Below are 112,523 nucleotides of genomic sequence, written 5' to 3' on the forward strand. Positions count from 1 at the left end.
TCACCGACCAGCACGACTCCACACAGGACCGACACGCCGACTTCTGAAACGACGTCTAAGTCCGCGCCCGGCGGGTGTTCCAGGATCGGAAGACCGCCTCCACGGCGCCCAAGAGCTGCGCTCTCGGATCCGTCGGCACGCTATCCCCGGTTTCCTCTGCGAGAGCCTGCTCGCAGGCCTGCCAGACAGAGTCGAAGACCGGGCCGGGCGCGGCGTCGGCCGCGACCGCGTCGACGACCGCCCGCGCCGATCCGCCGCAGTCCAGTGCGCCCAGCACGATCTCGCTGTACATCTGGTGGAAGCGAGCGACGAGGTCCGCCATGAAGCGGGTGTCGCCACTGGACTCGGCCAGTGCGACAGCGGTGTCCTTGTCCAGACCAAGGTTCAGGATGGTGTCCATCATCCCGGGCATCGACACGGGAGCACCCGATCGGACCGAGAGGAGCAGCGGCGTGGGCCCGCCTCCGAAGGTCTTGCCGCAGGTGCCCTGCAATGCGTCGAGCTGGGCGAGGACCTCGTCGGCGAGCCGCTCAGGCATCGCACCATCGGACAGGTAGCTGCGGCACGCCTCGGTGGTGACGACGAAACCCGGCGGCACCCGCAGTCCCGCCTGGGTCATCCGGGCAAGACCTGCGCCCTTCCCCCCGTAGCGGTCGACGTCGGTCGGATCCGCCAGCTCGAACGTCGCTGTGGACCCCACTCGTGACACGGTCACCGAACCTCCCGCCCCGCTCATTCGGTCCGCTCCCGGCCGAGCGTGCGGAGCAGGTCCTCGTGGAACTCGAACCAGATGTTGTGCACGGAGTCCTCGGTGGGCGAGGACACCAGGTCGTGGCGGCCGGCGTCGATCCCGTGCATCGCAGCGTCGAAGCGTCGGGGGTAGACGCCGAACCGTCCGTCGTACTCGGCCAGCGCGTTGAGTAGCGGACGGAGCCGCTCGGTGAGCTTCTCCAAGCGCGCGATGACCTTCTCGTCGTACTCGGAGTCGGAGTGGTCGTTGATGACCTTCCGACCTCCGACGTCGATCTGCTGCCACGACGACATGGTCACCAGGAACTGCGCGTTCACGGCCTCGAACCGGTCGATGAGCTTGGCCAGATCGTCATCGCCGCGGACGCCGGCGTAGTGGCTGCCTGCCGACTCCGCCAGAGCAGGTTCGGCGTCGTTGGTCGGCAGCGCCGCATCGCCGGCCAGGACGACGAGTCCTCGGTCTGCCAAGCAGGTGAGCACGCGCTCGACCTCGTCGGGCGAGTGCCCCGTGACGTGCGCAACGGTGGCCGCTGTGGCCATCTTCTTCAAGGCCACGACGTTCAGCACGTCGTAGTCGGGTTTGACGAGCCCAGACACACTCATGGCATTCCCTCGGTGGAACCGGGTGGCGCGGCGATCACCGCGCCGCCCGGGGTCGGCGGACGGCGGTCGAGCTACAGCCAGCGGTACTTGGAACGACGGACGCTCGTTCCGTCCGGGATCGGCAGGTAGCCCGCACCGGAGAAGACCTTGTTCGGCATCGTCTCCTGCGCGAACCCGCGCTTGTTGATGTCGTAGTAGTAGTTGGCCACGCGCTGGTCGACCTCCCAGAGGTCGTAGTCCCGGCAGGCCTTCTCGTAGGTCCCGGTGTGGCGCAGGTAGGGCAGAAGGAACCCGGCGTAGTAGACGTCGTGACCGTTCCAGATCAGGTCGCGCCGGCTGGTCTTCGAGATCGTGCTGTACAGCCGGATCGTCGCGGCCCGGATCCGCTCGAGGTGGCCCGAGAGCTCGTCGATCGGGACCGGGTAGACGTCGCCCATGGGGGTGTCCCACTTCTCCCGGACGAACACCGCGCCGCCCACTACCGCCGAGAGATAGTTCTTCGGCCTGGTGAAGGTGGTGGCGATGTCGTTGACCCGGATCTCCTCAAGGCTCATGACCTCCGGGTCGAGGACCAACGCCAGCGTGTAGCTGTGCGGCAGCTTGGCCTCCTCGCACGCCTCGGTCCAGCTGAACGCCGTCTCGTTGACGAAGAGGTCGCGGATAATCAGGATCCGCCCGTCGGGCAGCTCGTAGGGGCCGGTGTCGGAGAAGCCGAGGCGGCAGTCGTAGTGCACGAGGAAGGCAAGGAGCTCGGCGGCCGCATTGAACTGGGTGAACTTCGCGTGCTGCGGGCCCTCGGGTTCGAGCGTCTCGACCTGGCCCGTGACCTGGTCGATGATCTCTTGGTCGTGGATCGGCCCGCGGTAGCGGTCCTGCGAGTTGAAGAGCAGCCCGTCCCCCCGCTTCGCCCACTTCACGCGCTGCATGAACTTCAACGTCTCGTTCGACTCGGCGATGTAGTCGTCGGGCCGGATCGCGCCGAGGGCCAGCAGCCCGGTGCGTCCCATGGCGAAGCCGCAGGAGCCGATGCACCAGTCGTGCAGGGGGTTGAGCTGCGATCCGAGCTCACGCTTGGCGACCGTGCCCAGGTCCATGACGCCCTCGGCGCCCCCGACCTCGTCGGTGATCATGCCGAGGATCTCGGGGTACCGGTAGAACATGTGGAACATCGACAGGATCTCGTACTCCTGGCGGGGGATCATGCCCGAGACGCCCTCGGTGGCCCGCATCACCAGTACGTCCCAGATGTTCCAGGCCAGGTAGTTGTTCAGGTCGTTCATCTCGTCGATGGTGAACTCGTCACGCACGACGTCAGCCTTGGAGACCTTTTCGAGGATCTTGGTCTTCGCTCGCGAGCGCATCACCTTGTCGCCGAGGATCCCGTCGGTGACCGGATCCAGTCCGACGAAGTTCCCTGTGTACTGCAGATCCTGGAATCGCAGGCCGTCGTCCTGCTCGTCGTAGCGCTGCTGATACGTCGCCTTGCCCTGAGTCGCGGTCATCGTCGATAGCTCCTGACTGAGATGAGAGGTGAGTGAGTCGGGCTCAGGCAGCCAGGATTCGACCGACAGAATGGTCTGCACAGTCCAGTGTCACGGTCCGGCCGTCCAGCTCCTTGGCGATCTCCTCGAAATGCGACTCGGGGGTGCTGCCGGGGGTGTACCGCGAGAGGCTGCTGGTGAGGTAGGCGGTCATCACGCAGGGGGTCTGGAACTCACGGGACAGAATTCCGAGGTGGGACTCCGGAGCTCCCGACATCGTGATCACACCGATCGCCCCCATGCTCAGGGCCGGCGCGAGGAATGTCGTCGTGCCGCCCTGCACCAGCAGGATGTGGTCCTGCAGCTTGCCGGACTGGATGAGCGTGATCACGTCGGCAGGCGAGGTCAGATACTTGACGACCCCGGTCGGCGCCTTGCGTGTGTCAAAGGCGTTGTAGCCCTCAGCGAGAACCTCGGACATACCGTTCCTCCTTGAACAGGTGGCGACAAGCCGGCGACGGTTCGGTCGACGGCCGCAAACAAAGCATGGTTGAGGACCTGCGCCCCGACTGTTTCAGATGTGGACAATTCTCGGCACTGTTTACGGACACGCCAATGGAGCCTCTGATGGCGACCGAAAACAACCGATACAGGACCAGAACGAGAGGAGGCGGGAATCAGCCTTGAACGTCAAGCGCCTGCATTCGGCGATACAAGGTCGTTCGACTGATTCCCAGCTGCCTGGCGGCGATCATCTTGTTGCCGTGCGAGGCTTGGAGCGCGGTGATCAGCGCCGCCCGCTCCGCACGTTCCCGGCCACCCAGGCCCGCGGCCCTGGCGCTCGAGCGATACCGGGCCGGGAGGCTCGGCGCATCGACGTCGCCCGCGATCGGGGCCCGAAGAACGTCGTCGACCAATCGCGCGAGCTCGCTGAGATTTCCGGACCATGGTTGCGCCGCGAGCTCGGTGAGAGCCCGAGGGGTGAAGCGGAGCCTCACACCGGTCCTTCGCTCGGCCGCGATGCTCTCGATCAGGCTCGGCAGCTCGTGGACCCGCTCTCGAAGGGGTGTGAGCTCGATCTGCTCCTCGCAGAGGGCCACCGCCCTGGCCGCGGGCGGCGCGAGCTCGGCCGTCGGACACGACGTCAGGATGAGCGGTGCGCAAGTCCTCGACACGAGTGCTCGGCGCACGACCTCACACAGACGCTCCGGAAGCAGGTGTACGTCGTCCACGATCACCGGCGTGGACGTGCCGGCCGTGACCTCCTGAAAACGCGCAGCCCACGCGCGCTCCGAGCCGGTGAGCGCGTCGACCGCATCCACGGTGACCGCTCCGGCGTTCCCGGCCAGCCGACGTGCCTGAGTCGTTCGCCCGGTGCCGGGTTCTCCTGCGATGACGACGGAACGCGACAGCCGGAGGGCCTCGCCGGTCGACGCGTCCAGCGAGGCCCGTTCCAAGTCTCCGAGGTAGAACAGCGCCCCACCGGACGTCCCCTCGAGCCGCTCGATCAGAACCCTAATGCGTCCTCGTTCTCCGAGGTCCAGGTTCCGCACGACCTGCTGCGGCCCGAGAACCTCCGCCGTCAGGGTGCTGAGGATGGCCGGATCAACGGAACCGAGCCGGTCCAGGCAGGCGCGGTTGGCGAGGACGGTGTCCCCGCCGAGCACCGCTACCGGGGTCGAGCGCAGCCTTGTCGCGTTCTGGAAGGCGATGAAGAGGCGTCGGTCCTCCTCGCGGGCGCCCTCGATGATCCGGGCTTCGATGTCCCGAACCGCACCGGCGAGCAGCGGCCCGAACATGGGGTTCGACTCGGGGCCCGCGGCGGTGATGTCGAGGATGCCCTCGATGCGGCGGGTCAACGGATGCCTGATCGGGTGCCCGAAGCAGCTATAGCTCCGCAACGAGTGCAGAAAGTGCTCGGCGCCGTTGATCGCGACGGCATGCCCGACCTCTAGGGCCGTCCCCACCGCGTTCGTTCCCGCCAGGTGCTCGGTGAGGCCGGCGCCGAATACCACCCCGTGTGACTCCAGACCGCCTCGCAGCCGGTCGTCTCCACTCCACTGGTGCACAACGTTGCCATCGCGGTCCGCCACCATCAGGCAGACGGGGTACCCATTCAGTCTCGAGGCCAGCTCATCGATCACCGGGGTCGCGGCGACGAGGAAGCGGCTCGACGAGTCCACGTCTCTGATTCGAGGGGAGCCGTTCGCGGCCGGACGCAGGCCGGAGAGTTGGGCTCGTCTCCATGAATGGGCGATCACCGGCCTCTGGGGAAGCGTCGTTGCCATCGGTCTCCCTTGACCTGCGGATGCGGTGTGCAGCTCGCGCCGTGCTCGACGGAGCGGCTGGTTAGACAATGCCTGCAGAGTCGGCCAGGTCACAGGGCGGCGAGACGATCCTGCACGACGATCCTCCACATCGTGCAGGATCGTCCCGGACTCACCGGCTACTCCGGGAGCCGGAGCGACCCCGAGGCGGAGGCCTCGCGGTACTCCGAGGGCAGACACTCGAAATGAGCCCGGAAAACCCGGTTGAGGTGCGAGAGGTCGTAGAAGCCCCATCGAGTGGCCAGCTGTGTCAGGGGGCGCAGATCGCCTGCCGCAAGCTCCTGCGCGCATCCCTGCACTCGGAGCATCATGATCGTCTGGGCGAAGCTGCGCTCCGTGCCCTGATAGAGGCTGTGGAGTTTGCGCACCGAGACACCGAAGCGTTTGGCGACCGTCGCAGCGGAGAGGTCCGCTCCACCGTGGAGGTGGGCGACGAGGTAGCGATTCACCGACGCGCGCAGCTCGGCATCGAGGGCCTCGCGGCTCGAGTCTCTCAAGATCGTGTTGCCTCCTGCGGCAGCGGCGAGAACGGCGAGCAAGGCCGATTCGGCTGCGTCTGCGGCGGAGCGGTCGAGCTGGCCGACGTTCCGCCAGGTCGCGATCATGCTGCCTGCGGCCACGGAAGCGATGCCGCCCGACGTGGCGTCATGAGGGGTCGCGGTGAAGGCCGATGGGTCGCTGATCAGGGGCATGAGGTCCGCTCGGGGAAGCCGGAACGACACCACGCGCCATTCCTTGGTCAGCGGGTCCTCGATGTACTCCTGCCGGTATGGGCTCGTCGTGTCGACGAACGCGAACGACCCCGCAGGCACCACGGCGGCCCGATCTCCCTGGCTGACGATGCAACGTCCGCTGATCTGCAGGTTGACGAACACGTGGTCGGAGTCCGTACGACGGACCTCGGCCTCCCCGTGGGTGATGAGCTGGCTGCGCGAGGACACCTCTGCGCAGTTCGTCGAGGTGAGCAGCGAGGACCGCACCCAGCTTCGCAGCCCGCCGTCGTTCTGGGCCGCCTCGCGGTGCTCGGCAGTCCGGTCCGTGGCCAGGGGGGTGAAGGCTTGGCAGATGACCTCCCGCCAATAGCTGAACTGGTCGTCGGTGGGGAGCCCCTCGGTAGTCCAGTAGTGCACAGGTCACCTCCTGGGCGCGAAGACTCTCGCGCGAACCGCCTCTGCTCTGAACCGGACGCTGCCCGCACTACCGGCGGCGTCGGGAGTATGACTCAGCTGTGGCGTGCAGCACTTGGACCAGGCTGCACGATCGCTGGGACGAAAGTGCCGAGGCCACTCACCGAGCTCGCATCCCGCAGGCGATCGTCCAGATCTGTAACAGCCGAGGCGGTATCGGCCCGCCACGATCAGGCCCATCCCCGACCCGCACAGGCGTCGGACTCGACGACCCGGGCGCAGCTGGGCGGTACGGCCACCGGCCCCGACGGACAGGACAGATGATGACCGACTCCTCTGCTCACGAGGCCTACCGGCTGGCCAGAGACTTCCTCGTCGACAGCCGTGGCGATCACGACAAGGCGGTCGCCAGCTTCGAGTGGCCTGTCTTCGACGGCCCCTTCAACTGGGCCCACGACTGGTTCGACGTGATCGCCGCAGGCGTCGAACGTGACGCGCTACGCATCGTGGAGGAGGACGGCTCCGCGGCGTCCTACTCGTTCGACCGTCTCAGCCGCCGCTCCAACCAGGTCGCGCGATGGCTCGCGGCGCGCGGGCTGGGCCGTGGGGATAGCGTTCTGGTCATGCTCGGGAACCAGCTCGAGCTGTGGGAGACCATGCTCGCCGTGATGAAGCTGGGCGCGGTCGTCATGCCGACCACAACCGCACTCGGTGCCAACGACCTGCCGGACCGGATCGAGCGGGGCCGCGCCAAGTGCGTGGTGGCGAACACCGCGGATCTGTCGAAGTTCGACGGCATCGCCGACTCCCTGATCCGGGTCGCCGTCGGCGGCACCTCGGATGGGTGGCTCGAGTATCCCGAGACGAGCTCGGAGTCCGACGAGCCTCTCCCCCATCCGGGCACCACGGCCCAGGACCGGCTGCTGCTCTACTTCACCTCCGGCACCACCAGCCGACCCAAGCTGGTCGAGCACACGCAGGTCTCCTACCCGGTGGGTCACCTCACGACGACCTACTGGCTCGGTCTCCAGCCGGGCGACGTACACCTCAACATCAGCTCGCCCGGGTGGGCCAAGCACGCCTGGAGCTGCTTCTTCGCGCCGTGGATCGCGGAGTCGACGATCTTCATCTACAACTACGCGCGGTTCGACGCCGCCGCTCTGCTGACCCAGATCCGGGCGAACGACGTCACCACCTTCTGTGCGCCCCCGACGGTGTGGCGAATGCTGATCAAGGCCGACCTGTCCGGCGGACCCGGCACCCTACGCGAGGTCGTCGCAGCGGGCGAGCCGCTGAACCCGGAGGTACTGGAGCAGGTACGGCAGCAGTGGGGTCTCACTCTGCGGGACGGTTTCGGGCAGACCGAGACGACCGCCCAGGTCGGCAACACCCCCGGATCCGAGGTCCGACCGGGTTCCATGGGCAGGCCCCTCCCCGGGATCCCGATCGTGCTGGCGGACCCGGTGACCGGCCTGCCTACAGAGGGCGAGGGCGAGATCTGCATCGACCTCTCCCAGCGTCCCACCAGCCTCATGACCGGCTACGTCGACGACGACGAGCGCAACGCCGAGGCGATGGCAGGGGGGCTTTACCACACCGGCGACGTGGCCTCCCGAGACGCCGACGGCCACATCTACTACATCGGCCGCACCGACGACGTGTTCAAGGCGTCTGACTACAAGGTGTCGCCGTTCGAGCTTGAGAGTGTGCTGATCGAGCATCCCGCGGTCACCGAGGCAGCCGTCGTGCCCGCTCACGACCCGGTACGCCTCGCCGTTCCCAAGGCCTACGTCGCCCTGTCGGCGGGGTGGGAACCGAACCGCGAGACCGCCTTGGCGATCCTGCGTCACGCTCGCGCGAAGCTCGCCCCCTACCTGCGGATCCGACGGCTCGAGTTCTACGAGCTCCCGAAGACCGTGTCCGGCAAGATCCGTCGTGTGGAGCTCCGGCAGCGTGAGACCGACGACCCCCAGGCGGCGGAGCAGCACGAGTGGCGCGAGGATCAGTTCCCCGAACTGCGCGCCTGAGTCCGGGCCGTGGTGCGCGCCCGCCGGGTGGGCGCGCACCATGGCCTCCTGGGCGTCGTGATCGGTGCCGTTGCCCCGGCATCCTCGCTATGCTCGCAGATCCGACGGTGTCCTCACCCGGCTCTGAGGCGGACACCGATCGGATGGGCTGAGACGGGAGGAGGCCCGGCGTGCGCTTCTGGACCACGACGGACCGGCCGGTCGGCGAGCAGTTCAGCTACTGGCGCGAGGTGATCTGCGAGGCGTTCACCCCTCTCGCAGCCGAGCGGATCGGGGCACGCCGGGGGCGTGCGCCGGACGAGCCCGGCATCAGCAGCTCGGTGCGGTCCTCCCTGCTGAGTGGTACGAACTGTGCCGAGGTGAAGTCGAAGACCCAGCTGATCACCCACGGAACCGCCGAAGTGCGCCGGACGCGGACCGACCACGTGTTCGTCAACCTTCAGCTGCGCGGCCACTGCGTCGGCACCCAGGACGGCCGGACCTGCGTGGTCCCCGCAGGTGGATTCGCGCTGTTCGACACCACGAGCGAGTACCGGCTGGACTTCGTGGGCGATGACGCGACCCAGGAATGGCACGTCCTGTCCTACCGGGTTCCGCGGGCGCAACTGCTCCCGCTGCTCTCCGACCCGCGTGGGTTCACGGCGGTAGCCCATGACGCCAAGTCTGTCGGCGCTGCGAATCTGGCTGCCTCGACGATGATGTCCGTCTGGCAGAACATCGATGCACTCGACAACCGTTCTCGGGACACCGTCGACATCGCCTTCAGCTCGGTTCTCGCCGCGGCCGCGGGTGGCAGCGATGAGCTGCGAGACACCTCGCGCGACGCACTCGACGCCGCCTTGAAGGCGTCGATCATCCGGTACATCGCCGCTAACCTCGCGTCCCGGATCTCGGCCGCGCAGGTGGCGGTCCGGTTCGGCATCTCCGTCCGCAAGCTGTACCACCTCTTCCAGGAGAGTGAGCGCAGCTTCGGCCAGACGGTGACGGCGCTTCGCGTCGAAGGGTGCGCCCGGGAACTGGCTACTGGAGCGACCGGGCGACCACTCGCCGAGCTCGCAGGCCGATGGGGCTTCGCGGACCAGTCCCATCTAAGCCGTGCGTTCCGAGCCCACCACGGCTGTAGCCCTTCGGAGTTCCGGTCCGCGGCGATCGAGGGCCTGCTGCCACCCACGCGCGCCCTCCACGGACTCGACGTCTAGCGATCAGGCAGGTGGCGGGCTCGTCGGCGTCTCCTCGTCCGTGGTCGCCGCCCTAGCATCTCCTTCTTCATCGCCTGCATGGTCGCTTTGAGCTCTTGAACGGCCCCTCCCGAATCGTCGGTGCCGTATGCCAACCTTGCGGGGTGGCCGTCACCCAACGCGACGTCGACCGTGTTCCTGGAAGGAACCTGCGGACGGCGCGTGCTGAGTTCGTGGCGACATGGATGGAGGCGGACCGCCGCTGCAGCGAGCCAGGCGCGGACGACTGGTACGCCGCGGCTGTGGTGACGACGTGCATGTGGCTAGCCGACGCGACCTATGCCCCGCCATGGGGCCGCCCGCATCCCGCGCGGTCCCCCGCGACCGACCGTGAGCTTCGCGCCTACCCGGAGACCATCGAGGGAGAGCTCGTCGCGGCGGCGATCCTGTTGCAGCACCGCCCCGATTTGGTCCGGTCCCGGCCCGGGTGGGCGGAGGGGATCTCGGCAACCCTGCGCTGGGCGTGGCACGCCGGCCCGCCACCGCTGCCCGGTGTTCGCGCAACCGAGTCCTCGCAAACCTGATCAGTCATCAGCCATCGCCTCGGCCTCGTTCGTGGCCCCGTCGTCGGTCCCGTAGTCGTCGCTGTGCCATCGAGTGAGCTCCTCGGCGCGGTGGTCGACCTCCTCGGCAGCCTCCGCCGCCTCGCGGTACCGGATCTCACTCAGAATGTGCCCGGCCCAGTCGAGGCTGTGCGACGTCTCATCGGCCTCGGGAACTCGGACGACGTCTTCGCTCGCCCTGGCCGGAGCCTCAGCGGCTTCATCGCGCACGTCGCGGCGTCCGACCTCGACGAGCGACAGATCCGGCTCCCTCGAGCGGTCCTGCTCGTTCTCGCGGGCGAGGTCGTCCTCGGTGACGTGACGGTGTCGTTCGTCCTCTTCCTGCGCCGCTTCGTGAGCGGCCTTCCACTCGGCGGCCGTGACGCGCTCAGCGGGGTCGTCGTCGGCATCGCGGGCGGAGAGTTCCGCCTTCGAGAGCTCGGCCTGGACGCGAGTCTGCGCGGTGTGGGCGAGCCACGCCGCTCGGGCGTCGTCGATCTGTTGGAGCTGTTCGGCCTGCCCCTCAAGCACCTCGGCCAGCTTCGCGGCCTGGTCGGCTTCGATGAGGAGCTGCCGACGCCGGGCGTCGTCCTGGCTGGCCACCCAGGACGTCCGAGCCCGCGTGTACGCGGGCATCGACCCCTTGAGCGGCAAGCGGAACTACCTCGTCGAGAGCGTCCCCGCGGGCAAGGACGCGCAGCGCGAGGCCGGGAGGGTGCGGCGTCGGCTCGTCACGCAGGTCGACGAGCAGCGCAACCCGCGCACGAAGGAGCCGGCGCCATGGGCGACGGCGGCGTTCGGCTCGGCGCCCGGGCCGGTGGCTGCGTTTCAGGCCATCGTGTTGCGTGGTTGTAGGTGCTCAGACCCTTCTCGCTCGTGGGTTCGTGTCGGGGCGGCAACAATCGATAGCTCGCGCCCGGCTGATGCCGCGGCCTCGGCGGCCTCCGCCGCGGTCAGAGTGAGTCGCGTCTGGCCGGCGAGCTCCCGTGTCCAGCGAGGCCTCATCTGGCGCCCGCTTGTCGTCGCCGGGGTCGGGGCGGCGGTTCGTCGGGCCGAGGCGGGCGTAGAGGTCGGCAGCTACCTCGTTCAGGAGGTTTCACGCGGCGAGCGCCCACAAGTCCCATAGATCTCGGGCGGCGCGGCGGTCGCTCAACGCCGACGCCTTCGCCGCCGCGAAGGCGCTGTGTCGGTACGACGAGGTGGGCGGGAGGCGGGCGAGGAGGTCGATGTCCTCCGAGAGCCAGCCGTTCGGCAGAACCGTGCGTGTCAGCGCAGTGCCTCCGAAGAACACGATGTCGGCCTCTGCCCCCACGCTGATCGCGGCCAGCAGGTGCGAGATCAGATGATCCCGGATGGCCTGGTCATCATCGACACCGAACTCGTCGGCGACCTGCTGCAGCTCAGCGGGGGTGGAGCACGTCAGTCGGCTCCGTGGGTGGAAAGAGCGTCTTCGAGCGCGCCACGCCGACGCTGTCGGGCGGCGAGCTCCCTGAGCAAGCCGATGTCGCGCGCGAGATGAGCGCCGCCACCGCCTCCTGCGCCAGTCCCGGGACACCACCGAGGTCGGGGCGTGCGATCAGGTCGAGCAGGGTCTGCTCGACCGTCGTCACCCAGCCCTGCCCCAGCTCGGTCCGGTGGCGCTGGACATCCAGCCGAGCGATGTCTCGGCGGACGAAGAGCACGACGGCATCACGGTCCGAGAGTTCGAGCGTGCGCCTGTGGCGTTGGCCGGCGACGCCGGCCACGCTGAGGGCCCTCGGGATCGCACCGTGGATGCGAGCGGCGCTCACACCCATGAGCGCCCACTCCGCGACATGCCCGCCCGTACCGGCCACACCGAGCGCCACTGCCTCCAGCGGAGGCTGCCATCGCGTACGGACCCGCTCGTCGGGCACCGCCGCGTCAGACGCAGCGGTGGTCGCGGAACGGCTTCATCACCTCACGCGCAAACCGTCGCATCGTCCGAGCCGCCTCGTCCGGCAGACCGAGGAAGACCGACGACCATCCTGTGACGCCGGCGTCGGCCGCCGCCCGCACGCGCTCCAGGATCTCACCCGGGGAACCCACCGCCACCAGCCGGCGAACGTCGTCGTCGGTCAGGTCGGCCGTGTCCAGCGTGCCCTGGCGCGCTCGGTCGGCGACGTCCTCACCGACCCCCATGAGGTCCAGGACCTCTGACGTCGTGGTGCGGACCAGCATCGCGGCGAAGCGCCGGGCCGACTCCGGGACGGGTTCGCCCGGCTCGAGAAGGATCACCGACTGCCACGCGACGTGGGGCGTCCCCGGGGCGATCCCGGAGCGGGCCCGCACCCAGTCGACGAGTGCGGGCGTGAAGAGTGACTCGGTGATCAGTCCGTCGCTCACCGGCGCGGCCGCGGCCAACGTTCGGGGTCCGCGGCTTCCGACGAAGACCTGACACGGGGTCGGGGCGATCTGCAACGCGACCGGCTCGGTGACGAAGTCCGAGTCGTCGGGCCGCACGGTCTCGCCGAGCATCAGGCGCCGTACGACGTCGACGGCGGTGACCAGCCGTCCGGAGGTCGCGCCGGAGCGGAGGCCCAACGGCCCCAGGACGAGGTTCGTGTTCCCGACCCCGAGACCGAGCACCCAGCTCCGCTCCCGGTCGTCGAGGTGCACGACACTCGCCATGGCTCGGGCGATCTGCACCGGGTGCCTGCTGAAGGGGCTGGTGAGGGCCAGACCGAGATCGAGCCGCGTCCGTGCCGCCAGGTCGGCGAGGAGCAGGAACGGATCGGTCATGAACTCCTGGTCCGGCACCCACATGCGGTCGTAGCCGAGCTCGTCCGCCGCCGCGCCCACGGCGCGGAGGTCGGCGGGGTGTCGCCCCGGCAGCACCGCGAACCCGAACTCGAGCTCGGTCATCCGGTCACCGCCGCCAACAGTCCGTCCCGACCCAGGCCCGCGATCCCGAGTAGGTCGGCCGTCAGCCCGACCTGCCGATAGTCCTTGGCGTTCACCAGGTTCGCCATCGTCACGAGGGCCTCGGTGACCGGGACGTCGACGCCGGCGCAGGCCGCCAGGGCGCTCAGCGCGACCAGGCCGGAGCCGACGTCCTCCTCGACATAGCGGTCGGTGAGGCTCGCAGGCGAGCGGATCTCCAGGTTCGGACCACTCTCGTGCACGGCCAGGTAGGTGTCCTGTGCGGCGGCGACCTCGGCGCTCACCAGCCCGGCGGACTGGAAGAGCTCGACGAACGGCGGAAGTCGCAACCCGAAGGCCTCGGCGACGGCCAGCCTCTCCCGGTCCAGTCCGTCCATGATCCGGGCGACCCCGGGGGTGACCCCCTCGCGGTAGAACCGGAAGTCTCCCGCCGTGTGCTCGATCCAGCCGACGTTCGCGAGCATGCCCGGAGGATGCATGATCGCGTTGAGGTTGGAGAGGGAACTCTCGAGGACCGAGCCGGCAGCCACCACATCGGGGAAGACACGGCGCACCTCGTCGACCACGGTCGTCGTCGCCCGCGCCGGGAGCACCCCCGTCAGCAGGTGCGACATCCGGCGCCACACGGTGACCTCGGCGGGCCCCGTCATCCGGGTCACGAACGGCAGGGTGAACGTCTCCGCGATGACGATCGAGGCGAGTTCCGGGCGGATCCGGCGCACCGCTGCCCGGAAGGCCAACGCCCCGCCGGTGTGCCCGGGAGCGAGCACGACCGTCGCGTCCGGCGCGAGATGGGGGGCGAGCGCCTCGGCATAGCCGACGATCGCGGACGTCGGCACCATCAGCAAGACCATCTCCGATCCGGCCGCGGACGAGAGGTCCGTGGTGTGCGTGATGCCGACGACGGACCGGGCCTCGCCTCCCTCCACCAGGACGAGCGCGCCCGCCGCGGCGAGCGCGTCGACCTTGGACGCCGACCGGCCGACGAGGACCACAGCGGCTCCCCGGTCGGCGAGGCTTGCGGCAGCGGCACAGCCGCCCGCCCCGTTCCCGACGATCGTGACCGTCTGGTCGCTCATCGAGCCACCGCCGTCGTCGGCGCCGAGAGCTCGGCGAGCTTGTCCCGGTCGACGTCGACGCCCCAGCCCGGCCCGTCCGGAACCACGATGTGCCCATCCTCGTAGCGCAGCGACGAAACCAGGACGTCGTCGAGGTACATCCGTCCGGCGACCCGGGTGGGGGGGTCGTCGGACCGGTGCGACAACGGCAGGACACACGCCTCCGAGAGGCTCGTCATCGTCGCGGCGAGATGCAGGTTCGCCAGGTTCCCCACACCCGTCTCCCCCGACCCGTTGACGTTCGTGCCGATGCCGAAAGCACTCGCCACGGCATCGGCCGCCAGCGCGCCGCGCAGCCCGCCCGCCTTGGCCGTGTAGACCGAGGCGAGACCGACCGCGTCCGTCCTGGCGAGGTCCGCCATGTCGTGGGCGTTCCACATCGACTCGTCGGCCATCAGCGGGAACGGCGACCGCGGCCGGAGCATGCGCAGCTGGTGCAGGCCCTCCACCGGCTGCTCCACATACCGGAGGGGCACATCGGCCAACCTGCGGAGTACCCGCTCGGCCTCGACCGCGGTGCGCCACCCCTGGTTGGCGTCGACGGCGAGCTCGACGCGGTCCCCGACGGCCTCGTGCACCGCGCGGACCAGGGAGACCTCGCGGTCGGCGTGCTCCCCCACCTTGATCTTGATCGTGCGGATGCCCTCGTCCGCGACGGCGCGGGCCTCCTCCACGGCTGCCTCCTCGGCCATCAGGCCGAGACTGTGTGCCAGCGGGATGCGGGATCGGACCCTGCCGCCGAGCAGCTCCGAGACGGACACCCCCAGCCGGCGGCCCACCAGGTCGAGCAGCGCCTCCTCGAAGGCCGTGGCCGCGTAGACGTGTCCCCGCACACAGCTCCGCGCGACCCGCAGGATCTCGTTGCGGTCGGAGAACTCGACACCCTTCACCGCGGGCGCGACGAGGTCGCACAGCACGTGCGAGACGGTCTCGAGCGTCTCGCCGAAGTAGCGGCCGTGGTCACCGCCCCAGCTGCCGAGTGCCGTCGCCTCGCCCCATCCGCTGACGCCGTCGTCGGAGGTGAGCTCGACGAGCACGTAATTGCCGATGCTCCCGGTGAGATTGGTCCAGCGGTGGACGCGCCGGGGGGGCAGGCTGACCCGGTGCAGGGTCAGCGATTCGATCTTCATCGTGGTCCTTCGGAAGGTACGGCGCCCGGCGGTTCAGACACTGGCCGCGGCACTTTCGGGCTGCCAGGACAGGGCGCGCTTCTCGAGCTGCGTGATCACGCCGTAGGACAGCACGCCGAGCAGGGAGACGAGCAGGAGCGCGGCGAACATGACGGCGGTGTCGTAGTTGTTGATGGCGCGCAGGATGACGTAGCCCAGCCCGCTCGACGCCCCGATGAACTCACCGACGATCGCGCCCACCGTGGAGAGCGAGATCGCCACCTTCATCGCGGAGAACAGGTAGGGCAGGGCGGCGGGGAGCCGCAGGCGCAGGAAGACGTCCCGTCGGGTGGCGCCCAGGGTGGTCATGTACTGGACGATCTCGGGCTCCACCGCCCGCAGGCCACGCGCGAGGTTGACCACGATCGGGAAGAAGGCCAGCGCCGCCGCCATGACGATCTTGGGCGCGAACCCGAACCCGAACCATACGACGAAGACCGGGGCCAGGGCCGTCTTCGGCACGGACTGGGTGGCGACGATGATCGGCATCACCGCCTCCTCCCCGAACCGGGTGAGGGCGACCGGGATGGCGAGACCGATGCCGATCGCGAGGGCGAGCAGGAATCCGGCCCACGTCTCGAACAGCGTCGTCGGGGTGTTCGCCAGCAGATAGGCGCGATCGCTCCACAACGACCCGGCGATCGCCGACGGCGCCGGTATGAGGTAGAGCGGGACGTCGAGCAGCTGGACGAGCGCCTCCCAGACGACGATCAGTCCTGCCGCGAGCAGCCACGGACGGGCACTCATCGGACTCCTCCCACGTCGATCGCCGCGCGCCGCGGTTGCGGCGACCGCGGGTGCAGAAGGTCCCGCAGCGTCGAGGTCAGCTCGAGGAACCGGGGATCGCGGCGGACCTCCGCGTCGCGGGGTCGCGGCAGGTCGATCTCGACGGTCCTCAGGACCGTGCCCGGCCCCTCCGACATGACCACCACGCGATCGGAGAGCAGCACCGCCTCCTCGACCTGGTGCGTCACGAGGACGATGGTCGTCCGGTCGGTCCCCCAGATCTGCAGCAGCAGCTCCTGCAGGGACTCCCGGGTGATCTCGTCCACCGCGCCGAAGGGCTCGTCCATCAGGAGGATCTCGGGGCGCGTGACGAGTGCGCGCGCCAGTGCGACGCGCTGGCGCATGCCGCCCGACATCTCGTGGGGATGCCTGTCGAGGGCGTGCCCGAGCCCGACCCGCGTGAGGACGTCCACGGCGTGCGCCCGGTGCTCGCCCACCCGCCGCCGGTGGGTGATCTGCAACGGCAGCAGGACGTTGTCCAGAGCGGTGCGCCACGGCAGCAGCAGGGGCTGTTGGAACATGAAGCTCAGCCGCCCGGTCAGGTCGGCCGCCTCAGCCTCCACACCGTCGACGGCGACGGTGCCCTCACTCGGCCGCAACACCTTGGAGATGACCTTGAGCAACGAGCTCTTGCCGCACCCCGACGGGCCGACCACGCTGACCACGCTGTTCGCCATGACCGTCATGTCGACCCGTTCGACGGCCACGGACTCTCGCGCCTTGCCGCGGTAGACCAGCTTGACCCCGTCGAGGGTGATGCGGGGGACGGAGGCGTCGACCGCCGTGGGTTCAGCCATGGTCGCCGGTCCAGTGCTTGGGCCCGAAGAGCCGGTCGGCCAAGGCGGTGCGGTAGGAGCGAGCATGCGCGATGGTGGCCGCCTCGGCCGCCTCGACGTCCCGGGCTTCGATGGCGTCGAGGATGGCCTTGTGCTCTTGGATGGAGGTCCGTCCCTGTTGGGGCATGTCCGGGCCCTTCTGGAAGGAGGGATCGAGGATCGCTGCGTCGTGCAGCGAGAGGAGGAGGTCGATGGCGCGCTGGTTCCGGCTCGCCACCCAGAGCGCGTGGTGGAACCGACGGTCGCAGTCCCGGTAGTCCAGCCAGCTGCAGCCGGCCTCCACGCTCTCCGACGCCCTGGCGAGCTCCTCGCGGACGCGACCGACGTCGGCTTCGGTGAAGTTCGCGACCGCGCGGCGAGCGCACAGGACCTCCATCCACTCGCGGAGGTCGTAGAGGTCTCGGATCTCGTCGATGTCGAGCGTGCGGATGCGCACCCCGCGCTTGGGAAGCCGGTCCAGGAGACCCTCGTGCGCCAGTCTGGACACGGCCTCCCTCACCGGGGTACGCCCGACCCCGATCTCCTCGGTCAGCTTCTGCTCGCTCACCAGGACATCGGGCTGGAAACGTCCGGAGCGAACGAGCTGCCTGAGCGTGCGGTAGGCGTACTGGGCGAGGCCCTCGTCCTTCTCGTCCTCGCCGCCACCTGCGAACGTCACCGTGAGCGTCGCCTCTCGGGCCGTGGGTCTCGGGTCACGCGGGAGCACCATCCGCTCAGCCGTCGATCACGTGGAGGGTACCGCCGTCGAGCCTGCGGGAGAGAACCTCCGCGCCGGCCCCGGTCAGCGTGACGACGTCCTTGACCTGCAGACCGAACCTGCCGGGAATCATGGTGAACGGCTCGATCCCCAGCACCGCCCCCTCGACCAACGGGTCGGTCGAGGTGCCGCTCAGGTATGGAAGCTCGTGCAGGTCCAGGCCCATGCCGTGGCCGAAGAAGCCGATGGCGTACTCGCGGAGCGGGCCGAGCGCGTCGACGTAGGCGCGGTAGACCGCTGCCGGGTCCGCCCCTGGCGCGATCGCCGCCATACCCGCCTCACGGGCCTCGGCCAGCACCGCCCACAGCCGCGCGGCCTCTGCGGTCGGTGCGCCGACGACCGCGGTGCGAGCCACTCCCGCCCGGTACCCGCCGCGGCCGCCGAAGATCTCCAGCCGGACGATGTCCCCGGCGCCGATGGCCCGCTCGGAGGGGCCGACGTTGGGGTACTGGCTGCGTTCCCCGGTCGCCACGATGAGGCAGGCGTGTTCCTGAATTCCCTGGGCGTGCAGGTTGCCCAGCATGCGACCGGCGAGGTCGAACTCGGTATCTCCGACGCGCGCGTCTCGGATGGTGTCCGCGAGCGCGTTGTCGCTGGCCTCGACCAGCTCGACGACCTGATCGCGCTCCTGCGGCGTCTTCGCGAGCCGAGCCCGGGTGACCAGGTGCTCGCAGGCATCCCACTCCACGGTGGGCAGCAGGGACCGGAGCCGCTCCGCGGCTCCCACCGGCACGAAGGTCGTCTCCCATCCGATGCGCAAGGGCCCGCGGCCGAGCTGTTCGGTGACCATCCGGGCCAGCGTGCTCATCGCGTCGCCGCCGAACTCCTTCCACACGTAGAGCGGGAGGTCCGGCAGGGCGGCCGCGACGGTGGTCGCCTCCATGTCGACCGCGAGCACCGCCTGCACACCCTCGGGCGTCACGAGCACAGCGGCGTGCCGCCACGGGAGGAGCGTGTGGGACGGCACCCGCAGTCCGGTGGTGTGGGTGAACGCCTGGGGACTCAGCAGCACGGCGGCGTCGAGGCCTGCGTCGACGAGTAGACCGGACAGCGCGATCTCGCTGCTCGCGGGGGTGGTGGCTGTGCTCACGCGAGGTACTTCCCGTCGTAGACGCCGCCGTCGAGCGTCACCGCGGAGCCGAGCAGGCCCTGGTCGGCGTAGAGCTTCTCCAGCGCCGCCCACCGCGACGCGTCGAACCGGCCGAAGCCGGGGACCGGCCCCATGCCCTCGAGGAACAGCGGCAGCACCTTGGCGGCGAACTCCGGGTTCACCTCGGGACGCGCCTCGCCCAACATCCGAAGGGCCTCGGCCTGGTTCTCGGCCACCCAGGTCCAGCCCCGGTCGACGGCGCGGACGAATGCGCCGACCGCTTCCGGGTTGTCCGCGGCGAAGTCCTTGTTCACCACGACCGCGGCGCTGGGAGTGTCGGGCATCCCTGCGTCGGTGAAGTTCAGGTATCCGACGTTCTTGCCCTGGAGCTGGAGCTGCGGGAACTGGTTGTTGCTGAAGGCGATCACCGCGTCGACGTCACCGGACATCAGGGCGGGGACGATCTGGGCCCCGACCGAGACCTCGGTGATCCGGCCGCGGTCCAGGCCGGTGAGCTGACCGAGCGCCTCGTACTCCTTGAACGTGGTGCTCTGCGGCGCCACGCCGAGCTTGTGCCCGTAGAGGTCGGCGGGGGTGGACACGGTGAACTTGTCGGCGTCGTAGACGATCGCGGTCGGTGAGCTCTGCAGGACCGTGTAGACGGCCTGGACGTCGAGCCCCTTCGACGACGCCGCGAGCACTTCGCCGGCGGCCATCACGCCGAACTGGGCCTGGCCGGTCCCGACCACGGTCCCGGTGACGGCCGAGCCCTCGCCCTCGGTGATGGTCGTGGTCAGCCCCTCCTCGGCGAAGTAGCCGAGCCTGTCGGCGGCGAGGTAGCCGAGGTGCTGGGCGCCCCAGGTCCAGTCCAGCCGCAGGTCGACCGCGAGCGGAGTGGCGGGATCGGGGCTTGTGGCAGTGGCACCGGAGGAACACCCGGCGAGGGCGATGAGAGCGGCCAGCGAGGCGGCGGCCAGCGAGACGATACGTGATCGCACGAGATCTCCAGTCAGGGATGGACGAGCGGTGGGGTCAGGCCGAGACGACGCGAACCGGGAGGCTGGACCAGCCCAGGAGCGCGTTGTTGAGCTTCGGGACGGGGTCCCCGTCGAGTTCGATCCGCGCAGCGCGGCGCGCGAGCGCACCGAGGATCAGCTCGGCCTCCAGCCGTGCGATCGGTTGCCCGACGCACTGGTGGATGCCCATGCCGAAGGCGAGATGTCCGCCGGAGGAGCGGTCGAGCTCGAAGCGGTGGGCCGTCGGCCCCCACCGCCGCGGATCACGGTTCGCGGCGCCGTAGGACAGCAGCACCTTGGCATCCGCCGGAATCACCGAACCGTCGATCTCCACGTCGGTCACCGTCGTCCGGCAGAAGGTCTGTACCGGAGCCTCCCACCGCAGCGCCTCGTCGAACGCGAAGCGCACACGGCCCGGCTCGGCATGGACCGCCGCCCACGCCTCCGGATGCACCGCCAGGGCGTGCATCGTGTTGCCCAGGGCATGGACGGTGGTGTCGATCCCAGCGGACAGGAACGACCGGACCAGCAGCGGGGCATCCTGCACGGGGATGTCGCCACGATCGGCCGCCGACCACACCGCGGCGCCGAACCCGGCCGGGTCGAGGGCATCGCGTGCGCAGCTGTCGTCGATCCAGGCCATCGTCGGCGGAGCGGCCGCGAGAGCAGCCTCGAGCAGGTGGTTCCGTGGCCCGACCGCGTTGAAAGCGATCGAGCCGTAGGCGAGCAGGTGCTCGTGGCCACCGGGGCGGATGCCGACCGCCTGCGGGAATACCGTCAGCGGGAACGCCTCGGCCAGGTCGGTGACCGCGTCGAACCGGCCCCGTTCGACGAGCTCGTCCGCGAGCTTCTCCGCGGGCCCCGTGAACGCCGTACGCAGTGCCCGGACGGTCCGCGGGTTCACGATCGAGCCCATGGCGGCCCGATAGGTCGAGTGCTTCGGCGGGTCGGTCTCCAGGAGCAGGCTCGGCGTCCGCCAGGGCTTCTCCTGCGCGAAATCGTCGAGCCCGACGCCCCGTCCGGACACGAACGCGTCGTGGTCTCGCAACGCGTTGCGCACCTGCTCGTACCGGCCGATCGCATAGGCATCGTGGGCGGACAACCGGGCGACCGGCCCGGCCTCGCGGAGCTGCTCGTGGAATCCATAGGGGTCGACGAGGACCTCGTCGCTGAACGGGTCGATGTCGAGCGTCGGAGGAGAGGTCGTGATCGTCATGGTCACCTTGGTTGGTCAGAGGTCGAGGACGAGGTCGCCACTGCCCGAGGCACGCGACACACAGATCATCATGGTCTTGTTCTCGGCACGTTCAGCGTCGTCGAGGATCGAGTCCCGATGGTCGACACGGCCATCGAGGACGGAGGTCTCGCAGGTCCCGCACGTACCCTCGTTGCACGAGGACAGGACCGGCACGCCGGCGTCGCGGAGGACGTCGAGGACCGACCTGTCCGCAGGCACGTCCGCCGTGAGCCCGGTGTGGGCCAACCGAACCCGGAAGGGGCGGTCATGTGCCCGCTCGACCGGCGTGACCGGGGTGAAGCGCTCGGTGTGCAGCGAACCGGCCCGCATCCGCCTCGCGCTCACCGCCGTGACGGCGTCGAGCAGCAGCGCGGGTCCGCAGCAGTAGATCGAGGTGTCCGGGGCGAGACGGGCCAGTTCTCGATCGAGGTCGAGCAGGCCGTGCTCGTCCTGAGGACGCAGCCGGACACGGGCGCAGTAGCGGGTGGCCAGTTCATCGGCGAAGACCATCGACCTGGCTGTCCGGCCCCCGTACAGCAACGTCCAGTCGGCCCCGCGGGCCTGCGCCGCTGCGATCATCGGCACCAGCGGCGTGATGCCGATGCCACCGGCGATGAAGAGATAGCTCGCGGACGACCGCAACGGGAAGTTGTTGCGGGGACCACGCACGACAACCCCGGTCCCGACGTGCAGCGAATCGTGGACGAGCCGCGAACCGCCGCGACCCGACTCCTCACGCAGGACCGCGATCCGCCACACAGACCCCACTCCGGTGTCTCCGCACAGGGAGTACTGCCGAACGATCTCGGGCGAGAGAACCAGGTCGATGTGAGCACCGGCCTCCCAGGCCGGCAAGGGCGCCTGCCCCGTCCGCCGTCGCAGGTCGAGCACCACGACGTCTCCATGGTGCCGGCGCGCCGCCACCACCATGTCGAGTCCGCCGGGCTCCATGGGCATCCCCTCTCGCATCCAACTTGGATATAAGCTGAGTATCACGGCCCCTCGCGACGGAAGGCAAGGCTCGTTCCATGGCGCCTGTGTAAGCATCGTGTTTCCGAGCGTCAGCGAGGCTCGCGATGAGTTCTGCCGGGGCTGGCGGTCCACCCCGTGAGACCGATTCGTCCGAGCTCGGGAGGAACCGTGACCCAGCAGACCTCACACCGGCGGATCGCGTCATGACCTGGACCCCGTCGCGCGCCGGTCACCTGCCGATCAACGGTCTGAGCCTCTAGCACGAGGTGTACGGCGAGCTCGACGCATCGGGAGCGCCGCCGTTGCTGCTCATCCTCGGGGCGTTCATGGCCGCCGGCTCGATGACGTCGTGGGTGTCCGCCTTCGCCGCCCGGCGCACCGTGATCATCTACGACCAGCAGGGGCACGGCCGCACTCCGGACACGTCGCGGGCGATGTCGTACGAACAGTTCGGCGATGACGCCGCGGCGTTGCTGCAGGCGTTGCGGGTCGAGCGCGCGGACGTGATGGGCTACTCCCAGGGCGGCGGCGTCGCGCTGCAGCTCGCGCTCCGCCACCCGAGCCGCGTCGCCAAGCTGGTCTCGATGTCCGCGACCTACGACAGGGACGGCGGGTACCCCTCGGTCCTGGAGGGTCTCGCCGCGGCGGCCGCGGGGCTGCTCAGCAGGCTCCGGCCGCGCGCCTGGTGATCCTGCCCGCGATGTCACCACCCGGCTCACCCCGACCGGCGGTACCTGCTTACAGCGCGCACGTGACACACTTCGGCACTCACGAGTCGTAACTCCCGAGGAGGAGCATGACCGCCCGTCGCACGAGGATCGTCTGCACCATCGGCCCGGCCACCGCGACGCCGGAACGGATCAGGGAACTCGTCGACGCGGGGATGGACGTCGCGCGGCTGAACTTCAGCCACGGCTCCCGCGAGGACCACGAGCGCGTACACGACATGGTGCGCACCGCCGCCCGCGAGACGGGCCGGGTCGTCGGCATCCTCGCCGACCTGCAGGGCCCGAAGATCCGCCTCGGCACGTTCGCCGACGGCCCCACCGAGTGGCGCACCGGCGAGGAGGTGCGGATCACCGTCGACGACTGTGCCGGCACCCACGACCGCGTCTCCACCACCTACAAGGGCCTCGCGCGGGACGCCCGCGCCGGCGACCGCCTGCTCGTCGACGACGGCAAGGTCGGCCTGCGCGTGGCCGCGGTGGTGGGCGACGACGTCGTCTGCCGGGTCACCGAAGGCGGCCCCGTCTCGAACAACAAGGGCCTGTCGCTGCCCGGCATGGACGTCTCCGTGCCCGCGATGAGCGAGAAGGACGTCGCGGACCTCGAGTTCGCGCTGCGGCTGCCGGTGGACATGGTCGCGCTGAGCTTCGTGCGCAGCCCGGCGGACATCGACGGCGTGCACCGGATCATGGACAAGGTCGGGGTGCGGCTGCCCGTCGTCGCCAAGCTGGAGAAGCCGGAGGCGGTCGACGACCTCGAGGCGATCGTACTGACCTTCGACGCGGTCATGGTCGCCCGCGGCGACCTCGGCGTCGAGCTGCCGCTCGAGGACGTCCCGCTCGTGCAGAAGCGGGCGATCCAGATCGCCCGGGAGAACGCCAAGCCGGTGATCGTCGCGACCCAGATGCTGGATTCGATGATCACCACGTCCCGACCGACCCGGGCCGAGGCCAGCGACGTCGCCAACGCGGTGCTCGACGGGGCCGACGCGCTGATGCTCTCCGGCGAGACCGGGGTGGGCCGCTACCCCGTCGGTTCCGTGCGCACGATGGCGACGATCATCGAGGCGACCGAGGGCGGCCCGACCGGGGTCCCGGCGCTGTGCCACGTCCCCCGCACGCACTCCGGGGTGATCGCCTCGGCGGCGCGGGACATCGGCGAGCGGCTCTCGGCCCGGGCCCTGGTGGCGTTCTCCCAGTCCGGCGACACCGTCCGGCGGCTGGCCCGGCTCCACTCCCGGCTCCCGCTGCTCGCGTTCACCCCGGACCCGGAGGTCCTCTCCCAGCTGACCCTGAGCTGGGGGGTGCGCGGGTTCGTGACCGAGCCGGTCGCGAGCACGGACGACATCATCCGGGAGATCGACCGGGCCGTGCTCGCGCTCCCCGGCTACCTGCCCGGCGACCTGGTCGTGCTCGTCGCCGGGTCCCCGCCCGGCACGGTCGGCTCCACCAACCTCGTCCGCGTGCACCGGCTCGGCGAGGACGACCACCGCTAGTCGGCCGCCGCGGCATCCCGCATCCTGGCGGGATGACCACCCTCCCCGTCCTCGACATGGCCCGGCCGGACATCGGGGACGCACTGCTGGCCGCGACGCACGACATCGGGTTCTTCCACCTCGTCGGGCACGGCATCCCCGACGAGGTGACGGCGGCGGCGTTCGCCGAGGCGGAGCGGTTCTTCGCGCTCCCCCAGGCGGACAAGGACGCCGTCGCGATGCTGCGCAGCCCACACTTCCGCGGTTACACCCGCACCGGCGGCGAGCTGACGCGGGGGCGCGTCGACTGGCGGGAGCAGATCGACCTCGCGGCCGAGCGCGCCACCTCGGACGATCCGGCCCCGTACATGCGCCTGGAGGGGCCGAACCTCTGGCCCGCCGCACTGCCGTCGCTGCGCACGGTGTTCACCGACTGGCAGGAGCGGTGCTCGGCTGTCGCGCGGCGCCTGATGCGCTCCTGGGCGGTCGCCCTGGGCAGCTCGCCGGCGGTGTTCGACGACCTGTTCGGCGACCGTCCGTCCACCTTGATCAAGCTCGTGCGCTACCCGGGGCGGGAGGAGCGCGGCCAGGGCGTGGGGGCACACAAGGACCCGGGCGTGCTGACGCTGCTGATGATCGAGCCGGGCAAGGGCGGGCTGCAGGTCGAGCACGCGGACGGCTGGATCGACGTCCCCCCGGTGCCCGGGGCGTTCGTGGTCAACATCGGCGAGCTCATGGAGTTCGCCACGGACGGCTACCTGAAGGCGACCAACCACCGCGTCGTGTCGCCGCCGCTCGGGGAGGTCCGGCTGTCCATCCCGTTCTTCTTCAACCCCGCGCTGGACTCCACGGTGCCGCGCATCGCCTTGCCGCCCGCCCTCGCCGCCGAGGCCCGCGGGGTCAGCCGGGACCCCGACAACGTCATCTCCGGGACGTTCGGCGAGAACATGCTCAAGGCCCGGCTGCGCGCCCATCCGGACGTGGCGGCGGCACACCACCCCGACCTGTGAGCCCTGTCTGCGGATGCGGGCAAGTGGAGGACTCGCGGACACCACCACGCGAGTCCCTCATCGGTGAGCTGAAGGCGTTCCGCACCCGGTTCAGCGCCGTTCCGCAGGGCTCACGAACACCGTTTCCACGCAGTGAAGACCTGTTGACCAGACGTTGACGTCGACCCCGCTTGCTCGGGTGCCCACAGCGGCGATGCTGGGTCTCCCCACCCCTGGAGGTCCTCCCCGGTGGACGTTCTCGTTCTCACCAGCGCGCACGACGGCCGTGTCGTCCTCCCCGGACTGGACCTGCTGCCGCACAGGGTCTCGACCCGCAGGCCGACGGTCGCGGAGTACCTGGCGTCGGACCCCTGTGACGCCGTCCTGGTCGACGGGCGCACCCATCCCAGCGCCGCCCGCGAGCTCAGCAGGCGGCTGGTGGCGACCACACGCGGCTTCCCGGTGATCGGCGTGATCGACGAGACCGCGGCCCCGCACGTCGACGGGGACTGGGCGATCGTCCAGCTCGTGCTCAGCGGGGCGGGGCCTGCCGAGATCGACGCGCGGCTGCGGCTGGCGCAGCGCCACCGCTCCGCCGAGCCGGAGCAGCGTCCGTCGGTGCTCGGCGTCGGTCCGTTCACGATCGACGCGCAGACGTACACGATCTCACTCGACGGCCGCCCGCTGCCCTTGACCCACCACCAGTTCGAGCTGCTCAAGGCTCTGCTGGTGCACGCGGGCCGCCCGCTCTCGCGCGCCGACCTGATCGCGGAGTGCGCAGGCTGGACGGACGACACCAGCCCCCGGGCCGTCGACTGCCACGTGCGCGCGGTACGGGCGAAGCTCGGCCCGCACCGGGATGCGATCCGCACCGTCCGCGGCCATGGCTACCTGATCCCGTGGTCCCCGCCCGTGCGCCCGCCCACTCCCTGATCGGGTCCGGCCGTGTGGCGGTGTGTGCCGTTCGCCCCGATCGGGGTCGCTTGTCCCGGTGCCGCCTTACCCCGTATGGTCCAGTGCGATCCGCGATCGACGCGACACGATGAGTGAGCGTCGCCCGCGTCTCGGGCCCGATGTCGTGCCGGCTCCCCGCCGCATCGCGGCCTACCCACGGAGGTCCTCCGTGCACTCCCACCCGCAGCACCCGCTCCGCGCGCTCCCGCGCGGACGCGGGATGCGGACGGTGGCGGTCACGGTGGCGGCCCTGGGCACGGCCGTCGCAGGCCACGTGCTCGGCGGCGCGGGCATGCCGGCCCCGGGCGGGATCGCGCTGGCCGCCCTCGCGCTCGCCGCGCCGGGCTGGTGGCTCGCCAGGGACGAGCGCGGCTGGGAGCGGTTGACGGCCGCCCAGCTCACCTTCCAGCTCACGGCACACCTCCTCTTCCTGGCGACCTCGTCGGCTCAGCCGACGGTCCACGGCCACGCGGACGGCGCGGACCACGGCCTCGTCCTGATCGCCCACCTGGTCTCCGCCGCGGTCGCCGGGGCCTGGCTGCGCCGCGGGGAGCAGCGGGCGCGGGCGCTCTCCGACCGCGCCCTGCGGATCCTGTTCGCACTGGTCGACGCCCTGCTGACGGGCACCCGGCCGCGGCTCGCCCCGACTCCCGTGCGACCCCGCCGCGTACTCCGCGCCGGCCGCGGGACCCTCCTGCGCCACGCGATCGTCCACCGGGGCCCACCGCTCGCCGCCTGAGCGCCGTCGTGCGGGCGCACCGCCTCGCCCGCACGTCCGCGCCACCCGTGCCCGACCTGTGCACGCAGCCGGGCCCTTCCCCCCGCGGCGCACCCCACGGGTGCTTCCGGCGATCCGTCCGCCGCATCGCCGCGGGCAGAGCAGCTCTGCCCGCGCGCGTGCGGTCACCCGTCGTCGGACGCCCGGCACCCCGGTGCGCCCCCACACCGTCGCCGCGACGGTCCCACCCTCCCCAGGAGTCCCCTGTGTCCATCGTGTCCGAACCGGAGGAGATCGTTCCTCCCCCCGCGCCCGCCGCGCCCGTCGCGCCCGCCACCCCGAACGCGTGGAAGGGCCTGGCCGTGCGCCTACACTTCTACGCCGGCCTGTTCGCCGCACCGTTCATCCTCGTCGCGGCCGTGACCGGGGCCCTCTACGCCCTCGCCCCCCAGCTCGAGTCCTGGGTGTACGCCGACCAGCTGACCACCTCGTCGACCGGGTCCGAGCTCCCGCTGGCCACCCAGGTCGACGCCGCGCTCGCCACGAACCCCGGCGGCACCCTGGACGCGGTCCGCACCGCGCCGGAGCCCGGCACCACCACCCGGGTGCTCTTCAACCGGGACGACCTCGGCGAGTCCGAGCGGTGGACCGTGTTCGTCGACCCGGTCACCGCCGAGGTCAAGGGCGAGATGGCGACCTACGGCGGGTCTGGTGCGCTGCCGCTGCGCACCACGGTCAGCCAGCTGCACCGCAACCTGATGCTCGGCGAGCCCGGCCGGATCTACAGCGAGATGGCCGCGTCCTGGATGTGGTTCGTCGCGCTGGGCGGGCTGGTGCTGTGGGTGGCGAGGTGGCGGGCCAAGCGCAAGCGGCGGATCGCCGACCTCGTGCGGCCGGAGCCGGGGGTGAAGGGGCGACGCAGGCTGGTGGGCAGGCACGGTGCGGTCGGCGTCTGGCTGCTGGCGGGCATGCTCTTCCTGTCCGCGACGGGCCTGACCTGGTCGACCTACGCCGGGGCCAACATCTCCACGATCCGCTCGAACCTGGGCTGGACCACGCCGAAGCTCGAGACCGGCGCCCCGAGCGGCGGCGGCCACGACGGGCACGGGGCCGCCGCACCGGCCGAGCCGCCCCCCGCGGTGAGCTCCGCGACCTTCGACTCGGTCCTGGGCACCGCTCGTCGGGCCGGGATCGACGCCGGTGCCCTGGAGATCGCCACGCCGGCCTCGGCGGGTGCACTGTGGACCGTCACGGAGATCAAGACGAGCTTGCCCACCGAGGCGGACAAGATCTCGGTCGACGCCTCGACCGGCACCGTCGTCGACACCGTCCGGTTCGACGACTGGCCGCTGATGGCCAAGCTGACCACGTGGACCATCGCGGGCCACATGGGCACGCTGTTCGGCATCGCCAACCAGCTGCTGCTGCTGGCCTTCGCGATCGGGCTGATCGCGGTGATCCTGCTGGGCTACCGGATGTGGTGGCTGCGGCGGCCGACGAAGGGCGGCGTCCCCTCCCCGCTGGCCCCGCGCGGCCAGTTCCGCAAGCTCAGCCAGCCCGTCGGGTTCGCGGTCGTGCTCGCCGCGGTGGTGGTCGGCTGGTTCGCTCCGCTGTTCGGGATCAGCCTGGTCGCGTTCCTGGCGTTCGACGCCTGGCGCGGACACCGGGCCGTGACCAGGGCCGCCGCGAGGGCCGCGGCGTCCTGACCGACGAGGCCGGGGGCCTGGCACCCTGGACCGGTGGAGCTCGCCGAGTCCGTCCGTGCCCGGCCCCCGGGTCCCGGTGGGTGTCGGCTGGTGACGATCGACGGCCGGTCCGGGTCGGGCAAGTCCACGCTGGCCGACCGCCTCGGGGCCGAGCTCGGTGCGCCCGTGTTGTCGATGGAGGAGCTCTACCCGGGGTGGTCGGGCCTCGCGGCGGCGGTCCCGGTGGCCCGCGACTGGATCGCCGCCCCGCTGTTCCGGGGCGAGCCCGCTCGCTGGTGGCCGTGGGACTGGGCGCACCACCGCCGGGGAGCCCCGCGCTCCCAGCCGCTCGCTCCGATCGTCATCCTGGAGGGCTGTGGGTCCGGGGCCGCGGAGCTGCGGCCCTTCACCAGCACCGCCGTCTGGGTCGACTGCCCGGCGCCCGAGCGGGCACGCCGCCTGCGCGCCCGGGACGACTGGCCCACCTACGCCCCGCACCGGGAGTCCTGGCGGGCCCAGGAGGACTCGCTCTACGCGAGCCACCCCGCCCCCGACCTCGTCCTCTCCGTCCTCCCCGCGCCCTGACCCCCGCAGGGCGCGCCCACCCCCCAGCGGGCACGCCCGGCGGGCGTCACGGTGTCGCCCGCCGCAGGAGCAGCCTGCCGAGGCCTGCGAAGAGGACCGCGAGGATCGCGGGGTAGCCGGCGACGAGCGCCAGAGGCGGGGTCTCGACCAGGAACCGCCCGACCGCCCCCCAGCTCTGCGACCAGGTCAGCAGGACCGCCGCCGCACCACCCACCAGCACCACGCCGATGATCGCCAGCCACATGCCTGCCTGGCCGAACCGCTTGTAAACGGTCCCGGCCAGGACCGCGAGGTAGGACAGCGCCAGGAACGGCACGGTGTAGAGGACCCACTGCAGGAACCAGTTCTCCTGCACCAGGACCGGCACCCCGAAGAAGGTCATGTCGATGCCCCAGCCGTTCGTGGCCGACTCGATCGCCCGCAGCACGGTGAGCACCAACCCCTGCAGACCGGCCTCCGCCGCGATCACCAGGCTCAGCCCGGCGAAGAAGTCCCGCCGGGTCACCGACAGACCCAGCGCGAACGGGAAGGTCTGCGTCACCGACAGGATGTGCGCGATCAGCGCGAAGATGTAGATCGACATGATGCCGCCGGTGGTGCGGGCGTCGCCCGGGTCCATCGGGATCATCCCGAAGATGATCAGGTTCACCACGAAGGCGGACCCCAGGATCAGCCAGGGCATCCCCAGCGACAGCGGCAGGTTCACCAGGTGGATCCGGGCCGAGGCCAGGTGGCGACGCCGTCGTGCGGGCGTCGTCGCGAGCACGTCGCTCGCCGTCGCGGTCGTCATCTCGAGGCCACCTTCCGGTCGTCGAGGGTGTGCTGGGTCGTGCGGACCACGAGCTGCTGCAGCGAGACGGGCTCGAACTCCAGCCCCTCCGAGCGCAGCCGCGGCTCCGGTCGGGCACCGGCCAGCGTGACCCGCAGGAAGCCCCCCAGCTCCTCGCGGTACAGCTCCGTGTGCCCCTCGGCGAAGGCCTCGACCGCGGCCGTCGGGCCCGTCACGGTGACGGCCCTACCCCGCAGGACGTCCGCGTCCTCGTCGATCAGGACCCTGCCCTCGTCGATCAGCACCACGTGCTCGATCAGGTCGCTGACCTCGTCGATCAGGTGCGTGGAGAGCACCACGGTGCGCGGGTGCTCGGCGTAGTCGGCGAGCAGCCGGTCGTAGAACAGCTGCCGCGCGACGGCGTCGAGACCCAGGTAGGGCTCGTCGAAGAAGGTCAGCGGCGCCCGCGAGGCCAGGCCGATGATCACCCCGACCGCGGACAGCTGCCCGCGTGAGAGCTTCTTGATCTGCTGCCTCTCGCGGAGTGCGAAGTCCCCGACCAGCTCGGCCGCGAACCCGGCGTCCCAGCTCGGGAACAGCAGCGCCGCGGCGTTCAGCGCGTCCCGGACCCGGTACCCGTCGGGATACTTCTGCGCCTCGCGGATGAAGCAGACCCGGTCCAGCACCCGCGAGTTCTCGTACGGGTGGTGGCCGAAGACCTCCACCCGCCCCGCGGTCTCGAAGTTCTGGCCGGTCAGGATCTGCATGATGGTGGTCTTGCCCGCGCCGTTGCGGCCGAGCAGGCCGTGGATGGTGTTCTCCCGGAGCTCGAGGCTCACGGCGTCGAGCGCGGTGAAGTCCCCGTAGCGCTTGGTGACCCCGCGCATGCGGACGGCCGTCATGATTCGTCCCCCCAGACGTCGATCATCTTCTTGATCTGCTCGGGATCCATCCCGAGCTTGCGGGCCTCCGCCAGCAGCGGTGCGATGTACTGGTTCGCGAACTCCTCGCGACGCCGCTCGAGAAGCTGCGTGCGCGCTCCGGTGCTGACGAACATCCCGATCCCCCTCCGCTTGTAGAGCACCCCGTCGACGACGAGCTGGTTGACCCCCTTCGCCGCCGTCGCCGGGTTGATCCGGTGGAACGCGGCCAGCTCGTTGGTCGACGGGACCTGGCCCTCCTCGGGCAGCGAGCCGTCGATGATCGATCCCTCGATCTGCTCGGCGATCTGCTGGAAGAGGGGCTTCCCGTCCTCCATCACGGCGACCGCCCGACCCTGTCCCAGTCCGTTGGTTCATTACTCATGTAGGTAACCATGCAGCCACTGCACCCATGCTGTCAAGCGGTGGCGGCGAGAACGGCTCAGGAACGGCGGGCGAGCGCGGCGGTACCCGCCGCGACCAGCAGGAGGGCGACACCGACGGGCACGATCAGCGAACCCGAGCCCGTCTCCAGCGCGGCGACGGCGGCACCCACCGGCGGCAGCCACGGCTGCACCGCCGTCGCGAGCACCACGATCACGCCGGCCGCCAGCGACCACCCGATGCGCGGGAGCAGCGCACATCCGAACCCGACGGCGGTGCCGGCCAGCCCGGCGGCGAGGTGCGCGAGCAGCCCGGTGAGCACGGTCGCCGGGCTCGCGCCGTAGGGCGTGGCGACGAGCGGCCAGGCGACGGACAGCGTGCTGAGCAGCACGTCCGCCGCGACCGCGACCACCAGGGTCCCGGCGGCGACGGGTCCCGGCCCGCCCGCGGCGGCAACGGTCACCGACCGCTGCACCGGGTCCTCGGTCTGAGCCAGGGTCAGCGCGAGCCACGCCGCCACCGGGTACAGCGCCAGCACGGAGGCGCCCCACGGGGCGGGCAGCGCGCCCGGATCTCCCCCGAAGAGGACCGCGAGCACCCCGAGCTGCAGCGCGGCGGGGATCAGCACGCGCTGGGAGCGCCAGGCGTCCGAGGCCACGTACCGGGCCACGGCCAGGGCGCGGGTCACACCGGCCCCACCGACTCGACCGCGCAGCCCAACTGCAGCGCCGCCAGCAACAGCGCATCCGCGCGGGTGGCGGGCACGTGCAGGTGCAGTCGGTCCCCCGCGCAGCGCCCGCTCACGCCGAGGCGCCGGGCGACGGCCTCGGGGTCCGGGCAGCGCAGGACGATCGCGGTCGCGGGCAGCGGAGCGGTGACGGCGCCGGGTTCGGCGAGGTCGGCATCGGTTCCCGGACCGACGGTGTCGCCCGCGCCCGGAGGGCTCTCGCGGAGCAGGCCTCCGGCGAGTCGCAGGTGGCGAGCCCCGGCGATCCGAGCCGCCCGCCCGGTGTGGTCCGTGACCAGCAGGGACGCCCGCTCGGCGACCTCGGCGAGCAGCCCGAGCAGGGTCTCGGCCGCCTCGGCGTCCAGACCCGCCCACGGCTCGTCGAGTACCACCAGCCCGGGGTCACCGCCGAGGGCCTGGGCCAGCCCGACCTTCTGCGCGTTCCCCTTGGACAGTCGGGACATCGGCTCCCGGCGCGGCCCGCTGAACCCGAGCCGGTCGAGCAGCTCGGGCGCAGGCGACACGCCGCGGATCGCCGCGAGATGGCGCAGGTACACGTCCGGGGGCATGCGCAGGCGGGCGGGGAACCGGTCCGGCAGGTACCCGACGACGCCGGGTCGCCGCACCTGCCCCGCCGCGGGCCGGGCCGCGCCCGCCGCGATCCGCAACAGGGTGGACTTGCCCGAGCCGTTCTCGCCGCCCAGCACCACCGGGAGGCCGGGATCGCAGGCGAGGTCCACCCCGTCGAGCACGGGCGGGCCGTTCCGGTACCGCTGATGGACCCCCTCGACCCGGAGCACCGGCTACAGGGCGAACTGAATGCGATCGACCCGCTCGGAGATCGGCGCGAAGAGCTCCCGCCGGATCCGGCTGTGCTCCTCGTCCAGGCCGTAGGTGCGGTAGGCCTGCTCGTCGTCCAGGTCCACGGTGATCGCAGAGGAGGCGTTGCCCTCGCGCGGACCCAGGTCCAGCCCGGAGGACATCCGCAGCTCGACGCCCTCGACCCGCAGGTCCAGCAGGGCCTGCAGGGCCCGGCCGACCTCGGCCCGCGAGACGCCGGGCTTCACCTGACCCCCCACCACGTTGCGAATCATGCCGCTGAGGGTAGCCGGCGCCCCGCGCACGCCGGGTGCGGACCTCAGAGATCGGCGCGACGACCGGCGAGGGTCTCCGCGACCTGCGCGAGCTTGACGTTGAGGTCCTGCGAGGTGCGCCGAAGGATGTCGAAGGCCTCGTCCGCCGAGATCCCGCGCCGCTCCATCAGGATGCCCTTGGCCTGCCCGATCACGTCCCGGCTGCGCAGGGCCTCGCGCAGCTGCGCCGCCTCGAGGTCCGCCGCCGCACAGGCCTGGGTGGTGGCCAGGGCGGTCGACGCGTGCGCCGCCAGCACCAGGGCCACGTCGCGATCCGTGTCGTCCAGCACGCCCGTCGAGAGGCTGTAGAGATTGAGCGCGCCCATCCGGGGAGCCTCACCCTGCGGGAACAGTCCCACGGCGAGCACTCCCCCGGCGCCCAGCTCCCGGGCGGGCGGGCCGTAGCGGGGGAACTCCGGGGACGCCAGCAGGTCGGGGGCGTGGACGACGCCGAGGCCGCCCTTGCGGGTCGCCGCCACGCACGGCCCCTCGTTGAGCGCGTACTGCAGCTCGTCCAGCCGGGTGGCGAGGACGTCCGTCTCGACGGGGGTGCGGAAGCCGTCGTCCGGGTCACGCAGGGTCACGCTCACCAGGTCCGCACCCGGGATGACGGCCTTGGCGGCGTGGATCACCCGCTCCAGGACCTCCGCGACGGTCGACGCGGTCATCAGGTTCTCCGCCAGGGCGACGAACTCGCGGGCGAGCGGACCGCTCGCCGCCGACGGGGACGCGACGAACAGCTCGCGCTCCTCCGCCCACTCCTGCTCCGTGGTCACGCTGCTCCCTCCCGGTGCTCCCCGACCTGGGATCGTCGCCCGATCCGACGGCGGGGGCAACTCGGTCTAGGGAGCGCGGTGCACGCCCTGGTGGCCACGCCGGGAGCGCAGCCTACGCGCCACCAGCCAGAGCACGACGAGCGCGCCCACCACCAGCAACCCGGTCGACACCGGGGCGAGGTAGCCCTCGACCCGGTCCCAGTTCTCGCCGAGCAGCCAGCCGAGCCCGAGGAACACCGCGTTCCACACCCCGCTGCCGATGGCGGTGAGCAGGGTGAACCGCCACAGCGGCATGCGCGCGAGCCCGGCCGGGATGGACACCACGCTGCGGATCAGCGGCACGCAGCGGGCGAGCAGCACGATCGTGCCGCCGTGCTCGGCGAACAGGCCGTACCCGCGCTCGAGGTCCTTCCGGCTGGACAGCACGAACCACTTGCGGCCCGCCAGCCGGTAGAGCCGCTCGTAGCCCAGCCAGGCCCCCAGCGCATACAGGACCAGCGCCCCGAGCACGGACCCGGCGGTGGCGGCGGGCCAGACCCACAGGACGTCGACCGCGCCGGTGCGGGCGCGGAACCCCGCCAGCGGCAGGATCACCTCGGACGGGATCGGGGGCACGACGTTCTCGAGGAAGATCAGGAACCCCACCCCGGCGGCTCCGAGACGGTCGACGATCGAGAACACCCAGTCGGCCATGTCCCCAGGGTGCCCGATTCGCCTGAATCCACGCTGTGAGTGGCCTACTCCACGGCGAGTGCGGCGCCGAAGCCGAGCAGGGCGGAGCCGGTGAGGGCGTCGATCCCGCGGCGCACCCGGCGCCGGGAGAGCCAGCCGCGGACCCGGTGCACGACCCCGACCAGTGCCAGCAGGTACACCGCGCCCAGCAGGCCGACGGTGTAGGCGAGGACCAGGGCGTCGGCCGTGGTCGTCACGCCGGGTACCAGGAACTGGGGCAGCACCGACAGGTACATGATCAGCACCTTCGGGTTCGTGACGTTGGAGAGGAAGCCCTCGCGGAACCGGCGCAGGCCCTGCCCGCGCCGCTTCTCGACGAGCTCGGCGATCCCCGCGTGGTCCCCTCGCCAGGCCCCGCGGAGGGCCTGCACGGCGAGGAACACCAGGTAAGCGACGCCGGCCCAGCGCAGCGTCTCGAACAGCGGGCGCGAACTCGCGACCAGCACCCCGAGCCCGAAGGCGGCGAGGCTGCCCTGCAGCAGGTTGCCGGTGAGGATCCCGCCTGCGGCGATCAGCCCGCCGCGCGAGCCGCCGGACAGCGCGTTGCGCAGGAAGACGAGCGTGTCCGGGCCCGGTGCGAGGACGAGCAGGACGGCGATGCCGAGATAGGCGCTGTAGGAACCCCAGGTCACCCGAGCACGCTACGAACCGGGACGGGCTCGCGTCCACCCCGCACGGCCGAACGGCGCCCCGGCCGGAGCGCCGTTCGGACGGGGGACTCAGGCCGCGACGGTGACCCGCGCGCGCAGCGACTCCGGGACGTCGAAGCGGGGGCCGTACTTGTCGCGGAACTCGTCCGCGCGCTTCACGAAGCCCGCCACCCCGCCGGGGTAGCCCTCGACGTACTGCACCACGCCGCCGGTCCAGGCCGGGTAGCCGATGCCGAAGATCGAGCCGATGTTGGCGTCCGGGACGGTCTCCAGCACGCCCTCGTCGAAGCAGCGCTGCGTCTCGATGGCCTCGATGAACAGCATCCGCTCGGACAGCTCGTGCAGGTCGACATCGTGGTTCGTGGCCTTGAACGTCGAGCGCAGCTCCTTCCAGAGCCCGGCCCGCTTGCCGTCGACGTACTCGTAGAACCCGGCACCCGAGCTCTTGCCCTTGCGGCCCAGCTCGACCATCGTGTCGACGATCTCGTCCGCCGGGTGCGCGACCCACGCGTCCCCGGCCGCGGCCTGGGACTCCTTGCGGATCTTCTGCGGCAGGGTGAGCGTGAGCTCGTCCATCAGCTGCAGCACCGGCGCGGGGTAGCCCGCCTGCGAGGACGCCTGCTCGATCGTCTGCGGGTCGATGCCCTCGGCGAGCATGGCGATGCCCTCGTTGATGAACGTCCCGATGACCCGCGAGGTGAAGAAACCCCTGCTGTCGTTGACGACGATCGGGGTCTTGCGGATCCCGAGCGTGACGTCGAAGGCCTTGGCCAGCGTCGCGTCGGAGGTCCGCTCGCCCTTGATGATCTCGACCAGCGGCATCTTGTCCACGGGTGAGAAGAAGTGCAGGCCGACGAAGTCCCCGGGCCGGTCGATGCCCGCGGCCAGCTCCGTGATCGGCAGCGTGGAGGTGTTCGAGCAGAGCAGCGCATCCGGCTCGACGACCTTCATCGCCTCGCGGAAGACCTCCTGCTTGAGCGCGACGGACTCGAAGACCGCCTCGATCACGATGTCGCAGCCCGCGAGGTCGTTGTAGTCCGCGGTGGGGGTGATCCTCTCGAGCAGGGCCTCACCCTTCTCGAGGGTCACCTTGCCCCGCTTGACGCCCTTCGCGACGATCCCCTCGGAGTACGCCTTGCCCTTCTCGGCCGCCTCGAGCGAGACGTCCTTGAGCACGACCTCCCAGCCTGCCTGCGCGCAGACGTAGGCGATGCCCGCGCCCATCATCCCGGCGCCGAGCACGGCCACCTTGCGCGGCGCGTACTTCTCGTGGCCGTCCGGGCGGGACTTGCCGCCGTTGATCGCCTGCAGGTCGAAGAAGAACGCCTTGGTCATGTTCTTCGAGACCTGCCCGACGACGAGGTCCACGAAGTAGCGGCCCTCGATCTTCAGCGCGGTGTCGAAGTCCACCTGAGCGCCCTCGACGGCCGCGGACAGGATGTTCCGCGGCGCGGGCATCGGCGCGCCCTTGAGCTGCTTGCGCAGGTTGGCCGGGAAGGCGGGCAGGATCGCGGCGAGCTTGGGGTTCGACGGCGTGCCGCCCGGGATCTTGTAGCCCGGGGTGTCCCAGGGCTGCTTCGCCTCCGGGTTCGCCGCGATCCAGGCCTTGGCCTTCGCGATCGCGTCCTCCTTGGAGGTCGCGAGCTCGTCGATGATCCCCAGCTCCAGGGCCTTCTCCGGCGTGAGCCGCTGGCCCTGGGCCAGCACGTTCATGAAGCCGTTGGCGATGCCGAGCATGCGGGTGATCCGGGTGACGCCACCGCCGCCGGGCAGCAGCCCGAGGGTGACCTCCGGGAGGCCGTAGACGACCCCGCGGGCGTCGATCCCGATCCGGTGGTGCGTGGCGAGCCCGATCTCCAGCCCGCCGCCGAGCGCGGTGCCGGTCATCGCGGCGACGACCGGGCGCCCGAGCTTCTCCAGCCTGCGCAGCTGAGCCTTGACCTCGGTGACGTTCTGGAACACCGCGGGGCCGTCGTCCGGCCCGGCCGAGCTGAGGTCGTCGAGGTTCCCACCGGCGAAGAAGGTCTTCTTCGCCGACGTGATCACCACACCGGTGATGTCCTCGCGAGCCGCCTCGAGCTCGGAGATCACCTCGCCCATCGCCTGCTTGTAGGCGTCGTTCATCGTGTTGGCGCTGGAGTTCGGGTCGTCGAGCGTGACGATCGCGACGCCGTCGGAGTCGGACTCCCAGCGAACAGCCTTGTCGGTCACTGCCTTATTCATCAACAGAGCTCCCTCAGACCCGCTCGATGATGGTCGCGATGCCCATGCCGCCGCCGACGCACAGCGTCGCGAGGCCGCGCCGCAGGTCGCGGCGCTCCAGCTCGTCGACCAGGGTGCCGACGATCATGGCTCCGGTCGCGCCGAGCGGGTGCCCCATGGCGATGGCACCGCCGTTGACGTTGGTCTGCTCGTGCGAGATCCCCATGTCGCGCATGTACCGCAGCGCGACGGCCGCGAAGGCCTCGTTGATCTCGAAGAGGTCGATGTCGTCCACCGTGAGACCGGCCTTCGCCAGCGCCTTGCGGCTGGCGGGCGCGGGACCGGTGAGCATGATCGTCGGGTCGGCGCCGGACAGCGCCGTCGACACGATCCGGGCACGCGGGGTGAGCCCGTTGGCCTTGCCCGCCGCCTCGGTCCCGATCAGGGTGAGAGCCGCGCCGTCCACGATCCCCGAGCTGTTGCCCGCGTGGTGGACGTGGTCGATCCTCTCGACCCAGTGGTAGCGCTGCAGGGCGACGGCGTCGAACCCGCCCTCCTGCCCCATCATCTCGAAGGACGGCTTGAGCCCGGCCAGGCTCTCCAGCGTCGCGCCTGCGCGGACGTGCTCGTCCCGGTCCAGCACGGTGAGCCCGTTGCGGTCCTTCACCGGGACCACGGACTTGGCGAAGTAGCCGTTCGCCCAGGCCTTGGCCGCGCGGGTCTGCGACTCGACGGCGAAGGTGTCGACGGCCTCGCGGGAGAACCCCTCGATCGTGGCGATCAGGTCGGCGCCGATGCCCTGCGGGACGAAGCCCGTGGTGTACGCGGTGTCGGGGTCCATGGCCCATGCGCCGCCGTCGGACCCCATGGGGACGCGGCTCATCGCCTCGACGCCGCCGGCGAGGACCAGCTCCTCCATCCCGGAGCGGACCTTCTGCGCGGCGGTGTTCACCGCCTCCAGGCCGGACGCGCAGAAGCGGTTGAGCTGGACGCCCGCGACGGTGTCCGGCAGGCCCGCGGCGATGGCGGCGGTCTTGGCGATGTCCCCGCCCTGGTCCCCGATCGGGGAGACCACGCCGAGCACCAGGTCGTCGATCGTGGCCGGGTCCAGCTCGGGGTAGCGGGCGCGGATCTCGTCGATGAGTCCGACGACCAGCGAGATGGGCTTGACCTCGTGCAACGAACCGGAGGCCTTGCCCCGGCCACGCGGTGTGCGGATGGCGTCGTAGACGTACGCCTCGGGGATGTCGCTCATGCGAACCCTCTCGTGGGTTGGGCGGCCTTCTTCGGCCAGGAAGCCCTACCCTTTGTTACAGCAGGACTGTCACATAGGTCAACCCGTGGGTTAGCCTGCCGACATGGCGGAACCCGAGCCGGAACTTCTCACGGTGGACCAGCTCGCCGCCCGCACCGGCACGTCCGTGAGGACCATCCGGTACTACGCGGGTCGCGGACTGCTCCCCCCACCGCGGCTGCGCGGCCGGACCGGGCTGTACGGGCCGGACCACATCGCCCGGCTGATGCTGGTCGCCGAGCTGAGCGCGCTCGGGTTCACCCTGACCGCGATCGAGAAGCACCTCGAACGCCTGCCCCCCTCGGCCGGGCCGGAGGAGCTCGCCCTCCAGCTGGCCCTGCTCACCCCGTGGGCGCCGGAGCCGTTCGACGAGGTGGACCGCGCCGGGCTCGAGGAGCGGGCGGGCCGGGCGCTGGACGAGGACACCCTGGAGCGGCTCGTCGCCTACGGGGTCGTCGAGCGCGCGGGCACCGAGCGCTACCGGGTGCAGGGCCAGGTGGCGCTCGCCGCCGCCATCGGCTCGTCGGACGTCGAGCTGAGCGCGGAGTTCTGGCGCCGCTCGCGCGCGGTCATCGAGCGCCACACCAACGCGCTGGCCGAGGACCTGATGGCGGTGTTCCAGGAGGACATCCTGCAGCCCTACCGGGACGCGGGACGACCTGCCGAGCAGCGCGGCAGGCTCGCCGCCGCGCTGGTCGGGCTCAAGCCGATCACCGTGCAGGGCGTCGCCACCGCGTTCGGACGCGCCGTGAACCGGACCATCCGCGAGCGCGCCGAGATGAGCCGGGAGCCCGCCTGATGCCAGGCGAAGTGGACAGCAGAACTATCGGATAGTTAGGTGTCGGCCATGCGCATGGCCGAGCTCAGCCGCACCTCCGGGGTGCCCGTGGCGACGATCAAGTACTACGTCCGCGAGGGCCTGCTGCCCCGCGGCGAGGTCACCACGTCCCCCAACCAGGCGGACTACGGCCCGGCGCACCTGCGCAGGCTGCAGCTGGTGCGCTCGCTCGTCGAGGTCGGCGGGCTCTCCATCGCCGCCGTCCGGGCCACCCTCGTGGCCGTCGACGATCCCGCCGTCCCGCTGCACCACACCCTCGGCATGACGATCGCGGCGGCCGGTCCCGGCACCGGCGGCGCCCCGGAGGACGCCGCCCAGCGCGAGGCCGAGGCCCGGATCGACGAGCTGCTCGCCAAGAAGGGCTGGCGGCCGCACGACGGCGCACCCGGCAGGCAGGCCGCGATCGACTGCCTGGCCACCATGCGGCGCGTCACCGGGACCCGGCTGGACTCCGTGCTCGCGCCGTACGCGGACGCCGTCGAGGCGATCGCCGAGGCCGACCTGGACACCGTCTCGGCCCTCACCGATCCCGAGGAGCGGGTCGAGACCGCGCTGGTCGGCACCGTCCTCGGGGACCGCCTGCTCGCCGCGCTGCGTCGGCTCGCGCGGGAGCACGTGTCCGCCCGGCGCTTCCCGCCCGCAGCGGAGGAGACCTCGTGACCCGCGCGGTCGCGATCGGGGCGGGCGTGGTCGTCGCGACGCCGGGGGCCGTCCGGTTCACCTGCGGCGAACACCGTCCGCTCGGGGTGAAAAGCGGCGGCCGCCGACCACCCGTCGTCCTAGCGTCGGGGTCGTCAGCCGAACACAGCAGGAGGTTCCCGTGCCCATCCCTCCCCACGCGACGAGCGCGGCCGCCGGCGTCGCAGGCCTCGCGGACTCGGTCTTCGAACGCCTGCTCGTCCACCGGATCGTGGTGCTCGGCCGGGAGGTCGACGCGGACATCGCCAACCGCATCGCGGGCCAGATGCTGCTGCTCGCCGCGGAGGACTCCGAGTCGGACATCTCGCTGTACATCAACTCCCCCGGCGGCTCCGTGCACGACGGGCTCGCCATCCTCGACACCATGCGGTTCATCCCGTGCGACGTCGCGACCTACGGGATGGGGCTCGCGGCCTCGATGGGCCAGGTCCTGCTGTCGGCGGGCACCCGGGGGAAGCGGTACGTGCTGCCGCACACCCAGGTGCTGATGCACCAGCCGTCGGCGGGGGTCGGCGGCAAGGAGACCGACATCCGGATCCGAGCGGAGCTGCTGCGGCGCAACAAGGCGGAGATGGCGGGCCTGATCGCCGAGCACACGGGCCAGACCCGCGAGCAGATCATGGCCGACTTCGACCGGGACCGGTGGTTCTCCGCGCGGGAGGCGTTGGAGTACGGGTTCGTGGATCATGTGGTCGCACGCGCCGGAGAGGTGGTCTGACATGCAGATGCGATACACGCTGCCGTCCTTCGTGGAGCGCACGAGCGACGGGGTCAAGGAGTCCAACCCGTACAACAAGCTGTTCGAGGAGCGCATCGTCTTCCTCGGCGTCCAGATCGACGACGCCTCCGCCAACGACGTCATGGCGCAGCTGCTCTACCTGGAGTCCGCGGACCCGGACCGCAAGATCTCGATGTACATCAACTCCCCCGGCGGCTCGTTCACCTCGCTCATGGCGATCTACGACACCATGCAGTTCATCCGGCCGGAGATCGAGACCGTCTGCCTCGGCCAGGCCGCCTCCGCCGCCGCCGTCGTGCTCGCGGCCGGGACCCACGGCCGCCGCCTCGCCGTGCCCAACGCGCGGGTGCTGATCCACCAGCCTGCCGCGGGCACCGTGCAGGGGCAGGTGTCGGACCTCGAGATCCACGCCGCCGAGATCGCCCGCATCCGCGCCCAGATGGAACAGGCCCTGGCCCACCACACCGGCCGGACCGTGGAGCAGGTGCACGCCGACATCGAGCGGGACCGCATCCTCACCGCGCAGGAGGCCCAGGACTACGGCCTGATCGACGAGATCATCCAGCCCCGGAAGCTCTCCCTGGTCCGCTGATCCCGAACACCGTGCAGCGACATTGACGACGCGGCTCCGGCCATCGATGGGCGGGATGTCACCGTCTCGACGTCGACCGGAGTACCCACGTGGTTCGTCCTCTCGCCCGGCGGCGACAAGGCGCTCCGGAGGGCCGTCCGACCGGGTGATCGCCGGACCACGCAGAGCCTGCCGGGCCGACACGGTCTCGGCGATCATGTCGGGATGGAGGTCGTCGAGGAGTCGGTCGGGGGGCTGGTCGTGGTGCGGCCCGCGGGGGACGTGCCGTTCGACGAGGTCGGCGACGAGTTGTTGCCGCCGCACTGGGCGGAGCTGTGGCCGAGCGCGATCGCGCTGGCCGAGGCGCCGTTCCCGGCGGGGGCGCGGGTGGTGGAGCTGGGGTGTGGGCTCGGGTTGCCGAGCCTGGCCGCGGCCCGGGCGGGGGCGGACGTGCTCGCCACCGACCTGTCCGCCACCGCCGTCGGCCTGGTCCGTCGCAGCGCCACCCGCAACGGGCTGACGCTGCGCGCGGAGGCCCGCAGCTGGACCGCCGTCGAGGGCACGTTCGACCTGGTTCTGTGCGCGGACCTGCTCTACGGCCACCGCAACGTCACCGAGCTGCGCGAGGTGCTCCCCCGGCTCGCCCCCGAGGTGTGGCTGACCGATCCCGGCCGTCCGCTCGCCGGCGAACTGCTGGCGGACTGGCACGTCGAGTCGGCGCCGACGGGGCGACCGGGGGTCACCCTCCACCGGCTCAGCTCATCGTGAGTCCGCCGCTGACGCTGACGGTCTGCCCGGTCAGGTACGCGGCGTCGGGCGAGGCGAGGAACGCCACCGTCGCCGCGAGGTCGCTCGGCTGCGCCAACCTGCGGAACGGGATCGCCTTGACCAGCGACTCCCGCAACCTCTCCCCGCCCATCGACGCGAACAGCGCCGTGTCCGTGGGACCCGGGCACACGCAGTTCGCGTTGATCCCGTGCCGCGCGGACTCCCGGGCGATGGTCTTGGTGAACGCGATGACCCCACCCTTCGCCGCCGAGTAGACGGCCTCGCCGGAGGAGCCGACCCGGCCGGCGTCGGACGCCACGTTGACGACGGTGCCGCCGCCCTGGGCGATCATCAGGGGCAGGACGGCCTTGCAGGTGTGCAGGACGCCGTACAGGTTGATCTTCACGATCCGGTCCCAGACCTCCGGGTCCGAGTCGACGAACGGGCCCGCGACGTCCCAGCCCGCGTTGTTGACCAACACGTCCACCCGGCCGAACCGTTCCCGGACCTGCTCGACCATGCTTGCGACGGACTCGCGGTCGGCCACGTCCGCGCGCATCCCGACGCCGCCGACCACCTCCCCCGTCTCCGACGCGGTGGCCTCGTCGACGTCCGTGGCGACGACGGTGCAGCCGTCCGCGGCGAGCCGCTCGGCGATCGCGCGGCCGATCCCCCGGCCCGCGCCGGTCACGATGGCGATCCGCGCGAAGTCCATCAGTGCGGCCGGTAGTACTTGGCGAACTCCGGCGGGCGCTTCTCGGCGAAGGCCCTGGCGCCCTCCATGCCCTCGTCGGACACCGCGAAGAGGTCCAGTGCGGACATGGCCATGTTGGACAGACCGGCCTGGTGGTCGGTGTCGGCGTTGAAGGACTGCTTGAGCACGCGCAGCGCGGTGGGGCTCTTGTCCGCGACCTCCGCGGCCCAGGCCTTCGCGGTGTCGAGCAGCTCGGCCGCCGGGACCACGAGGTTGACCAGGCCCATGTCCAGGGCCTCCCGGGCGGAGTACTGGCGACACCAGAACCAGATCTCGCGGGCCTTCTTCTCCCCCACCACGCGGGCGAGGTAGGCGGAGCCGAACCCGGCGTCGAACGAGCCGACCTTGGGCCCGGTCTGGCCGAAGCGGGCGGTGTCGGCGGCGATCGAGACGTCGCAGAGCACGTGCAGGACGTGGCCGCCGCCGATCGCCAGGCCGTTGACGGCCGCGATGACCGGCTTCGGGACGTCCCGGATCAGCTTGTGCAGGTACCCGATCTCGAACATGCCGGAGTCCGACGGCCCGTAGTCGCCGGTCTCGGCGCGCTGCTTGACGTCCCCGCCGGTGCAGAAGGCCTTGTCCCCGGCTCCCGTCAGGATGATCGCGCGGACCCCGTGGTCCGCCCACGCGGCACGGAACGCCCTGGTCAACTCCTCGACCGTGCCCGCGGTGAACGCGTTGTACCGGTGCGGGCGGTTCATCGTGATGACGGCGGTGGTGCCGTCGACCTCGTACTCGACGTCCATGTCGACCCCTTCGTCGCTGCCCGACCACCGTGACAAATTTTGACTCTTGGGTCAAGATATGACCTGTGAGTCAGCGTGTGGCCCGCAAGCGCGGGGAACGGGTGCGGGCGATCCTCACCACGGCCGCCGAGCTGCTCGGCGAACGCGGGTACGAGGACGTGAGCCTGGAGGACGTGGCCGAGCGGCTGGACGTCACCAAGGGGTCGCTCTACTACTACTTCGCGAGCAAGGACGAGCTGGTCACGGCGGCGATCGAGACCCTGGGCACGGACTGGACGGACCGCCTGGAGGCGCTGCCGGTCGCGGGCCCGCCCGCCGAGCGGCTCCGTGCGCTGCTGCGCGAGCACATCCGGATCGCGGTGCGCGAGTACCCGGCGGCGTTGCGGCTGTTCCTGGTGCCGGACGACTGGCCCGCGGAGCAGCAGGCCCGCATCAAGGCCCTGCGGCGGCGACACGACGGGGTGTTCCGGGCCGTCGTCGAGGAGGGGCTGCGCAGCGGCGAGTTCGCCGTGGTCGCGGTCGGTCCCACGCTGCAGGCGATGCACGCGGCGATGTCGCAGGCGCCGGTCTGGGTGCGCGGCGAGGAGCAGATCGACCAGCTCGCGGACACCCTGATGCGGCTGGTCAGGGCGTGATCGTGCCGTGCACCTCGCCGAGGGAGAACCGGCTGCCGTCCGCGCGCGGCGCGGAGGCCACGATGGACACCTCGTCGCCGTCGTTGAGGTAGTGGCGGGTGGTGCCGTCGGAGAGGGCGAACTCGTCCCGGCCACCCCAGGTCAGCTCGAGCAGGCAGCCGCGCTGGTCCCGGCGGGGGCCGGAGATCGTGCCGGAGCCCAGCAGGTCACCGGGTCGGATCGGCGCGCCGTTGGTGGTCAGGTGCGTGACGAGCTGGGCCGGGGTCCAGTAGAGGTCCGCCGCGGGCGGGGTGGAGATCCGCTCGCCGTTGAGCCGGACCTCCAGGGTGAGGTCGAGTCCGCGGTCGGCCTTCCCGAGCAGGTAGGGCAGCGGCTGGGGGTCCCGCGCGGGCGGGTCGAGCCAGGCGCCCGCCAGCTCGTCCAGCGGGGTGATCCAGGCCGAGATCGAGGTGGCGAAGGACTTGCCCAGGTGCGGGCCGAGCGGGCGGGACTCCCAGGCCTGGATGTCGCGGGCGGACCAGTCGTTGAGCAGGACCACGCCGAAGACGTGGTCGAGCGCCTCCTCGATCGGCACCGGGCCCCGGCTGCGTCCGCCGAGGACGAGGCCGAGCTCGGCCTCGAAGTCCAGCGCCTTCGTCGGGCCGAGGTCGCCGGGGCCGCGCTGCCCGTGCGGCCGGACGACCGGGGTGCCGCTGACCTGCACCGTCCCGGCCCGGCCGTGGTAGCCGACGGGGAGGTGTCGCCAGTTCCCACTGACCCCCGCGCCGGCCCGGATGATCGCCGACGCGTTCGCGGCGTGCTCCTCGCAGGCGAAGAAGTCCACGTAGTCCGCCACCGTGAACGGCAGCACCGGCACCACGCCCGCCTGCGGCAGGGCGTAGGGCGCGAGCCGGTCCGGATCGGCCAGCCAGTCCGTCAGCCACTCCCAGACCTCGCGCCAGGCCGGGCGGCCCGCCGCCAGCAGCCCGTCCAACGTCGGGGCGCCGAGCAGCGTGGGATGAGGGCCGTCCTGCGCCGCGGCCAGGGTCCCGACGTCCACGTACGCGCCGCCGACCGGCACCGCGATCCGCGAGGGCCCCGGCCTGCCCGCCCCGGCGACCACCCCCAGCGCGGTGCCGAGCGGCGGGTCCGGCGGGAGTAGATCGGCGGCGGTCATGCCGGGTGAGGCTAGTGGCGGGCCCGCTTCTCAGCCACCGCCGCGGTGGTCACCGCCCTCGTCCCCGTCGGGGGTGCCCCGTAGCCTCGCCGTCCGTGGAGATCGTGCGGATGTCGTGCTGTGGGTCGACGTGGGTGGGCGCCGACCGCGCGCACTGCTGCCGCCGGTTCGCCGGGTGCGGGGCGGTGTTCGACGACGCGCCGTTGTTCGACACCCATCGCCCCCGCGGCACCTGCGTCGATCCGCGCACGTTGGACCTCGCGCAGACGAAGAACGGGATCTGGCTGCGCCCCCTCGATCTCGCCGGGTGACCCGTGAAAGGGTCGCGATGAGCGCATCCGTTCGAAGGAGTGGGATCAGCATGTCGCAAGAGGTCCGCGGGGTCGTGTCCCTGGAGAAGGGCAAGCCGGTCTCGGTCGAGACGATCATCGTCCCGGACCCGGGCCCGGGTGAGGCCGTCGTGGCGGTGCAGGCGTGCGGGGTGTGCCACACCGACCTGCACTACCGCGAGGGCGGGATCAACGACGAGTTCCCGTTCCTGCTCGGCCACGAGGCCGCCGGGATCGTCGAGTCCGTGGGTGAGGGTGTCACCGAGGTCGCGCCCGGGGACTTCGTGATCCTGAACTGGCGGGCGGTCTGCGGGCAGTGTCGGGCCTGTCGCAAGGGCAAGCCCTGGTACTGCTTCAGCACTCACAACGCCACCCGGAAGATGACCCTGGCCTCCGGGCGGGAGCTCTCCCCCGCGCTGGGGATCGGGGCGTTCGTGGAGAAGACCCTCGTCGCCGCCGGGCAGTGCACCAAGGTCGACCCCGCCGTCACGCCGCAGGTCGCCGGGCTGCTCGGCTGCGGGGTCATGGCAGGCATCGGGGCGGCGATCAACACCGGCGGCATCGGCCGGGGTGACTCCATCGCCGTCATCGGCTGCGGCGGCGTCGGCGACGCCGCCATCGCAGGCGCGCAGCTCGCGGGCGCGACGACGATCATCGCGGTGGACCGGGACGACCGGAAGCTGGAATGGGCGCGCGGCTTCGGCGCCACCCACACCGTCAACGCCTCCTCCGGCGACCCGGTCGAGGCGATCAAGGAGCTGACCGGCGGGTTCGGCGCGGACGTGGTGGTGGACGCCGTGGGGCGGCCGGAGACCTGGAAGCAGGCGTTCCTGGCTCGCGACCTCGCGGGCACCGTCGTGCTGGTGGGTGTGCCGACGCCGGACATGATGGCGCCGGAGCTGCCGCTGATCGAGTACTTCGGCCGGGGTGGGGCGCTCAAGTCGTCCTGGTACGGCGACTGCCTGCCGTCGCGGGACTTCCCGATGCTGGTCGACCTGCACCTTCAGGGACGGCTGCCGCTGGAGAAGTTCGTGTCCGAGGAGATCGGGCTCGACGACATCGAGACCGCCTTCGAGAAGATGCACCGCGGGGACGTGCTGCGCTCGGTGGTCGTGCTCTGATGGCGGGTATCGATCACGTGGTCACGTCCGGGACGTTCTCGCTCGACGGCGGGACCTGGGACGTCGACAACAACGTCTGGATCGTCGGGGACGACCGTGAGGTGGTCGTCGTCGACGCCGCGCACGACGCCGAGGCCATCGCGACGCTCGTCGGGGACCGGCGGGTGGTGGCGATCGTGTGCACCCACGCCCACGACGACCACGTCAACCAGGCCCCGGCGCTGGCGGACCGCTTCGGCGCACCGATCCTGCTCAACCCGGCCGAGGCCCCGCTGTGGGAGATGACCTGGCCGGACCGCAAGCCGGACGGCGAGCTCGCCGACGGGCAGATCATCACCGCGGGCGGGATCGAGCTCAAGGCCCTGGTCACCCCGGGCCACTCCCCCGGCTCGACCTGCCTCTACGCACCCGAGCTGGGCACGGTCCTCACCGGGGACACCCTGTTCGCGGGCGGGCCCGGAGCGACGGGCCGGTCGTACTCGAGCTTCGACACGATCATCGACTCGATCCGGACCACACTGCTGCCGCTGCCGGGCGACACCACGGTCCGCACCGGCCACGGGGACGCCACCACGATCGGCACCGAGGCCCCGCACCTCGAGGAGTGGATCACCCGCGGCCACTGACCGCGGCGGGCGCCGACGCGGGGGTCAGCCCTCCGCGACGGCGTCCCCGCCGGTGCGTGAACGCGGCAGCAGGAGGGTCGCGAGCTGGATCAGGGCCGCGGTGGCGAAGGCGGCGCGGAAGCCGAAGGGCTGGGCGATCGCGCCGAGGCCGCTCGCGCCCGCGCCCGTACCCGCGTCGAACCCGATGTTCCAGGCGGCGCTCGCGGCGCCGTAGCGTGCGGGTCCTGCGGCGGCGAACAGGCTGACCAGCGAGTCGTTCTGCACCATCCCGAACCCCACCCCGACGGCGAGCGCACCGGGCACGAACAACCACGTCTGCCCCACGGCCAGCACCTCCACCCCCATCCCGACGGCGACGAGCACCCCGCCCGGGACCAGCAGCCTGCCCGGCCCCCGGCGGTCGACGAGCGGGCCCGCGATCCCGCGGCCGACCACCCCGCCCAGCGCCGCCGCGAACAACGCGAGCGGCACGGCGACGCTCGCGGACGGCGCGACCAGCGGCAGGAACGTCACGAGTCCGCCCTGGGCGACCGAGCCGGCGAACATCGCGGCCATCGGGGCCACGCCGGCGCGGACGAGGGACCGCCGGTTGCGTGCTCTCAGGGCGGTGTCCGCAGCGCTGGAAGCACGCGATTCGCGATCATGCGACCGTGAGCGCACGAAACGTGCGATCCAGGCGGGGCCGGGCACCTCGCATCGCGGGTGGTCGGGACGTCCGACTCGTCTGTCGGGAGCGGGGGACTCGCGCGTCGGGAGTGGGGGACTCGCGGGGATGCGTAGGAAGGGGACGAGCAGGGCGCCCAGGAGGGGGGCGACCGCCGCGGTCAGGAAGACACCGATGAAGCCCACGAGGTCGACCGTCGCCACGCCGAGCGGCAGCAGGACCAGCAGCGGGAGGCCGATCGCGTAGCCGTACCGGGAGGAGGCCCGGCCATGCTCGGCGGGCGGGACCAGCTCCGCGACGACCGCGCTCCCGGCCACCGTCAGCAGGCCGAACCCGATCCCGCGGGCCGCGCAGAGCACGAGCACCGGGCCCAACGCCGCCGTGACCAGTAGGAACGGCGCGGGCACGCCGAGCAGCACCAGGCCCCCGCCGAACACCGCGCGGTAGCCCAGCCGCCGGATCAGCCACGGCACCGTGAGCTGGGTCGCGACGGTGGTCGCCATGAAGACCCCCGTCGTGGAGCCCGCGCCGAACTCGCCTGCGCCCGCCCGGCTCACCCACAGCGGCAGCACCGGCAGGAGCAGGGCGTGCCCGCCGATGCCGAGGACCGTCAGCACCAGCACCAGCCGGAAGGCCGGGCTCCTCACGGGGTCGGGCGCCAGACCCTGGTGTCGGTGACGATCGCCGTCACCAGGTCGGCGGGGGTCACGTCGAAGGCCGGGTTCCAGGCGTCGACGCCTGCGACCACCTCGGCCGGGTCCCGCTCCTCGATCTCGATCTCCGCGCCGGACGCGGTGTCCAGGTCCACCGTCGTCTCCGGCGCCGCGACCACGAACGGGATCCCCGCCCTGGCCGCCGCCAGGGCCAGCGGATACGTCCCGACCTTGTTCGCGACGTCCCCGTTCGCGGCGATCCGGTCCGCCCCGACCACCACCGCGTCGACGAGCCCGCGCGCGATCACCGACGCCGCCGCCCCGTCCACGACCACCCGGTGCGGCACGCCGATGGCCGCCAGCTCGACGGCGGTGATCCGTGCGCCCTGCAGCAGTGGCCGGGTCTCGTCCGCCACCACCAGCGACACCCGCCCCTGCGCGTGGAGCGACCGCACCACGCCCAGCGCCGTCCCCCACTCGACGCAGGCCAGCGCTCCGGCGTTGCAGTGGGTGTGCAGCCGCAGCGGCTGCTCCCCGCACAGCTCCACCAGCAACGCCGCACCGCGGGTGCCGATCGCGTGGCAGGACGCGACGTCCTCGGCGAGCAACGCCTGCGCCTCGGCCAGCGGGTCCGCGGCGGCCGCCGCCCGCTCGACCCCGCGCCGCAGGTTGACGGCGGTGGGCCGGGCGGAGGCGATCAGCTCCGGGTCGGCACCCTCCCGCCGCGCCAGCACCACCCCGAAGGCCCCGGCGACGCCGAGCGCGGGGGCACCCCGGACCACCAGCCGTCGGATGGCGGTGACGAGCTCGTCGACCGTCCGCACGGTGATCCGGTGCACCGCGGGTAACCGGGTCTGGTCCAGGAGGACGAGCGCGTCGTCCTCCCAGGCCAACGTCGAGGGGAGGTCAGTGGCGGAGGACACCCGTGAACCTTCTCAGAACGAGACACCGGCGACAGGGCGGGCACCCTATAGTCGGCGCACCCGTTAGAGGCAGCTCACCAACGTTGTAGGCGAGGCTACATGCGCGTGTGGATGGTCGTGGCGCTCGCCGTCGCGCTCCTGACCTCGGGCTGCGCCGCCCGGACGGTCACCGCCGACCGGCCCCCGGTCGCACAGCGGACGCTGCAGGTCACCACGACCACCACCATGATCACCGACGCCGTGCGGCGGATCGGCGGCGAGCGGGTGGAGGTGACCGGGCTGATGGGCCCCGGCGTGGACCCGCACCTGTTCAAGGCCAGCGCGCGGGACGTGCGGACCTTCCGGAACGCGGACGTCATCTTCTACGGCGGGCTGAACCTCGAGGGCAAGATGGGCGACCTGCTGGCCGACCTCGGCGCCCGCCAGCCGACCCGGGCCGTCACGGACGGGATCCCGCAGGAGGCGCTGCTCAGCCACGGCGGCAGCCCGGACCCGCACATCTGGTTCGACGTCGTGTTCTGGCAGGACTGCGCCCGCACGATCGCGGACCAGCTGACCGCGCTCGACCCCACCCACGCGGACGTCTACCGCGCCAACCTGACCGGATACCTGTCAGACCTCACCGAGCTGGACGGGGAGGTCCGCGCGCTGATCGCCGCCATCCCCCCGGAGCACCGCATCCTGGTGACCTCGCACGACGCCTTCACCTACTTCGGCCGCCGCTACGGCATCGAGGTCGCCGCCATCCAGGGCATCTCCACGGCGGCGGAGGCGACCACCGCGGACGTCGAGCGGGTGGCGGCGCTGCTGGCCGATCGCCGGGTGCCCGCGGCGTTCATCGAGACCTCGGTACCCCGCCAGACCGTGGACGCGCTGCTCGCCGCGACCGCGCAGCGGGGGTTCACCACCCGGATCGGCGGGGAGCTCTACACCGACTCCGCGGGTGACCCGGGCACCCCGGAGGGCACGTACATCGGCATGGTCCGCGCCAACGCCGAGATGATCGCCGCGGCACTGGGCTCGCGAGAGCAGGAGAGGTGAGGATGGACGTCCTCGAGATCGACGGGCTCACGGTCAGGTACCGGGACGTGCCCGCGCTGTGGCGGGTGGACGCGACCTTCCCGCGCGGCGCGCTGTCCGCGATCGTCGGGCCGAACGGCGCCGGCAAGTCCACGCTGCTCAAGGCCGCCCTCGGGCTGGTGCCTGCGGACGCGGGCACGGTCCGGATCGCGGGCGCCGAGGGCCGCGCGGCGCTGGCGCACCTGGCCTACGTGCCGCAGGCCGAGGCCGTCGACTGGGACTTCCCGATCACCGTCGACGAGGTGGTGGCGATGGGCCGCTACCGCGCCGTCGGCTGGTTCCGACGGGTCGGCCGCGCGGACCGCGCGATCGCCGCGGACTGCCTGGAGCGCGTCGGCATGGGCGCGTTCGCGGGCAGGCAGATCGGGCGGCTGTCCGGCGGGCAGCGGCAGCGGGTGTTCCTGGCCCGCGCGCTCGCCCAGCAGGCCGAGGTGCTGGTCATGGACGAGCCGTTCGCCGGGATCGACGCCCGCACCCAGGCCGACCTGCTGGACCTACTGCGCGAGCTCGCGGACGACGGCGGGTCGATCGTCGTCGTCCACCACGACCTGGCGCAGGTGCGCAGCGCGTTCGACTGGGCGCTGCTGCTCAACGTCCGCGCGCTCGGCTGCGGCCCGGTCGCCGAGACCCTCAGCGAGGACCGGGTCCGCGCGGCCTACGGGGCCGGGCTGCCCGAGGGGACGCCGGTGTGGACCGGCTGAGCATGCTCCTGGGCCTCCCCTACACCGACACCGTCGTGGTCGCGGGCGCGCTGGTGCTCGGGATCTCCGCGGGTGTGCTCGGCTCGTTCGCCGTGCTCCGCGGCCGGTCGCTGGTCGGGGACGCGATCGCGCACTCGACGCTGCCCGGCGTGTGCGTGGCCTTTCTCGTCACCGGGACGAAGGAGGTGGCGGGGCTGCTGGCCGGGGCGGCGGTCGCCGGGCTGGTCGCGGCACTGCTGATGGTCGCGGTGGAGCGCAGCGTGCTGCGCGCGGACACCGCGATCGGCGTGGTGCTGTCCGGCTTCTTCTCGCTCGGGATCGTGCTGCTCACCCACATCACCGCGACCGGGGACGCCCAGCAGGCCGGGCTGGAGGCCTTCCTCTTCGGGCAGGCCGCGGGCCTGTTGGAGCGCGACGTCGCCGTGATGGGGGCGGTCGGGCTCGTCGGGCTGGTCGCGGTGGGGGTCCTGCGCCGCGCGCTCGCCGCCACCCTGTTCGACCGCGCCTACGCGGCCGCGCTCGGGTTGTCGACGCGGCTCGTGGAGGCGGCGGTGACCGCGTTCCTGGTGGCCGCCGTCGTCATCGGGGTGCGGCTGGTGGGGGCGATCCTGATGGTGGCCATGCTCGCCGTGCCGACGGTCGTGGCGCGGCAGCTGTCGGACCGCTTCGGCCGGGTCCTGGTGCTGGCGGGGATCGTGGGCGCGGTCGTCGGGGTGGTGGGTGCGTTGCTGGCCACCCGCGGGCAGCTGCCGACCGGGCCGGTGATCGTGCTGGTCGGGGTCGTGGTCGCCGTGCTCGCGGTGCTGCTGGCGCCTGGTCGCGGGGTGCTGGCCAGACGGGCCCGCCGCGCGCGGCGGGCGCGGCGGATCGCCTTCGACCGGGCGCTCGGCGACCCGGCGGCGGCGTCGCGCGGGGCGCGGCGGCGGCTCGTCCGGGCCGGGTTCCTCGGCGAGGACGGCACGCTGACCCCGGAGGGCGTGGTCGCCCAGCAGGACCGGGCCGAGCGGGTGGCGCTGGGCATGGCCTGGCTGCACTACGGCCCGCAGATCCGGCTGCGGGACGCCCGGGAACCCGACCTGCGAGATGTGCGGGAGTCCCTGGAACCGGCGGCGCTGGCCGAGCTCAAGCAGCTGGCGGGCCTGCCGTGACCGCGGACGACCTGGTCATCGTGCTGGTCGCGGGCCTGACCGCGACCGCCTGCGGGCTGCTCGGCCCGTTCCTGGTGCTGCGCCGGATGGCCCTGCTGTCCGACGCCGTCAGCCACGCCGTGCTGCCCGGCATCGTCGCCGTGTGGTTGATCGGCGAGACCCGCGCGCCGGTGCCGGTGGTCGCGGGTGCGGCGGCCTTCGCGGTGCTGTGCGTGCTGGGCATCGAGGCCATCCGGGCGACCGGGCTCGTGGCGTCCGACGCGGCGATCGCCCTGGTCTTCCCCGCGCTGTTCTCCCTCGGTGTCCTCGGCATCACCCGGTACGCCTCGGACATCCACCTCGACCTGGACTCGACGATCTACGGCGAGATCGCGTTCACGCCCTTCGACACGGTGACGGTGGGCGGGCTCGAGCTCGCCCGCTCCGGCGTGGTGCTGGCCGCGGTGGTACTGCTGAACGTCGTGGTCGTCGCGGCGTTGTGGAAGGAGCTGCGGGCCACCACGTTCGACCCGGAGTTCGGCCGCGTGACCGGGATGCGGCCGCGGCTGCTGTCCCGGCTGCTGCTGATCGCGGTGGCCGTCACCGCCGTCTCGGCCTTCGAGGCCGTCGGCGCGATCCTCGTGGTCACCATGTTGATCGTCCCCGCGGCCACGGCCGCGCTGGTCACCCGTCGGATGGGCGCGATGGTCGCCGTCACGCTCGCCGTCGGCTGGGTGGGCGCGATCCTCGGCCACGTGGCGGCCCTGACCTTCGACACCTCGATCGCCGGCGCGATGGGCCTGGTCTGCTCGGCCTGCTTCGTGCTCGCGCTGGCGGGACGGCGGTTCCTCGGAGCGGAGGCGCGGAGCCTGCGCTCTGCCGACGGCCCCGACGACCCCGACGGCGGGGTGCTCACTCAGCCCGACACCACGCCCGACCCGGCAGGTGCCCGCGGGCGGACCGGCCCCCTCGCCGAGTGACGGACTACCCCGACACCGCCTGGCCGGCGTCGCCGTACCCGGGCGCGGTGCCGGGGACCTCGTTCGTGCACGTGCCCGGCGGCGGCCACGCCCTGCGCGGCGACCCGGACGCCGCCCTGGTCGAGCTCGGCGAGCCCCCGATGGCCGCCAGGGTCCCGGTGCTGGCCTACGGCTCCAACCGCAATCCCGCCAAGATCGGCTGGCTGCGGGACGCGCTCGGCCTCACCGGCGCGGTCGTCGTGCTGCGCTGCACCGTGCGGGACGTGGCGGCCGTCTGGGCCGCGGGCCTGCGGGTGGTGGACGACCAGCGCCCCGCCGTCCTCGCCGCCGCACCCGGGGCGGTCGAGGAGCACTCGGTCTGGTTCGCGACGCCGGAGCAGGTCGCCGTCCTGGACCGCTGCGAGGGCCGCACGGTCGGCCGCTACCGCCTCGCCCACCTGCACAGCGGCGAGGTGCGCCTCGACACCCGCGGCATCGTCCTCGACGCGCCGCTGACCTACCTGGGCGCGGCGGAGGTCCGCAGACCGCTGCTGGTCGACGGCGTCCCGGTCCGCTGCGCCGCGGTGCCCCAGACCGAGGCCCGCGCGCTGGAGGGCGTGCCGGCCCCGTCCGACGGCCTGACCGCGACCACCGTCGCGGGCCCGCCGGCACCGGACTCCTGGCCGGACCGCCTGTTCGTCTACGGCACCCTGCAGCCCGGCGAGCGCGCGTGGCACCTGCTGGAGCCCCTGGTCTCGGCCGTGGCACCGGCGCGGGCGCGGGGCTCCCTGCTCGACACCGGCCTCGGCTTCCCCGCCCTGCTCCCGGGCGCGGACCCGGTCCCCGGCCACGTCGTGACCCTCCGCGACCCGGCGGCCACCTTCCCCGCTCTCGACGAGTACGAGGGCCCCGAGTACACCCGCCGCCGCATCCCCGTGGAGGGACGTGCGTGTTGGACATACGTATGGATCGACCGGACGGACGGCTTCTCCCCGATCACACGCTGGTGACCTCCGGGCGCCACGACCGCACGTTTCGTGCGCGCAGCGCTGCATGATCACCGATTGGGTGCCGTCAGCGCGGTCCCGGCCGCGCTGAGCGCACACTTCCGGCGATCGTGTCGGTCCCCGAAAGCACTCGCGCCGCCCGCCCCCGCCGGACACACTCACCGACCGTGAGCCTCACCGTCCGTCGCGCGACCGACGCCGACTTCGACGCCCTGATCGAGCACGACCAGCGCGGCTTCGGCACCACCCACGCCCCCGGCTGGATCGAGGCCGTGCGTCGACTGCTCGATCTGGAGCGGTTCCTGTTCGCCGAGGTCGACGGCGTCCTCGCCGGCGTGACGGGCGCGGTGCCGTTCCCCATGGGTGTGCCCGGCGGGCAGGTGGGCATCGAGGGGGTGACCTGGGTGTCCGTGCTGCCGACCCACCGTCGTCGCGGTGTGCTGCGGGCGCTCATGGAGGCCCAGATCCCCACACTGGGCACGGCGGTCGCCGCCCTCACCGCCAGCGAGGGAACGTTGTACGGCCGCTACGGCTACGGCGCCGCCACGGAGTACCGCCGCATCCGCATCGACCGGCGCTTCGCCGTGTTCCGCCCGGAGGCACCGGATCCCGGCGGCGTCCGGATGATCACCCGGGACGAGGCACGCACCCATGCCCCGGAGGTCCACGCCCGCTGGGCCGCCGCGACCCCCGCCTCCGTCCTGCGCGGTCCGGTCCTCTGGGAGTACTTCCTGGACGATCCCGCCGACGAGCGAGACGGCGGCACCGCCCTGTTCCACCTCGCCCACCCGGACGGCTACGCCTCCTACCGGATGCACCACGACCGCGGCACCATGGTCGTGCGGGACCTCTTCGCCGCGACCCCCGAGGCGCACGCCGCGCTCTGGCGAGTGCTGCTCACCGGCGACTTCGTCGGCCACCTCGAGACCACCCAGTGCCCACCGGGGGACGCGCTCGGCTTCCTCCTGACCGATCCCCGCCTCATCCGGACGACCGAGCAGCGCGACGGCGTGTGGGTCCGCGTGCTCGACGTCCCCGCCGCCCTCGCCGCCCGCCGGTACGCGCGCGAGCTCGACCTGGTGCTGGAGGTGCACGATCCCCAGCTGGGCACGTCCCGCACCCGGCTGACCGGGGGCCCCGACGGCGCCGACGCCGCCCCCACCGACGCGCTCCCGGACGTCGTCCTCGGCGCGTCGGCGCTGGGCTCGCTCTACCTCGGCGGGCACCGCGCGAGCACGCTCGCCCGCGCCGGCCTGGTCGAGGGCCCCGGCGTCGCGGCACTCGACGCCGCCTTCGTCGCCGACCGCCCCCCAATGCACGGAACGGGATTCTGAGGCCCGAGGATCAGCCGAGCGGGTCGCGGCCGATGAACGCCAGCAGGCGGGTCTGCACGTCGGCGTCCGCGGGCACGGGCACCGCGGGGCCGTACTGCCCCGAGGAGCGCAGCAGCTCCTCGATCGGCACCATCCCGGCGAGCAGGTCGGCGCAGGTCTCCGGGTCGAGCCGCTCGTCCTGGCCCGTGGCCCGGGCCAGGTCCCAGGTGTGCATGAAGACGTCCGAGGTGTAGAAGCGGTCGACCGCGTCCGGCAGCGGCAGCTCCCCCACCATCGGGTGGCGGAACGGGGTGGCCGCCTCCGGCCCGTCGAGCAGCCGCTGGACCGCGTCCGCGTGCACCTGCCAGGCGGCGACCGGGTCCTCCTCCGGAGACGGTCCCCGGTCGAGCACCAGTCCGGTCGCGCTCTTCAGGAACTCCGGGAACCACTCGACCAGGTGCCCGACCACGTCCCGGGCCCGCCAGCCCGTCACCGGGGCGGGCGCGTCCCAGTCCGACGCGCCCCGCACCCGGTCGGTGAAACCGGCCGCCACCGCGCGGTGACGCTCGGCTGGGGCCGCGGGGAGGGTCACTCCGACTCCCCGATCTCGCCGTCGGCGAGCAGCCCGTCCAGCTTGGCGTAACCCTGGTCGATCCCGACCTCCATCCCGCTGCGCAGCATGCCGTCCCGCGCCTCGAAGCTGTCGCACAGCGACTGGGCGTGCAGCCGGGTGCGGCCGTCGCCGAGGTCGGTGAACGTCAGGGTCTCCAGCGCGACGCCGTCCGGCATGCCCTCCCACGTGAAGGTCTGCACGATCCGGTCCGGGCGGACCTCGTGGAAGCAGCCGTGGAAGCCGAAGTCCACCCCGTCCCGGGAGGCCACGTAGCGCCAGGCCCCACCGGTGGTCGCGTCCCAGCGGTCCAGGACCGTCGTCATGCCGTCGGGCCCGACCCACCGGGCGAACAGCTCCGGATCGGTGTGCGCCCGGAACAGCTGGGCCGGCGTGGCCGCGAAGTCCCGGGTGATGCGGATGATCGGGACCGTCGGGTCCGCCTCGATCGTCGCGGTCGTCATCGTGGTCGTGTCGCTCATGCCGTCTCCTCGGTGTGCGGCGGGCGGCGCCCGCTCTCCTCGTCGTCCATGTCCGCCAGGACCGCGTCCAGGCGCCGGTAGCGGGCCTCGGCCCGCTGCCGGTAACGCTCGATCCACTTCGTCATCAGGTCGAAGACCTCCGCCTCCAGGTGCACGGGGCTGCGGCGGCCCGCCGCGGCGCGACTGACCAGGCCCGCCTGCTCCAGCACCTTCAGGTGCTTGGAGACGGCCTGCACACTCACCTCGTACGGCGCCGCCAGCTCCCCCACCGTGGCGTCCCCCTCGGTCAGCCGTGCGACCAGGTCACGCCGCGTCGGGTCGGCCAGCGCCGCGAACGCCTGGGACAGCGGGTCGGTCATGTCACCCCTCGAATCTCAACCTTCCGGTTGAGAACACGGTAGACCGCCCGCACCACTTCGTCAACCGCCTGGTTGAGAAATCCGCGCCAGACCCTGCACGCCCGCGCGACCTCGCCTAGCGTGATCGGTCGACCGAGACAGGGGACGTGATGAGCGAGAGCAACGCACAAGATCACGGTGGGGTGAAGGTCGAGGAAGCCGACCCTGCCACCGTGCGCAAGGCCGTGGCAGGCGCGGCGATCGGGAACGGCGTCGAGTGGTTCGACTACGCCGTCTACGCCTATCTGACCGTCCAGATCGGGCTCAACTTCTTCCCCGACTTCTCACCGGCGGCCCAGTCGCTGTTCGTGTTCGCGGGGATCGCCATCCCGTTCGTGCTCCGCCCACTGGGCGGGATCATCCTGGGTCCCTTGGGCGACCGCTTCGGTCGACGCCAGGTCCTCGCCGTGACGATCGTGCTGATGTCGGGCGCGACGTTCCTCATCGGTCTGCTGCCGAGCTTCAGCGTCATCGGGTTCGCGGCGCCGATCCTGCTGCTGACGCTGCGGCTGATCCAGGGCTTCTCCACCGGCGGCGAATACGGCGGTGCGGCGACCTTCATCGCGGAGTACGCGCCGTCCAAGCGCCGGGGCTTCTTCGGCTCGTTCCTGGAGTTCGGCACGCTCGCAGGCACCGTCCTGGGTGCAATCCTCGCGACCGCCGTACAGCTCGGGCTGTCCGAGGAGTCGCTGAACAGCTGGGGCTGGCGGATCCCGTTCCTGGTGGCAGGCCCGCTGGGGCTCGTCGGCTTCTACCTGCGGTCCAAGCTCGAGGACACGCCTGCCTTCCGCGCCGCGGAGCAGGAGAACACCACGACCACGGCCCCGTTCCGCGAGGTCATGCGCAACGTGTGGCCACAGATCCTGCAGCTCATCGGGTTCGTGATGCTGCTCAACGTCGCGAACTACACGCTGCTCACCTACATGCCGAGCTATCTCACCCAGACCATCGGGATCGACGAGACCGAGTCGCTCGTGGTGCTCATCGTGGTGATGCTCGTGATGATGGTGGTCATCACGCCGATCGGCAGGCTCTCGGACCGCATCGGCCGCAAGCCGCTGCTGCTCGGCTCCGCCATCAGCACGCTCGTCCTCGCCATCCCCGCGTTCTGGCTGATCAGCCAGAAGGGCTGGGTGCCGGTCACCATCGGCATCGCGATCCTGGGCATCCAGCTCGTCCTGATGCTGGGCACCATCGGGTCGGCGCTGCCCGCCATGTTCCCGACCCGGAACCGCTACGGGGGCTTCTCCATCGGCTACGCCACGTCCACCGCGGCCTTCGGCGGCACGGCGCCGCTGATCAACACGGCGCTCATCCAGGCCACCGGGAACACCTACATCCCGGCCTTCTACCTGATGCTGGCCGCGGCGGTGGCCATCTACCCGCTGATCAGGATGCCGGAGACGGCGAAGCTCGACATCTCCCACCCCACGCGGATCCCGGGCACGGACCACTACGTCCCCGACCGCGAACCGGCGGCCACCGGCAGCTGACCCGCCACGGCGGACGACCCCCTCGCACGCGGCGAGGGGGCCGTCCGTGTCCCGGTGGGACTCAGCCCATCGACGGGCCGAGGCCCAGGGACTGCGGGGTGCTCGCGTCCGGGCTGGGCTGCGGGATGCCGTCGTCCAGGGGGCCGTACTCCGTCATCAGGGCCTTGTTCCAGGGCGTCTGCTCCTCGGCGACCAGGGAGTTCGTCGTCAGGATCAGGCCCGCCACGGACGCGCCGTTCTGCAGGGCGGAGCGCACGACCCGCAATGGGTCGATGATGCCCATCTCCACCATGTTGCCGAAGCGGCCCTCGAGCGCGTCGAAGCCCTCGTCGACGCCGAGGTCCGTGACCTGCTTGACGACGTCAGCGCCGTCGTAACCGGCGTTGGACGCGATCAGGTGCACCGGCTCCGTGAGCGCGGCCCGCACGATCTCGACGCCGATCCGGTAGTCGTCGTTGACCTCGAGCGAGTTCAGCGCGGACTCCGCGTGCAGCAGCGCCGAGCCGCCGCCCGCGACGATCCCCTCCGCCATGGCGGCGCGGGTGGCCTGCAGCGAGTCGTCGACGCGGTGCCGGATCTCCTTGAGCTCGGCGTTCGTCGGCGCGCCCACCGAGATGATCGCGGCCTTCCCGGACAGCCGCGCGATGCGGTCGTTGAGCCAGTCCTCGTCCGTGCCGATGGAGGCGCGGTGCATCTCGGCCCGCAGCTGCGAGAGCCGCCGGTCGACGGCCTCCTTCGCACCGGCGCCGCCGATGATCGCGGTCTGCTCGTTGGTCGCGCGGACCTGGGCCGCCCGGCCGAGGTGTTCCGTGGTCATCTGCTCCAGCGCGAAGCTCGACGCCTTGGAGTGGACCTTCGCGCCGGTCAGCGCGGCCATGTCCTCCAGCAGGTGGACGCGCTTCTCGCCGAATCCGGGGGCCTGGATCGCGGTGACCTTGAGGTGGCCGTTGACGTGGTTGTGCACCAGCATCTGCAGCGCGGTGCCCTCGACCTTCTCGGCCACGATGACCAGCGGCCGCGGGTCGCGCATGAGCTTCTCGAGCACCGGCATCAGCTGCCGGACGTCGGTGATCTTCTCCGCGGACAGCAGGATGTAGGGGTCGTCCAGCACGGCCGTCATCGAGCCGGGGTCGGTGACCAGGTAGGGCGAGACGTAGCCGTTGTCGAACTCGAAGTCCTCGACGAAGTCGACGGTCAGGCCCAGGACCGGGCCGTCGTCGACGGAGATCACGCCGTCGTCGCCCACGGTGTGCAGCGTCCGCGCGACGACGGAGCCGATGGTCTCGTCGTCGTTCGCGGAGATCGCGGCCACGCGCGAGAGGTGCTCGAGCGAGTCGACCGGGTGCGCGACGCTCGACAGGTGCTCGACGATCTTGCCGACGGCCAGGTCGATACCGCGCTTGACCAGCACCGGGTTGCCGCCGGACTGGATCGCCTTCATGCCCTCGCGGACGATCGCCTGGGCCATCACGGTGGCCGTGGTGGTGCCGTCGCCGACGATGTCGTTGGTCTTGATCGCCGCTTCCTTGAGGATCTGCGCGCCCATGTTCTCGAAGGGGTCGCGCAGGTAGATCTCGCGGGCGATGGTCACGCCGTCGTTCGTCACCTCGGGCGTGCCGGTGATCTTCTCCAGGACGACGTTGCGGCCCTTCGGGCCCAATGTGGACTTGACGGCCTCGGCGAGCTGGTCCACGCCGGCCTGCAGCGCTTTTCGGGCGTCCGCCCCGAACTTGAGTTCCTTGGCCATGGCAGGGGTCCTCCTGGGAATGAGAGCGACGTCGGTCTCGTGCGCGGGTGGAACCGACCTCCCCGCCCGCACGCCGGTTGCGGACCGGGTGCGGGGCGGGAACGGTGCGGCGAACGTGCTCCCTGCCGCCCGGCGGGCCTCACCGGGGGACGGCAGGGGCCGCACGAACGGCACTTTCGTGCGCTAGGTCCGCACCAAAGTGCCGTTCGTGCGCAAACGGGATTACGAGACGGCGGGCGGGAGCATGTCGCCGATGAACTCGGCGGCCTCCTCGAGGTTCCCGAACATGACCGTCCGGTCATCCATGTGGATCATCTTCCCGTAGTGGGTCGACATGTTCTCCTCGAACTCGGCGGCGTCGTAGAAGCCCGGCTCCTCGCCGAGGGCCTCGGAGATGTCGTCGTAGACGAAGTCCATGCGGCCCACGCAGTCGACGCGGATCATCGACGGCAGGTGGGTGATCGTGACGTTGTCCTGGCGATCCATGACCTCCGCGACGACGACCCCGATCTGGTTGTTCATCAGCGTCACACCGCACTTGCCCGACGCGCTGCGGTCCGCCTTGAACGGACTCTCGGCGGTCTTGAAGCTCGTCACTGGTTCAGCTCCTTCGGGACGGCGAGACCGAGGTCGGTCACGATGCCGGAGAAACGGTTCTTGACGTGATCGAGGCTGTCCTCGAAGCGCGGCGGCCGTGCGTCCGGCAGCGACCAGATCGGCTGCAGCGTGCGGGCGGCCTCGATGGCCTGCGGCACCCACTTCGACAGCCAGCCCTGCATCAGGTCCTTGTTGTGCTGGGCGAACTCGCGGTCCTGGGTGAGCGGGCCGAAGCAGGCCTGCGTCCAGCGCAGGTCGCGCTGGGCGAAGTCGAACTCCGCGGCACCCATGACCGTGGGCGTCACGAAGTCGCCGTTGCCCGCGGCGGCCTGCATGACCAGCTGCGAGCGGAACAGCTCGCCGAGCAGCGGCTCGAACACGACGTTCGTGGCGAAGATGGACTCGCCCCAGTCGTCGTCGACGGCGGTGAGGGCCTCACAGACCTTCCGCACGCCCTGCCACTCGGGGTCGTTGTTCCACGCGTCGAGGTGCGCGGCGCCGTCGAAACCGTCGATCTCCTCGGTGAGGGTGAGGTTGTACAGCGCCAGGTCCTGCGCGAACCGGATCTTGTGCATGCTGTTCACCGCCATGGCGGTGTTGTGCATGTTCGTGGGACCGGAACGGTTGCAGGCCGCGAACACGTAGAGCCCGAGGATGTGCTCGATGTGCATCCACGCGCCGACGTTGCGCTCGACGAACTGGATCCAGTTCGGCGTCCACTGGGAGAACGCCTTGGAGTTGCGCGCGTTCTCGATGTTCTGGTTGAGCTGCCGGACGACGTTGGCGTTGTACCGGTAGAAGGTGAGTTCCCACTCCTCGTTGGGGTCGCGGAACTCGTGCCAGCCGTGCGCGGGCCACTCGTAGCCCTTGCCGCCGGATCCGGGGAAGCGCTCCGGCTCCGGCCGGTCCACCCCCCACGCCTTGAGCTTCGTCCAGGTCAGCGGGTAGCCCGCGGAGCCGTCGGCGAAGCCGTAGATCCAGCCCTGCGACAGGTAGTGGCGCGGGTCCGGCTGGACGTCGACGGTGACGTCCTCGTAGTGGGTCTGCTTGCGCTTGGCGGGCTTGTAGTAGTTGTAGCGCCGGGCGCTCGCGCCGGAGTCGGGGAACTCGCGAGCGCCGGCTTCCGCGTCCGTGAACACGGGCCTCGGGACGCTGCGTTCGGGCCTCTCGGTGGTGGTCATTGGCCGTCCTCCTGCTCACCTGTGGTGGTGAACTTGTCGTAGAAGATGTTCTCCTCGCGCACGCCCAGTGCGGTCAGCGTCGCGATCGCCGCGTCGACCATGGGCGGTGGACCGCAGACGTAGGCGTCAGCACCCTCCAAAGTGGATTCCGATTCCTGAAGGACGTCCGTGATCAGGCCGGTCTTGCCCTCCCACGGTGCGTCGTCCGGCTCCGACAGGGCCGGCACGTAGGTCAGGCCGGACGGCAGTCGCCCGCCCAGCTCCGCTATCTCCTCGGCGAAGCACAGGTCCTTCGCCGTCCGCGCGCCGTAGTAGAAGCGCGCCCTCCGCTCGACCGAGCGCTCGGCCATCGACCGCAGCAGCCCGAGAACCGGCGCCATTCCCGCGCCCCCACCGACGAACACGATGTCCGACGTGCGGTTCTCCCGGAGGGTGAAGGTCCCGAACGGCGCCTCCACCTCGAGCTGGTCGCCGACCTGCAGCTTCTCCGCCATGAACTCGGAGAACAGGCCGCCGGGGTAGATCTTGATGACGAACTCGAACTCCCCGTCGCGGTTCGGGGTGTTCGCCATCGAGAATGATCGGGTCTCCTCCGTGCCGGGCACGGTGAAGTCCATGTACTGGCCGGGGAAGAACTTGATCTCCTCCGGTTCGAGCAGCTTGACCACCAGGCGGCGGAGGTCGTGGGTGACCTCCTCGTTCACCAGCACCTCGACGGTGCCCCTCCGCAGCGGCAGGCCGGAGCGGATGATCTCCTCGTCGTAGTTGAGGAGCTCGATGGTCAGGTCCTCGTAGGCGTGGGCCCGACACAGCAGCGTCGAACCCTCCTCCTTCTCGTAGTCGGGGAGGGCGAAGGTCGAGTAGCTGTCCAGCTCGATGTCCTCACCCTCGAGGACGAAGGACTTGCAGGCCGCGCACTGGCCCTCCTTGCAGCCGTGCATCAGCTGCACGCCCTGCTCGGCGGCCGCGCGGAGGATGGTCTGGTCCTCGTCGACCTCGATCTCGATGCCGACCGGTTCGAACCGGACGACGTGCTTGTCACCCAAGACGGGCCCCTCTCGATGTTCTCGCGGGAAGAGGGCCGGCCAGCGGGGAGGGAGCCGGAGGCCCCGGCCCCCTCCCCTCGCCTGACCCGCGCTCAGGCGCCCTGGAGAGCGGTCAGCTCTGCGGCGCCGGGCGACCGGCAGGACCCTGCCGGTTGTAGTCGGCGACGTAGGCGGCACGCTCGTCCGCGCTCATCTCGTTGAGGAGCACGTTCGGGCTCTGCAGCGGGGGGCACCGCCGCATGTGGTCCAGCGTCCACATCTTCTTGGGGTCCAAGTCGAGGTGGGGCTGTGCCGTCATGGTCTTGCCGTCGTCGCGGACGAAGCCCATGTCGGAGACGACGTCGGCCCAGTTCCAGCCGTGGTAGAGCGTCTCCCACTCGCGCTTGCCGACCAGGCGGCCCATGTTCGGGGTCTCGCGACCCTGGTACGTGGGTCGGAAGGCCTCGACGTCGGTCCACCGGCAGACCTCGTGGCAGTACGTGCGGTGCATGCCGTCGACCTCGGCCGTGACCATGTCCTCACGGACCAGACACGGCACCATGCAGGTCCAGCAGCGCGCCGGGTAGACGTAGTCCACGTCCTCGAAGACGATCGGGTTGTGCCCGTTCGGCTTCGCGAGACGGGAGTAGTTCTCCCACCACTTGCCGTACTTGTCGTACCAGCCCGGGTACTTGTACTCGAACCACTCGAAGTCGTCGTCGGTCATCGCGTCGATGCGCCAGTAGTTGGCGAGCCAACCGGTGGCGAAGAACTGCGCGACCTCGTGGACGTAGCCCTTCTCCCAGATCTGCTTCCACGACTCTTCGATCAGGTCGTGCGGGATGACCAGGCCGTACTTCTCGAGCGGGACGAGGTAGGCACGGTAGTAGTCGTCGTAGATCCACCGACGCCACATCTCCGCGTAGGACTCACGGTCCTTGCGGCGGTCCTTCGTGCCGTACTCGATGAAGGTACCGATGGCCGCGTCGACCACGCGGTGGTTGTTCCACCACGCGTAGCGCAGGTCGCGCTCGAGCAGCTGGCGGTTGTCCTCGTCCGACAGCGCCATCAGGAGGGTGGCGTAGCCGTTGGAGATGTGCCGCGACTCGTCCGACTGCACCGAGTGGAAGACCGTGGGCAACAGGTAGTCGCCGTTGGCCGCCGCCTCGGCGGGCATCGCCACGAACAGCGTGTTGGTGAACGCCGTCTCGGCCACGATCGTCAGGTAGATCGAGGCCGCGGTGATCGCGTCACCGGTGATGAACCCCTCGGCGAACTGGCGGCCGATGGTGCCGCAGTAGTCGCTGTGGAAGTTCCGCAGGCTGTTGTTGAAGCCCGCCGGGTCGATGTAGTTGTTCATGTACAGGCGCTTGAGGTTCTGCTGGATCGTCGAGTGGCGTACCTCGTCGATCATCTGGATCGCCTGACCGTTGTGCAGCTCCGGGTTCGGAACCACGTGGAACAGCATGGGCATCGACCGCGCCGCCGAGATCTCGGGCAACGGGATGATCGACAGGAACAGCTTCTGCCACTCCAGCCAGCGCTCCTGCACCTGGCGGAACATGTTGCCGCGAATAGCGCCGTCCGACGCTCCGTAGACGCGGTGGTCCTTCTCCTCCTGCATGGGGAAGTAGGACCGCAGGACCTGCTTGAGCGGGTCCTTCTTCGCGGCCTTACGGAAGGTGTAGTCGGTCCCGTACTTCATGTACGGCTCGTGGTACTGCGGCTCCCAGGCCAGTTCCTGGATCTTCTGGTGAGCCTTCGCCAAGCTCTGCCGACTCACGTCGTCTCCTCACGGTGGTGGGCGAGTGGCACAGAGTTCGGCGGTCGAGGAAGAGACGGCGCGGGAGCCCACCTCGTCGTCGGACCCTGTGCCGGTCGAGCTGCGACGTGGGTCACAGCCCGTCCGGTGACCAGATCACACTCCGGACCACGCTCACCTGGGGTCTCAATCTGAGACGGTGCCCCCCTGACCTGCCCCTATCGCTCGGAGTGTCCGCGCAGTAGCGTTCATTTCGATCCCGGCTGCCGCGTCAACGCGGACCACAGCTGCTCCGAGAAGGGCAACCGGTTGGTCACGATGAACGAGCGCGTCCACCACCATGAGGCGCCCGACACGATCGCGGTGTCAGGTGCCGGCCTCCTCACGCCCGTCGCCGTCGGGCCCGCGGCCGAACGAGTGGCGATGGCGCGGGAGTCCTTCCTGCACGACGAGCCCCCGCCGCCCGGTCTGGTGCGGCCCCCCATCCTCGCCTCGTGGACCCGGTCGCGGGAGTTCTCGGTGGCCTCCGACCACCTCGAGCTCCCGCACGAGATGGACTCCGAGCCGGACTCCCCGCTGCTCAGGGCCGCGGGGCCCGTCGTCGACGACATCGCCGACCAGTTCGCCACCGAGCCCGTCAGCGTGATCCTGTGCGACGACGAGGGCGTGGTCCTGGACCGGCGCACCGGCGACAGCGCGCTGCGCCAGCACCTGGACCGCATCTGGCTCGCGCCGGGGTTCAGCTACGCCGAGCAGTACGTCGGCACGAACGGGATCGGCACCGCCCTGGAGGGTCGCGCGCCGGCGCAGGTGTTCGGCCACGAGCACTACGTCGAGCACCTCGAGGACATGGCGTGCGCCGGAGTGCCGATCCACCATCCGGTCTCGGGCAAGCTGCTCGGTGTCCTCGACCTGACGTGCTGGCGCACCGAGGCCAGCGCGCTCATGGCGGCCACCGCGGCGACCATCGCGCAGCGCATCGAGGAGCGCCTGCTGGAGCAGTCCGGCCGCCGTGAGCTGACGCTGCTGCACGACTACCTGTCCGCCTGCCGACGCGGCCGCGGCGCCGTCGTCGCGGTCGGGGCGGACCTGGTGATGATGAACGACAAGGCCCGCGAGCTGATCGAGGCCGCGGACCAGGCCCCGCTGCTGGCGGAGGCCACCGAGGCGCTGCGCACGGGTCGGCGCAGGCAGCTGCTCGTGGACCTGCCCAGCGGCAACACCGCCCGGGTGCAGTGCCGCCCGAGCTGGGCGGAGGGCGCGCTGTCCGGCGGAGTCCTGCAGGTCCACCTGGTGTCGCGGGCCCCCGCGGCCTCCCGCGGGTCGGCCGCGGCCGTCGGTACGGCGCTGCCCACCGCCGTCGGCTCCGGCGCCCTGTGGACGAAGTGCGCGCAGACGGTCGACCGGCACTTCCGGATGCGGGAGTGGCTGGTCCTCGAAGGTGAGGAGGGTACCGGGCGGACCACGCTCGCCCGCGCCACCCACCAGGCCCACTCCCCCGCCGGACACGTCCGGGTGCTCGACGCCACGCACTGCGGCCCGGCCTGGATCGCCGAGGTGGCGGACGAGCTGCACACCGGCGGCGGGACGCTGGTCCTGCAGCACGTGGACCTGCTCGCCCCCGAGCACGCCCTGACCCTGGCGGACGTGCTCGAACCGCACCGCGAGTCCACCGACCCGGAGCGCCAGTGGGTCGTCGCCACCCGGGCGAGCGCGACCGGGCCGGACACCCCCGAGCTCGTCGAGCTGCTGGGGTGCTTCCCGCGCAGCATCGAGGTGCCGCCGCTGCGCCACCACATCGAGGACGTCGCCGAGCTGGTCCCGTACCTGCTCGCGCGGCTGACCCGCGGCGCGGACCTGCACTGTTCGCCCGAGGCCATGCGGGTGCTCATGCGGAACCGGTGGCCGGGCAACGTCGACCAGCTCTACCAGGTGCTGCGCAAGGTCGTCGCGCGGCGGCGGACGGGTGTGGTGCGGCCGGAGGACCTCCCGCCCGAGGTCCGGGCCATCACCCGCCGGGTGCTCACCCCGCTCGAGGCCATCGAGTGCGACGCGATCGTGGACGCCCTGCTGGACACGGACGGCAACAAGGCCGAGGCGGCGAGGCGGCTGGGCATGAGCCGGGCGACCATCTACCGCCGCATCCGCGGCTACGGCATCACCATGCCGGACGGGTCGGCGGTCTGAGCGAGCTCCTCCGGGCGGGCGGCCTCGTCCGGAAGGACGCCGTCGAGCTCCATGATCTCGACGCTAGCGCTCAGGCCGTCCCGAGGAGGGCCAGCAGCTCCTCGTACGGTCCGACGACGTAGGCCGTGTCGCCCGCCGCCAACCGGGTGTCCCGGCGGGGTGACCGGGCGAAACCACCCGCGCTCCGGCCGAGCCCGACGACCCGGGTCCGCGCCGACAGCTCGTGGAGGGCGCGGCCGTCCAGCCCGGCGCCGACCCGCATGCGGCCGACCATGAACGGCGTGCGGTCGACGTAGAAGGTGCCGAGCACGTCCAGCCCGAGCGCCGCGCCGACGAACCAGGGGGCGGCGAGCGCGGCCGTCGAGCGGACGTAGCGGAAGTCGAAGCCCTCCTCGACGGCCTCGGACAGGTCGCGGTCGAACAGCCGCAGCACCACCGGGACCTCGGCCCAGCGGTCGGCGAGCTGGTCCCGCACGGCGAGGCCCGTCTCGATGTTGACGAGATCGTCGCTGGTCAGGACCGCGACCGCGGAACACTCGGCGAGATTGACCTCGGCCAGCACCGCCGCGTCCGTGGCGTCCCCGGCCACGACGGGGACACCCAGCTCCCGGGCGCGGGGCAGGTGCCGGTTCGCCGGGTCGCGCTCCAGGACCACCGGGCGGGCGCCCGCCGCGAGCAGCCCCTCCAGCACGCCGATCCCGACCGCCCCCAACCCCACGACGAGCACGTGCCCGCGCATCGACCGGATCCGCCGCCTGCTCACCGACCGCTCGATCCCGCTGCTCACCAGCAGCTGGGTGAGCAGCGCGAACAGCACCGCGGCGAGCACGACGCCGAGGAACATCATCCCGATCGCGTAGACCCGCAGCCAGGTCGCCTGGTCGGCGAAGGAGAAGTCCCCGTAGCCGACCGTGCCGATGGTCTCCACCGAGAAGTAGATCGCATCCACCCAGGTCATGCCGCCGCCGTCGGGCTTGGTGTAGCCGGCGTGCAGCACGAACACGGAGAACACGAAGACCGCGAACAGGCCCAGCGCGGTCGCCTTGAGCGGCCGGTCGGACTCCGCGAGCAGGGTCCGCAGCACGTCGGGGAGGGTGGTCCGCCCACCCTCGTCCGCGCGGCGCACGGCCCGCTGGGCACCGGCGCTGCGCGCCCCGATCCGCACCGGTTCCGGGGGCTCCTCCACCGGGTGTCCGGCCTGGGTGAACTGCTCCGGCGTGCCGATCAGCGTGACCCGCGCGCCCACGCCGACCGAGTGGTCCCGCCCCGGGCACAGCACGGGCTCCGCCTCGATCGCGGCCAGCGGCGCCAGGTCGCCGTACAGGCTGCGCAGGGTGCCCGCACGCGGGGCGACCAGCGTCGTCACGACGAAGCGGGTGCCCTCGATGTCCACCGGGTGCGGCCGTTGTCCGAGGCAGGCCTCGACCACGGACGGTGCGGCCAACGACGCCACTCCGAGCACGCTCCCGTCCGTGGTGCGCTCGGTCAGTGCCCGCCCGACCGCCGGGTTCTCCACCCGGACGACCAGCCGGGTGTCCGGGGCCAGCCTGCGGGCGAGGAGGGCGGCCTCGGTGGCGGCCAGGTCGTCGTCCGGCACGACGACGACGGCCGCGGCCTGCCCGATCCCGGCCTCCACCAGCGCCTCCCGCGGCCTGCCCGGGAAGCGGGGCACGCCCCAGGCCTGCAGCAGGTGGTCGGTGACGGGGTCGGGCTGGTCGCCTGCGTCGACGACTGCACACTCGATGCCCGCCGCGTGCAGCTGTTCGACGGTGCGTACCCCCACCGCGCCGACCCCGCAGACGACGACGTGCCCGGACAGATCGGCCATCCGCGGAGTGTTGCGATCTCGTATTACGGGCTGGTGACGTCCTGTCCGGTGTGTCCGGTTGTCGTCCGCTAGGTTCGCAGATGTGCTGGACATCGGGGGGTTGGCCAAGCGGTTCGGGACTCGGACGGCGCTGCAGGACGTGACGTTCTCCGTGCGGCCGGGTGAGGTGTTCGGGTTCGTCGGGAGCAACGGCGCGGGCAAGACCACGACCATGCGGATCGTGCTCGGCGTGCTCAGCGCGGACTCCGGCGAGGTCCGCTGGAAGGGCTCCGCGATCGACGCGGACGTCCGGCGTCGGATCGGGTACATGCCCGAGGAACGCGGGCTCTACCCGAAGATGAGGGTCGGCGAGCAGCTCGCCTACCTGGCCAGACTCCACGCGGTGTCGGCCGCGGACGCCGCGGCCGCGGTGGCGCGCTGGACCGAGCGGCTGGGGGTCGCCGAGCGGGTGGGCGACGAGGTGCAGAAGTTGTCGCTGGGCAACCAGCAGCGGGTGCAGCTGTGCGCCGCACTGGTGCACGACCCCGAGATCCTGGTGCTGGACGAGCCGTTCTCCGGGCTGGACCCCTCCGCCGTCGAGGTGATGAGCCGCGTGCTGCGGGACAAGGCGGACGAGGGTGTGCCGGTGGTGTTCTCCTCCCACCAGCTGGACCTCGTCGAGCGGCTCTGCGACCGGGTCGGGATCATCGCGGACGGCCGGATGGTGGCGGTCGGGACGGTGGCCGAGCTGCGGTCTGGCGGAGGCGGAGTGCACGGAGCCGACCATCGGCCCGTGGTCGCCCGGCTGGACGTGGTGGGCCCGCCCGCGGGGTGGGCCGACACGGTGGCCGGGGTTCGGGTCGTCGCGGCGGAGGGCACGCACACGCGGGTCGAGCTCGACGGGGCCACCGACCAGGACGTGTTGAAGGCGGCCGTGGCCGCGGGTCCGGTGCACGAGTTCACGCCCTACCGACCGCCGTTGACCGAGCTCTACAAGGACGTGGTGTCGCGATGACGGGGCTGTCTCCGGGGCAGGCGGTCGGGCTGGTGGCCCGCCGCGAGTTCACCACCCAGGTGCGCTCGAGGAGCTTCGCCATCGGGATCGTGATCTCGCTGGTCATCTTCGGGATCTACGCGCTGATCTTCCAGTTCATCGGCAGCCAGTCGTCGTCGAACACGCTGGGGGTGACGCCCGCGGCCCGGCCCGTGGTCCCGGCGCTGCAGCAGGCGGCGACGGCGGTCGGGCGGACGCTGACGATCACGGACGTGAGTGCCGCGGAGGGCGCCGCGCAGGTGCAGGCGGGCGACCTCGACGCCCTCCTCGACCGGAACCCCGGCTGGACGGTCACCGGGCGGGACGCGGTCGGGGACGAGCTGTCGTCGCTGGTGGCGACGGTCGTCCGGCAGACCACGCTGGACCAGGCGCTGCAGGCCGCGGGGCAGAACCCGGCCGCGGTGGCGGAGCAGAGCCGGGTCGCGGTCAGCACGCTCGAGCCCGAGGATCCCGAGCGCGGGCAGCGGTTGGGGCTGGCGATCATCACCGCGGTGCTGCTGTTCATGTCCTTGATCGGGTACGGCTCGGCCGTCGCGCAGGGGGTCGTCGAGGAGAAGTCCTCACGGGTCGTCGAGCTGCTGTTGTCCACGATCAAGCCGCTGCACCTGCTCGCGGGCAAGGTGCTCGGGCTCGGCGCGGTGGGGCTGTTGCAGCTGCTCATCCTCGGCGCGATCGGCGTGGTGGTCGGCAGCGTGACCGGGCTGCTCACGGCCCCCACGGCGGCGGCGGGCGCGCTGGTCGCGGCCGTGGTCTGGTACCTGCTCGGGTTCTTCCTCTACGCCTCGGTCTACGCCGCGGCGGGGTCGATGGTGTCCCGGCAGGAGGAGCTGCAGTCGCTGGTCGCGCCGATCATGTTCCCCTTGTTGCTGCCGTTCATCTTCGCGGTGTCGGTGCTGCCCGGGGACCCGCGCAACACCCTCGGCACGGTCCTGTCCTTCGTGCCGTTCTTCGCCCCCACGCTCATGCCCGTGCGGCAGGCGCTCGGCGTGGCGGCGTGGTGGGAGGTGCTGATCGCCGCCGTCCTGACGCTCGCGACGATCGTCGGCGTGGTGGCGGTGGCGGCGCGGATCTACCGGAACTCGGTGCTGCGGACGGGGGCGCGCGTCAGCTGGTCGGAGGCTCTGCGTGGGTGAGGTCGTGCTCCGTCCGTGAGGCGTGGACGTGGGCCTGGTGCCGCTTGGCCCAGCCCGTGAGCAGGGTGTGATCCATGGTTCGGGAGCGGGGCGGTCGGTCTCCGACCAGGAGGCTCCCGGATGGTGGATCACGTGGAGCGGGGCTTGGGCTTCCACTGGGTGAAGCCGGCCTTCTCGGCGTCCTCCGCGGTGCGGAACCAGGCCTCGGGCTTCGTACGCTGGTAGTACGGGCTCGACGGGGTGTGGAACAACATCGACGAGGCGTTGCCCTTGATCGTGTACTCCGGGCCGGGCGCGGACCCGTCGGGCAGCGAGGCCGCCGACCCGGGGCCGTAGGGCTCCTTCGGGTTGACGGCGGGGAGCGACATCGTGGGGAGGTCGTCCGAGGGCGGGGCCGCGGGCGCCTCCGCCTCCGTCCGTTCCTCGGGCGCGAACCCGCTGGAGGCGGAGGGGGTCGAGGCGGCGAAGAGGGCTGTCGGCGCGTCGCTCGGCTCGGCGGGCTTCCCCGGGGCGACCGTCGGTTCCGCGGACTCGGTCGGCTCGACGGACTCGGTCGGCTCGACGGACTCCGCCTGCTCGACGGACTCCGCGGGCGCGGTGGACGCCGCCCGCTCCTCCGTCCTGACAGGCGCTGCCACCGGGGTGAGGAGGGCGGAGGGACGGGAATCCGCGGAGCCGGAGGGGACGGGCTGCGCGGAGGGCCGGGCCACCGCGGCGGCCCACTCGTCCGTGACCGGCGCGCCGGTCGCCGAGCGCCGCAGGAACCACCACGCCCCCGCGCCGACGGACCCTGCCAGCAGCCCCACCAGCACGAATCCGCGCCTGCGTCCGCGTCGGTCGGCCATCGGGACTCCCCTCGTGAAGTGCTGGGGCCAGCCTAGGCGTTCACCCGTATGCCGCGCCGAGTGGCTCCGGACGCCCACGTTGCACGGCCCCCCGGACGGCCCTCACCGCCGCGCGGCCTTCACCCGCTCGTACCGGTCCAGCGCCTCCTGGCGCTCGGCCTTGTGGTCGACCATGGGCTCCGGGTAGCCGTCGGGGATTCCGTCGGCCAGCTTCCAGGGCTGGTGCACCGCCTTGCCCTCGATCCCGCGCAGCTCGGGGACGTACGTGCGGACGTAGTCGCCCGTCGGGTCGAACCGCTCCCCCTGGGTGATCGGGTTGAACACCCGGAAGTACGGCGACGCGTCCGTGCCGCTGCCCGCGGTCCACTGCCAGCCGTGCTGGTTGGAGGCGAGGTCGCCGTCCACCAGCAGCTGCATGAAGTGCCGCGCCCCCCACCACCAGGGCAGGTGCAGGTCCTTGACCAGGAAGGACGCCACGATCATCCGCACCCGGTTGTGCATCCATGCCTCGGTACGCAGCTGGCGCATGCCCGCGTCGACGATCGGGAAGCCGGTCCGGCCCTCCTTCCAGGCGTCGAGCCGGGCGTGGGCGTCCTCGCCGGAGGCGACGGGAAGGGCGTCGAACGCCTTGTCGTAGTTCTCCCGCGCCGAGTCCGGTCGCTGGAACAGGATGTCCGCGTAGAACTCCCGCCAGGCGATCTCGGTGCGGTAGGTGTTCGCGCTCTCGGACCGCTTCTTCGCGAGGTCCGCGAGGAGTGTCCGGGGGTGCACGCAGCCGTACTTGAGGTAGACCGACATCCGCGAGGTGCCGGGCCGGTCCGGGAAGTTGCGGGCGTCGCCGTAGTCGTCCACGGCGCCGTCGAGGAAGTCCTTCCACGTGGCCAGGCCCGCCTTCTCGCCCAGTTCCGGCAGCTCGGCGTCGACCGCGACATCCGACGGAATCGCCACGGACCCCTTCTTCGGCGGGTCCATCCAGGTCACGGTCTTCGCGGAGGTGTCGGCGGGGCCGCGCCACCCGTGGTCGGCCCAGGCGCGGCGGAACGGGGTGAAGACCTTGAACGGCTCCCCGTCGGACTTGCGGACCCGGCCGGGGGCGACGGCGTACGGCGAGCCGGTGCGGTGGAGCTCGCGGCCCGCGTCGGCCAACGCCTTCTCGACGGCCTCGTCCCGCTTCGTGCCGTACGGGCCGAAGTCCGCCGCGATGTGCACCGCGGACGCCTCGACCGACTCGGCGATCCGCGGCACGACCTCGACCGGGTCCCCCTCGACGACGTGCAGCCGCCCGCCGAGCGCGTCGGACAGCTCGCGCAGACAGCCGTAGAGGAAGGTCAACCGGGCCCCGCCACTCGGTCCGGTCAGAGCCGGGTCCAGCACGAACAGGGCCAGGGCCTCGTCCGACTCGGCCGCGGCGAGGAAGGTGGGCTGGTCGGCGACGCGCAGGTCGCGCCGGAACCAGACGATGGAACGGTCGGCCATAGCCCGACGCTAACGGCGCCCGCCGCACCTCGCGCGCCGAACCGCGACACTCGACCCGCTGGTGGACGGCGGCGCCCGACGACGTCGACGTCCGACTCGAGCGTCGGACGTGGGGGACTCGCGGGGCCTGATCGTCCGACTCGCGCGTCGGCAGTGGGGGACTCGCGGGCGGGAGCGGCGACGGCCCCTCCCGCGAGAACCAGCCGTGGCGGGAGGGCCGTCGTCCGAACAGGGGTCAGCGGGAGCCGAGCTCCTTGTAGTCCCGCTCGCCGGAGCCCGTGTAGAGCTGGCGGGGGCGGCCGATCTTGTTGGCCGGGTCCGCCATCATCTCGCGCCAGTGCGCGATCCAGCCCGGGAGCCTGCCGAGCGCGAAGAGCACGGTGAACATCTTCACCGGGAAGCCCATGGCCCGGTAGATCACGCCGGTGTAGAAGTCCACGTTCGGGTAGAGCTTGCGCTCGACGAAGTAGTCGTCCGCGAGGGCCTTCTCCTCGAGCTTCATCGCGATGTCCAGCAGCGGGTCGGAGACACCGAGGGCCTTGAGCACCTCGTCCGCGTTCTGCTTGACGATCTTCGCGCGCGGGTCGTAGTTCTTGTAGACCCGGTGCCCGAAGCCCATCAGCTTCGCGCCCTTCTCCTTGTTCTTGACCCGCTCGACGAAGGCGTCGACGTTGCCGTCCTCGGTCTCCTGGATGCGGGTGAGCATCTCCAGGACGGCCTGGTTGGCGCCGCCGTGCAGCGGCCCGAACAGCGCGTTCACGCCCGCCGAGATCGAGGCGAACAGGTTGGCCTGCGACGAGCCGACCAGCCGCACCGTGGAGGTCGAACAGTTCTGCTCGTGGTCCGCGTGCAGGATCAGCAGCGTGTCCACGGCCTTGGCCATGATCGGGTCGACCTCGTACGGCTCGGCCGGGAAGCCGAACGTCATGCGGAGGAAGTTCTCCACCAGGCCCAGCGAGTTGTCCGGGTAGAGGAACGGCTGGCCCACGGACTTCTTGTAGGCGTAGGCGGCGATGGTGAAGACCTTCGCCATGAGCCGGACCGTGGACAGCTCGACCGCGTCGGAGTCGAACGGGTCCAGGGAGTCCTGGTAGAAGGTCGACAGCGCCGAGACGGCCGAGGACAGCACCGGCATCGGGTGCGCGTCCCGCGGGAAGCCGTCGAAGAACCCCTTGAGGTCCTCGTGCAGCAGGGTGTGCCTGCTGATGTCGGTGGTGAACTTCTCCAGCTGGGCCTCGGTGGGCAGCTCGCCGTAGATCAGCAGGTAGCTGACCTCGAGGAAGCTGGACTTCTCCGCCAGCTGGTCGATCGGGTAGCCCCGGTACCGGAGGATGCCCGCGTCCCCGTCGATGTAGGTGATCGCGGAGGCGCACGCCGCCGTGCTGGTGAAGCCGGGGTCGAACGTCGTCATCCCCGTCTTCGCGAGGAGCTTGCTGACATCGACCGCCGATGCCCCCTCGGTCGGCGCCTTGATCGCCATGTCGTGCGTGCCGCCCGGGTAGTTCAGGACAGCGGTGTCTTCGTCAGCCATGTGGAGGTTCCCTCTCACACTCTCGTTTCATCTGCGTTGCACGCCACGCTAGTGCGCGAGGGGTGCATTCGTATCGTTCGGTCGTACCCGTCACGTCCCCGAGCGGTCAGGATCACTCCGGGCACGGCCGTCACGCCGCATCGTCGTCCCCCTATCGCGTGACGGCATCCGCTGGCGGGACCCGGTAGGACCAGAACTCGCGGAACCGGAACACCACGACGACGGTGGCGACGACCACGGCGAGCCCGCCGATCCACGCCGCCGTCCCCGGTCCGACCTCGGCCGCCGCCGCCCCGTGCCACAGGTCGGCCAGCCGGGGCCCACCCGCGACGACCACGAGGAACACGCCCTGCATCCGGCCGCGCATCTCGTCGGTGGCCACGGACTGCAGCATCGAGTTGCGGTAGACCGAGCTGACCAGGTCCGCGGCGCCCGCCACCGCGAGGAAGACCACGGCGAGGGCCAGCGAGGACGTCAGGCCGAACAGTGCGACGCCGATCCCCCAGACGCAGATCGCGATCGTGACCGCCACGCCCTGCCGCGAGACCCGCGTCAGCCAGCCGGACAGGATGCCGCCCGCGACCATGCCCAGCGGGATCGCGGCGTAGAGCAGGCCCATCGCGAACCCGCCGCCCGGTGGGTCGCCGAAGACGGTCTGGCTGATCTCGGGGAACACCACACGCGGCATACCGAAGCCCATCGCGATGACGTCCACGAGGAACGACACGAGGAGCACCTTGTGCATCGCCGCGTACCGGAAGCCGTCGGCGATCTGCCGCAGACCCGCCCGGCGCGGGCTCGCCTCCCGGGGCGGGACCGCGGGCAGCCGGAAGGTCGCCCAGATCGTGGCGAGCAGGAGGATCGCGTCCACCAGGTACAGCGTCGGCAGCCCGAGAACGGGGATGAACACCCCGGCGAGCAGCGGGCCGAGCACGGCGCCGACCTGGGCGACCGTCATGTTCAACGCGTTCGCCGCGGGCAGGTCGGCCGCCGGGATGAGCCGCGGGATCACCGCCGAGCGCGCGGGCTGGTTCATCGCGAGCATCGCCGACTGCACCGCGAACAGCCCGAGCACGATCCACACGTTCCCGACGCCGCTCGCCGCCACCACCCACAGCGCCAGCGAGGTCAGCGCGATGCCGGTGCCGGTGGCGAGCAGCAGCGTCCGCCGGTCGACGGCGTCGGCGATCGCGCCGCCCCAGAGGCCGAACACGATCAGCGGGACCAGCCCGAAGAGGCCGGTCAGGCCCACGTAGGCCGAGGACTGGGTCATCGCGTAGATCTGCGCGGGGACGGCGACGACGGACAGCTGGGCCCCGATCGTCGTGACGATCCCGGCGATCCAGAGCCGACGGTAGGCGGGCGTGCGCAGCGGTGTGGTGTCCGCGAACAGGCCGCGGACGAGCCGGGTCAGCCGGGTGGCCGCCGTCGGCGAGGCGACCGTCGGCGCCTCCGGGTCCGGTGGCAGCGCCGCCGTGGACCCCGCGGCGAGGCGGTCGGTGGTCGCGTCGGTCGGCCCCGACGCGGGCACCGTCGAGGGGTCCGCCCGGGGGTTCCGCGCCGGGCGGGTCGGCGGGTCCGCGCGGCGGGGACCCGCGGGCAGCGGATCCGTGGGCTGGTCCGGTCCCGATCCCGGACGAGGGTGCGTCACGTTCTCACGACTACCACGGCGACGCCGGGTCCTCGCAGCCCAGGCACCGCCGAAACCGGACTCACGGGGCGAGTCGGACGACCTTCCAGGTCCGCGAGTCCCGATCCCCGACGAACCGCAGCCGGTCGTGCATCCGGTTGGTGCGGCCCTGCCAGAACTCCACCTCGTCCGGCACGATCCGCCAGCCGCCCCAGTGCGGCGGCCGCGGGATCCGCTCGGTGTCGGCGAAGCGCCGCTCGATGTCCGCCAGCGCCGTGTCCAGCACCTGCCGGTCGGCGACGACGACGGACTGCGCCGACGCCCACGCTCCCAGCTGCGAGCCGCGCGGCCGCTGCGCCCAGTAGGCGTCCGCCTCGGCGTAGCTCGTCTGCTGCACGATCCCGCGCACGTGGACCTGCCGGTGCAGCGGGTACCACGGGAAGGTCGCGGAGGCCTCGTGCGACTGCCGCAGGTCCTGGCTCTTCGCCGAGGTGAAGTTGGTGTAGAACACCACGCCGCGCTCGTCCAGCCCCTTGCACAGCACGGTCCGCGACGACGGCCTGCCCGCGGGATCCGCCGTGGCCAGGACCATCGCGTTCGGCTCGACCACCCCGGCCGCCTCGGCCTCGGCCAGCCAGCGGCTGAGCTGCTCGTGCCAGGTCGGGGCGAGCTGCGCGGTGTCGAAACCGTCCTGCCCGTAGTCGACCCGCATCGCGGCGAGCGTGGTATCCGTCATCCGTACCTCCTCGTCGGATCTCGCACGGTAGGCACTCCCCCGCCGCCGTCACCACCCTCCGTTCGGGTCCGGTGACCGATGACACCGTTGTGCGGGCGGGTCGGGCGGGGGAAGGTGACGGCGAGCACGCGCGCGATCGCGCGCGTGAGCAGGGACATCGGCCGACGGCGCCACCCGGCGTGGTCCGCCGGTGCCCGCGTCGTCACGAAGGAGATCCCCGGTGTCCGAAGTGCCCCCGCCCCCTCCCGGGTTCAAGTCCGGCCTCGAAGGCCACGTCGCCTTCCGGACCGAGATCGCCGAGCCGGACAAGGACGGCGGCGCGCTGCGCTACCGGGGCGTCGACATCGAGGACCTCGTCGGTTCGGTGACCTTCGGCAACGTCTGGGCGCTGCTGGTCGACGGCCGCTTCGGCCCGGGCCTGCCCCCGGCGGAGCCGTTCCCGATCCCGGTGCACACCGGGGACGTCCGGGTGGACGTGCAGGCCGCGCTGGCCATGCTCGCCCCGCACTGGGGATACAAGCCCCTGCTGGACACCGAGCCGGAGGAGGCCCGCGACCAGCTGGCCCGCGCCTCGGTCATGGCGCTGTCCTACGTGGCGCAGTCCGCCCGTGGGATCGGGATCCCGGCCGTGCCGCAGTCCCGCATCGACCAGGCGGAGACCATCACCGAGCGCTTCATGACGCGCTGGCAGGGCGAGCCGGACCCGGCCCACGTCAAGGCGATCGACGCCTACTGGGTGTCCGCCGCCGAGCACGGCATGAACGCCTCGACCTTCACCGCGCGCGTCATCGCCTCGACCGGGGCGGATGTCGCGGCCTCGCTGTCCGGCGCGATCGGCGCCATGTCCGGCCCGCTGCACGGCGGCGCCCCGGCCCGTGTGCTGCCGATGGTCGCCGAGGTCGAGAAGACGGGCGACCCGGCGGCGCTGGTGCGCGGCATCCTGGACCGCAAGGAGAAGCTGATGGGCTTCGGGCACCGGGTCTACCGGGCCGAGGACCCGCGCGCCCGCGTGCTGCGCCGCACGTGCCAGGAGCTCAACGCCCCGCGCTACGAGGTCGCCGCGGCGCTGGAGCAGGCCGCGCTGGCGATCCTGCGCGAGCGCCGCCCGGACCACCCCATCGAGACCAACGTGGAGTTCTGGGCCGCGGTGATCCTCGACTTCGCCAACGTCCCGCCGCACATGATGCCCGCGATGTTCACCAGCGCCCGGACCGCCGGGTGGTCGGCGCACATCATGGAGCAGAAGCGCGAGAACAAGCTGGTCCGCCCGTCGGCGCAGTACATCGGTCCGGGCCCGCGCAAGCCGCAGGACGTCGAGGGTTGGGACCTGCTGTCCTGACGCCCCTTCGACGCTCGGGGTCCCCAAGCGTCGCTGTGTGGCGCTCGGGGACCCCGAGCGCCACGCCCCACCGACACCTGGGGACCCCGAGCGCCACCGCATGACGCTTGGGGACCCCGAGTGTCGAGCCGGGTTCAGACCGCGGTCGTGGTCACGACCGTGACGTGACCGGCACCGGCGCGGGCGCACGACGGATGGCGATGCTCGCGACCGCCGCGATCCCGCAGAGCACCGCGCCGCCGTACCAGGCCACGTCGTAGCTGCCCAGCGCGTCGCGGACCAGGCCCGCGGCCAGGGCCGCCGCGGCCGCCCCGAGCTGGTGGCTCGCGAACACCCAGCCGAAGACGATGGGTGCCCGCTGCCCGAAGGCGGCTCGGCACAGCGCCATGGTCGGCGGCACCGTGGCCACCCAGTCCAGGCCGTAGAAGATGATGAACGCGAACATGCTCGCGTTCACGTCCGCACCGAACAGCGGCACCAGCACGGCCAGCGAGGCCCCGCGCAGCGTGTAGTAGGCCAGCAGCAGGATCCGCGGGTCGAAGCGGTCGGTGAGCCAGCCCGAGAAGATCGTGCCCGCGATGTCGAAGATCCCGACGAGCGCGAGCAGGCTCGCCGCCGTCGTCGCGGGCATGCCGTGGTCGTGGGCGGCGGGGACGAAGTGCGACTGGACGAGGCCGTTGGTCGTGGCGCCGCAGATGAAGAACCCGACCACGAGCAGCCAGAACGTGCGGTTGCGGGTGACGGTGGCCAGCGTCCCGAGGGCCAGTTTCGCGGCGCCCGACCGCAGCGGCTCGACGACGTCCGCCTCGGTCCCGCCGTACGGCAGCGCCCCGACGTCCGAGGGCCGGTTCCGCAGCAGGAACCAGACGATCGGCACCACGACCAGGGCGGCGAGCGAGACCGTCAGGGACGCCGCGCGCCAACCCGATCCCTCGATGACGTGGGCGAGGACCGGCAGGAAGATCAGCTGCCCGGTGGCGTTGGCCGCCGTCAGGACGCCGGAGACCAGCCCGCGGCGGGCGACGAACCACCGCCCGACGACGGTCGCCACCAGGGCCATCGCCATGGACCCCGTCCCGAGGCCCACGATCACGCCCCACAGCAGGACGAGCTGCCACGAGGCGGTCATGAAGACGGTGAGGCCCGCCCCGACCGCGACCATGACCAGGGCGACGGAGACGACCTGACGAACGCCGAACCGCTCCATGAGCGCCGCGGCGAAGGGCGCGGTGAGGCCGAACAGGGCCAGGTTCACCGCGATCGCACCGGAGACCGTGCCGATCGACCAGCCGAACTCGGCGTGCAGCGGCTCGACCATCACCCCGGGCGTCGAGCGGAAGGCGGCGGCACCGATGAGCGCGAGGAAGGTCGCACCCGCCGCGAACCAGGCGGGATGGAGGCGACGGCGCTCCCGAAGTTCTGTCACGCAACCCAGCCTCTCGCATCGGCTCGCGCGGGAGAAGTGGCCTGACGGCCGTTCTCCGTCAGGATCCGGTCAGCTCCGCTCAGGCGGCGAGCCTGCCCAGCGCGTGCACGGCCTCGGCGAACGCGGTCAGCTCCACGCCCACATCCTCCGTGCGCGGCCGCAGCAGCACACCCGCCGGGCGCATCCGACGGACCAGCCGCTCGAGGTCCACACCCGGGGCGACCTCGACGATCGTGCGCAGCGCGGTGCCGCGCGGAGCGTGCACGCGGAAGGCCTGGGGCACGAACTCGGTGGCGCCGGGCCGGGCGATCCAGGCCGGGACCGCGTCCAGGCCGTGGCGGCGGGCGAGGACCTCGCGGACCTCGGCCGCGTGCCGGGCCGGATCTCCTCCGGTCCCCCCGGGCGCCCCGACGACGAGCTCGGCCCGGCCCCGCGCCCGGCCGGCCAGGTCGGCGAGTGCCTCCGCGTCCGTCCCGGCGCGCCGCCAGTGACCGCCCACGGTGAGCCCGATCCGGATCCGCGAGGTCCGCTCCGCGGCCACCGCGAGTGCCATGCCGGTGTCCCCGTAGCTGCGCGGGGCCGCGTGGCACCACGCACGTGAGAAGCCCAGCTCCTCGGCGAGCCCGACGTGCTCGGGCGTGGCCACCCCCACGGGCAGCGCGCAGTCGATCTCCATGGCGGTCCCTCCGGTCGTGCGTCGGCGAGAGTTCTCTCGATCGATCACGAAGCGGCGTTTCACGTGTCACCCATGCGGACGAAACACCGTCACGGGTCCGTCCCGGATGATCACCGTGGGTGCGTATCGGCGGCCCCGCACCGGGCGCCCGCGCGGCACTTGCGACACTGGGTCCGTGAGCGACCTGCAGATCCCCGCGGACCTTCTCCCCAGCGACGGACGGTTCGGCTGTGGACCCTCCAAGGTCCGGCCCGAGCAGCTCGCGGCCCTCGCGGCGGCGGGCGACGTCATGGGCACCTCCCACCGCCAGAAGCCGGTGAAGTCCCTGGTCGGACGGATCCGCTCGGGCCTGCGCGAGCTGTTCGCGCTGCCGGACGGATACGAGGTGGTGCTCGGCGACGGCGGGTCCACCGCCTTCTGGGACGCCGCGGCGTTCGGGCTGGTCAAGGAGCGCTCGCTGCACCTGACCTACGGCGAGTTCTCCTCGAAGTTCGCCGACACCACCAAGGGCGCGCCGTTCCTGGCCGACCCGGTCGTCGTCTCGGCCGAGCCCGGCAGCGCGCCCGAGCCGACCGCCGACCCGTCGTGCGACGTCCTGGCCTGGGCCCACAACGAGACCTCCACCGGTGTCGCGGTGCCGGTCGTGCGCCCGGAGTCCTCGATCGACGGCCAGCTCGTCGTCATCGACGCCACCTCCGGCGCCGGCGGCCTGCCCGTGGACATCACCCAGGCGGACGCCTACTACTTCGCCCCGCAGAAGGGCTTCGCCTCCGACGGCGGGCTCTGGATCGCCCTGCTCTCCCCCGCGGCGCTGGGCCGGGTCGCGGACCTCGCCGCGGGCGACCGCTGGATCCCGCCGTTCCTGTCGCTGGCCACCGCCGTCGACAACTCGGTGAAGGACCAGACCTACAACACCCCGGCCGTCGCCACGCTGATCATGCTGGCGGACCAGATCGACTGGATGCTCGGCCTCGGTGGGCTGGACGGCTGCGTCGCGCGCACGAAGGACTCCTCCACCCGGCTCTACGGCTGGGCCGAGAAGTCGGAGTACGCCACGCCGTTCGTCACCGACCCGGCGCACCGCTCGCAGGTCGTCGGGACCGTGGACTTCGCGGACTCGGTGGACGCCGCCGCGGTCGCGAAGGTGCTGCGGGCCAACGGCGTCGTGGACACCGAGCCCTACCGCAAGCTGGGCCGCAACCAGCTGCGGATCGGGATGTTCCCCGCGGTCGAGCCCGCGGACGTCTCGGCGCTGACCGCCTGCATCGACTGGGTCGTCGAGCGGCTCTGACCTCTCGCGGACACGGGCCGGGTCCTGCGGGACCCGGCCTTTTTCCTGCCCAAGGGTGACGGAATGTAGTCACAGCAGTAACATGTACCTCAGCTTTACCGATACTGGCACGACGTGTGACGGCGCGGAGTGCCGGCAGGCGGGCAGACGCACGAATCCCCCGGTAGCGGGCCCGGCGCGCCTCACCCGTCGGACACGATTCGGCAACTACCGTCACCCGGACGGGGTCGGCGAGCGGGAGGTGCGGCGGATATGCGGTCGTTGCGGGTCGTCGGGATCGCCGAGGACGGTGCGGTGGTCCTCGAGGACTCGGTGCGCCGCGAGCGGTACACGGTGCCCGCCGACGAACAGCTCCGAGCGGCCGCCCGCGGGGACCTGACTCGGCTCGGACAGATCGCGATCGAGTTGGAGAGCCAGTTGAGGCCACGCGAGATCCAGGCCCGCATCCGTGCCGGCGCGTCCGTCGACCAGGTCGCCGCGGCGGCCGGGGTTCCCACCGCGAAGATCGAACGGTTCGCCTACCCGGTGCTGCTGGAGCGCGCGCGGACCGCCGACCTGGCCCGCGCCGCGCACCCCGTCCGGGAGGACGGGCCGGACCTGCGCACCCTCGAGGAGACCGTCGCGCACACCTTCGGGGTGCGCGGGCAGGACCACGCCGACGCGGACTGGGACAGCTGGAAGGGCGAGGACGGCAAGTGGGTCGTCTCCCTGGGCTGGCGCTCGGGGAAGTCGGACATCCACGCGCACTGGACCTTCCAGCCGGGCGCCCACGGCGGCACGGTCACCGCGCTGGACGACCACGCCCGCGACCTCGTCGAGGGCCTCCCCCAGCAGCCGCTGCGCCCGGTCGGGCCGGTCATCGACATGGCGCGTGCCGAGGAGCCGGAGGCACCCGCCCCTGCCGCCGAGTCGGAGTCCGTCCCCGCCGCGGTGAACGGCGACTCGGGCCGAGCCCCGATCGCCCCCGAGCAGCGCAGGGCGGGCGGATCGGCGCGGACCACCGCCCGCACCCGCACCGAGGCCCGCGCGGAGACCGCCCCCACGCACCCCGCCACGCGGACCAGCGACACCCGCGCGACCCAGAACACCGAGGCCGACTCCCCCCGCGGTAAGACCGCCGGTGCGGCGGTCGGCCGGGCTCAGGCCCCGCGGCCCGAGCAGGCCGCACCCGAGGCCGCCCGCGACGCGGACACCAGTCCCGAGCCCGGCCGCTCCGGAGGCACCCGACGCGAGCAGGCCCGGCCCGCCGCCGAGGCCCCGGCGCCGACCGAGCAGCCCACCACCGAGCAGCCCGCCACCGAGCAGCCCACCACCGAGCAGCCCGCCGAGGAGCCGAAGCAGCCCGCCAAGCCCCGCGCGAAGAAGGGCAAGCCGGTCATGCCCTCGTGGGACGAGGTCCTCCTGGGCGTCCGCGGCCGCTGATCGTCGGTTCTACAGGAACTGGCCGAGCAGCAGGACGACCCAGGCCGCACCCAGGCCCGCCGCCACCCCGAGCGCGATCCAGCGCCAGAACCGTTGCCTGCGCACCAGCCACAGGCTCGGCGCGAGACCGCCCACCACCAGCAGGTTCGCCGGGATCCACAACAGCCCGAAGGCCTCGCCGAACGCGCGGCTGAGCGTGATGTCCCCGATCGCCGCCAGGACCGCGAAGAACACCGCGGCGGGCAGCCCCGTCTCCCACGGCGTGGGTTCGGGCGCGACCACCGGGATGGGCTCCGTGCTGCGGCCCAGCACCCGCTCGCGACCCCCGGTCAGCGGGTCGACGTACTCGACCGGCCTGCCGAGGGCGTCCGACACCCGGCCCGCGAGCTGGCGGCCCCGGCGGGAGACGATGTCCCGCTGCTCGGGCAGCACGGGGGTCCCCGCGATGCTCGCGGCGACCGCGCCCCACTGCCGCAGGTCCGCGCTCAGCTCCGCGGGCAGCACGCCGTCGCCCGGCATCGTGTCGCCGAGCACCACCCGTCCCCCCGCAGCGAGGTGCACGAGATCAGCGTACGGGTGGCGCCACGGCATGGAAGGCCACCGCGGCGGCCGTTGCCACATTGAGAGAGTCGACGCCCGAGGCCATCGGGATGCCGACGCGGACGTCCGCGGCGGCGAGCGCCTCGGCCGTCAGACCGGGGCCTTCGGCTCCGAGCAGCAGCGCGACGCGCTCCCCCGCCAGCCCGGCTCCGGAGATCGGCTCGCCGGACGGGGTGAGTGCGGCGACGGTCAGCCCGGCCTCGCGCACCCGGTCGAGTGATGCCGGCCACGGCCCGTCCAGGTGGGCGAACGGCACGCGGAGCACATGGCCCATCGAGACCCGGACCGACCGGCGGTACAGCGGATCGGCACACCGCGGGCCGAGCAGGATCCCGTCGACGCCGAGCGCGGCGGCGTTGCGGAACAGCGAGCCGAGGTTCTCGTGGTCGTTCACGCCCTCGCACACGGCGAGCACCCGGGCGGTGCGGGCCAGCTCGGCCGCGTCCACCGGCGCCGCGCGGTCCGCCACGGCCAGCACGCCGCGGTTCAGGTGGAAGCCGACGGCGGTGGCCATGGTGTCGGCGTCCGTCGCATAGGCGGGGACGTCCAGGTGCGCCAGATCGGCCGACAGCTCCTCGATCCGACGGGGGACACCGAGCAGCGACCGGACGGGGTACGGGGAGTCCAGCAACCGTCGTACGACGACGACACCTTCCGCGATGACCAGCCCCCGCCCGCCCGGGCGGTCCGGCCTGCGGTCCGCGGTGGTCAGGTCGCGGTAGTCGTCCAGGCGGGGGTCCGCGGCGTCCCGCACGGCGGTGATGATGGCCACGACGACCGATCGTCCCAGGTCGACGGCCGCTCGTCGCACCGGGTCGCCCGGTCAGCCGGTACCGTCCCATCTGGTGATGTGCCACGGTGGGGAGCCGTTGTCCTGACGAGGGCGGCAGCAGGGAGGCATCGGTAGAGCATGGGCCAGGACGTCGACCGGACCCGGTTCAGTCGGCGGGAGCGCCAGCGGTATCGAGCCAAGGTGCAGCGTTGCCTCGAGGCGTTGACGACGATGCTGCGGGAGCACCCGTTCGCCGAGGACGACCCGATGACCGGCATCGAGGTGGAGCTCAATCTCGTCGACGGCGCTCTCGCTCCCGCGATGACCGGCAGCGACGTGCTCGACGCCATCGGCGGCACGGAGTTCCAGACCGAGCTGGGTCGCTGGAACATCGAGCTCAACCTCCCGCCCCGCCCGCTGCCCGGCGACGAGTGGCGCCACCTCGAGCACGAGCTGCTGGACGAGCTGGCCGTCGCCCGCGCGAAGGCCCGGGACTGCGGCTCGCAGCTGGCCATGATCGGCATCCTGCCCACGCTGGACCGCAGCCACCTGGTGGCGGACTCCCTCTCGGCGGACGACCGCTACGCCGTGCTCAACGAGCAGATGCTCGCGGCGCGGGGCGAGCCGATCCACATCGACATCTCCGGCGGCGACCCCGGCGGCAGACATCCGGTCGCGGCCGAGCGGTTCGCCGCGGACTTCGAGACGATCATCCCCGAGGCCGCCTGCACGTCGATGCAGCTGCACCTGCAGGTCTCACCGAGCTCGTTCCCGGCGTACTGGAACGCGGCGCAGTGCCTCGCAGGCGTGCAGCTCGGGCTGGGGGCGAACTCGCCGTTCCTGCTCGGGTCGCGGCTGTGGGCCGAGACCCGTATCCCGCTGTTCACCCAGGCCTGCGACGTGCGGACCATCGAGCTGCGCAACCAGGGCGTCCGCCCCCGGGTGTGGTTCGGCGAGCGCTGGATCTCCTCGGTGCTGGACCTGTTCTCCGAGAACGCGCGGTACTTCCCCGGCATCGTCCCGTTCCCCGGCGACTCGGACCCGATCAGCACGCTGCGCGAGGGCGGCGTCCCGGACCTGGACGAGCTGCGCCTGCACAACGGCACGATCTGGCGGTGGAACCGCCCGGTGTACGACGTCGCGGACGGCCAGCCCCACATCCGCCTGGAGAACCGGGTGCTGCCGTCCGGGCCGACCGCGGTCGACATGGTGGCGAACGCGCTGTTCTTCTACGGGCTGCTGCGGGTGCTCGTCGAGGCGGACCGGCCGCTGTGGCAGTCGATGTCCTTCGAGGCCGCCGAGGAGAACTTCACGACTGCGGCCCGGCACGGGATGGACGCCCCGCTCTACTGGCCGGGCACCGGCTGGATCAAGCCGGACGAGCTGGCCCTGCGCAAGCTCCTCCCGCTCGCGCACGAGGGGCTCTCACGGTGGGGGGTCAGCTCGGCGGTGCAGGACCGCTACCTCTCGGTGATCGAGAAGCGCTGCGTGACGGGCCGGACGGGTGCCGCTTGGCAGCTGCAGACCGTCGCGGCGCTGGAGCGGCGCGGGTCGTCCCGGACCGGGGCGCTGGCCGGCATGTTGGAGCGCTACCTGGAGTTCTCCGGGGCCAACGAACCGGTGCACTCCTGGCAGCTGCCCACCTGATCCGCCGCCCGCCCGATTCGCGATCGTGAACGGCTTCCCCGGAACGGCCTCGGACGTCGTCGCGCCTTCCTAGCGTGCCCCTCGACCGCCGGCACCCCGCCGGCTCGCGAGGGGAAGCAGCGGATGTCGGCGTTCCGGTTCTTCGGCAGGCCCGAGCCCGTCGTGCGCGAGATCCCGCCGAACAGCGCCACCGGCCAGGCCCGCCCCGCGCGGCGGGCGGAGGACCTGCTGGCCCCGCCCGGTGAGGCCCGGCCCGGATGGGCCCACCCCTCGGACGATCGGGGGTGGGCGCAGCACACGTACGGCTGGGCGTCCCCGCCCACCGGCCGCGCCACGGCAGCGGAGGGTTGGGGCGGTGGGCCCGAGGTGGCGGACCGGGGATGGGCGGGGCCGCGGGAGCCGCAGACCCGGGCGATGCCGAGCCTGCCCGGTCCGACGGCCCCGGGCGACCCGAACCCGAGCTGGCGGACGTTCCCGCCGCCACCGATCCCCGCCGCCCCACAGCGCTGGGCCTCCGCGGACGGCGGGGTCGACCCGACCTGGAGCGGGGCTCCGCGCTCGGCGCCCGGCCGCGGCGGATCCCCGCACCCCGCCGAGGCCGCCGCCCTCGGGGCCGCCTTCGCCGCCGACTACCTCTCCTGGGACGAGGACGATCCGGACCTGCGCAGCCGCGTGCTCGGCGAGTACCTGGCCGTGCGCAGGCCGGTGCAGCTCGGCTGGTCCGGGCAGGGCAGGCAGCGGGCCGACTTCGCCCTGCCCGGCCTCGTCCGCCCGGACGGCGACGGGCGGGTCCTCGTCGACGTGCGCGTCCGCGTCACACCGTACGTCCGGGTGCCCGGGGGCCGCGTCGGCCCACCCGACCCGCCGCCGGACGACGGCCCCGCGTCCCCCTCCGCCGCCCCGGCTCCGGCCGCCCGCGGCTGGCGCGGCCTGCCGGGCCGCTGGATCCGGATCGCCGTGGCCGTACTGGTGGCAGGCGACCGGCTCGTGATCGACGCCGAGGAGGAGGCCGAGGACCCCTGGCCCACGCCCGATCCCGAACTCGCCGACGACCTCCCCGAGGAGTCCCCGTGACCGGCTTCCGACCCCCGATCGTCGCCGGTGTGTCCGGCGGCGTCGGGACCACGACGGTGGCGCTCGCCCTGCACGGCACGGACGCCGGCACCACGACCGCCGACGCGGACGTCCTCGTCTGCCGCAGCAGCGCCGAGTCCCTGGACCGGGCCGCCCGCATCGCCGACCTCGCCGAGCCCGGCCGCTACCCGGTCCTCGTCGTGACCCTGGCGGGGACCGAGCGCAGGCCGCCGCCCCGGGTCACCGACCTGGAGGGGTACTGGGCGGCGGTGGTGGCGGCGCCGCACGTGCCCCGCTGGGCCGCGATCGTCGATCCCTACCGGGAGGTGGCGGGGCTGCTCGGCTCCCCGCGCGACCAGCTGCCGCGCGCACTGCGCGGCTATCTGGAGGCTCTGACCCGCGCCGCGCGGCTCGTCGCCGACTCGGGGCGGTTGACGGCGCCCCGACCGACGCCATCCCTGCCGACGACACCACCGACGCGCCGACAGCCGTCCCCCGTCGAGCCGGTCCACCGCCCGTTCGTCCCCGCCCTGCCGATCCCCGCCGCGACCACCGAGCCGGGCCCGCCCGCGGACCGGCAGGTCGTCCGCCTGATGTCGGACTCCTGGACCGCCACAGTGCCCCCTCCCGGCCACCGCGACCCGGGATCACGATCCACTGGTCTGTCCACAATGGAATCCACAGGCTGTGGAGAGCTGCCCGAGCTGCGTCCGGTGCGGGGGATCCGGGTGCTCACGGTCGGCGGGGCCACCTGATGGCCGGGCGGAGGTAGGCCCGTGCGCACCCTGATCCTCGTCGCACTGGCGACGGGGCTGCTGATGGCCGCGCCAGGACAGTCCACAGTGGTCCTGGTCGCCGACGAGGGGCCGGTCCTCGTCGTGCCCGCGCCGACCCGCGCCCCCTTCACCGAGCGCCTCGCCGCCCAGGCCTGCCCGGAGCTCGTCCCCACGACGCCGAGCGGCCTGGTCCGGCGCGTCGCGGCACGGGCGGACGAGCCCGCGCCCGTCACCCGGCTCCGGCGCGCCTGCTCGCAGGTCCGCAGCGGGATCGCGGGACTCCTCCGCACCCGCCCGCCCGCGGCGCCCGGCGCCGAGGCCCTGCGGCGCAGCGTGTCCGGCGCCCTGGACCGAGCGGCCCGGACGCCGGCGACACCGGCCCCGTGGACCGGGGGTGCCTCGGGATGCCTGCCTCCCGATCCCACCGGGGGCCGCGGCTGCGTCACGGGCGCGACCCGGCACGGGATCGCCGCCGTGGCCACCGCCTTCGGCCCCCTCGGCGGCGGCCCGACCGTCCGGTCCGCGAGCTGCTGGGACGAACACGCGTGGAACCCGGGCAGCGACCATCCGCGCGGCCGCGCCTGTGACCTCTTCCCGGGTACCGCAGGGGCCCTCCCCGGGGACGCCGAGCGGGCGGCGGGCTGGCGGGTCGCGGAGTTCCTGCGCAGGAACGCCGAGTCGCTCGACGTCGGCTACCTGATCTGGCAGGGCCGCTACTGGGATCCGTCGGTCGCCGACGACGGCGGCTGGGGCAGGCCCTACCGCAGCAGCGTCTACGACACGGCCGACGTGACCGGCGGCCACTACGACCACGTCCACGTCAGCTTCGCCGAGTGAGGATCCGATGAGCCTGCTCTCCGACCACCTCGCCCGGCTGGTCGCGGCCGGGTTCGCCGCCCTGGTCGGCGTCGCCGGGCACGGCACCGTCCCGGTCGAGCCGAGCGTCCCGGTGGTGCACACGGCCGCGGAGCGGCCTGCAGGCGGGGGCGACCGGGTCCGCCGCATCGCCGCCCCTCCGCGGCGCACCCCCGACCCGTCGTCGGGTGAGAACGCGACCGTGACCCCCGATACCCGCTCCCCCACCTCCGGCTCGGTGACCGAACGCGGCAGGTCCGACCGCTCCGACGGCGACCGCGGCTCCCGCGCCTCGGGATCGCGGACGTCGGGCGCCGACGCCCCGACCGCCGCCGCCCGGCACGGCTGGGGCACCCCGACCCGCGAGGACGACTTCACCGCGGGCGTCGGCGACTGGGACCTCTACGACGGCTCGGGCCACGACGGCAACGGCCGCCGTTCCCCGGACGCGATCTCCGTGCAGGGCGGCGTCCTCACCATCACCGGCACGCCGGACGGCACCACCGGCGGCATGGCCTGGAACCCCGGCCGTGAGTACGGGCGGTGGGAGGCCCGCGTGCGCTCCCCCGCCGGGGACCCGGACTACCACGCCGTGCTGCTGCTGTGGCCGGACGCGGAGAACTGGCCGGTCGGCGGGGAGGTCGACTTCATGGAGATCTCCGACGCCTCGCGGCAGAACGTCGAGATGTTCCTGCACTACGGTGCGGACAACTCGCAGGTCCAGGGGGACGTGGACATCGACGCCACCGAGTGGCACACCTGGGCGGTCGAGTGGACACCGGATCACCTCGCGGCGTTCGTGGACGGCGAGGAGTGGTGGCGCACCGAGGACACCGGCATCCTGCCGCCCGGCCCGATGCACCTGACCATCCAGCTGGACAACTTCGGCGGTCCGCAGCAGGAGACGCGGATGCAGGTGGACTGGGTACGGGAGTACGACGTCTGAGCGAGGGCCGGGACACAAGAGATGCCCCGGCCGGATGGGCCGGGGCATCTCGTTCCCGAACTGACGCGCCGCTCCCACCACGAAGCGACGTGATGAAGTTAGCCTACCCTCATTACCGCGCGCAAGACCCTGGCCGAAATCCGCGCGAGATCGACTCGGGGAGGGCCTACCGTCCACACCGTGACCGACACCCGTGACGCCCCCGTGCTCGACCGTGCCGCCCTCGCGGCCGTCACGGTGACGGTGCTCGCCTGGGCGAGCGCGTTCGTCGGGATCCGGTACGTCGGCCGCGCCTACGAGCCCGGTGCGCTCGCGCTGGGGCGTCTCGCGGTGGGCACCGTCGCGCTCGGCGCCCTCCAGCTCGTCCGCGGGCACTGGGTCGCACCGAACCGGCGCGAGTGGAGCCTGCTCGTCCTGTGCGGGGTGGCCTGGTTCTCGATCTACAACGTCGCACTCAACGCCGCCGAGCAGCGCGTGGACGCCGGCACCACGTCCATGCTGGTCAACATCGGCCCGATCCTCATCGCGCTGTTCGCCGGACTCCTGCTCGGCGAGGGTTTCCCGCGGCGCCTGCTGGTCGGCGCCGCGATCGCGTTCGCCGGGGTGATCGTGATCGGCCTGTCGACGGCGACCGGGGACACCACCGACCTGCTCGGCGCGGCGCTCTGCGTGGTCGCGGCCGTCACGTACGCCATCGGCGTGCTCGCCCAGAAGCCGACGTTGCGCAGGCTCCCCGCCCTGCAGGTCACGTTCCTGGCCTGCGCGATCGGCACCGTCGGCTGCCTGCCGTTCGCGGGCGGCCTGGTCCGGGACGCGGCCGCCGCGCCCGCGAGCGCGACCGTCGCGCTGGTCTACCTCGGCCTCGTGCCGACCGCGCTCGCGTTCAGTACCTGGGCGTTCGCCCTGTCCCGGATGGACGCCGGGCGGCTCGGCGTCACGACCTACCTGGTCCCGCCGATCACGGTCGCGATGGCGGCGCTGCTGCTCAGCGAGGCACCGCCCGTCCTGGCACTGGTCGGCGGGGCCCTCTGCCTGGCCGGGGTGGCCCTGACGCGGATCAGGCCCCGCAGCCGGAGCCGCGGGGCCTGACCTCTCCCGAACTGACGCGCCGCTCCCACCACGAAGCGACGTAAGTGAGGTTAGCCTTACCTAGTCTGCGCGTCAACCCTCCGCCTGAGCACGACCGCGACGGCGAGCACCGACAGCACCGTGACCACGCCACCGACGATGAGCGGCGACCGACCGCCGAAGTGCTCGGCCACCACCCCGAGCACCGGCCCACCGATCGGCGTGCCGCCCAACAGCAGCAGCATGTAGAGGCCCATGACGCGGCCCCGCATGGTCGGGTGGACCGACAGCTGGACGGACGAGTTGGCCGCGGTGGTGAAGCTCAACGCCGCGAACCCGACGGGCACGAGCGCGATCCCGGCCGCGAGGTACGTCGGCATCGCCCCGGCCACCACCAGCAGGACCCCGAACGCCAGCCCGGCGCCCGCGACCACGCGCAGCCGGGGCTTGACCCGGCGGCGCGCGGCGAGCGTGGCCCCCAGCACCGACCCGACGGCCAGCAGCGTGGTGAGCAGGCCGTACCCCTGGGCGTCCCGCCCGAAGACGTTGCGGGCCAACAGCGCGATCGTCATGAAGAAGTTGATCCCGAACGTGCTCACCAGGAAGACCAGCACCATGATCGCGACGAGGTCGGGTCGGGCGCGGACGTAGGCCAGCCCGTCCCGCAGCTGGTGCGGCGCCCGCGGGACGCGTTCGCTGCGATAGAGCCGCTCGGGCCGCATCAGGAGCAGCCCGGTGATCACGGCGACGAAGCTGACCGCGTTGATCAGGAACACCCAGCCGGTGCCCACCGCCACGATCAGCACCCCGGCGACGGCGGGCCCGACGATCCGGGCGAGGTTGAACACCAGCGAGTTCAGCGCGACGGCGTTGACGACCTGCCCCGGCCCCACCATCTCGGAGACGAAGGACTGCCGCATCGGGGTGTCCAGCGCGGAGAAGCAGCCGAGCAGCAGACACAGCAGGTAGACCTGCCACAGCGCGACGACCCCGGTGAGCACCACCGTGCCCAGGGCGAGCGCACACAGCCCCATCGCCGCTTGGATCCCGATGAGCACCAGCCGCTTGTCCACCCGGTCCGCCAGCACCCCGCCCCACAGCGAGAGCAGCAGCGTGGGCGCGAACTGCAGGGCCGCGGCGATCCCCAGCGCGGTCGCGCTGCCCCCGGTCAGGTCGAGGACCAGCCAGTCCTGGGCGATGCGCTGCATCCAGGTGCCGACGCTGGACACGATCTGGCCGGAGGCGAACAGGCGGTAGTTCGGGACGCCCAGCGAGACGAACATGCCGCCGGTCCGCGCGGGGGGTTCGACGACGGCGCTCACAAGTCCTTAGCTTACAACAACGACCGCAGGGGGCCGACGGCGAAATAGCCGACGAACGCCACCGCGACGACCCACATCAGCGGGTGCACGGTGCGCGCCCTGCCCGTCGTCGCGGCGAGCAGGACGTAGGTGATGAACCCGGCCCCGATGCCGTTCGCGATCGAGTACGTGAACGGCATGACGACGACGGTGAGGAAGGCGGGCAGCGCCGTCCGCAGGTCGGTCAGGTCGATGCCGCCGACCTGGCGGAACATCACCGCCCCGACGATCACCAGGGCAGGCGCGGCCCACGTTCGGCAGCTGCCCGTTCTCGTCCGCGAGCCCGGCCTGCTGCCCGAGCCCGGTCATGGTGCCCAGGCCGGTGGCGATCGCAAACGGGAGGTTGGCGACGAGTCCGAACAGGACCGTCATCACGCCTGCAACGAGGGCCGTCACGGCCGCGACCTGCGGGATCGGGAGGATGTTCCCGAGCACGTCCGCCTTGGCGCCGGGGTCGCCCGGGGCGACGCTGCCGAGGATCAGGGGGTTCAGAACGATGATGTAGGACATCGTCACGAAGGTGACGAGCCCTCCGCGGAGCTCGCGGGGGACAGTCGAACCGCGCTGCGACACCGTGAACAGACGCTCGATCACGTCGCCACCGTAGGGGGCGTTCCCAGCGCACGCTCAGCATGTCACCGGTACGGTTCGGGCATGGTCGACCCGCCCGCGCTGCCGCGCAGCACCAGCGACATCACGCTGGTCGTGGCCGTCGGCACGCTCGCGTGGCTGACCGGGGCGGCGGTGCTGTTCCTCGCGCACGTCGTCGGCGGCAGGCCACTGGACGTCTGGTTCGCCACCTGCCTGGTCGGCGGCGCCCTCGGCGCGATCGGCTTCGGCATCTTCCGCTGGCAGCGCGCGGCGGCGCGGCGTGGCTCACGCCTGGCCCAGCAGGGGCTCGCCGACTGAGGGTTCGGCCTAGGGTTGGGGCATGAGTGACCGTCCCATCGCCGTCGTCACCGGGGCCAGCTCCGGGATCGGCGCCGCCACCGCCCGCGCCCTGGCCGCCGCCGGGTTCCACGTCGTCCTCGGGGCCCGTCGGGTGGACCGCTGCGAGGCCATCGCCGAGGAGGTCGACGGGACCGCGCTCCCGCTGGACGTGACCGACCGCTCGTCGGTGGCGGAGTTCGTCGCCGCGGTGCCGGAGTCCGTCCGCGTGCTGGTGAACAACGCGGGCGGCGCGAAGGGGCTGGAGCCCGTCGAGGAGGCGGACGAGGCGGACTGGACCTGGATGTTCGAGGTCAACGTCCTGGGCACGCTGCGCGTGGTCCAGGGTCTGCTGCCGAAGCTGCGCGCGTCCGGGGACGGGCACATCGTCACCGTCACCTCGATCGCCGCCCTGGCGCCCTACGACAAGGGCGCAGGCTACACGGGCGCCAAGCACGCCCAGGCGATGCTGCACCGCACCCTGCGCGGGGAGCTGCTCGGCGAGCCCATCCGGCTCACCGAGATCCTGCCCGGCATGGTCGAGACCGAGTTCTCCCTGGTCCGGCTGGGCGACCAGGAGAAGGCCGACGACGTCTACAAGGGACTCACCCCGCTCACCGCCGAGGACGTCGCGGACGTGATCGCCTTCGCCACCACCCGCCCGAGCCACGTCAACCTCGACCAGATCGTCCTGAAACCCCGCGCCCAGGCGGACGCCATGCGGGCCTACCGCGAGGGCTGAAGCGCCCGGACCGCCTCCGCCGCGAGCCGGCGGGCGAGATCGCAGAGCCGGGGCGCGCCGGACGACCGTTCGGCCGCCTCCGCGGCGAAGCTCTGCGTCGCCGCCACCCCCACCACGATCCGGCAGTTCGGGGCGTCGAGGGGGTCGACGCGCTTGGCCGGATAGCCCTCGACGGTCAGCGGGACGGGCGGGACGATCCGCTGCGAGTCGGGATCCAGACCTGCGCGGGTGCTCAGGACGAGCGTGAGATCGGCCTGGTCGTCGAGGGTGCGCCAGGCGCACCCCGCCGTCTCGGGATCCCGCACACCGACCCCCAGCCCCAGCCCCTCGAGCGCCTCGGCACCGAGGAGGGCGCAGGCGTCTCGGTCGCGGAGGTCGAGCGGCTGCGCGTCCGGGGCTGCCGCACAAGCGGTCGAGAGACTCACCACGGCCACCACGACCACCCCGGCCCACCGCCCAACCATGAAGGAATGGTGGCAGCTCAGACACCCCGGAGCGCGGCGACGGTCTCCTCGGCGAGCGCCTGGGCGAGGTCGCAGAGCGGAGGCGCGGAGGTGGAGAGCTCGCTGGCTTCAGCGCTGATGAGTTGTGTGGGAGCGACTCCTACCGCGATTCGGCAGGTCGGGCCACCAAGGTGGTCGATTCGGAGGCCGGGATAGCCCGATACCACCAACGGAGTCTCTTCTTCGAACGCAGCGGTGACGCTGCTGAGTCGATCCAGGCCCACGCCACTGTTGGCGACGAGCTGGAGACCGACAGTTCCATCAGCGGACCGCCACGCACATGAGGTGGCGGTAGGTCCGCTGCCGCGCTCGACCGAGTCGAGCTTGAGCGACAGCCGGGTCAGAGCTGCGGGCCCCACCAGATCGCACGCCTCATGCCCGGTCAGATCCAGAGGCTGAGCGATTTCGGCCCGATTGTCGGAGGGGGGTGGCGACGGCGGTCCAGCCGAACAGGCGGCCAGAGCCAGAGTCATCGCACCGAGTACGGCTCCCCCGAGCCGGCCGGAACACGCTCTCACGCGCGAGCTGCGGAGTCGGCGACTTCGTAGGCGCGTCGCTGCTGCTCGAGAGCAGCAACGGCCAAGACGATCTGCCGCCGCCAGTCCGCGAGATAGAGTCGGGCACGTTCCACCATCACCGTGGACTGCTCAGCGGCGTTGACGCTCACCACGTCTGCACCCGGGCTGAGGATGCGGGGTCCACTGAGCTGCCGCTCCAACGCCCACAGCTCATCGATCACGCCGCGTAGCCGTCCTTCGAGCGCCTCCACCCGCTCCGGATCCACACTCAATGGGATACGGCGGATCTGAGGTGTAGGGCCCGGTTCGGCCCAGTGCGGGGCTGTCACAGGAGCATGATCCCAAGTGCAGTCCTGCCGAGTAAGACCTCAGCGGAAGCGTTCGCGATCGTGAACCGGTCAGACGCCCTCGTCGCTGCGTCGGTGTTCGTCGGCGGCGTCTCCGGGGGCATTGCCCTCCACCGCCTCGGCGACGCGCTCCTCGGACTCCTCGAGGATCTGCGCCGCCTCGGCGTGGCGGTCGGCGTCCCCCTCCACCGCCCGTTCCTCGGGGAGGGGGACGGCTCTGCTGTTCACGGACGGATCGGTCATGCCTGCGACTACCCGCAGGCGGCCCGGGCTAAAGCGCCGAGAGCTCCTGCCACTGGGACCAGCTCACCGTCCAGTCCCACACGTCCCCGTCCCGCGCGGAGAGCGGGACCGGGGTGCCGGTGACCTCGACCGGATCGCCGTACAGGGCGGTGTCGTAGTAGGCCTTCGCGTTCTCGCTGGACAGGTTCACGCAGCCGTGGGTGACGTTCGACGAGCCCTGCGCCCCCGCCGACGCCGGGTTGGCGTGGATGAACTCGCCGTTGTTGCTCATCCGCACGGCCCACTTCTCCATGACGTCGTAGCCGTAGCGCTGGCTCGTCATGCGCTTGTCCGTGAACTTCTCGGTGACCACGTGGACGCCCGAGCGGGTGTTGCGCTCCGGGTCCGACGCCAGCCCGTAGCTCGCCGGATAGTCCGCGACCCGCTGCCCGTCCCGTTCGACGACCATGCGGAACGACTGCGCGTCCGCCTTGACGACCTGGGCGCGGCCGATCTCGAAGTCGCTGGTCACGTCCGCGGCGCCGTACTGCCCGCCGCCGTAGTCCACGCCGTAGAGCTTCGCCGCGACGGAGACCTTCGTGTACGCGGGCCAGTACTCCTTGGGCCGCCAGTGCACCCGGGATCCGCCGTTCTCGTCCGGCAGCCAGCCCCAGGCGCCCTCGACCGGCACCGACGTCCGGACGGTCAGCGCGCGCTCGACGGCCGCCCGGTCGTCCACATGGCCGTTGAACTGGACCTCGATGGGCGCCGCGATCCCGACGGTCCGCCCGTCCCCGATGTTCAGCACGCCGCGGACCACCTTCGACGGCGCCACGGTGGCGAACCCGCCCTGCAGCGGCACGGGCACGCCGTCCGCCCCGGTGGCGGTGCCGCTCCAGGTGTACTGCGCGGCGTATCCCAGCGGCTCGCTGCTGGTCCAGGCGGTGCGCTCGGCGTTCAGCTCGCCTGCGACCGCCTTGCCCGCGGCGTTCGTGAGCGCGACCTGGGTCAGTGTGCCGTCGCTCACCGTGACCGAGACGGGTGTCACGGGACTCACCGCGGCGGCGTTCGCGCCCGGCGTGTAAGTGACCTGAGCCGCCTTCGCGACGATCGCGGGCAGGCTCACCCCGCCGCGCCCCGCCGCCGTGGCCCCGGTGACCACTCCCACCGTCCCGACCGCGATCACGGCCAGGACCAGCAACAACCGCCTCATCGTCTCCCCCGGTGCGTGGGAACTCCCCGGGTGGACAGACGTCTGTTCAGTCCCCCGGGTTGCCTCCGCGCACGAGGTTACGCGTCACCACCGACAGCGACGGGCCGCCGCCACGATCGAGTGATCAGAGCGAACAGCCCACCAGCACCGGCTCCGGGTGCAGCGCGATCCCGAACCGGGCGGACACCCCGTCGCGCACCCGGCGGGCCAGGACCAGCAGGTCCTCGGTCCGCCCGTCGCCGCGGTTGGTCAGGGCCAGGACGTGGCGCGAGGACAGCGCGACCCGACCACCGGGGCCGGGGTGCCCGGGCGCGAACCCGGAGTGCTGGATCAGCCAGGCCGCGGGCAGCTTCACCCGGTCGCCCACGGGCCAGCGCGGCATGTCCGGGTCCGGCGCGGCGTCCACCACCGGGTTGGTGAAGAACGAGCCCGCGCTCCAGGTGTCGTGGTCGGCGTGGTCGAGCACCATGCCCTTGCCGCGGCGCAGCTCCAGGACGGCCTCGCGGACGTCCGCGCAGGGCGCCGTCGCCCCGGGGTCGACACCGAGGGTCCGCGCGAGCTCGGCGTACGCGATCGGCATGCTCGCCCCACCGCCGGGCAGCGCGAGCCGCACCCGCAGCACGACGGCGGTGTCCGTCCCCTTGAGCACGCTGGTCCGGTAGCCGAGGCCCAGCTCGGCGGCCTGCACCGTGCGGATCTGCCCGGTGGCGCGGTCGTAGAGGTCCACCGACTCCAGCAGCGCCGCGATCTCCACGCCGTACGCGCCGACGTTCTGCACCGGGGTCGCGCCGGTGCGCCCGGGGATCCCGGAGAGACACTCCAGCCCGCCGAGCCCGTCCGCGACGGTGGCGGCGACGACGTCGTCCCAGTTCTCGCCCGCCTCCACGGTGAGCAGCACGGACCCGTCCGGGCGACGGTCGGTCACGATCCCCGCCGACGCCACGCGGACCACGCTGCCCGGGAAGCCCTCGTCGGCGACGACGAGGTTCGATCCCCCGCCGAGCAGCAGGACCGGCTCCCCCGCGCCGTCGGCCTTGCGGACCTCCTCGACGACGGTCTCGGCGTCCGGCGCATCGACCAGGCGCGCGGCGGGCCCACCCAGTCGGAGGGTGGTCAGGTCGGCGAGGGTCTGCACGGGGCGTGAGGCTAGTCCCCGGGGTACTGTCCGCCCGTGTCCCGGTCGACCGAGTTCCGCGCCACCAGCACCCATCCCGTCGACGCCGTGTTCGCGGCCATGGTCGACCGGCAGATCCTCGCCGACCGGCTCGCCGTGATGGGCGGGCCCGGGGCGGGGATCCTCGAGTACGAGAAGGTGGGGGACGGCGCGAAGTACCGCGTCAAGCACGGCATCGACGCGCAGCACCTGCCGGGCGTGGTCAAGACCGTCGTCGGGAACGAGGGCATCCAGATCGAGCGGGACGAGACCTGGACGAGGGCCGGGGACGGCTACGACGGCACGGTCGGCGTGGCGCTGCCGGGGTTGCCTGCTCGCGCGTCCGGCGCCATGCGGCTCTCCCCCACGCCCGGGGGCAGTGAGCTGGTCGTGCGGGTGGAGGTCTCGGTGAACGTGCCGATCATCGGCGGCAAGATCGAGGAGACCGTCGGCAGGGAGATCGTGCGGCTGCTCGAGATGGAGACGGACTACACCCTCAGCCGGCTCTGACGGCGGGCGGCGAGCCAGAGCAGGAACCCGGCGGTCGGGAAGGCCGCGCCGACGATGCTCACGCCGAGCCACCCGTGGCTCGCGTACAGCGCGGAGGACAGTCCGCTGCCCAGCGCGCCGCCGAGGAAGTAGCTGGTCATGTAGGCCGTGTTCAGTCTGCTGCGCGCCCGCGGGTGCAGTGCGTAGATCGTGTTCTGGTTGCTGATGTGGCTGCCCTGCACGCCGAAGTCGAACAGCACCAGCCCGATCGCCAGCGCGACCAGGGACACCGCGCCGAGCCCGAGCGCGATCCAGGACAGCGCCACGAGGGCGAGGAACGCGCCGGTCGCCGGGAAGGCCTTGCCCTGGTCCGCTAGCCTGCCCGCGAACCGCGCCGCGAGCGCCCCCGCGACCCCGAACAGGGCGAACAGCCCGATCGCGCCCTGGGAGAGCGAGAACGGCGGCGCCGCGAGCAGGAACCCGACGCTCGTCCACAGTGCCCCGAAGGACGCGTAGCCGGACACCCCGACGGCCATCCGGAACCGCAGCACCGGCTCGTGCCGGATCAGGTGCAGGACCGACCGCAGCAGCGTCGGGTAGGCGAGGTCCGTCGCGGGCGCGAGCACCGGCAGCGTCCGCCACAGCGCCACCGCCGAGCCGGCCGTGAGCACCGCGCCCAGCACGAACACCCCGCGCCAGCCGACGAGCTCGGACACCAGCCCCGCCACCACGCGGGACACCAGGATGCCGATCAGCAGCCCGCTCATCACCGTGCTGACCACGCGGCCCTGCTCCCCCTCCGGCGCGATGGTGGCGGCGAAGGGGATGAGTATCTGGGCGGCGACCGTCGTCAGGCCGACGAACCCGGCCGCGGCCGCGAGCAGCGGCAGGCTCGGCGCGAGGGCCACCCCGACCAGGCCGAGCACGGTGACCGACAGCAGCAGCACCACCAGCCGCCGGCGTTCGAGCAGGTCGCCGAGGGGGACGAGGGTGGCGAGGCCCAGCGCATAGGACAGCTGGATCAACGTCAGGACCACCCCGATCGCGCTCGACGGGACCGCGAAGTGTGCGGCCAGCTCGGCCTCGAGGGGCTGCGCGTAGTAGTTGTTCGCGATGATCGCGCCGGTCGCGAACGTCATGGCGGCGACGGCAGGGGTGCGGCTCACCCGACCACCCTCCGCCCGGTGGGACCGTCCTGCATCACACGGGCCTGTGATCTGCGACGATCGTCGGCGTGGAACCCGGAGCCGACCGCCGCTACGTCATCACCTTCAGCTGTCCCGACCGCACGGGCATCGTCGCGCGCATCTCCGGGTTCCTCGCCGAGCTGGGCGGCTGGATCGTCGAGGCGGCCTACCACGCGAGCGACAACTGGTTCTTCACCCGACAGGCGGTGCGCGCGGACTCGGTGCCGTTCGGGGTCGACGAGCTGCGGGCCCGCTTCGCCGAGGTCGCCGAGGAGTTCGGTCCGGACGCGACCTGGCGGGTCACCGACACCGGCACGCCCAAGCACGCGGTGCTGCTCGTCACGACCGAGCCGCACTGCCTGCACGACCTGCTCGGTCGCATCGCCGCCGGGGAGCTGCCCGTCACCCTCGACGCGGTGATCGGCAACCACGACACGCTGGCGCCGCTGGTCCAGGCGCACGGGGTGCCGTTCCACCACGTTCCGTTCCCCGGGGCCGAGGACCCGAAGCGGGAGCAGGGCAAGGTCGCGAGCTTCGAGAAGGTGCGCCAGATCGTGGACGGCTTCGAGCCGGACGCGATCGTCCTCGCGCGGTTCATGCAGATCCTGCCCGCGCACCTGTGCGAGGAGTGGGCGGGCCGGGCGATCAACATCCACCACAGCTTCCTGCCCTCGTTCATGGGTGCCCGGCCGTACCACCAGGCACACCAGCGAGGCGTCAAGCTGATCGGCGCCACCTGCCACTACGCCACCGCGGACCTCGACGCGGGCCCGATCATCGAGCAGGACGTCATCCGGGTGGACCACGGCGACACCGTGGCGACCATGGTGCGGCGCGGGCGGGACATCGAGCGTCTCGTCCTGGCCAGGGGGCTGCGCTGGCACCTCGAGGACCGAGTACTGGTACACGGGAACAAGACGGTCGTCTTCCACTGACCGGCCCGTACGACTCCGACCCGCAGGAGCTGCCCTACCCGGACGACGCGTTCGACGTCACCTGCACCCGAGCAGGCTACGCAGGCTTGATGTTGGCGTTGCGGTGGAACACGTTGCCGGGGTCGTAGCGGCCCTTGATCTCCGCGAGCCGTGCGTGCTTGTCCCGGCCGTAGCTGGCCAGGACGCGTTCCGGTTCCGGCTCGGTCATGCCGTTGATGTAGGTCCCGATGCCGAGCGAGGCCGGGCGCAGACCCTCCCAGAGGCTCCTCGCCCAGGCACGTTCGGCGGGGAGCAGAGCGGGATCGGAGGAGATGCCGATGAGGAACACTGCGTAGTGGGGCTCGCGGGTCCCCCCGAACGCCGTCGCGTCCTCGGACGCCGCCGAGTAGGCGGCATCGAGGCGGTAGCTCAGCAACACGGACTCCGCGGAAGCCCGCCGCGGCATCTGCTCCAGGATCACCTCGATGGCCTCGTCGGTGAAGTCCGGCAGGCGACAGGACTTCTCGTAGAAGTACTTGCCCCAGCCGTTGGCGTCGTCGAACAGGGACTGCAGGGCGGTGTACGGCAGAGGCATGACCGCGTCGATCAGCGGCGGCAGGGCCTGCCTGATCCGGTTCGCGACGCTCTCGAACTCCTCGTCGGAGCCGAAGCCGACCAGGATCGCACCGACGGCGGGCATGCCGTGATGCTCGTCGGCCACGAACGGCACCGGAGGCACGGACAGGCCGGCGATCATGGCGTTGACCTCCGGCGGCAGATCGGCCACGACCTCCCGCAGCGCCCGCAAGGCAGGCATGCCCTGCTCGAGCGGCCACAGCAGCATCCCGAACTGCACCATGGGGCCGGCTTCGTGCAGCCGGAACTCGAACTCGGTGACCACACCGAAGTTGCCCCCGCCGCCGCGGATCGCCCAGAACAGGTCCGCGTTCTCGGACTCCGACAGCCGCAGGACGGACCCGTCCGCGACGACGATCTCGGCCGAGACCAGGTTGTCGATCGCCAGTCCCGCCTTGCGGGTCAGCCATCCCATGCCGCCGCCGAGCGTGAGACCGCCGACCCCCGTGTGCCCCACCAGCCCCGAAGGCACCGCCAGGCCGTACTCCTGCGTCGCGGCGTCCAGGTCCGCGAGGAGCGCTCCGCCCTGAACCCGGGCGCGGCGGGCGACCGGGTCGACCTCGACGGAGCGCATCCCGCTCAGGTCGACGACGAGACCGTCCTCGACGGACGAGAGGCCCGCCAAGTTGTGAGCGCCGCTGCGCACGGCGATCTCGAGACCGTTCCGCTGCGCGTACCGGACCGCGGTGACCACGTCGTCGACGCCCGCACAGCGCGCGACGACGGCGGGCCGGAGGTCGATGTCGGCGTTCAGGACCTTGCGGACCTCGTCGTAGTCCGCATCGTCCGGCGTGAACACGGGGCCGGTCATCACCCGGCGAAGGTCCTCGACGTCGCTCGGTGCCGTGCTGGTCATGACGGGCTCCTCCCGGTCGTCCGGACGACGAGGGTGCACCCGTTCGGGGGTGGGCGGCTGTACGCAGTTCCCGACCCCTCGGCCGACCGGCAGGGTCCGGTGCCGACGCGAACGGCGCCCCCACCCGGATCGGGTGGGGGCGCCGTGGCCGTGTGTCAGACGCGCTCGGAGACCGGCTCCAGAGCGATCTCCAGGACCTCGCTGACGTCGGCGACGGGGTGCACCCGCAGCTCACCGCGCACCGACTCCGGCAGGTCGTCCAGGTCGGGCTCGTTGCGCTTCGGGATGATCACGTCCGTCAGGCCCGCCCGGTGCGCGGCCAGCAGCTTCTGCTTGACCCCGCCGATCGGGAGCACCTTGCCCTGCAGCGTGACCTCACCGGTCATGCCGACCGACGACTTGACCGGGCGTCCGCTGGCGAGCGACGCGAGCGCCGTCGTCATCGTGACGCCTGCCGACGGGCCGTCCTTCGGGACCGCGCCCGCGGGGACGTGCACGTGCAGCTTCTTCGACGCCAGGTCGCCCGCCAGGCCCTTCGACCGCAGGTAGCTCAGCGCGATCGAGACGGACTCGGTCATCACCTCGCCGAGCTGACCGGTGATCATCAGGCCGGGGTCGCCGTCCATCGAGGTGGCCTCGATGAACAGGACGTCCCCGCCCGCGCCGGTCACGGCCAGGCCGGTCGCCACGCCCGGGACGGAGGTGCGCTCCGCCGACTCCGGGGTGAACTTCGGCCGGCCCAGGTACTTGACCAGGGTCTCGGCGTCGACGTGGATCGGCGCCTCCTCCCCCGAGTCGAGGCCGACGGCGACCTTGCGCAGGACCTTCGCCAGGCCCCGCTCCAGCTGCCGCACCCCCGCCTCGCGGGTGTACTCGGCGGCGATCATGCCGAGCGCGACCTCGGAGAACTCGACGTCCTCGGCCGCCAGTCCGGCGCGGTCGATCTGCCGCGGGAGCAGGTGGTCGCGGGCGATCGCGATCTTCTCGGCCTCCGTGTAGCCGTCGAGCGTCACGACCTCCATGCGGTCCAGCAGCGGGCCGGGGATGGTGTCGTAGGCGTTCGCGGTGGCGAGGAAGAGCACGTTGGACAGGTCCAGGTCCACCTCGATGTAGTGGTCGCGGAACGTGTGGTTCTGCGCCGGGTCGAGCACCTCGAGCAGGGCCGCGGACGGGTCGCCGCGGTAGTCGCTGCCGACCTTGTCGATCTCGTCCAGCAGCACGACGGGGTTCATCGAGCCCGCCTCGCGGATCGCGCGGACGATGCGGCCGGGCAGCGCGCCGACGTAGGTGCGCCGGTGCCCGCGGATCTCCGCCTCGTCGCGGACGCCACCGAGGGCGACGCGGACGAACTTGCGGCCGAGCGCGTGCGCCACGGACTCACCGAGCGACGTCTTGCCGACGCCGGGCGGGCCGACGAGCGCGAGCACCGCACCGGAGCCGCGGCCACCGATGGTGTCCAGCCCCTTGCGGGTGCGCCGCGACCGGACGGCCAGGAACTCGATCAGCCGCTCCTTGACGTCGTCCAGGCCCGCGTGGTCGGCATCCAGGATCCGCCGAGCCTCAACGAGATCGTCCTGATCGACCGTCGTCTCGGACCAGGGGATGTCCAGGATCGTGTCGAGCCAGGTCCGGATCCAGCCGGACTCGGGGCTCTGGTCGGACGCCCGCTCCAGCTTGCCGACCTCGGTCAGCGCGGCCTTGCGGACGTCCTCGGGGAGGTCCGCCGCCTCGACGCGCTGGCGGTAGTCCGCCTCGCCCTCGGGGTCGTCGTCTCCCAGCTCCTTGCGGATGGCGGCGAGCTGCTGGCGGAGCAGGAACTCGCGCTGCTGCTTCTCCATGCCCTCGCGGACGTCCCCGGCGATCTTCTCGGAGACCTCCTGCTCGGCGACGTGCGCCTTCGTCCACTCCAGCAGCAGCTCCAGCCGACGGGTCACGTCGGTCTCCGCGAGCAGCTGCGACTTGTGCTCGACGTCGAGCCACTGGTTCCAGCCCGCCGTGTCGGCGAGCTCGGACGGGTCCGTGATCTGCTGGACGCCGTCGATGATCTGCCAGGCGCCACGCTGCTGGAGGATCGAGACGACGAGCGCCTTGTACTCCTTGGCCAGCTCCTGGGTGCGGCCGGTGACGGGGGACTCCTCCACCGTCTCGGCCTCGACCCACAGGGCCGAACCGGGTCCGGTCACACCGGAACCGATGCGCGCCCGCGTCTCACCGCGGACGACGGCGGCCCGCTCCCCACTCGGGAGCCTGCCGATCTGTTCGAGGACCGCGACCACACCGATCGCGGCGTACTTGCCGTCGAGCCGGGGCACGACCAGCACCTTCTTGCCTTCTGCGGCATCGACCGCAGCCTGAACCTCCGGCGCGTCGAGCCGGACGGGAACCACCATGCCGGGCAGCACCACCGAGTCGGTCAGCGGAAGCACCGGCAGCTTCAGCGTCTGTGTCATGTCCCGACCAACGCTTACAGCGCAAGGCTCATTCCAGCGCTCAAGTAATTCCTCCCGGAGCGAACACCGGAACCTTGAGTCGAGGATACTCAGGTCACCCCGCCCGAGGACGAGTCGGTGCTCGACGTCCTCGCCGCGGACGGCCGCGCCGGCCTGGTGGAGATCGCCGCCGCGACCGGCCTCACGCCCGGACGCGCGGCCCGCCGCCTGGAGATGCTGATCGACCGCCGCGTGGTCCACATCGATGTCGAGATCGCCGCGGCCGCGCTGGGCTACCACGCTCGGGCGAACCTCCTGCTGCGTGTGCACCCGGCGGAGCTCACGAGCGCAGGCCGTGCGCTCGCCCGGCAGCCCGAGGTCGCTTTCGCGGCCGCCGTGTCCGGGCCGGAGCTCCGGCACGTCAAGCAGGCGGGGACGCTGCTGTCCGGGGACCGGCTCAGTACCGGGTGGCCCCGGACTCCCGGGTATCACCGGACGGGCGGAGCGCTCTCCTCGTGCATGGGAGTGATCCGCCTCGTCACCGAGGACCTCGCACCGGACCGGCTCGTCGTGCTGCGCTGGGCCCCGCAGTGGCAGCTGGACCGCGGCGGCGACTACACCGACGGTGCCTGGACCTTCGAGATCGACGAGGCGCAGTTCCCGGCGGGCATCGCCTTCCGGTTCGTGCTCACCCCGGGCAGGCTGGGGCCGGTCACCCGGCTCACCCGGGCCGAGCTCGCGGCCGGGGCGGACTTCACCGACGTCGCGTTCGCCGAGCCCGAGGGCCTCACCGTCGAGACCGGTTCGGTGGCGCAGCGCTTCTTCCCGCGCAACACCGACCCCGACCACGAGTACGACGTCGTGGTCGTCGGATCCGGGATGGGCGGCGGCCTGCTGGCGTCCCGGCTGGCCAGGGCCGGGCAGGACGTCCTGGTCCTGGAGGCCGGTTCGTACCTGTTCCCCACCCACGTCGGCAACCTCGCCCGGCAGCTGCGGATCGGCGCCTTCGCCAAGCACGTGTGGTCGTTGTGGGACGAGTTCAAGGTGCGCAGCTACGAGACGGACTCACCCGCCGTCGACGCCGGGCACGCGTTCGCCCTCGGCGGCCGGTCGCTGTTCTGGGGCGGGCTGGTGCCGCGGATGGCGCCGTGGGAGTTCGCGGGCTGGCCCGCGGTCGTGCGGGACTCGCTGGAACAGGGCGGGTACGCGGCCGCCGAGCGGGCGCTCAACGTCGTCGCGCCGGAGCGGGACGCCTTCCAGGAGAAGGCCCGCGCCGCGGTCGAGGCGCTGGTGCCGGGGTTCGTCGCCGAGCACGCGCCCGTGGCCGTGCAGTACCGCGGGGCGAGCGCACTCGGCGTCCCCGCGGGGTACTTCTCGACGGCCGACCTCCTGCTCGAGGACCGGCTGCTCGCGGTCTCCGCCGACGCGCTGGACCGGCAAGCCCCAGGTCAACCTGCACCACGCCGTGCAGCGTGTCGAGCCCGGCCTGGTGCACAGCTGGGACCTGCTCGCGGGCAGGCCGCGCACCTACCGCGGGCGGAGGACCGTGCTGGCCGCGGGCACGATCGAGTCCGCGAAGATCGCCCTGCTCTCCGGCCTGCCGAACCCGCTCATCGGCCGCGGGATCACCGACCACACGATCCGCTTCCGGCACTTCGCGCTGCCACCGGGCTCGCTCGGCATCGGGCCGGGCGAGTCCGCGAAGATCGCCCTGCGGCACCCGGCCGCGGCGCCCGGCGCGCACGGGTTCCTGATGGTCGTCGAGATCGGGGCGAACCTGAACCAGTCCCGCTACGTCGACCCGACCAACCTCGAGCGCGAGCGCGCGGTGCGCGCGGGCTGGACGGAGTGCGAGGTCGTGGTGCTCTTCCCCGCCGCCTTGGCCCCGGGCAACGCGGTGACGCTGCAGGGCCCCGATCCCGCGACCCGGGCCCGGCTGGTGCTGGAACGGGTGGCGCCGCCCGCCACCGATCTCGCCGAGGCGGACCGGCTCGTCGCGGACCTGCTCACCGGCCTCGGTGCCCAACCGATCCTCGGCGAGGCGGGCGGCCCGGGTCTGCAGGACGCGCTGCTGGGCGGGGTCGCCCACGAGGTCGGGACACTGCGGATGGGCACGGACCCGGCGGCGAGCGTCGTGGACCCGGACCTGGCCTTCCACGGCATCCCGGACCTCTACGCCTGCGACAACTCGGTCCTGCCGAGCTCCCCGGCCGCGAACCCCAGCCTCACCACCGCCGCACTGGCCCTCCGCCTCGCCGCCCAGCTGTCGACATGAACCTCGGTGTCGTCACGACGATGATCGAACGACACCGACGTTCATCTCGCCAGGTTCTCGACGACCTCGGCGCCCGGCAGGCCCGCGAGCAGGGCACCCGGCACCGCCAGCTTCGAGCCCCGGATCCCGCTGCCGATGACCACGGCCTCGGCGGCGGCGACCTCCGGGGCGACCAGCAGCGGCCAGTCCGCGGGGAGGCCGAGCGGGGTGATGCCGCCGTACTCCATGCCGGTGAGCTCCACCGCCAGGTCCATCGGGGCGAAGCTGGCCTTGCGGACGTCCAACCGCCGCTTGACCACGCCGTTCACGTCCGCGCGGGTGGTCGCCAGGACCAGGCAGGCGGCGAACCGGACCTGCCCCTCCCGCTTGCCGGAGACCACCACGCAGTTCGCCGAGAACTCCGGCGGGGAGGCGTAGGCCTCGCAGAACGCGGCCGTGTCGGCGAGCTCGGGATCGATCTCCGCGACGAGGATGCCGGGCAGACCCGCGACCGCCTTCGCGACGGGCTCGGCGAGCAGCTCCGGCCGCTCGCCCACGGGGACCGCGGCCAGGGTGCCGAGCACACTCACCAGCCGTTGCCACCCCGGGACGCGGCGACGACGGCGGGGCGCACGTCCACCAGGTAGACGAGCATGGCGACCGTGCCGGCCAGCCAGAAGAGGGTGAGCTCGCTGCGCAGGCCCTGGAAGGACATGATCACGCCGTACAGGCTCGGCGTGGAGATGACCCCGAACAGGGGGATGACCAGCAGGAACAGCGCGGCGGCACCGGTGATGCCGAGCCACGCGTTCTTGGTGAGCTTGCTGGCGGCCTGGAACGCATCGGCACGCTGACGGATGGCGTGCACGAAGGCGTACCCCGCGCACACCGCGACCACGATGCCGATGACGAACAGCACCAGCCGGTCGAGCATGGTGAACACGTTCACCGCGCCAGACTACGTGGGTCTCCCGGATCAGGACATACCCGCACGCCCTACGACACAGCACCGACACACCACCGGCCCCGGAGCAGCTGCTCCGGGGCCGGTGTGCGCCTGGGGATCTCCTGGGATCAGGAGGACTTCGGCGGGGTCTTGTCGGTGCTCGTACGACGCGCCGCGGGCTTGCGGGTGGCGGTCTTCGGCGTGGTCTTCGCCGGGGCGGTGCGGTTCGCCGCGCGGCGGGTGGTGCTGCGCGTGGTGGCGGCGGCCTCGTCACCGGCCTCGTCGACGGCCTTCGCCGCATCCTCACCGGCCTCGGCGACGGTCTCGGAGACCTCCGAGGTGACCTCGGTGATGGTCTCGGCGGCCTCGTCGGCGACCTTCCGGGTGCGGACGGCGACCTTCTCGCCGACCGAGCGCGTCTGCGTGGTCAGCGTGGAGAGGGCCTTCTCCGCGACGTCGTGCGCGTCGTCGACGAGCGAGTCGACCCGCGCGTCCAGCTTGCCGGTGAACTCCTCGACGGAGCTGAGGGCCTGCTTGACCTGCGGCTGCTTGCGCAGCGTGCCCCAGGTGGACTCACCGTGCTTGGCGAGGTCGGTGTAGTACTTCTCCGCCTGGGTCCGGAACGAGTCGACCAGCTTGCGCAGCTCGTCGGTGCTCAGCTTCGAGCGCAGGCCCTCGACCTCGCTCGGCAGCTCCGAGGCGAACTTCTGCGCGGCCTCGGCCCGCGCGGCGGCCTTCTCCTTGGCGGTGGTGTACGCGCCCAGGATCGTGGAGTACGCGTACTCCCCGGCACCCAGCACGGCCAGCGCCGGGGTCTTGACGACCTCGACCTGCTCGGCGGCGGACTTGGCGGCCTGCTCGCGGACCTTGCGGACGTCCGCGGCGGTCGGCAGCGACACGGCCATGATGATCACTCTCCCTGTTCTGTCGATTCGCCCGGCTCGTTCTCGCGCCGGAATGACTGGTAGATGTCGAGCAGGACCTGCTTCTGCCGCTCGGTGAGGTGCGGATCGGTGAGCACGGCGTCGGTGACGACGCCGGTCGGCCGCTCCTCGAGGATCCCCGCCTTGACGTAGAGCGCCTCCGCGGAGATCCGCAGTCCCTTCGCGATCTGCTGCAGGATCTCTGCCGACGGTGTGCGCAGCCCACGCTCGATCTGGCTGAGGTACGGGTTGCTCACGCCTGCCGTCCGGGCGAGCTGACGCAGGGAGACCTGTGCCGACTCGCGCTGGGCACGGATGTAGGAGCCGATGTCGTCGACGGTCTTCTCCACCACGTGACCGACCTGGCCGACGGCCTGGTTGATCCGCTCGGTGGGACCCTCGCCGTGCTCGGACATCCCTACCTCCCCGGACACCTTCGACGGTACGCACCACTGCTAGCTCCTGCAAGCAGTGTGCTTGCGCTGGTGGAGTGGTCTCCGCCACGATTCAGATAGGCTCCGCCGGTGACCACCGAGGTGTTGCGCGGACAGGGCCGCGCCGTCGTGGCGGTCGCCGCGGGCGGGGCGCTCGGCGCGCTGGCGCGCTGGGCGGTGGGACTCGCGCTCCCCGGCGCACCCGGCACGTTCCTGATCAACGTCGTGGGGTGCCTGGCGATCGGCGCGCTGTTGGAGGTCGTGACCTCGCGCCGGACGAACCCGTTGCTGCGGCCGTTCCTCGCCACCGGTGTGCTCGGCGGGTTCACCACCTTCTCCACCTACGCGGTGGACGCCCAACGTCTGCTGCTCGGCGGGCGGGTCGGCCTCGGAGTGCTCTACCTGGCCGGGTCCCTGCTCGCGGCGCTGGTCGCGACCTGGGCGGGGATGCGGGTGGCGCGATGGTTCCGCTGATGGTGGTGCTGGGCGCGGCGGTCGGCGCCCCCGCCCGCTATCTGACGGGCCGGCTGGTCCAGTCCCGGCACCGCACCGGCTTCCCCTGGGGGACGTTCGCGGTGAACGTCGCGGGGTCGTTCGTGCTCGGGCTGGTGACGGGTGCGGCCGCGAGCCCGTGGCTCACGGCTCTGATCGGCACCGGCTTCTGCGGGGCGCTCACCACGTACTCCACGTTCGGCTGGGAGACGGTGCACCTCTCCCGACCCCTCGCCGTCGCGAACGCGGTGGGATCGGTCCTCGCCGGCCTCGGCGCAGCGGGCCTCGGCCTGGCGGTCGGCGCGGCCCTCTGACACCTGGCGGGCCGAGTGCCCCTCGGTGACTCCCGGGCCGCCCGAGAGTCAGAAGACCAGCTGCGACACCGTGTAGATGACCAGGCCCGCGAGGGCGCCGACGACGGTGCCGTTGATCCGGATGAACTGCAGGTCCCGGCCCACCTGCAGCTCGATCTTCCGGCTGGTCTCCTCGGCGTCCCACTTCGCGACCGTGTCCGTGATCAGTGTGGTGATCTCGCCGCGGTAGTGCCGCACGACGTACCCGGCCGCGTCGGCCAGCCAGCCGTCCAGCCTGCTGCGCAGCTCGACGTCCTCGGCCATCCGCGCGCCCAGGGCCATCAGCCCGTCCCGCACCCGGCCGCGCAGCTCGCTCGACGGGTCCGCGGCGGCGTCGAGGATCATCCCCTTCGCCACGCCCCAGGCCTGACCGATGAACTTCTGGACGTCCGGGTGCTCGACGACCTGCACCTTGACCTGCTCGGCCCGCGCGATGGTCTTCGGGTCGCTCTGCAGGTCCTTCGCGAACTCCTCGAGGAACCTGTCCACGGCGTGCCGCAGCGGGTGCTCGGGATCGGTCTTCACGGCCCACGCGTAGCCCTGGATCTCGGTGAACAGCTTGTCGGCCATCATGTCGTCGAGGAACCGGGGGGTCCACATGGGCGCCCGGTCGTGGACGACCCGCATCACCATCTCCTGGTTCGCGGTGACCCAGTCGTAGGCGCGGTCGCACACCAGGTCGACGAGGTGGCGGTGAGCCCCGTCGGTGAGCACGCCCTCGAGGAGCTTGCCGAGCGGCGGCCCGACCTCCTTCTCCAGCAGTTTGCGCACCAGGACCTGCTCGATGAGGTCCTGCACGACGTCGTCCTTGAGCACCGTGACGATCCCGCGCGCGGCCGTGGCCAGCTCGGCGGTGACCCGCTCGGCGTTCTCCCGCTGCGCGATCCAGGTGCCGACCCGGTTCGAGACCTCGACCCTGCCGAGCTTGTCCCGCACGACCTCCTCGGACAGGAAGTTCTCCCCGACGAAGTCCCCCAGCGAGTCCCCGATGGTGTCCTTCTTGCGCGGGATGATCGCGGTGTGCGGGATCGGGATCCCGAGCGGGTGGCGGAACAGCGCGGTGACGGCGAACCAGTCCGCGAGCGCACCGACCATCCCGGCCTCGGCGGCGGCGCGCACGTACCCGGCCCAGGCCTGCGCCTGGTGCAGCTCGAGGTAGCGCATCACGAAGAACACGACGGTCGCCCCGAGCAGGAACCCGGTGGCGACCATCTTCATCTTGCGCAGGTCGCGGCGCTTCTGCTCCTCGGCCACCGGGCCGAGGCCCAGGCCCGCGGGGATGGCGCCGCCCTCGGACGGCCGCGGGGAGGCGGCGAGGGCACGGTCGGTACTCACCTGCCCATAGTGCCCGAACCCGCTGAGAACGACTCAGCGATCACCGCGGCCTCGATGACGACGGCCGGGCCCGGCGGTGTTCCGCCGGACCCGGCCGGGTCCGTGTGTGCGGCTGCGGGCGCCTCTCGGCGCGCGCCGCACCACCTGGAGCGTCCCGGCGTCGGCCGCGCGGGTGGACACCGCGCGTGGACCTCCGACGCCCGAGGGGACGCGAGGGGCTCGTCAGGCCCCGCGGGTGACCGCCGCCGCGGACCGCTGGGTGTCCGGCCGCTGATCACCGAGCGCCGCGTCGGACGCCCTCCGCGCGGTGTCGAAGGTCGACTCCGCACGCTGTGTCTCCACCGCCCGACGCCGCACGGCGTCCTGGACGGCCTCCACGATCACGTGCGCATCGGGCACCACGTACCCGGTGAAGGACGGGCGGACCCGCCACTGCACCCACCCCGCGGGCCGCTCGGTCGGCGGCGCGAGCACCCCGATGCCGTCGGTGTGCAGCACGACGTCCGTGTGCAGCGACAGCTCCGCGGGCAGCGGGTGGTTCGGGGTCATCGGGAACCAGAAGGTGCCCTGCGGGGTCGAGGCCACCGGCACGACCAGCC

General features: G+C 72.0%; 113 protein-coding genes and 2 pseudogenes (1 of these 115 running past the window's edge). 45 read left to right on the top strand and 70 right to left on the bottom strand.

Going from position 1 to position 112,523, the window contains the following annotated elements; translation table 11 throughout:
- Positions 1–55: 55 nt before the first annotated feature.
- The 6 genes from ABD993_RS01080 to ABD993_RS01105 all read right to left on the bottom strand — a co-directional run bounded on the left by ABD993_RS01080 (position 56) and on the right by ABD993_RS01105 (position 6,291).
- Complete coding sequence (locus ABD993_RS01080) at positions 56–736, bottom strand: PEP/pyruvate-binding domain-containing protein (RefSeq protein WP_345411769.1); 681 nt, start codon at positions 734–736, stop codon at positions 56–58.
- Positions 733–1,353: a hypothetical protein gene (locus ABD993_RS01085; RefSeq protein WP_345411771.1), complete on the bottom strand. Its 621-nt coding sequence runs from the start codon at positions 1,351–1,353 to the stop codon at positions 733–735. The genes ABD993_RS01080 and ABD993_RS01085 overlap by 4 nt, the downstream gene beginning before the upstream one ends.
- 71 nt (positions 1,354–1,424) lie before the next feature.
- The gene (locus tag ABD993_RS01090) at positions 1,425–2,855 is read right to left on the bottom strand and encodes a hypothetical protein (RefSeq protein WP_345411772.1); all 1,431 of its coding nucleotides are present in this window, start codon (positions 2,853–2,855) and stop codon (positions 1,425–1,427) included.
- Between the two features lie 43 nt (positions 2,856–2,898).
- The gene (locus ABD993_RS01095; protein WP_345411773.1) at positions 2,899–3,315 is read right to left on the bottom strand and encodes a PEP-utilizing enzyme; all 417 of its coding nucleotides are present in this window, start codon (positions 3,313–3,315) and stop codon (positions 2,899–2,901) included.
- Positions 3,316–3,511: 196 nt separating this feature from the next.
- Positions 3,512–5,017 carry a sigma-54-dependent Fis family transcriptional regulator gene (locus ABD993_RS01100; protein ID WP_345411775.1) on the bottom strand — a complete coding sequence of 502 codons (1,506 nt, stop codon included), beginning with the start codon at positions 5,015–5,017 and terminating at the stop codon, positions 3,512–3,514.
- Between the two features lie 263 nt (positions 5,018–5,280).
- Complete coding sequence (locus ABD993_RS01105; protein ID WP_345411777.1) at positions 5,281–6,291, bottom strand: helix-turn-helix domain-containing protein; 1,011 nt, start codon at positions 6,289–6,291, stop codon at positions 5,281–5,283.
- Between the two features lie 320 nt (positions 6,292–6,611).
- Between ABD993_RS01105 and ABD993_RS01110 the strand changes: the two genes are divergently transcribed.
- Together ABD993_RS01110 and ABD993_RS01115 are read left to right on the top strand one after the other, a co-directional pair.
- Positions 6,612–8,315, top strand: coding sequence for an AMP-binding protein (locus tag ABD993_RS01110; protein ID WP_345411778.1), 1,704 nt, complete (start codon positions 6,612–6,614; stop codon positions 8,313–8,315).
- A gap of 170 nt (positions 8,316–8,485) precedes the next feature.
- Positions 8,486–9,514 (top strand): helix-turn-helix domain-containing protein, encoded by a 1,029-nt coding sequence (locus ABD993_RS01115; RefSeq protein WP_345411780.1) that lies wholly within the window; start codon positions 8,486–8,488, stop codon positions 9,512–9,514.
- 563 nt (positions 9,515–10,077) lie between these two features.
- On the opposite strand, the gene ABD993_RS01120 is transcribed toward ABD993_RS01115, so the two are convergent.
- From ABD993_RS01120 to ABD993_RS01180, 13 genes are all read right to left on the bottom strand, one after another.
- A complete protein-coding gene (locus tag ABD993_RS01120) occupies positions 10,078–10,698 on the bottom strand; it encodes a hypothetical protein (protein WP_345411782.1) in 621 nt (206 codons plus the stop codon).
- Positions 10,699–11,191: 493 nt separating this feature from the next.
- A complete protein-coding gene (locus tag ABD993_RS01125) occupies positions 11,192–11,407 on the bottom strand; it encodes a hypothetical protein (RefSeq protein WP_345411783.1) in 216 nt (71 codons plus the stop codon).
- 88 nt (positions 11,408–11,495) lie between these two features.
- On the bottom strand, positions 11,496–11,942 hold the full coding sequence (locus ABD993_RS01130; protein WP_345411785.1) for a hypothetical protein: 447 nt from the start codon (positions 11,940–11,942) through the stop codon (positions 11,496–11,498).
- A 55-nt stretch (positions 11,943–11,997) separates the two neighbouring features.
- Positions 11,998–12,978 carry an LLM class flavin-dependent oxidoreductase gene (locus tag ABD993_RS01135; protein WP_345411787.1) on the bottom strand — a complete coding sequence of 327 codons (981 nt, stop codon included), beginning with the start codon at positions 12,976–12,978 and terminating at the stop codon, positions 11,998–12,000.
- Positions 12,975–14,075, bottom strand: a complete 1,101-nt coding sequence (locus tag ABD993_RS01140; protein ID WP_345411789.1) for an NAD/NADP octopine/nopaline dehydrogenase family protein — start codon at positions 14,073–14,075, stop codon at positions 12,975–12,977. The genes ABD993_RS01135 and ABD993_RS01140 overlap by 4 nt, the downstream gene beginning before the upstream one ends.
- On the bottom strand, positions 14,072–15,244 hold the full coding sequence (locus ABD993_RS01145) for a mandelate racemase/muconate lactonizing enzyme family protein (RefSeq protein WP_345411791.1): 1,173 nt from the start codon (positions 15,242–15,244) through the stop codon (positions 14,072–14,074). The genes ABD993_RS01140 and ABD993_RS01145 overlap by 4 nt, the downstream gene beginning before the upstream one ends.
- A 33-nt stretch (positions 15,245–15,277) precedes the next feature.
- Positions 15,278–16,030, bottom strand: a complete 753-nt coding sequence (locus tag ABD993_RS01150; RefSeq protein ID WP_345411793.1) for an ABC transporter permease — start codon at positions 16,028–16,030, stop codon at positions 15,278–15,280.
- Complete coding sequence (locus ABD993_RS01155; protein WP_345411795.1) at positions 16,027–16,866, bottom strand: ABC transporter ATP-binding protein; 840 nt, start codon at positions 16,864–16,866, stop codon at positions 16,027–16,029. The genes ABD993_RS01150 and ABD993_RS01155 overlap by 4 nt, the downstream gene beginning before the upstream one ends.
- On the bottom strand, positions 16,859–17,563 hold the full coding sequence (locus ABD993_RS01160) for a GntR family transcriptional regulator (protein ID WP_345411796.1): 705 nt from the start codon (positions 17,561–17,563) through the stop codon (positions 16,859–16,861). The genes ABD993_RS01155 and ABD993_RS01160 overlap by 8 nt, the downstream gene beginning before the upstream one ends.
- Positions 17,564–17,618: 55 nt before the next feature.
- The gene (locus ABD993_RS01165) at positions 17,619–18,752 is read right to left on the bottom strand and encodes a M24 family metallopeptidase (RefSeq protein ID WP_345411798.1); all 1,134 of its coding nucleotides are present in this window, start codon (positions 18,750–18,752) and stop codon (positions 17,619–17,621) included.
- On the bottom strand, positions 18,749–19,750 hold the full coding sequence (locus ABD993_RS01170) for an ABC transporter substrate-binding protein (protein ID WP_345411800.1): 1,002 nt from the start codon (positions 19,748–19,750) through the stop codon (positions 18,749–18,751). Before ABD993_RS01170 ends, ABD993_RS01165 begins: the two co-directional genes overlap by 4 nt.
- A gap of 34 nt (positions 19,751–19,784) precedes the next feature.
- Positions 19,785–20,984, bottom strand: a complete 1,200-nt coding sequence (locus ABD993_RS01175) for a cytochrome P450 (protein WP_345411801.1) — start codon at positions 20,982–20,984, stop codon at positions 19,785–19,787.
- A 15-nt stretch (positions 20,985–20,999) separates the two neighbouring features.
- The gene (locus ABD993_RS01180; RefSeq protein ID WP_345411802.1) at positions 21,000–22,001 is read right to left on the bottom strand and encodes a PDR/VanB family oxidoreductase; all 1,002 of its coding nucleotides are present in this window, start codon (positions 21,999–22,001) and stop codon (positions 21,000–21,002) included.
- Positions 22,002–22,243: 242 nt separating this feature from the next.
- On the opposite strand from ABD993_RS01180, the gene ABD993_RS01185 reads away from it, so the two are divergent.
- From ABD993_RS01185 to ABD993_RS01215, 7 genes are all read left to right on the top strand, one after another.
- Complete coding sequence (locus ABD993_RS01185) at positions 22,244–22,666, top strand: alpha/beta fold hydrolase (RefSeq protein WP_345411803.1); 423 nt, start codon at positions 22,244–22,246, stop codon at positions 22,664–22,666.
- Positions 22,667–22,773: 107 nt separating this feature from the next.
- Positions 22,774–24,198 carry a pyruvate kinase gene (gene pyk, locus ABD993_RS01190; protein WP_345411805.1) on the top strand — a complete coding sequence of 475 codons (1,425 nt, stop codon included), beginning with the start codon at positions 22,774–22,776 and terminating at the stop codon, positions 24,196–24,198.
- 32 nt (positions 24,199–24,230) lie between these two features.
- The gene (locus tag ABD993_RS01195; RefSeq protein ID WP_345411807.1) at positions 24,231–25,187 is read left to right on the top strand and encodes an isopenicillin N synthase family dioxygenase; all 957 of its coding nucleotides are present in this window, start codon (positions 24,231–24,233) and stop codon (positions 25,185–25,187) included.
- 228 nt (positions 25,188–25,415) lie between these two features.
- Complete coding sequence (locus ABD993_RS01200; protein WP_345411808.1) at positions 25,416–26,099, top strand: winged helix-turn-helix domain-containing protein; 684 nt, start codon at positions 25,416–25,418, stop codon at positions 26,097–26,099.
- Between the two features lie 190 nt (positions 26,100–26,289).
- Positions 26,290–26,859: a hypothetical protein gene (locus tag ABD993_RS01205; RefSeq protein WP_345411809.1), complete on the top strand. Its 570-nt coding sequence runs from the start codon at positions 26,290–26,292 to the stop codon at positions 26,857–26,859.
- Positions 26,860–27,104: 245 nt separating this feature from the next.
- On the top strand, positions 27,105–28,544 hold the full coding sequence (locus ABD993_RS01210) for a PepSY-associated TM helix domain-containing protein (protein WP_345411811.1): 1,440 nt from the start codon (positions 27,105–27,107) through the stop codon (positions 28,542–28,544).
- Between the two features lie 33 nt (positions 28,545–28,577).
- On the top strand, positions 28,578–29,108 hold the full coding sequence (locus ABD993_RS01215) for a nucleoside/nucleotide kinase family protein (protein ID WP_345411812.1): 531 nt from the start codon (positions 28,578–28,580) through the stop codon (positions 29,106–29,108).
- Positions 29,109–29,154: 46 nt separating this feature from the next.
- On the opposite strand, the gene ABD993_RS01220 is transcribed toward ABD993_RS01215, so the two are convergent.
- The 11 genes from ABD993_RS01220 to ABD993_RS01270 form a co-directional block, all read right to left on the bottom strand.
- The gene (locus tag ABD993_RS01220; RefSeq protein ID WP_345411814.1) at positions 29,155–29,898 is read right to left on the bottom strand and encodes a hypothetical protein; all 744 of its coding nucleotides are present in this window, start codon (positions 29,896–29,898) and stop codon (positions 29,155–29,157) included.
- A complete protein-coding gene (locus tag ABD993_RS01225; protein ID WP_345411816.1) occupies positions 29,895–30,779 on the bottom strand; it encodes an ABC transporter ATP-binding protein in 885 nt (294 codons plus the stop codon). Before ABD993_RS01225 ends, ABD993_RS01220 begins: the two co-directional genes overlap by 4 nt.
- The gene (locus tag ABD993_RS01230; protein WP_345411817.1) at positions 30,776–31,135 is read right to left on the bottom strand and encodes a GntR family transcriptional regulator; all 360 of its coding nucleotides are present in this window, start codon (positions 31,133–31,135) and stop codon (positions 30,776–30,778) included. The genes ABD993_RS01225 and ABD993_RS01230 overlap by 4 nt, the downstream gene beginning before the upstream one ends.
- 104 nt (positions 31,136–31,239) lie before the next feature.
- Positions 31,240–31,869, bottom strand: coding sequence for a hypothetical protein (locus tag ABD993_RS01235; protein ID WP_345411819.1), 630 nt, complete (start codon positions 31,867–31,869; stop codon positions 31,240–31,242).
- Positions 31,866–32,708 carry an ATP-binding cassette domain-containing protein gene (locus tag ABD993_RS01240; RefSeq protein ID WP_345411821.1) on the bottom strand — a complete coding sequence of 281 codons (843 nt, stop codon included), beginning with the start codon at positions 32,706–32,708 and terminating at the stop codon, positions 31,866–31,868. The genes ABD993_RS01235 and ABD993_RS01240 overlap by 4 nt, the downstream gene beginning before the upstream one ends.
- A gap of 3 nt (positions 32,709–32,711) precedes the next feature.
- Positions 32,712–33,002 carry an antibiotic biosynthesis monooxygenase family protein gene (locus ABD993_RS01245; protein WP_345411823.1) on the bottom strand — a complete coding sequence of 97 codons (291 nt, stop codon included), beginning with the start codon at positions 33,000–33,002 and terminating at the stop codon, positions 32,712–32,714.
- A gap of 44 nt (positions 33,003–33,046) precedes the next feature.
- Positions 33,047–33,817 (bottom strand): GAF and ANTAR domain-containing protein, encoded by a 771-nt coding sequence (locus ABD993_RS01250; protein ID WP_345411824.1) that lies wholly within the window; start codon positions 33,815–33,817, stop codon positions 33,047–33,049.
- A 66-nt stretch (positions 33,818–33,883) separates the two neighbouring features.
- On the bottom strand, positions 33,884–34,510 hold the full coding sequence (locus ABD993_RS01255; protein ID WP_345411826.1) for a DedA family protein: 627 nt from the start codon (positions 34,508–34,510) through the stop codon (positions 33,884–33,886).
- Positions 34,511–34,554: 44 nt separating this feature from the next.
- Positions 34,555–35,181: a LysE family translocator gene (locus ABD993_RS01260; protein WP_345411828.1), complete on the bottom strand. Its 627-nt coding sequence runs from the start codon at positions 35,179–35,181 to the stop codon at positions 34,555–34,557.
- Positions 35,182–35,268: 87 nt separating this feature from the next.
- Positions 35,269–37,422, bottom strand: coding sequence for a 3-hydroxyacyl-CoA dehydrogenase NAD-binding domain-containing protein (locus ABD993_RS01265; RefSeq protein ID WP_345411831.1), 2,154 nt, complete (start codon positions 37,420–37,422; stop codon positions 35,269–35,271).
- A 13-nt stretch (positions 37,423–37,435) separates the two neighbouring features.
- A complete protein-coding gene (locus tag ABD993_RS01270) occupies positions 37,436–38,656 on the bottom strand; it encodes an acetyl-CoA C-acetyltransferase (RefSeq protein ID WP_345411833.1) in 1,221 nt (406 codons plus the stop codon).
- Positions 38,657–38,759: 103 nt separating this feature from the next.
- Between ABD993_RS01270 and ABD993_RS01275 the strand changes: the two genes are divergently transcribed.
- The 5 genes from ABD993_RS01275 to ABD993_RS01295 all read left to right on the top strand — a co-directional run bounded on the left by ABD993_RS01275 (position 38,760) and on the right by ABD993_RS01295 (position 42,310).
- Positions 38,760–39,494 (top strand): MerR family transcriptional regulator, encoded by a 735-nt coding sequence (locus tag ABD993_RS01275; RefSeq protein WP_345411834.1) that lies wholly within the window; start codon positions 38,760–38,762, stop codon positions 39,492–39,494.
- Between the two features lie 54 nt (positions 39,495–39,548).
- Positions 39,549–40,193, top strand: coding sequence for a MerR family transcriptional regulator (locus ABD993_RS01280; RefSeq protein WP_345411836.1), 645 nt, complete (start codon positions 39,549–39,551; stop codon positions 40,191–40,193).
- 166 nt (positions 40,194–40,359) lie between these two features.
- Entirely contained in the window at positions 40,360–40,950 is a 591-nt protein-coding gene (locus ABD993_RS01285) for a ClpP family protease (protein WP_345411988.1), read from the top strand.
- 1 nt (position 40,951) lies between these two features.
- Entirely contained in the window at positions 40,952–41,563 is a 612-nt protein-coding gene (locus tag ABD993_RS01290) for an ATP-dependent Clp protease proteolytic subunit (RefSeq protein WP_345411837.1), read from the top strand.
- Positions 41,564–41,767: 204 nt separating this feature from the next.
- Positions 41,768–42,310 (top strand): class I SAM-dependent methyltransferase, encoded by a 543-nt coding sequence (locus tag ABD993_RS01295; protein WP_345411839.1) that lies wholly within the window; start codon positions 41,768–41,770, stop codon positions 42,308–42,310.
- Here the strand turns inward: ABD993_RS01295 and ABD993_RS01300 are convergent.
- Positions 42,297–43,025, bottom strand: a complete 729-nt coding sequence (locus ABD993_RS01300) for an SDR family NAD(P)-dependent oxidoreductase (protein WP_345411841.1) — start codon at positions 43,023–43,025, stop codon at positions 42,297–42,299. The two genes, ABD993_RS01295 and ABD993_RS01300, sit on opposite strands and share 14 nt — an antisense overlap.
- A complete protein-coding gene (locus ABD993_RS01305; protein WP_345411842.1) occupies positions 43,025–43,810 on the bottom strand; it encodes an enoyl-CoA hydratase-related protein in 786 nt (261 codons plus the stop codon). The genes ABD993_RS01300 and ABD993_RS01305 overlap by 1 nt, the downstream gene beginning before the upstream one ends.
- A 65-nt stretch (positions 43,811–43,875) precedes the next feature.
- Between ABD993_RS01305 and ABD993_RS01310 the strand changes: the two genes are divergently transcribed.
- Positions 43,876–44,445 (top strand): TetR/AcrR family transcriptional regulator, encoded by a 570-nt coding sequence (locus ABD993_RS01310; protein WP_345411844.1) that lies wholly within the window; start codon positions 43,876–43,878, stop codon positions 44,443–44,445.
- On the opposite strand, the gene ABD993_RS01315 is transcribed toward ABD993_RS01310, so the two are convergent.
- On the bottom strand, positions 44,435–45,601 hold the full coding sequence (locus ABD993_RS01315) for a fumarylacetoacetate hydrolase family protein (RefSeq protein WP_345411846.1): 1,167 nt from the start codon (positions 45,599–45,601) through the stop codon (positions 44,435–44,437). The genes ABD993_RS01310 and ABD993_RS01315 overlap by 11 nt on opposite strands.
- Before the next feature lie 95 nt (positions 45,602–45,696).
- Between ABD993_RS01315 and ABD993_RS01320 the strand changes: the two genes are divergently transcribed.
- The 3 genes from ABD993_RS01320 to ABD993_RS01330 are packed head-to-tail and all read left to right on the top strand — an operon-like array spanning position 45,697 to position 47,677.
- Entirely contained in the window at positions 45,697–45,912 is a 216-nt protein-coding gene (locus ABD993_RS01320) for an FDXHR family putative zinc-binding protein (protein WP_345411848.1), read from the top strand.
- A 50-nt stretch (positions 45,913–45,962) separates the two neighbouring features.
- Positions 45,963–47,051, top strand: a complete 1,089-nt coding sequence (locus ABD993_RS01325; RefSeq protein WP_345411850.1) for an S-(hydroxymethyl)mycothiol dehydrogenase — start codon at positions 45,963–45,965, stop codon at positions 47,049–47,051.
- The gene (locus tag ABD993_RS01330; protein WP_345411852.1) at positions 47,051–47,677 is read left to right on the top strand and encodes an MBL fold metallo-hydrolase; all 627 of its coding nucleotides are present in this window, start codon (positions 47,051–47,053) and stop codon (positions 47,675–47,677) included. Before ABD993_RS01325 ends, ABD993_RS01330 begins: the two co-directional genes overlap by 1 nt.
- A gap of 24 nt (positions 47,678–47,701) precedes the next feature.
- Here ABD993_RS01330 and ABD993_RS01335 read toward each other — a convergent pair whose 3' ends face one another.
- Complete coding sequence (locus ABD993_RS01335) at positions 47,702–48,988, bottom strand: MFS transporter (RefSeq protein ID WP_345411854.1); 1,287 nt, start codon at positions 48,986–48,988, stop codon at positions 47,702–47,704.
- The gene (gene mtnA / locus ABD993_RS01340) at positions 48,985–49,917 is read right to left on the bottom strand and encodes an S-methyl-5-thioribose-1-phosphate isomerase (protein ID WP_345411857.1); all 933 of its coding nucleotides are present in this window, start codon (positions 49,915–49,917) and stop codon (positions 48,985–48,987) included. Before mtnA ends, ABD993_RS01335 begins: the two co-directional genes overlap by 4 nt.
- A gap of 99 nt (positions 49,918–50,016) precedes the next feature.
- Here mtnA and ABD993_RS01345 point away from each other — a divergent pair, with 99 nt between their 5' ends.
- The 6 genes from ABD993_RS01345 (at position 50,017) to ABD993_RS01370 (ending at position 56,125) form a co-directional block, all read left to right on the top strand.
- Positions 50,017–50,958, top strand: coding sequence for a metal ABC transporter solute-binding protein, Zn/Mn family (locus ABD993_RS01345; RefSeq protein WP_345411859.1), 942 nt, complete (start codon positions 50,017–50,019; stop codon positions 50,956–50,958).
- 2 nt (positions 50,959–50,960) lie between these two features.
- Positions 50,961–51,698, top strand: a complete 738-nt coding sequence (locus tag ABD993_RS01350) for a metal ABC transporter ATP-binding protein (protein WP_345411861.1) — start codon at positions 50,961–50,963, stop codon at positions 51,696–51,698.
- Positions 51,686–52,846 (top strand): metal ABC transporter permease, encoded by a 1,161-nt coding sequence (locus tag ABD993_RS01355; RefSeq protein ID WP_345411864.1) that lies wholly within the window; start codon positions 51,686–51,688, stop codon positions 52,844–52,846. Before ABD993_RS01350 ends, ABD993_RS01355 begins: the two co-directional genes overlap by 13 nt.
- A complete protein-coding gene (locus tag ABD993_RS01360) occupies positions 52,843–53,805 on the top strand; it encodes a metal ABC transporter permease (protein ID WP_345411866.1) in 963 nt (320 codons plus the stop codon). The genes ABD993_RS01355 and ABD993_RS01360 overlap by 4 nt, the downstream gene beginning before the upstream one ends.
- Positions 53,802–54,794, top strand: a complete 993-nt coding sequence (locus tag ABD993_RS01365) for a gamma-glutamylcyclotransferase family protein (protein WP_345411867.1) — start codon at positions 53,802–53,804, stop codon at positions 54,792–54,794. The genes ABD993_RS01360 and ABD993_RS01365 overlap by 4 nt, the downstream gene beginning before the upstream one ends.
- 164 nt (positions 54,795–54,958) lie before the next feature.
- Entirely contained in the window at positions 54,959–56,125 is a 1,167-nt protein-coding gene (locus ABD993_RS01370; protein WP_345411868.1) for a GNAT family N-acetyltransferase, read from the top strand.
- Positions 56,126–56,135: 10 nt separating this feature from the next.
- On the opposite strand, the gene ABD993_RS01375 is transcribed toward ABD993_RS01370, so the two are convergent.
- Genes ABD993_RS01375 through ABD993_RS01385 form a run of 3 tightly spaced genes read right to left on the bottom strand, consistent with a single transcriptional unit; the run spans position 56,136 to position 57,555 of the window.
- A complete protein-coding gene (locus ABD993_RS01375; RefSeq protein ID WP_345411870.1) occupies positions 56,136–56,696 on the bottom strand; it encodes a TIGR03086 family metal-binding protein in 561 nt (186 codons plus the stop codon).
- Positions 56,693–57,196: an SRPBCC family protein gene (locus tag ABD993_RS01380; protein ID WP_345411871.1), complete on the bottom strand. Its 504-nt coding sequence runs from the start codon at positions 57,194–57,196 to the stop codon at positions 56,693–56,695. The genes ABD993_RS01375 and ABD993_RS01380 overlap by 4 nt, the downstream gene beginning before the upstream one ends.
- Positions 57,193–57,555, bottom strand: coding sequence for an ArsR/SmtB family transcription factor (locus tag ABD993_RS01385; RefSeq protein WP_345411873.1), 363 nt, complete (start codon positions 57,553–57,555; stop codon positions 57,193–57,195). The genes ABD993_RS01380 and ABD993_RS01385 overlap by 4 nt, the downstream gene beginning before the upstream one ends.
- A 149-nt stretch (positions 57,556–57,704) precedes the next feature.
- Here ABD993_RS01385 and ABD993_RS01390 point away from each other — a divergent pair, with 149 nt between their 5' ends.
- A complete protein-coding gene (locus tag ABD993_RS01390; protein WP_345411875.1) occupies positions 57,705–59,087 on the top strand; it encodes an MFS transporter in 1,383 nt (460 codons plus the stop codon).
- Between the two features lie 61 nt (positions 59,088–59,148).
- On the opposite strand, the gene groL is transcribed toward ABD993_RS01390, so the two are convergent.
- The 5 genes from groL to ABD993_RS01415 form a co-directional block, all read right to left on the bottom strand.
- Positions 59,149–60,834 carry a chaperonin GroEL gene (gene groL / locus ABD993_RS01395; RefSeq protein WP_345411876.1) on the bottom strand — a complete coding sequence of 562 codons (1,686 nt, stop codon included), beginning with the start codon at positions 60,832–60,834 and terminating at the stop codon, positions 59,149–59,151.
- A gap of 222 nt (positions 60,835–61,056) precedes the next feature.
- Positions 61,057–61,431 (bottom strand): propane 2-monooxygenase effector subunit MimD, encoded by a 375-nt coding sequence (gene mimD / locus ABD993_RS01400; RefSeq protein ID WP_345411877.1) that lies wholly within the window; start codon positions 61,429–61,431, stop codon positions 61,057–61,059.
- Complete coding sequence (locus tag ABD993_RS01405) at positions 61,428–62,612, bottom strand: aromatic/alkene monooxygenase hydroxylase subunit beta (protein WP_345411878.1); 1,185 nt, start codon at positions 62,610–62,612, stop codon at positions 61,428–61,430. Before ABD993_RS01405 ends, mimD begins: the two co-directional genes overlap by 4 nt.
- Positions 62,609–63,658 carry an FAD-binding oxidoreductase gene (locus tag ABD993_RS01410; RefSeq protein WP_345411879.1) on the bottom strand — a complete coding sequence of 350 codons (1,050 nt, stop codon included), beginning with the start codon at positions 63,656–63,658 and terminating at the stop codon, positions 62,609–62,611. Before ABD993_RS01410 ends, ABD993_RS01405 begins: the two co-directional genes overlap by 4 nt.
- Before the next feature lie 112 nt (positions 63,659–63,770).
- Positions 63,771–65,405, bottom strand: coding sequence for a ferritin family protein (locus ABD993_RS01415; protein WP_345411989.1), 1,635 nt, complete (start codon positions 65,403–65,405; stop codon positions 63,771–63,773).
- Positions 65,406–65,717: 312 nt separating this feature from the next.
- Here ABD993_RS01415 and ABD993_RS01420 point away from each other — a divergent pair, with 312 nt between their 5' ends.
- The gene (locus tag ABD993_RS01420; RefSeq protein ID WP_345411881.1) at positions 65,718–67,586 is read left to right on the top strand and encodes a sigma-54-dependent Fis family transcriptional regulator; all 1,869 of its coding nucleotides are present in this window, start codon (positions 65,718–65,720) and stop codon (positions 67,584–67,586) included.
- Between the two features lie 70 nt (positions 67,587–67,656).
- Here ABD993_RS01420 and ABD993_RS01425 read toward each other — a convergent pair whose 3' ends face one another.
- On the bottom strand, positions 67,657–69,414 hold the full coding sequence (locus tag ABD993_RS01425) for a potassium channel family protein (protein ID WP_345411882.1): 1,758 nt from the start codon (positions 69,412–69,414) through the stop codon (positions 67,657–67,659).
- A gap of 82 nt (positions 69,415–69,496) precedes the next feature.
- Here ABD993_RS01425 and ABD993_RS01430 point away from each other — a divergent pair, with 82 nt between their 5' ends.
- A complete protein-coding gene (locus ABD993_RS01430) occupies positions 69,497–70,408 on the top strand; it encodes an ABC transporter ATP-binding protein (protein ID WP_345411884.1) in 912 nt (303 codons plus the stop codon).
- A complete protein-coding gene (locus ABD993_RS01435; protein WP_345411886.1) occupies positions 70,405–71,580 on the top strand; it encodes an ABC transporter permease in 1,176 nt (391 codons plus the stop codon). The genes ABD993_RS01430 and ABD993_RS01435 overlap by 4 nt, the downstream gene beginning before the upstream one ends.
- A gap of 128 nt (positions 71,581–71,708) precedes the next feature.
- Here ABD993_RS01435 and ABD993_RS01440 read toward each other — a convergent pair whose 3' ends face one another.
- The 5 genes from ABD993_RS01440 to pdxH form a co-directional block, all read right to left on the bottom strand.
- Complete coding sequence (locus ABD993_RS01440; protein WP_345411888.1) at positions 71,709–72,425, bottom strand: sunset domain-containing protein; 717 nt, start codon at positions 72,423–72,425, stop codon at positions 71,709–71,711.
- A gap of 102 nt (positions 72,426–72,527) precedes the next feature.
- Positions 72,528–73,901, bottom strand: coding sequence for a cryptochrome/photolyase family protein (locus ABD993_RS01445; protein ID WP_345411890.1), 1,374 nt, complete (start codon positions 73,899–73,901; stop codon positions 72,528–72,530).
- Positions 73,902–74,136: 235 nt separating this feature from the next.
- Complete coding sequence (locus tag ABD993_RS01450; protein WP_345411892.1) at positions 74,137–75,432, bottom strand: citrate synthase; 1,296 nt, start codon at positions 75,430–75,432, stop codon at positions 74,137–74,139.
- A gap of 151 nt (positions 75,433–75,583) precedes the next feature.
- Positions 75,584–76,846: an MFS transporter gene (locus ABD993_RS01455; RefSeq protein WP_345411991.1), complete on the bottom strand. Its 1,263-nt coding sequence runs from the start codon at positions 76,844–76,846 to the stop codon at positions 75,584–75,586.
- A gap of 298 nt (positions 76,847–77,144) precedes the next feature.
- Positions 77,145–77,798, bottom strand: a complete 654-nt coding sequence (pdxH, locus tag ABD993_RS01460) for a pyridoxamine 5'-phosphate oxidase (protein ID WP_345411894.1) — start codon at positions 77,796–77,798, stop codon at positions 77,145–77,147.
- Positions 77,799–78,018: 220 nt separating this feature from the next.
- Here pdxH and ABD993_RS01465 point away from each other — a divergent pair, with 220 nt between their 5' ends.
- Entirely contained in the window at positions 78,019–79,137 is a 1,119-nt protein-coding gene (locus ABD993_RS01465; protein WP_345411896.1) for a citrate synthase 2, read from the top strand.
- 151 nt (positions 79,138–79,288) lie between these two features.
- Here the strand turns inward: ABD993_RS01465 and ABD993_RS01470 are convergent, their stop codons facing one another.
- Positions 79,289–80,563 (bottom strand): MFS transporter, encoded by a 1,275-nt coding sequence (locus ABD993_RS01470; RefSeq protein WP_345411898.1) that lies wholly within the window; start codon positions 80,561–80,563, stop codon positions 79,289–79,291.
- 79 nt (positions 80,564–80,642) lie between these two features.
- On the bottom strand, positions 80,643–81,239 hold the full coding sequence (locus ABD993_RS01475) for an LLM class flavin-dependent oxidoreductase (protein WP_345411900.1): 597 nt from the start codon (positions 81,237–81,239) through the stop codon (positions 80,643–80,645).
- 175 nt (positions 81,240–81,414) lie between these two features.
- Between ABD993_RS01475 and serC the strand changes: the two genes are divergently transcribed.
- Together serC and sepH are read left to right on the top strand one after the other, a co-directional pair.
- Positions 81,415–82,530 carry a phosphoserine transaminase gene (gene serC / locus ABD993_RS01480; protein WP_345411902.1) on the top strand — a complete coding sequence of 372 codons (1,116 nt, stop codon included), beginning with the start codon at positions 81,415–81,417 and terminating at the stop codon, positions 82,528–82,530.
- Between the two features lie 252 nt (positions 82,531–82,782).
- Positions 82,783–83,952 carry a septation protein SepH gene (gene sepH / locus ABD993_RS01485; protein ID WP_345411904.1) on the top strand — a complete coding sequence of 390 codons (1,170 nt, stop codon included), beginning with the start codon at positions 82,783–82,785 and terminating at the stop codon, positions 83,950–83,952.
- Between the two features lie 9 nt (positions 83,953–83,961).
- Here sepH and ABD993_RS01490 read toward each other — a convergent pair whose 3' ends face one another.
- Entirely contained in the window at positions 83,962–84,513 is a 552-nt protein-coding gene (locus tag ABD993_RS01490) for a DUF2537 domain-containing protein (protein WP_345411907.1), read from the bottom strand.
- Between the two features lie 4 nt (positions 84,514–84,517).
- Positions 84,518–85,324, bottom strand: coding sequence for a TrmH family RNA methyltransferase (locus tag ABD993_RS01495; protein ID WP_345411909.1), 807 nt, complete (start codon positions 85,322–85,324; stop codon positions 84,518–84,520).
- Positions 85,325–85,462: 138 nt separating this feature from the next.
- On the opposite strand from ABD993_RS01495, the gene ABD993_RS01500 reads away from it, so the two are divergent.
- From ABD993_RS01500 to ABD993_RS01525, 6 genes are all read left to right on the top strand, one after another.
- Complete coding sequence (locus tag ABD993_RS01500) at positions 85,463–86,971, top strand: glutamate-cysteine ligase family protein (RefSeq protein ID WP_345411911.1); 1,509 nt, start codon at positions 85,463–85,465, stop codon at positions 86,969–86,971.
- A gap of 123 nt (positions 86,972–87,094) precedes the next feature.
- Complete coding sequence (locus tag ABD993_RS01505; protein WP_345411913.1) at positions 87,095–88,045, top strand: hypothetical protein; 951 nt, start codon at positions 87,095–87,097, stop codon at positions 88,043–88,045.
- Positions 88,042–88,800 carry a hypothetical protein gene (locus ABD993_RS01510; RefSeq protein ID WP_345411915.1) on the top strand — a complete coding sequence of 253 codons (759 nt, stop codon included), beginning with the start codon at positions 88,042–88,044 and terminating at the stop codon, positions 88,798–88,800. The genes ABD993_RS01505 and ABD993_RS01510 overlap by 4 nt, the downstream gene beginning before the upstream one ends.
- Positions 88,801–88,821: 21 nt before the next feature.
- The gene (locus ABD993_RS01515; RefSeq protein WP_345411917.1) at positions 88,822–89,658 is read left to right on the top strand and encodes a VldE C-terminal domain-containing protein; all 837 of its coding nucleotides are present in this window, start codon (positions 88,822–88,824) and stop codon (positions 89,656–89,658) included.
- A gap of 7 nt (positions 89,659–89,665) precedes the next feature.
- Positions 89,666–90,622: a glycoside hydrolase family 16 protein gene (locus tag ABD993_RS01520; RefSeq protein WP_345411919.1), complete on the top strand. Its 957-nt coding sequence runs from the start codon at positions 89,666–89,668 to the stop codon at positions 90,620–90,622.
- Between the two features lie 180 nt (positions 90,623–90,802).
- Positions 90,803–91,711: a DMT family transporter gene (locus tag ABD993_RS01525; RefSeq protein ID WP_345411921.1), complete on the top strand. Its 909-nt coding sequence runs from the start codon at positions 90,803–90,805 to the stop codon at positions 91,709–91,711.
- 56 nt (positions 91,712–91,767) lie between these two features.
- Here ABD993_RS01525 and ABD993_RS01530 read toward each other — a convergent pair whose 3' ends face one another.
- Both ABD993_RS01530 and ABD993_RS01535 read right to left on the bottom strand, forming a co-directional pair.
- A complete protein-coding gene (locus tag ABD993_RS01530; RefSeq protein ID WP_425568877.1) occupies positions 91,768–93,012 on the bottom strand; it encodes an MFS transporter in 1,245 nt (414 codons plus the stop codon).
- Positions 93,013–93,023: 11 nt separating this feature from the next.
- Positions 93,024–93,645: pseudogene (locus ABD993_RS01535) on the bottom strand (hypothetical protein).
- A gap of 60 nt (positions 93,646–93,705) precedes the next feature.
- On the opposite strand from ABD993_RS01535, the gene ABD993_RS01540 reads away from it, so the two are divergent.
- Together ABD993_RS01540 and ABD993_RS01545 are read left to right on the top strand one after the other, a co-directional pair.
- Positions 93,706–93,960 (top strand): DUF2530 domain-containing protein, encoded by a 255-nt coding sequence (locus ABD993_RS01540; RefSeq protein WP_345411923.1) that lies wholly within the window; start codon positions 93,706–93,708, stop codon positions 93,958–93,960.
- Between the two features lie 22 nt (positions 93,961–93,982).
- A complete protein-coding gene (locus tag ABD993_RS01545; protein WP_345411925.1) occupies positions 93,983–94,720 on the top strand; it encodes an SDR family NAD(P)-dependent oxidoreductase in 738 nt (245 codons plus the stop codon).
- Here ABD993_RS01545 and ABD993_RS01550 read toward each other — a convergent pair.
- The 6 genes from ABD993_RS01550 to ABD993_RS01575 all read right to left on the bottom strand — a co-directional run bounded on the left by ABD993_RS01550 (position 94,705) and on the right by ABD993_RS01575 (position 98,658).
- Positions 94,705–95,184 (bottom strand): DUF3558 family protein, encoded by a 480-nt coding sequence (locus ABD993_RS01550; RefSeq protein WP_345411927.1) that lies wholly within the window; start codon positions 95,182–95,184, stop codon positions 94,705–94,707. The genes ABD993_RS01545 and ABD993_RS01550 overlap by 16 nt on opposite strands.
- Before the next feature lie 17 nt (positions 95,185–95,201).
- On the bottom strand, positions 95,202–95,696 hold the full coding sequence (locus ABD993_RS01555) for a DUF3558 family protein (RefSeq protein ID WP_345411929.1): 495 nt from the start codon (positions 95,694–95,696) through the stop codon (positions 95,202–95,204).
- A gap of 41 nt (positions 95,697–95,737) precedes the next feature.
- A complete protein-coding gene (locus ABD993_RS01560) occupies positions 95,738–96,007 on the bottom strand; it encodes a hypothetical protein (RefSeq protein WP_345411930.1) in 270 nt (89 codons plus the stop codon).
- Positions 96,008–96,139: 132 nt separating this feature from the next.
- Complete coding sequence (locus ABD993_RS01565; protein ID WP_345411931.1) at positions 96,140–96,331, bottom strand: hypothetical protein; 192 nt, start codon at positions 96,329–96,331, stop codon at positions 96,140–96,142.
- A 28-nt stretch (positions 96,332–96,359) separates the two neighbouring features.
- A complete protein-coding gene (locus ABD993_RS01570) occupies positions 96,360–97,523 on the bottom strand; it encodes a L,D-transpeptidase (protein ID WP_345411932.1) in 1,164 nt (387 codons plus the stop codon).
- A 124-nt stretch (positions 97,524–97,647) separates the two neighbouring features.
- Complete coding sequence (locus ABD993_RS01575; protein ID WP_345411934.1) at positions 97,648–98,658, bottom strand: UDP-N-acetylmuramate dehydrogenase; 1,011 nt, start codon at positions 98,656–98,658, stop codon at positions 97,648–97,650.
- A gap of 36 nt (positions 98,659–98,694) precedes the next feature.
- Between ABD993_RS01575 and ABD993_RS01580 the strand changes: the two genes are divergently transcribed.
- Positions 98,695–99,186 carry a DUF2505 domain-containing protein gene (locus ABD993_RS01580; RefSeq protein ID WP_345411935.1) on the top strand — a complete coding sequence of 164 codons (492 nt, stop codon included), beginning with the start codon at positions 98,695–98,697 and terminating at the stop codon, positions 99,184–99,186.
- Here ABD993_RS01580 and ABD993_RS01585 read toward each other — a convergent pair.
- Positions 99,165–100,331 (bottom strand): MFS transporter, encoded by a 1,167-nt coding sequence (locus tag ABD993_RS01585; RefSeq protein WP_345411937.1) that lies wholly within the window; start codon positions 100,329–100,331, stop codon positions 99,165–99,167. The genes ABD993_RS01580 and ABD993_RS01585 overlap by 22 nt on opposite strands.
- Before the next feature lie 68 nt (positions 100,332–100,399).
- Here ABD993_RS01585 and purU point away from each other — a divergent pair, with 68 nt between their 5' ends.
- A complete protein-coding gene (purU, locus tag ABD993_RS01590; protein ID WP_345411938.1) occupies positions 100,400–101,287 on the top strand; it encodes a formyltetrahydrofolate deformylase in 888 nt (295 codons plus the stop codon).
- A 76-nt stretch (positions 101,288–101,363) separates the two neighbouring features.
- On the opposite strand, the gene ABD993_RS01595 is transcribed toward purU, so the two are convergent.
- Together ABD993_RS01595 and lon are read right to left on the bottom strand one after the other, a co-directional pair.
- A complete protein-coding gene (locus ABD993_RS01595) occupies positions 101,364–102,758 on the bottom strand; it encodes an FAD-binding oxidoreductase (protein WP_345411939.1) in 1,395 nt (464 codons plus the stop codon).
- A 155-nt stretch (positions 102,759–102,913) separates the two neighbouring features.
- On the bottom strand, positions 102,914–105,208 hold the full coding sequence (lon, locus tag ABD993_RS01600; RefSeq protein ID WP_345411941.1) for an endopeptidase La: 2,295 nt from the start codon (positions 105,206–105,208) through the stop codon (positions 102,914–102,916).
- 156 nt (positions 105,209–105,364) lie between these two features.
- On the opposite strand from lon, the pseudogene ABD993_RS37050 reads away from it, so the two are divergent.
- Together ABD993_RS37050 and ABD993_RS01610 are read left to right on the top strand one after the other, a co-directional pair.
- Positions 105,365–106,102, top strand: a pseudogene (locus ABD993_RS37050) (hypothetical protein); the annotation flags it as partial.
- A 550-nt stretch (positions 106,103–106,652) separates the two neighbouring features.
- Positions 106,653–107,462, top strand: a complete 810-nt coding sequence (locus ABD993_RS01610; RefSeq protein ID WP_345411942.1) for a GMC oxidoreductase — start codon at positions 106,653–106,655, stop codon at positions 107,460–107,462.
- A 41-nt stretch (positions 107,463–107,503) separates the two neighbouring features.
- Here ABD993_RS01610 and ABD993_RS01615 read toward each other — a convergent pair whose 3' ends face one another.
- The 4 genes from ABD993_RS01615 to ABD993_RS01630 form a co-directional block, all read right to left on the bottom strand.
- Positions 107,504–108,031, bottom strand: coding sequence for a YbaK/EbsC family protein (locus tag ABD993_RS01615; protein WP_345411943.1), 528 nt, complete (start codon positions 108,029–108,031; stop codon positions 107,504–107,506).
- Complete coding sequence (locus tag ABD993_RS01620; protein ID WP_345411945.1) at positions 108,028–108,390, bottom strand: DUF2516 family protein; 363 nt, start codon at positions 108,388–108,390, stop codon at positions 108,028–108,030. The genes ABD993_RS01615 and ABD993_RS01620 overlap by 4 nt, the downstream gene beginning before the upstream one ends.
- Positions 108,391–108,515: 125 nt before the next feature.
- Positions 108,516–109,286, bottom strand: a complete 771-nt coding sequence (locus ABD993_RS01625) for a hypothetical protein (RefSeq protein ID WP_345411947.1) — start codon at positions 109,284–109,286, stop codon at positions 108,516–108,518.
- A gap of 11 nt (positions 109,287–109,297) precedes the next feature.
- Positions 109,298–109,726, bottom strand: coding sequence for a helix-turn-helix domain-containing protein (locus ABD993_RS01630; RefSeq protein WP_345411949.1), 429 nt, complete (start codon positions 109,724–109,726; stop codon positions 109,298–109,300).
- A gap of 108 nt (positions 109,727–109,834) precedes the next feature.
- On the opposite strand from ABD993_RS01630, the gene ABD993_RS01635 reads away from it, so the two are divergent.
- Entirely contained in the window at positions 109,835–110,218 is a 384-nt protein-coding gene (locus ABD993_RS01635; RefSeq protein WP_345411951.1) for a fluoride efflux transporter FluC, read from the top strand.
- Positions 110,206–110,550: a fluoride efflux transporter FluC gene (locus ABD993_RS01640; RefSeq protein WP_345411953.1), complete on the top strand. Its 345-nt coding sequence runs from the start codon at positions 110,206–110,208 to the stop codon at positions 110,548–110,550. The genes ABD993_RS01635 and ABD993_RS01640 overlap by 13 nt, the downstream gene beginning before the upstream one ends.
- Before the next feature lie 48 nt (positions 110,551–110,598).
- Here ABD993_RS01640 and ABD993_RS01645 read toward each other — a convergent pair whose 3' ends face one another.
- On the bottom strand, positions 110,599–111,807 hold the full coding sequence (locus ABD993_RS01645) for a DUF445 domain-containing protein (RefSeq protein ID WP_345411994.1): 1,209 nt from the start codon (positions 111,805–111,807) through the stop codon (positions 110,599–110,601).
- A gap of 339 nt (positions 111,808–112,146) precedes the next feature.
- Positions 112,147–112,523, bottom strand: the 3' portion of a protein-coding gene (locus ABD993_RS01650; RefSeq protein ID WP_345411955.1) for a hypothetical protein. It continues 196 nt past the right edge of the window; 377 of the gene's 573 nt are visible here — the last part of the coding sequence; its start codon lies off the right edge, out of view — the gene reads right to left on this strand; the stop codon is at positions 112,147–112,149.

It is taken from the genome of Pseudonocardia xishanensis (genome assembly GCF_039541715.1).
In the GTDB taxonomy this organism is placed as follows: Bacteria; Actinomycetota; Actinomycetes; order Mycobacteriales; family Pseudonocardiaceae; genus Pseudonocardia; species Pseudonocardia xishanensis.

What these genes read in the sequence shown, in the direction of transcription:
- pyk (WP_345411805.1), top strand. Translation starts at nt 22,774, where the DNA reads ATGACCGCCCGTCGCACGAGGATCGTCTGCACCATCGGCCCGGCCACC.
- ABD993_RS01555 (WP_345411929.1), bottom strand. Translation starts at nt 95,696, where the DNA reads ATGACTCTGGCTCTGGCCGCCTGTTCGGCTGGACCGCCGTCGCCACCC.
- ABD993_RS01255 (WP_345411826.1), bottom strand. Translation starts at nt 34,510, where the DNA reads ATGGCCGACTGGGTGTTCTCGATCGTCGACCGTCTCGGAGCCGCCGGG.
- ABD993_RS01450 (WP_345411892.1), bottom strand. Translation starts at nt 75,432, where the DNA reads ATGGCTGACGAAGACACCGCTGTCCTGAACTACCCGGGCGGCACGCAC.
- ABD993_RS01145 (WP_345411791.1), bottom strand. Translation starts at nt 15,244, where the DNA reads ATGAAGATCGAATCGCTGACCCTGCACCGGGTCAGCCTGCCCCCCCGG.
- ABD993_RS01445 (WP_345411890.1), bottom strand. Translation starts at nt 73,901, where the DNA reads ATGGCCGACCGTTCCATCGTCTGGTTCCGGCGCGACCTGCGCGTCGCC.
- ABD993_RS01175 (WP_345411801.1), bottom strand. Translation starts at nt 20,984, where the DNA reads ATGACGATCACGACCTCTCCTCCGACGCTCGACATCGACCCGTTCAGC.
- ABD993_RS01595 (WP_345411939.1), bottom strand. Translation starts at nt 102,758, where the DNA reads ATGACCAGCACGGCACCGAGCGACGTCGAGGACCTTCGCCGGGTGATG.
- ABD993_RS01475 (WP_345411900.1), bottom strand. Translation starts at nt 81,239, where the DNA reads ATGGAGATCGACTGCGCGCTGCCCGTGGGGGTGGCCACGCCCGAGCAC.
- ABD993_RS01420 (WP_345411881.1), top strand. Translation starts at nt 65,718, where the DNA reads ATGAACGAGCGCGTCCACCACCATGAGGCGCCCGACACGATCGCGGTG.
- ABD993_RS01085 (WP_345411771.1), bottom strand. Translation starts at nt 1,353, where the DNA reads ATGAGTGTGTCTGGGCTCGTCAAACCCGACTACGACGTGCTGAACGTC.
- ABD993_RS01325 (WP_345411850.1), top strand. Translation starts at nt 45,963, where the DNA reads ATGTCGCAAGAGGTCCGCGGGGTCGTGTCCCTGGAGAAGGGCAAGCCG.
- ABD993_RS01545 (WP_345411925.1), top strand. Translation starts at nt 93,983, where the DNA reads ATGAGTGACCGTCCCATCGCCGTCGTCACCGGGGCCAGCTCCGGGATC.
- ABD993_RS01230 (WP_345411817.1), bottom strand. Translation starts at nt 31,135, where the DNA reads ATGGAGGACGGGAAGCCCCTCTTCCAGCAGATCGCCGAGCAGATCGAG.
- ABD993_RS01645 (WP_345411994.1), bottom strand. Translation starts at nt 111,807, where the DNA reads ATGAAGATGGTCGCCACCGGGTTCCTGCTCGGGGCGACCGTCGTGTTC.
- ABD993_RS01565 (WP_345411931.1), bottom strand. Translation starts at nt 96,331, where the DNA reads ATGACCGATCCGTCCGTGAACAGCAGAGCCGTCCCCCTCCCCGAGGAA.
- ABD993_RS01405 (WP_345411878.1), bottom strand. Translation starts at nt 62,612, where the DNA reads ATGACCACCACCGAGAGGCCCGAACGCAGCGTCCCGAGGCCCGTGTTC.
- ABD993_RS01330 (WP_345411852.1), top strand. Translation starts at nt 47,051, where the DNA reads ATGGCGGGTATCGATCACGTGGTCACGTCCGGGACGTTCTCGCTCGAC.
- ABD993_RS01150 (WP_345411793.1), bottom strand. Translation starts at nt 16,030, where the DNA reads ATGAGTGCCCGTCCGTGGCTGCTCGCGGCAGGACTGATCGTCGTCTGG.
- ABD993_RS01315 (WP_345411846.1), bottom strand. Translation starts at nt 45,601, where the DNA reads ATGACCGCCGCCGATCTACTCCCGCCGGACCCGCCGCTCGGCACCGCG.
- ABD993_RS01080 (WP_345411769.1), bottom strand. Translation starts at nt 736, where the DNA reads ATGAGCGGGGCGGGAGGTTCGGTGACCGTGTCACGAGTGGGGTCCACA.
- ABD993_RS01385 (WP_345411873.1), bottom strand. Translation starts at nt 57,555, where the DNA reads ATGACCGACCCGCTGTCCCAGGCGTTCGCGGCGCTGGCCGACCCGACG.
- ABD993_RS01640 (WP_345411953.1), top strand. Translation starts at nt 110,206, where the DNA reads ATGGTTCCGCTGATGGTGGTGCTGGGCGCGGCGGTCGGCGCCCCCGCC.
- ABD993_RS01245 (WP_345411823.1), bottom strand. Translation starts at nt 33,002, where the DNA reads ATGATTCGCAACGTGGTGGGGGGTCAGGTGAAGCCCGGCGTCTCGCGG.
- ABD993_RS01155 (WP_345411795.1), bottom strand. Translation starts at nt 16,866, where the DNA reads ATGGCTGAACCCACGGCGGTCGACGCCTCCGTCCCCCGCATCACCCTC.
- ABD993_RS01425 (WP_345411882.1), bottom strand. Translation starts at nt 69,414, where the DNA reads ATGGCCGATCTGTCCGGGCACGTCGTCGTCTGCGGGGTCGGCGCGGTG.
- ABD993_RS01380 (WP_345411871.1), bottom strand. Translation starts at nt 57,196, where the DNA reads ATGAGCGACACGACCACGATGACGACCGCGACGATCGAGGCGGACCCG.
- ABD993_RS01435 (WP_345411886.1), top strand. Translation starts at nt 70,405, where the DNA reads ATGACGGGGCTGTCTCCGGGGCAGGCGGTCGGGCTGGTGGCCCGCCGC.
- ABD993_RS01570 (WP_345411932.1), bottom strand. Translation starts at nt 97,523, where the DNA reads ATGAGGCGGTTGTTGCTGGTCCTGGCCGTGATCGCGGTCGGGACGGTG.
- ABD993_RS01195 (WP_345411807.1), top strand. Translation starts at nt 24,231, where the DNA reads ATGACCACCCTCCCCGTCCTCGACATGGCCCGGCCGGACATCGGGGAC.
- ABD993_RS01095 (WP_345411773.1), bottom strand. Translation starts at nt 3,315, where the DNA reads ATGTCCGAGGTTCTCGCTGAGGGCTACAACGCCTTTGACACACGCAAG.
- ABD993_RS01550 (WP_345411927.1), bottom strand. Translation starts at nt 95,184, where the DNA reads ATGGTTGGGCGGTGGGCCGGGGTGGTCGTGGTGGCCGTGGTGAGTCTC.
- pdxH (WP_345411894.1), bottom strand. Translation starts at nt 77,798, where the DNA reads ATGACGGATACCACGCTCGCCGCGATGCGGGTCGACTACGGGCAGGAC.
- ABD993_RS01270 (WP_345411833.1), bottom strand. Translation starts at nt 38,656, where the DNA reads ATGAGCGACATCCCCGAGGCGTACGTCTACGACGCCATCCGCACACCG.
- ABD993_RS01265 (WP_345411831.1), bottom strand. Translation starts at nt 37,422, where the DNA reads ATGAATAAGGCAGTGACCGACAAGGCTGTTCGCTGGGAGTCCGACTCC.
- ABD993_RS01350 (WP_345411861.1), top strand. Translation starts at nt 50,961, where the DNA reads ATGGACGTCCTCGAGATCGACGGGCTCACGGTCAGGTACCGGGACGTG.
- groL (WP_345411876.1), bottom strand. Translation starts at nt 60,834, where the DNA reads ATGGCCAAGGAACTCAAGTTCGGGGCGGACGCCCGAAAAGCGCTGCAG.
- lon (WP_345411941.1), bottom strand. Translation starts at nt 105,208, where the DNA reads ATGACACAGACGCTGAAGCTGCCGGTGCTTCCGCTGACCGACTCGGTG.
- ABD993_RS01135 (WP_345411787.1), bottom strand. Translation starts at nt 12,978, where the DNA reads ATGACCGAGCTCGAGTTCGGGTTCGCGGTGCTGCCGGGGCGACACCCC.
- ABD993_RS01520 (WP_345411919.1), top strand. Translation starts at nt 89,666, where the DNA reads ATGAGCCTGCTCTCCGACCACCTCGCCCGGCTGGTCGCGGCCGGGTTC.
- ABD993_RS01305 (WP_345411842.1), bottom strand. Translation starts at nt 43,810, where the DNA reads ATGGACGTCGAGTACGAGGTCGACGGCACCACCGCCGTCATCACGATG.
- ABD993_RS01280 (WP_345411836.1), top strand. Translation starts at nt 39,549, where the DNA reads ATGGCCGAGCTCAGCCGCACCTCCGGGGTGCCCGTGGCGACGATCAAG.
- ABD993_RS01500 (WP_345411911.1), top strand. Translation starts at nt 85,463, where the DNA reads ATGGGCCAGGACGTCGACCGGACCCGGTTCAGTCGGCGGGAGCGCCAG.
- ABD993_RS01090 (WP_345411772.1), bottom strand. Translation starts at nt 2,855, where the DNA reads ATGACCGCGACTCAGGGCAAGGCGACGTATCAGCAGCGCTACGACGAG.
- ABD993_RS01295 (WP_345411839.1), top strand. Translation starts at nt 41,768, where the DNA reads ATGGAGGTCGTCGAGGAGTCGGTCGGGGGGCTGGTCGTGGTGCGGCCC.
- ABD993_RS01540 (WP_345411923.1), top strand. Translation starts at nt 93,706, where the DNA reads ATGGTCGACCCGCCCGCGCTGCCGCGCAGCACCAGCGACATCACGCTG.
- ABD993_RS01225 (WP_345411816.1), bottom strand. Translation starts at nt 30,779, where the DNA reads ATGACGGCCGTCCGCATGCGCGGGGTCACCAAGCGCTACGGGGACTTC.
- ABD993_RS01345 (WP_345411859.1), top strand. Translation starts at nt 50,017, where the DNA reads ATGCGCGTGTGGATGGTCGTGGCGCTCGCCGTCGCGCTCCTGACCTCG.
- ABD993_RS01220 (WP_345411814.1), bottom strand. Translation starts at nt 29,898, where the DNA reads ATGACGACCGCGACGGCGAGCGACGTGCTCGCGACGACGCCCGCACGA.
- ABD993_RS01275 (WP_345411834.1), top strand. Translation starts at nt 38,760, where the DNA reads ATGGCGGAACCCGAGCCGGAACTTCTCACGGTGGACCAGCTCGCCGCC.
- ABD993_RS01630 (WP_345411949.1), bottom strand. Translation starts at nt 109,726, where the DNA reads ATGTCCGAGCACGGCGAGGGTCCCACCGAGCGGATCAACCAGGCCGTC.
- ABD993_RS01390 (WP_345411875.1), top strand. Translation starts at nt 57,705, where the DNA reads ATGAGCGAGAGCAACGCACAAGATCACGGTGGGGTGAAGGTCGAGGAA.
- ABD993_RS01110 (WP_345411778.1), top strand. Translation starts at nt 6,612, where the DNA reads ATGACCGACTCCTCTGCTCACGAGGCCTACCGGCTGGCCAGAGACTTC.
- ABD993_RS01300 (WP_345411841.1), bottom strand. Translation starts at nt 43,025, where the DNA reads ATGGACTTCGCGCGGATCGCCATCGTGACCGGCGCGGGCCGGGGGATC.
- ABD993_RS01505 (WP_345411913.1), top strand. Translation starts at nt 87,095, where the DNA reads ATGTCGGCGTTCCGGTTCTTCGGCAGGCCCGAGCCCGTCGTGCGCGAG.
- ABD993_RS01140 (WP_345411789.1), bottom strand. Translation starts at nt 14,075, where the DNA reads ATGAGCGACCAGACGGTCACGATCGTCGGGAACGGGGCGGGCGGCTGT.
- ABD993_RS01290 (WP_345411837.1), top strand. Translation starts at nt 40,952, where the DNA reads ATGCAGATGCGATACACGCTGCCGTCCTTCGTGGAGCGCACGAGCGAC.
- ABD993_RS01440 (WP_345411888.1), bottom strand. Translation starts at nt 72,425, where the DNA reads ATGGCCGACCGACGCGGACGCAGGCGCGGATTCGTGCTGGTGGGGCTG.
- sepH (WP_345411904.1), top strand. Translation starts at nt 82,783, where the DNA reads ATGCGGTCGTTGCGGGTCGTCGGGATCGCCGAGGACGGTGCGGTGGTC.